Below are 114,916 nucleotides of genomic sequence, written 5' to 3'. Positions count from 1 at the left end.
AATGGCATTTTTGGTGGCACGGCCGGATGCGACGCCTTTGGCGCACCCTAGAGCGGAGATAAAATAATCAGACGCCTGGCTGTCTCTACCTCGGCTGATAAAGCAAAGGTATGTCGAATCTGCTTCCTCAGCATCCTCCTCCTCCTCTTTGGCCGCATTCTTGTCGGCAGCTTCGGCAGCTGCTGCAGTGATTGTGACGAAGCTCCCTAAGTTTATCCTTGCCGCCTGCTGAACAGTCTTCAGGTCTACCTCTTGAATTTCCTTTGGAACGTAGTTCTCATCCAGCTGAATACCACCACGCTCTTTTATGCTAGCGACCAGGAAGAAGTCGGATGCACCGGACGTATATTGGGCGCAAAGAATGTGTCCGCCGGTAGCCAACGTCCGGCCTCCCGCTTGGTGGACCAACTGGTCCATTGCAAGGTGAGTCAGCGAAACAAACTGGTCCGTATCATTTTGTTGACCAATGAAGGCGGCGAAGCGATCAGGAAACGGACCCTGACGACCATCGTTGGCGAATTGGCCGTAGACAACGCTATTGCCCTCCTTGCCAATCAAGCCATTGATGCCTTCGACAAGAAGCTTGAGAGCCGGGTTTTCTGTATTTAGAACGACTTCCTTTTTAACCACCTCGGAAACATATTCGGTATAGGCCAGCTTCTTGAAGCTGTGAATGATGGCAGTTTTTAGCGTAATCACAGGTCGACATCCCTTCGTAATATCAATATGAGATTACAAAAATCTCACCTTTCCCTGCAAATCTACCTTGGTCGCTGTGTGCATTCCGAGATGGCACAGCTGTGCGAGCAACTGTATTTACATACAGTTATTTTGTCGAGAACTGTTTGTTTTATGCAGATATATGGTCATGCCTTCAGTCCAGGAGTGTCTGAAGCCGCATGGCCGAAGGCATCTAATTCAGCATGGACAGCTTATCTGAGCTGGAAAATGGCAGCAGCGACGCTCTTTTGGCTTTTTGGGCTAGCTTTGAGGGGATCCCTGAATCTCCGGTGTCACCTCTGTGAGGCCGCTCACCGCCATGCATCAGATCTAGATTGACACGCGTGCCGCCTTGGATAGCCTTGCAATTGAGGGCTGCAACTGCGCATTTGTCGGGCCTGGGCACCAGCATGAGCCCCCCCGCAATTTTGGCAGCAGAGGAAGCTGGTTCCTTTGAAGTAGTGACGGCGGGCATTGCCGGTCGGATTCTGAACCCAAAGTCGCCAGACTGGGAGCTAAAGGATCGCTGCGACTACTCCTCATCCCTTACCGAAAAGGCACGTGCCGGTCGTGAAGGGGAAACACACTGGCCTTTACTAGGCCAATCAACTTTTGTGAGAGGGGAATAGGGTTTTCTCGGCTTTTCTGTGAAAAGTATCCCTTCATTTCACAAAAAAAACGGTCGAGCTTCCCATTTCACCGGGCCGGGCCTATCACCTATTTTGTGAACCTACAGCTCGCACAAACAGTTGACCGCCCGCCAAGGCCCCAGTCCGGGTAACCAGAGCAGGCCAAACATAAAAAACCCCAGCCTTGGCCGGGGTGGGTGATGCGTTTACTGAAAGCTGATCACACAACAGGGGTACTCGTCAGAGCTGCGTGCGGTGATGGCTAACCGGAAAAGACCCTGAACATCTGTCAGCCGGGGTTTTCCCTTGATCGAGACCAGGACCAGCAGCCGCGGGCTCACTGGCGAGCAGCCAGTTCAGCGGCCCGTGCGGCGGGAGAAGGCGTTTCTTTGATCAGGCGGGCAAGGAAAGCGGTATAACTGGCCTGCTCGTTGATGTGCATGATGTGCTCAATGAAGTCTTTTCGCTTCCGCTCCAACCACTGCTCAGCAGCGACAGGCTCGCAAGGAAGGCGCTGCGTGTAGATCACGTAGTCGTCGAGAGCAACCTGTTGTGGCCAGGTCAGTTCGGATACGTTGAGGTTGTGCATGTGGCATCTCCAGGAGGATGTAGGCTTCGTACCTAGGAGATGCTCAACAGCGAGTATGAAGGCAGCAGCACATGACTGCGCTGGACCTCCCCTTACCCGCTTACGTCGTCATCACTCATCATCGTCGAAGTTGTACATGCCCGGCGCCAGGTTCTCGAAACGGGTGTACTTGCCAATGAACGCCAGCCGGACAAAGCCGATCGGACCGTTACGCTGCTTGCCGATGATGATCTCCGCCACGCCCTTGTGCTCGGTCTCGGGGTGATACACCTCATCCCGGTACACGAACATGATCACGTCGGCGTCCTGCTCGATCGCACCGGATTCACGCAAGTCGGAGTTCACCGGGCGCTTGTTCGGGCGCTGCTCCAGGGAGCGGTTCAGCTGCGACAGGGCGATGACAGGGCAGTTGAATTCCTTGGCCAGCGCCTTGAGGGAACGGGAGATCTCGGAAATCTCATTGGTCCTGTTGTCGCCGGCAGAGCCCGGGATCTGCATCAGCTGCAGGTAGTCAACCATGATCATGCCAATCTCGCCGTGCTCACGGGCCAGGCGGCGTGTGCGTGCTCGCATTTCCGAGGGGCTGATGCCGGCGGTGTCGTCGATGAACAGCTTGCGGTTGTTGAGCAGGTTCACCGCGGAAGTCAGTCGCGGCCAGTCATCATCGTCCAGCTGGCCAGATCGCACCTTGGTCTGGTCGATGCGGCCGAGCGACGACAGCATACGCATGATCAGCGATTCACCTGGCATTTCGAGCGAGAACACCAGCACCGCCTTCTCGGACCGCAGCACAGCGTTCTCCACCAGGTTCATGGCGAAGGTGGTCTTGCCCATCGATGGCCGGCCGGCCACGATAATCAGGTCGGCCGCCTGAAGGCCGCTGGTCTTCTCATCTAGGTCGGTGAAGCCGGTCGACACACCGGTGATGTCGCTGTCGGAGTTGAACAGCGTGTCGATGCGGTCGATGGCCATGGTCAACAGGTCTTTGACACCTACCGGGCCGCCAGTTTTCGGCCGGGCTTCAGCGATCTGGAAAATCTGCCGTTCGGCCTCGTCCAGGATCTCCGCAGCATTCCGCCCTTCCGGATTGAAAGCACTGTCTGCGATGTCCGTGCTGATGCTGATCAGCTGGCGCAGGGTCGCCCGCTCCCGGATGATCGCAGCGTAGGCCTTGATGTTGGCCACCGACGGAGTGTTCTTGGCCAGCTCCGCCAAATAGGCCAGCCCGCCGACCTGGCTACTCAGACCCTCCTTGTCCAGACGCTCGTGCAGCGTGACGATGTCGAAAGGCTCGTTCAGGTCCGCCAGCTTGGCGATGGCGCGGAAAATCAGCCGGTGATCATGCCGGTAGAAATCGCCGTCGGACACCTGATCGAGCACGCGCTCCCAGGCGTTGTTATCGAGCATGAGACCACCGAGCACGGACTGCTCAGCCTCGATCGAGTGCGGTGGCACCTTCAGCGAGGATGTCTGTAGGTCGAGCTGCTCTGGTGCGTAATCGTCGTTCATGTGCATCTGATTCCGTCAGTTGGGGGCGCTATCGAGTGGAGTGGTAACAGGAGGCTTCACGGGGGCTTTCTCACGCCTTTTCGGCGCCGCCCCCTGCCCTTCCCCTCAACCTTCTTCGCAGCCCCTTCTACGAGCTTCTGGACAGGCATACGGCCAAGTCGCGGATTGGGGTCAATTCTCTCAACCCCCATTTCTTGATCGGTGAAGTCGTGGGTACCCGGCTCCAAATTGACGAAGCGTGTGTATCGCCCCTCGAAGCCGAGCCGGACGAAACCGGTGGGGCCTTCTCGCTGCTTGCCGATGATGATCTCGGCGGTGCCAGCAAACCGGGAGTCGGGGTTGTACACCTCATCCCGGTACACAAACATGATCACATCAGCGTCTTGCTCGATGGCGCCGGACTCGCGCAGATCGGAGTTCACCGGGCGCTTATCCTTGCGCTGTTCCACCGAGCGATTGAGCTGCGAGAGAGCAATCACGGGGCAATCAAATTCCTTGGCCAAAGCCTTGAGTGACCTGGAGATGGCCGAAATCTCGTTGGTCCGGTTGAGACCGCCGTATCCGGGGATCTGCATCAGCTGCAGGTAATCCACCATGATCAGGCCTATCTCGCCGTGCACACGCCGAAGCCTCCGCGTGCGGCTACGCATCTCCGAAGGGCTCAGCGCCGGCGTGTCGTCAATGAAGAAGCGATCGTTCTTGTTGAGCGCGTTGGCAGCCTTGGTCAGCTTGGTCCAGTCCTCGTTCAACAGCTTCCCGGATCGGACTCGCGACTGGTCAATGCTCCCCATGGAGGCGAGCATCCGCGTAAGCAACGCATCGCCCGGCATCTCCATGGAGTAGACCACGACCACTTTTTCCGATCGCAGAACGGCCTCTTCCACGATGTTCATGGCAAAAGTAGTTTTGCCCATGGATGGCCGGCCGGCCACGATGACCAAATCAGCTGGACGCAACAGGCTCAACTTGCTGTCAAGGTCAACGAAGCCAGTGGACTGGCCAAGGGACTCAAGCCCTGACTCATGGGCTGTCTCGATCTTCTCGACGGCCTTCCTGAGCAGTGTTTCGATGCCAACCGGACCGCCCTCCTTCGGCCGTTGGCCGGCCACAGACAGCATTTTTGCTTCGGCATCATGCACCAGATCTTCCGCGGAGCGGCCGTCAGGGGAGTTGGCGCTTTGCTCGATCTCCCCACACACTCCGATGATCTTTCGAAACTGCGACCGCTCGCTGACTACGCGTGCAAAGGGCGCGATGTTGGCGACGGACGGGGTGTTATCGGAAAGCTCTCTCAGATAGGCCAAGCCACCTGCATTCGAGAGCTCACCGGCACGTTCCAAGGCCTCCTGTGCCGTGACGACATCAAGCGCCCGCCCCTCTTCAAGCAGCCTGGCAATAGCCTTGAAAATGAGCCTATGGTCAGCGCGGAAGAAATCAGATTCGACGACCAGGTCAGAGACTCGGACCCAAGCACGCGGGTCATTCAGCAATCCGCCTAGAATGGCCTGCTCGGCTTCAACAGAATGCGGCAGCTCCCGGTTAGGGGGCTGTTCGTATTCAGCTGCTAGATGGATATGGTCGTTCAAACCTCAGGCCTTACTGGTGAAAATGCTGGGTTGGATCAAGCCGCCAGCGGCAATGAGCACCTACTGGAGGTCCTGGTCTGCGCTGACAGCTGGGTTTCGGTAACGATGTTCGTTGTTTGGGGGCCTAGAACGCAACTACCACGCGCTGGGTGGCCGGCCGGATCAGAACGTAACTTCGATCAAGGTTGCCCGGCCGGTGCGGGTTTGAAAGTCGCAAAGGCCCAACTGCACGAGCCTCGGCTGCCGGTGAGCGATGCAAGTTGCGACTTGGGCGCGAAATGCCGCCAACTCAAGCGGGAGCACTGATCGACCAGTAGCGGCCTGGATCTTCTCCCGGAATTCCTGCAGCGCCGCCTCCAGGAAAGCATCATTATCGGCCTGGCCTGAAGTTTCGGCGCTCGGTGTTGGGATCGACATTCAAACTCTCCAGGATGGGGCCATGACTACACCTGAGCTGACATGCGCAGTCGCGGATTAAGGCCAAAAAGCCGTAACACGTATCTATAATCCTGAAAGATTTACTGAATGTCAAACAGCATAGATGGTCAGCATGATGAATCGTAAAGCACCGAAAATTCTATGATTTCAGTGAAACAATCAGACCTTCATGAATGACGAAATTACAGAACAAAAGAGGATCTAAAGAGCTTCTGCCAATTCGATATCGAGCACTTGGGCCTGACTGCCCGGCACCCCTTGGATGTCCGCAGTTATGCTGCCATCGGTCTCGAAGGTAGGAGCGGCCACAAACCAACTGTACTGGTGCCCTGCCAGCAGTCGAGCTGTCTCTTTGTTCGACAGGGTTGAGCGCCAGCGCAAGATCAAATACTCCTCGACTTCCTTTCGCCCAAACGGGACCGCGCAGAAGGACACCTCATAGTTACTCGAATAAGTGCTGACCAAGCCCTTTTTGTCGCTGGTGCAAAGGCCAAACAAAGCGCAGGTTTTTTTGGCGAATGAATGATTTTTAACGTTCGTTAGGTCTCTCATCCTGGCGCGAAGTGCCGAAGTCTCCCCCACATAAACCGGAGATTTTCCCTTCCAGATCACGTAAACACCTGCGTCACGTGTGATGTCTTTTTTCCAGCCGGCGTCGCCAGCCAGTATTCGCCGCGGTGCCGCGATGATCGCAGCCTCGTAATAACGCAGTTGCTCCTGGGTTTTCAAGTGTCTCAGCTCCGGGTGCCGCTTTTGTGAGGGCCGAGCTTCATCACCCGGCCATACCGCGGAATACTGACTCAAAATGGCGCAAGACTCACTACCGATTCGCAATCGAAGGGCGGGGCTCGTGCCCCGTCACTCCAAAGTGAGACGATTGCTTTACTATCCTGCGCCAGATCTGCCCACTCCACAGCCCCACCCATTTCACATCAGCGAAAATTGAAGCAAGCCTTACTATCCTTGGACTCAATACATGCCTTCTGAAGGCCGCCAGTCGTCTCAATACTCACGATATCTCCTCTAGCTCCGGAGACTGCCCCTTCTAGCTGGTACCAGCCGTCAGTAGTTTCCAAGGTCGTGATAGTTGAAAAAGAAGAATTATGAAGCATCAACGATTTAACCTCTCCAACAGGCCGAGTGACGGTCTGTGGAGCAAAGTAGATGCACCCCCATATCACCAACCCAACGAACAACAGGACAAATGGAGCAGCGATGAGGCAATCTTTAGCCAGAACACTTAGCTCATCCCACCATCTTACAATCATATAACTTCAACGCTTTCCTATGGTTTCTGAATGTAGCTGATCTTGATTTCGTTGCGACTCTGAACCCTTTTTTTTCGCCATTTCCGGAGCGCAAAAAATGCATCGCATACCACCCCGTGCCAAATCAAAATCATGATTGTCAGGGCAAAATAGTCTGGCGGCCCATCTACGTGAGCAAGACTTTGTACGTCGAACGACTCTTCAGACGAAAAAACCTTACCAAACGCTGATATTATTAGGACAAGCACTGCAAGAACTACAGCCGAGCGCAATAAACTCAAGATAGTTAGCACAACAAACATTGACAGCGCTTTGAACGTGACCATGGTAAAGAACCTAGGTCGCTCACAAACTCCAAGCCAGTTTGTCTTCCAACCAGAACTGCCATTCTTGAGTTTTTTATTCACTTAATTCACCCTCGACTCTGCGTAGCGCTGTTGATTGACAATGGTTGCGGGCTCGTTAATGTCCCCGTCTCGGTCAGAGCTACTTCAGGCTGCAGCAGAGAAGGGTTCTCAACAGCACCTTGAGCATCACCACAATCGCGACCCCCTGCGCCAGAGGTGCTGATTAATGCTGCACGCTTTTTCTTGAATCCAAACCCATGCCCTGTAGCTAGGTGTACAAACGGCAGTGCCGCCCAGTACCCAACCACAAACGATGCAGCCTTTGCGGTGAGGCCGGGCAACGTATATGCGAAAGAGCTCGCTGTAAAAGCTGCGATGCAGACGGTGCCAACTACATAGTTGCGACGAATCTGATTTGTGGTGGGCTGCCGGCAGGGCGTAATCATGGTGCCGCCCCCTCGAACGCTGCAGACTGACGATCAACTAGCGCGCAGCGCTCCTTGACCCTGTCCAGATCCCTAACCCGGATTTCCTGCGCGCTTCGGTTGGCATTCACCAGCAGCCGAGTCGCGCATTTTGAATCCATGGTCACCGCCTGAATTTCTTCAGGCGTCGCAGAGGAGTATCCAGTCCTCAGGTTGCTCAAACCAAGGCCTTTGTAGGCCATCGGCCCACCAACCAGGGCGAGCAACGCTACTCCCCAGTAAATCGTTCGTTTTCGAATCCTATTTTCTGTAGTCGCCACGGATCACCCCACATGGATTTCTGTCCGGAGAGAAAATACCACATAACGCGTACAGATAAGACACTAGTATTGATATGATCCTGCGTCCTGGCCGCTAGGCCTTAGACAAAAGGACACCAAAGAGAAATGAAATGGGACGACATGAACAAGCGGCAACAGTGGTGGATTACCGGCTTTGTGGCTTTTAAGCTCTGGAACCAGTGGCACCTCGTGATGATTTGCGCATTGGCAACGATAGCTGCGTTCTACTACCCAATGGTTCAAATCCGGGAGATGTACGGGAACATCGCGTCAGCAATTTTTTACGCCGCAGCCTATTTTCTCTGCGCCAAGCACATCGGCTTTTGGATCATCAACCCCATTTGCGGACTGATCAGCCTCAAGGCCGTAAAGCGAGCGTACGGCCCCCTCACCCGCCGCAATGTTCGGGACTGGGTCGTAGACTGGTGCTACCAGCCGGCCGGGTTCGCTGAAGGTTCACCACTGGACATTGCACAGCTCGCCCGTGCAAACGGAGAAGGCAAGTAAACACGGATCGGTTTACCCGCTCGGTCTCGACTCCCAGACTAATCGAGACCGAGCTTTATGAAGCTCATCACTATTCAAGCGGCTGCCACACATTCTCGCAGGCGCCCCGGCTCGCCCACTCTGCAACCAAGGGACGTCGGTCAATCATCGTCCTTGGCAAGGCCATATTCGCTATGCGCAGGGCCGGGACCCCCGCTAATGTCGTACAGCTCCTCTACCGTGAAGATTTGGCCCTTATCCCCGAACAGCTCATCATCACGATTGCGCGTAACTGCTGCGCCCGTCTGCGATTTGGAGCACCACACCGCAATATCACGGATGAAAAAACCCGCAGAGATAACGCCGAAGATCAGGAATGTGAACAGGACGCCCTTCGTCACGAGCACCAGTGCTCCTACGGCCAGGAACGCCAGCAGCCCTTTCGGAACAGTGTGATCAGGATCTCGGAGATGGCTCAGGCTGCAGCCAAAAGACAACATCACGAGTGCCCCGGCGAGAGCCACGCCGATTTCCGCTTCTGCACTCCTGTCGATAGTCCCCCAGACACCCGCTCCTACGGCCCCTGCAATTGCGGCCAGATGGCGCACCAGCGCCAGCGGAGTGCGACGAATCCTATCCTCAATAGCCCAAAGAGCGCGTGTTGGCGCCATCATCCGCGGTGCCCGGACCATACCGGCAAGTCTATCCACTGCGGCCACCATCTTGCGGACTGTCGTCTGACTCACCACCGGCATGGCAGCGAGATCCTGGATCAGCTGCACGCAACGTTTGAACTCTGGCCCTGCCCGTTTAACCGAGCCTGGGTTGAAGTCGGCGAGGTCGATGCTGCCGGCGTACAAACCAAGGTAAACAGCGATTATCCGGCGTGCCGGCGTTTGTCATGCATGGTCGCTAGGAGGTACTGCTCCAGTCGCACACTCTACACTGTGCAGTGCACAGTGTAGAGTGTGACGAATAGAAGCCACTACCGAGGGGCACGACTTGGCTGCAAGCCCCGTAATCACTGGCCTGTTAACCACATTTTTGACTTGTAAATCACTGTGGTTTACAGTGAAAAAAAGTAGTTAACAAGAGGCCAGAGCATGCCGAATTTACACGAAGAAGCTAAGGCCTACATTGAGTCCATTTTAGGTGTGGCAGCGCAGATGACACCGGTGCCACTCCGGGTCCCGTACACCATCCGAGACAGCTACAAGACCTACGAGCTGAGCATCCCAATGGGGAACAGTTCGCCGCTCAACATGATGCTGCTGGTTTCCCGTGATGATGTTGCGTACCCAGGCATCGTGAAGCTACAGAAGCACATCGAGCTGGTGCGCAACGTCACCAACCAGGTAGTGGTGTACGTCTGCTGGTCCTTGTCGATTCCAGACCGCCGCAGCCTGATCATGCACCAGGTCAATTTTATCCAGCCCAGCTTCCAGATGTTCATACCGGAGTTGGCGCTGGACCTGCGTGAAAGCTTCCGTCAGCGGCGAGAGCAGAGCGAGTTAGCCGCCCTCCTCCCCGCGGCCCAAGCCATGCTTCTCTCGTGCCTCTATGCCGGGATAGCCGACGAAGCCTACTTCACCACGAACGCTCTCCGCGGCGATCTCGGCTACAGCCGCGTGACCCTCTCGAAGGCAGTGGATCAACTGACATCGCTGGGCGTAATTACACCGGCTAAAAGCGACCTTCCCTGGAAGACCTACGCTTTCAACGGATCGCCTGCAGAGGTGTTCGAAAAGGCCAAGCAACACCTACGGTCCCCCGTCAAAAAAAGAATAGGTATTACCCGCAATTCGTTCCCCATGATGCCTGGCGTGTTCATCGCTGGAGAGACTGCCCTAGCCAAGTACACGATGCTGGCGGAGCCAAAGCAGGCCGTATGGGGCATGACCAAGTATGTGTTCAAGAACATGCTGGCGAACCATGCGTTCGAGATGATCGAGGCAGTGGACGCGATCGAAGAGTGGGTGGAGATCTGGGCGTATCCGTCGCTCACAGAAAGAGAATACATAGCAGATGCAGCGTCGCTGTTTCTGAGCCTGGAAGACAACGCAGACGAACGTATCCAGATTGCACTGGATGAACTTAAGGAGCAGGTCAATTGGTTAGCGTGAAGGGTTTAGATTTGTTCGCAAAGCACTTTCGCGATTTCCGCGATAGCTACGTCCTGATCGGTGGCGTTGCCTCTGCTCTGGCGATGGAAGATGCGGGAGAGAGCTTCAGGGCCACGAAAGACCTAGACATCGTGCTCGTGATTGAGGCTCTGGACTCCTCTTTTGTAAACAGGTTCTGGGAGTTCATAAAGGCGGGAGGCTATGAGATCAAACAAAGAGGCGGTGACAGGCCCGTATTCTACAGATTCCAGAATCCCTCCGATGAAACCTTTCCGGTCATGATCGAACTCTTTTCCCGTGCACCTGAAGGCCTAGAGCATGAGGAAAACGCAACGCTAACCCCAATCCCCACCGATGAATCGGTTTCGAGCTTGAGCGCAATCCTGCTCGATGATGACTATTACGGCCTGTTGCGATCCGGCCGCCATCAGAGCGAGGAGCTGACCTACATCAGTGCTGATCGTCTCATCCCCTTCAAAGCTAAGGCCTGGCTCGACTTGTCTCAGCGCAAGGCGAGCGGAGAAGCAGTCGACTCGAAAAACATCCGGAAGCATCGGAACGATGTCTTGGCCCTGGCGGGTCTGCTGACTGGCGAGGTGATCGAGTTGCCCGAAAGCATTGCCACGGACATGAGGATGTTCCTTGAGCGCCTGGCGGTCGAAGAGATCGACTTCAAAGCGCTCAAGATTCGAGGTGACCTCAAGACGATCATCGGTCGAATTGCAGAATCCTTCGGCCTTCAGCCGACCTCATAACGCCGGCAATTCCGCGAAGCCTTTTCCAGCGCCCGGCCCCAGTTCGGGCGCAGCGAAAGCGACGACCGCGTTAATGAACTCCTTCCACTGATCAAGTGTGAAACGCATCGGCTCTAACAGCTGGCCGGTTTCTGTCCAGAGCCCGCAGCTATCCAGCTCCAAAAATTCTCCATGCTCAACGCTCCACCAGGATCCGGTCATCGAGGTGCCCCAATCGAGGCGCCCAGCGAAGAATGGCATGTTGAACATCAACAAGAACCAGAGGTGGCCGTCTTTGGCAGTAACGTACTCCCGCATCGTTCGATTGCCCAGCGCCGCGCAGACCTCTACAGCTTTGGCAGCCAACAGCTCGTCAGCACTAGGTGAATCCGTAGTGAACCCGAAAACGTGCTCCGCGAGATATCCCAGGCGGCTTTCGGACGTGTGAGCCATCTGAAGAAAGCTCCGCTCAAGCAGTTGTGAATAATCCATGTTGCTTACCTCGAATGGGCCCGCATTCGCTGGGCATGCGACAGCAGCTCTGGGCAGATGACGCGCCACACAGGTGCGTCTTCAAATCCAGCAGGCTCAACCCTGCCAGTGTCTTCAAACTTCCCGGATGCCAGATGCAGATCCAACACTTGATCGGGCAGTTGCCAGGCCGTGAATACACACCTGATCGACGGCCAACTCGGCCTCAACGAGGTTTGTTGTGAGCACGCCCCAGTGCTCACCATCCTCGTAGAGCAGCTCCAGGGCCAGCCGACCATTTGGATACAGACGTGGCCGCAATTTCGATAACTGCATTACGCTCTCCCCTGGGGCTATTTGACCGTTACTGTCTCGGTGACCACGAACCTGACCAAACCGCCCAACTTAACCTCGGCCATGCCTTGGTTACCGTCTTCGCCGACCACGTAGCCCTTCAGCTCTCGCTGATCAACTCCGTCGCAGGACAGTGTGGAGGTAGAAGTCAGATGCTTGAGCTCACGCTTGTTCCATTCCAGTGGGATGCCTAGAACGCAGCCAATTCCTGCCAGGGCCTGGGACATTTCATATTCCACCTTGCCAAACCCTCCTGCTCGTTGCTCGGTTGGAAGGACTGAGCCGAGAGCCGGATCACCGAGGTGGTACAGTTTCGAGTAGAGGATCGAGCCACTCGGAATAGTGACGTTGATCTTTTTGTCATTGCACCCTGCCAGCGACAGAGCGACACAACCGAGCACAGCAATCTTTCGAAATGGTGACATGCTTTTTCCAGTGGATGTATGAACGGTTAAACCTGCGTGGGGCTGATCAAGTTCTCGACAGCGCAGGTGCACACGTTGGCGAATCTTTGCGGCTGCTGGGGAATAACAGGTCAGGCCCGTTGCCCGCCGTCTGGGCTGAGGGCGACGCTGAGCCTTCATCCGTACCGTAGTACGTGGCATGCGCAGATGAATTACATTTTGGGCATGGAATGTCTCCTCCATGGAGCAAAGCACCTCCAGGCTCGTCACAGCTATCCTCATCCCAGAGATAGCCGTCGACGCACTGGGCATCGGGATAGTCTGCACCGAAATGCTGGCCTTGGTAATCACACCTCAGAGCTTCGTCCCTGGCCATACACCCCCCAGCAACCAAAATAATTGATACATAACGCGTATACATAAGAGATGATATCACAGGCAGCAAGCGAGATCAGGGGGTAGGGAGTGTGATTAAGTTCTTTGCTGGCCACTGGCAGAGGAGGCATGGCCTCCCCTGTTCAAGCGCTTGAGAGAGGAAGCCCCTGCTGGGCTCCTAGCTACATGCCTTGGGTGTGACCAAATGCGAGGAAGCGCTGGCAGGCCTCTGGTGACGAATCTCCCAGGTGCCACAGAGAACTTTGCGAAGCGAGATAGGCCGAGGTCTCCTCCTCCGCCAAGACAGCAAATGCGGTCGTCGAGATGATGAAACCATCGCACTTGCCGCCCATGACAGCGTCCTGCAGCACGTCCCGGTGACGTTCAATAAAGTCCAAGTTGAACTTGGTCAGTACAGCCTTTGCAAGCTCTTTGGTAGGAACGCTCACGACCTTCCCTACGGGCACCAGATCGTCCAGGTTGAGCGCAATAACCCCGCCATTTTTGAACGGTGCCAGCTGCTTTGCAGCATGGCTTACACGCTTCTCAACTCCACTCTCAGACCAGATCTTCTTACAGGCGATCGGGTAGTCACCCATGCCGAAGTCAACCAGGATGTCTGGTTCAGCAGCCTTGGCTGCTACCCCTCGGTTCTTCAAATCGGACAGCAGCACCAACTCCCAGAGAGCGTCCTTCCCTTGGGAGGTATTCCGATCATCAGGCTGCATGACACTGCCGGCCATACGCTTGAGCGCCTCCTGAATCCCTGGTTCATCTGGCAGATTGGTCACCGCATCAGCCAGACGATTCACGAAAGCCGCTTCCCAAACCACCCGGTCATCTGGCTTCACTTGCTCAGCCCATGCCAGGCTCAACTTGTCGGCCTGGCTAAGCAGTTGCGAAAGAGCACTGCCGGATCGCATCTTGATATTGCGCTGCTCCAGCACAGTCCGAACGACCTGGGCCTTAGCAGCAATTTCTTCGTAGGTATCTGTCCAAGCCTTACTGACAACATCAACGGTCTTCACTTCACAGCTCCCTTGGAAATGGCCGGTGGATTCACTGGCACAATGGCGGTGATAACAGATTGAATTCCTGCTACCACCAGCAGAATCCGCTATCACTCAGCAACACTGTGCCAGAGCGGATTCCAACCCGCACCTTCCATATGATCGAGAACAAATTCTGCCCACATGGATGCTGGCGCAGTGCTATTCGAGCGAGTCGGCCCGTGGGTTCAAGACAGCTGCAGCGGCTCCACTTCCAGCCTAGGCTTGGGGTCCCTGAACCCGGGATGTTCCAAATCCACCGTCAAGCTGCTCTCAGGGAAATCCTTCCCTACATACTTCTGCGCCCAGGACCGACGCTGCTCCGGCGTTCTACACGCACACGCACGCTCGTGGCGGCTCAGCCAGGCGTTGCAGAGCCTCTGCATGTCACGCTTGAAATTGGAGGAAAGTCGATAAGCCGCCCCGCAGAGGGAGCACAGAGCGCTGCCGGTGTTTTGTGTCATGGGTTTAGTCCGTGTGTCAGGCGCGTTGCCATAGCGCTGTGAGATGCCTCTCAGATGGCACGTAACATGAGTGCATCATGAACGCGAGGAGGTGCGGACGCTGAAATAGAAAGCGAGCACCACCCCTATCAGCGGGGCAGAAAATGCGAGTAGCTCAGTGAAGTACCTGCTCTCAGTGACAGCACTACAGAAAACACCAAACAACAGGATGAACACCACAGTTAACCCCATAAACAAGGGCAAGCGTTTGTTGAACCGTTCAGTCAGCGGTTCTGCGTGGCCGATTCCGCCGCAGGTCCCGCAAGGCAAGCCTACATGGATGCCCTTCAGTTCATTTGCTTTCACACAGGCAGCACAGGACGCGCCATCGACGGCACTATTGCAGGTGCCGGTGCGCTCGCAATGAGAGCATGGGTAGAGATTCGACTTAACTTCCATTCTGCATTTCCTGACGAAGGGGGTAGTTCTTTTGCAGGTAGGCGTCCTGTCTCAGAATCGCTCGGACGGCCCGCGTACGCGAAGACTCAAATGGGTTACCTGGAGGCGCTTTCCGCAAGTCCTTAGCCGCGAGGCTGATTTGCTTGATGCGGGACCGCAGCCAGTTGGCATCTGCGGTGTAGATGGCATCGGGATTATTGGCGAGCAGAGCACGCAGTTTATCGCTCAACTCGGCGTTGATCACCACACGCCCCAGAAGGTGGAAGTCGTGATGCTGCAGGGTCGCACAATCCTCAGCACTCATTGCAGCTAGGTTGGACGGAATGCCCGCGCAGAATTGGTCGGTCTGAAAAATCCGCTTGGCATGCGCCAGCATCACGCCGGCGGACAGCTCCCCACGCTGCAGGGGAATGATCACACGAGCGCCGGCCGTGATCCACGTGCGAACGCGCTCGGCGTGCACAGCCCACAAGTCGAGTGTTGCCGACTGATCGCCGATGACGTCCGGCGCCACGATGCTCAAAGCCCCGGGGTAGTCTGTCCGCGCCAGTACACATTCGTAGGCGAAAAACACTTTCTCCCAGCTCACGAGCTCGCCCTTCTGGAATGCAGAAAAGGCTCCCGAGTCGATGAACACGGAGCCGCCTGCATCCAAATGTCGAGGAAGCGTCCGAATGAGTTTAAGGGTGTCCAGCAGTGTGGCAACGACACCTACTGGGACACCCTCATCAACGGCGGCCCGCAGGTCCTGAGAGCTGGACATCCCCGAGTAATAAGCAACGTTCCAGGTCAACGGCATGATCTTCCACCCCTGATGCGCACACGAAATCCGCGCCGCTTCCACGCCATCGACCCAACTCGATGGCTGGGGATGCGTGGTTCAGGATCTGACCTAGATTCGCTTCGCTGATTGGAAGTAGACGTTGAAGACCTTGGATGACGCCTCGCTGATGGCGTCGTTGTAGCTGGGTGCGATCACTCGACGATAACCACCTGGCCGGCGTTATCGTGGTAGGTAACCCGCCAATTAGGCTGCTGGTCCATGTTGAGTCCTCTGCGTGCGCTGGCGCTGTTTATCTGACCTCTACCCACGCCCTGGCGGTGTTTCACGCCCGGGCGCAGAGAGGAACATCACTGAACAGAGAGAGCGGCCATGGCATCGAGCAACGCGCTTTTAACCTCGTCGGTGTCACCCTCCACCGATACGAAGGCGACGCTGTCCAGCTTCGCATATGCCTGGTGCATGGCTGCCAGCGCTTTGGGAGCGGATGTCACGGCGCGTGTGCAGGTATCGGCAAGGAGACGCTCCTGGTCAGGGTCGGCAGCCCGCACTGTAAGGTGCACGATGTAGTCTTCGTCGGCCCGGTCCATGCTCGGTACTTCGGCATGACTGTAGAGCTTGGAATCGCTGACATTTGCACGCTCGGCCGCCGGGAAATTGATCTGCAGCGCTTTCGGGCCAATGCCAGCTGCCAACGCGCTGGCCTGAAGCTGTTCCGCCAGCATCAGGCCTTCCCATGCCCCCCGCACCCACTCAACCGCGTAGCGGCCATTACGGTTGCGCTCGATCAGCATGTAGAAGGTGTTGTCATTGCCCGAGTAGCCAAAACGCTCGACGGCGATTGTCTTGATGCCCTGCTCAAATCCTGCACGCTTGTGCTCAAGCGTCTCCCGCGGATATACCTGATCCATCTCTATCACCTGTCCTATCTGGTTGGGGCCGCGAAGCTCGCGCCTAGACTGACGTTCGCCCGCACGATGCGGGCCTAGAGCACCTTTACGCGCCCTTCACTTCCGCGTAATTCCACTCCACGTGCTCGAAGGCAGCCTGCTTAGCTTCGTATTCGATTTCAGCCTGGGTGGCGTTGTCTTCGACCTCGAACTCCACTTCGGAGCCCTGAACGTCGGTCTTGATGGAACCTTTGTAGGTACGCATTGATTTGTCCTGGTAGATGACTACAGGCCAAAAGATTAAACCATAAGACAACCTTAAATCAAGGTAAAGTTGTCTTATACGCTAACTTTATCAACGATTGAGCGTGCATTCTGAACCCTGGCAACCAAGGCAGTACAGGTGTAAGACACATCGCTATTTGAGAACTACATCGTTAAATGAGAAATCACCATCAATGGATGAGAAAGACGCCCCGCTCGCTGGCGAGCCCGAACGCGCATGGCTCAGCATTCACGTCAACCAGGGCGATTTCTCAATTACCGATGGAGAAGCCTGGGTTTTTCTCAACGATCGATGTTTTATACAACAGGGAGCACCGCACATGGCAAGGATTGAGCTTGGGCGATCGAGGGACATCGGCAGACCGCCATTTCGATCTGCCTGCGTGATCATAGGGAAGAACTCGTCATACCGGCATGAGGAACGGTCTTATGCCTCAAGCTTCATGTGGAACAACGAGCCATTTCTTGAACCGTGCCGGCGCCCCAGCATAGAGCGCGTTTGGCGGCACATCCTCGGTCACCACACTGTTGGCGGCTACCACGCTGTTGTGTCCGATGCTGACACCTGGAAGCACCACACTCCCGGCCCCGATCCAAGCATTGTCGCTTACTGTGATCGGTGCGGTGTAGTCGTTGCTCTTACGACGCTCTGGATGAACATCGTGACTGGTGGTGCACAAGCGCACCTGTGGACCGAGCATGGCGTGCCGGCCGATGCGAATGGGTGCCTCGTCCAGGAACACGCAGCCGCTGTTGATGAAGGCGCCCTCCCCCAGTTCCAGATTGCCCCGTTCGAAGTAGAACGGCGGACGAATGACCACCTTGCCTTCGGTTCGGATGCCCACCTTCGACATGAGGCGGTTGGACACCTTCTTGCCGAGATCGTGAGTGTCGAGGAGTCGGATGTACTGACGCGGAGTCAACGAACGTTTGAGTTTGGCGATGAGTAGGAGCACGCGAAGGATCCGAGGTCCGAAAATGATGTAGGAGCACAAAGTATCGGCAGGGATGCCCATGACTGAAGCTGCAGGTGAAGGTTGGGCACGTTGAGACTTGTGACGTCGTTCGAGGCTATTCCCCTTCGCCCTCATCCACCTCTCCGCCAATGGCGCCAAGGGTACGCAATGTGTCCAGGCGGAACCGATGGCCGCATTCGATGCACTTGACCAGGCTTCGGCTCACGATGATTCCGCTGTCGATAGACACGGGGGGCTCGCCCCATCCGGCGCCCATGATGTGCTTTTCAACCAGGTCGAACTGGTATCCCTCGTGGCCACCGCATTTTGGGCAACCTCGCTCGGTGTCGTACTGCGCCATATGTGGCGTCCTCGAACTGGTGAAGTGGTGATGCATGTTTCAGAATGAGAGAGGTATTCAATCCAGGCCACGTAGACTGGCGAGCCCATAGTCATCGCGCAGGATCCGCAACTCTTCCTTGTCCATCTCATCCAGGGCAGAGCAGTTTGCATCGTCTAAGCCCTGCCGCTTCAGCAACGCAGCAGCATCGCCTCTGTCGTAGATGTAACGCGAGAGATCGGCAGCAGCGAGGAGAATACCGGTCTGCAGCTGAGTTGGTTTATTACGGGGTTTGCGGGGAGTCGGGGCCATGTGTAGGCTCTCCATCTTGATGAGCGGGCCTGGGTGCTAGGCACATGTGCCTAGCATGCGGCGAGTGCGGCGGTAGGCACATGTGCCTATTTACAGATGCATTGCTGGCGCCAGCTCGAACCAACAGTGCTGGCCAGCGCCCCATGATCAGCCGGTCAGTACATGGCCGATCAGCCCCCCAAATGCACCTGCCACCACGGTAAGCACCACCACAAGCGGAACGCCAAGTATGCGTACGCTCATCACTTCTCTTAATCCCATTTTGGTTGGCGCTGGTACTTTGGTGCGGTAAATGCTGCAATCGATCATGTCCAGGCGATCCACGACATTCAGGTTACAAGAGACCCGAGCAAAGCGCGGATCGTCGCCACATACATGCTTGAGTAGCTCCAGGACAGATGGAATGACCGCGAAAGCGGCATTGGCGGCAGCGCCAAGCTCAAGGATAGAGACGACGGCACAGAGCCCTTCAAACAGGCCGCGGACATCATCGACAGACGTTAGGGTCAACGGACCCTCATAGCCTGGACCACCGGGGAACGGCGTAGACCCGACAACGAGATTTTCTGCAGGTGTGATCTGTTTCATGCCTTCGCCAGGGCCTCCACCAACAGCGATTCGAATTCGTCCACGGCCAGCGCTTCCCAGCGGTCATCCACCAGCTGCTCGTGGTACCACTTGAGTCCGGAGTAAGTAACACGCACGCACACACCGCCCAGCATCACGAGCGGCTGCTGGCGCACTGACGCAGGCAGGAAGAAGGCTGGGAGGTCGGCCACGGAAGCGCTGATCGCCAGGTTCTCCATCGCCTCACGCAAGGCAACGGCGCTGATCTTCTTGGCCTGCACCTTGGCGGCCAGGGCAGTGCGCAGGGTCTCGACAGCAGCGCAGGAGCCGCGATCATCCCCATTGCAGCGCGCAACAAAGTCGTCAAGCCACAGCAGCGACTCTTCAACCTCGCCAGCACTGGCGGCCGTTGGGATGGCATCGCTGCCCTGGTGCTGAGCAGCCAGCTCCTGTCCTTGTTCTGTGAGCCATGCAGCTACCTGGTCGGCGCTCATGATGGCCAGGGTTTCCGAGCACTGATCACAGCCCAAAATCAGCTGGCAACGAATGTCGCTCGTGCGCAGACGGCCGTGCTGTGCATCGCTGATGTTCTTGTTGTGCGTCTGCCAAGTCAGGGACTTGCTACCGCACTCGCGGCATTCGGTGATCTTAGTGATGCTCATGCTTTGCCTCCTGCAGGCGTGCGGCCTCTGGCGGCAACTGCGCCAGCAGGTCATTGATGATTGTCTTTCTATGGGCTCGGCCCAGCTCGGAGACTGGGCATAGCGTGCGGTGATGCGCACGTAGGCGACCTACACGTCCGAAACGGGGGCGCGATCGCGGGTAACCTGCAGACTGCTTATCTGCACAGCCCGAACTGGCCAGCAGCCGCCATCGGCGACCAGCTGCCGGGCGCGAGCTCGTGCGCGCATCTCGATGTCCTCGGGTGACTCGTCTCGCCCAACGTTCAAGCCGAAGGTGTGAGTACCCTTGTAGCTGGCGCTCATACCTTGAACCGACCAATCGGCGGCGACAGTGACGGTTTCGATCATGCAGGCCCTCCAGGGCAATTGTGAGTTGCTGGCCAGCGATCCGGGCCGGTGGGATTAGGCTGGGCCGTTTGCTACTTCGTAGTACGAGCTGCGCAGTCGGTTCACGGTGTAGCCACGACGGCGCAGGGCCTCGACAACCGAAGTGCCATTGCCGGTGTAGCGGCCAGTTGCGAAGCGCAGAGTGGTCCCCTGGGCTTTGCACTGCTTGTGCCCTTCAATCAGGCGTTCAGTGTTGGTCATGATTGTCCCCTATGCCGCCGCTAGGCAGTCCTTCCAAAGATCTGGATCTGCGTACATGAAGTATCCAGGCTTGGCCGGGTTGGCCACACAACGTCCACCCTTTTGCCGGTACGATTGGTACGCCCGGGCAAAGCGAGACTTTTGCACCTCATCCAGCCGACGCATTTCCGCCTTGATCTCAAGGTCGAGCGTGAACCCCTTTACCGGCGCCATGGCGCAGGTAGTGCCGAAGTGGCGAATCTCGTTGGTCTCGCAGTCCTCAATCCAAACCACGCGCTTGAGACCCTGCTTGCCGCAACATTCACAGTGAGATTTGTCGTCGTTGATTCCGAGGAATTTGAAGCGGCTCATGGCCAGCGGGTCCGTTGAATGACTGAGCCACAACATTAAACTATAGGACAATCTAAATCAACAAAGATTGAACTATGCGACAACTATTTTCGGGAAATTTCGTATTCGCCTGCGACCAGAGGAAGTCAAGACAGTGGGCAACTCGGCCCCCTCAGCTCATCCCCCCGATTTACCCGCTGTGCTAAGCACTTGGCCGACTGCCAACATTGCAGCTGACCTAACTTCGGTCGGTGCCATGCCGTTTACACGGAGAAAAGTCATCAGCGCTTCCAGCGCCTCTGCACCGCCTGCGATGCCAAGCGCTCTTGCTGCAGCAATGCGGGTAGCGGGATCGCTTCGACCACTCTGCAAATGGTCGGCAAGGTGTTCGAGCGCGGAGTGGGCTTTATCAGCTGGGATGTTCAAGGTTGCCATTAGGGATTCCTATTTTACCTCGTGGACGAAGTGCTTCCGTCGCGACGCCTTCGGCCAAGCATGTGAGACGGCTCATGCGTGCACCGATCAGTGAGAAGCCCTGAACGCTGTCCAGGGCTTCAAGCGCCTGCCTTACTGGTTAAACGCCTGGTCAAGCACTGGCCGCGACTCGATGATCGCGGTGCCCAGTTCGTCGACGGTCGTAGCGCTGGTCAGTCGGTCCTGGACTGCAGACAGATCGGTCAGCAGTTCATCGTTACCACCTTCCTTGTAGAGCGTGTGCTGCAAGCCTTCGAAGGTACGCTTTACCTCGCGGTGCGTGTCCTGGAAGTTGTGTTCACTATTGGAGAGGGTTGCCTGAGACCAGCTGGTGAGCGGGTTGTGGCGAGCCTCCACCTTGCCGGCACCGAACATGCGGTCATAGGAACCCTGCACGAAGCCTTCAATCAGAAGGCCGTTGTTTCTGTCATCCATTTTCTACATCTCATCGTGATGACGTGATCTTCACGTCGTGGTGAAGATGCCAGGCGAACCCAGCATCGTTTTTGCCAATCAGTGGCAGCACTGTATCGGCGGTCTCGAAAGTGTCTACAGCCAAGTGTGCACCGCTCCGCTGGCGCCTAACCCGCGGATTAGCCGGTGCCGTGGGCCGATCATGATCATTGTGTCGCCAGCTGAGATACGCTCAGGCCTACCGCGACTGGCCGGACCCAGATGGGCATGCTGCTCAGCATGAAAGTCTCGCCTTGGGCGGCCAGCAGCAAAGTGGTGCCCATAACATGGCCGATCGCTTCAGCTGCCTTCGGGGGAACTGCGTTGCCAATCCGTTCGCGCCAGGCCTGATCGCTCAACCCGTCCAATTCCAGTTGCTCCTCTGGCTCAACAAGGCTCTGGATCGCCGCCAGCTCCAAGGTCGTGAATGGCCGGTGCCAGGTCCCGTCGAGCGACTCGATGACGCAGGTGAGCTTCTCGTCAGCGCCTGGGAGATGGGTGTCGGCAACGTCCCACCGCCCGTCGTCATGCTGACTGCCCGCGGCGCCCTGCACCGGCACCACGCCGTAGTGCCCGCCAGGCAGATAGGGTTCGCCATTTGTGCGCATCTTCGCCGCTCGGGGATCAGCGACACTGAATGTGCCTTGCCCTGGGCTCTTGACGCCAATGATGGCGCCGCTGGTGTCTTGCCACCGGCGAACACCGTACTGCTGATACTGCAGGGCGCCGGCCCGGGCACGCGGGTCTGCCACCGAGAACGCCCCGTTTGTTGGGTTCGATCGTCCAGCCACCGTGCCCATACTTTCGTTCCAGCCATGCACTCCCATGTATCCCGCCCGATACCCTGGGACGATGACCAGGTCGCGCAGATATCCATCTTGTATCGCCAGGTTATTGAGACTGCGCCAGTCTTTCCCCGCCTCGACCAATGCCAGGCGGACCCAGGTTTTCCATTGCAGAGCTGGCACCCGGTGCATTGGTCCGGCTCGCTCGATGTCGCCGGCAAGAGGCATGCGGCTGAGGATGTCGCCTACAGAGCGCAGGCTCTTTTTCTCTGGTTCGTAGAGGAATGGCGGGACCTTCTCGACATGGCGAGCCACCAACAGGAATCGCTTACGGCTTTGAGCCAAGCCGCCAATCACCCCGCAGTCATGGGTGGTTTCGGCGACAGCGTACCCATAGTGGCTTAGCAAGGCGCCAATCTGGTCCAGCAGGTGCCGGCCGCGGTTGGCCAGACGCGGGACGTTCTCGAATACCAGCATCGGCACCGGATCATCGCGCCAGGTCTCCGCCATCAGCCAGATGCAACGCAGGGTGAGCTCGTTCAAGGCCTGGTACTTGGGGGTGGCGCTCATCTTCTCGGACAACAACCCGCTGGCGCCCTTGCATGGGGAGCTGATGAAGACGGTATCGGGCCGGCGGTTCTGGGCGGCACGGCGGATGTCATCTGGCGTTGCTTCCTTCCATCCGGCTGGCGGCTCCTTGCCGTGAAACCTGATGTACTGCTCGCGAGTGAAGAGATCCAACTGCGTGCCCTCAACACCGGTCAAACGCTTGAAGTCTGCAAGGCCGGCCGGATCAACGTCGACGCCTCCCAGGCACTCCCATTCAGCCTGCATGTTGCCGACGATGGGCTTCGCCTGGTTGAAGCCTTTGGCACCACCGCCCAAGCCGCAGCAGAAGTGGAAGTGAGTGAGGATTTTTTTGATCAGCATGCAGCCGTCCTAGAAGAGTTGTGTGGCGCCCGCCAGGTGGATCGATTCCCCTGGTTTGTGTACTTACAGGACACCGAAATTAAACTATAGGACAACCTTTATCAATGATTAATTAAACTATACAACAATTTATTTTGCTGACTCCCGGCGTCGGGCGAGCCGGCCGCCCCTTCTGCTGGGCCTAAAAAACTCCGGCCAAGCATGGCCGGAGTGGGTGTAGCGTTCATGCGGCCGGGCAGCGTGCCAGGCCAGAGTGCAGAGCATTCCATCCGATACCTAAAAGGGCGGGTTCCGCAGGTAGTCGCAGTACTGCGCGTCCAGCAGTGCGAAGGGTGAAGGCTCAATCGCAACCATGGTCCATTTCCCATCGACACACCGCCCCACCTCCCCGTAATGGAGCCCGGGCAAGGAGTAGCTTCGCTCGATCGTCGCCCAGTCCTCGGGGTACTGCACTTTGAAGGCCTCCTGGAAATACCTGTTGCCATAGCTGCCCATGCTGGTTACGACAGCAGAGAACTTCTCGTCCCGGTCGGTGATCAGCTCGATTGAGCTGGCCATCAATCTGCGGGAAGCCTGTTCGTTGGGTGTGCACATCCATGATCTCCGTTGGCTGGCTTCTGCCAGCAGCAGGATTGAATCGGTGCGAGGCCAACAGCGCCATCGCGTTCACTGGTCAACTCGTTATGGGAAACACCTGCAGATAACGAAGCCCAAACCAGCAAGGCACACTGAACAAGAGGGGGGGATCCCCAGTACCAATCAGCGACTAGCTTTACCGCTGCCCCCTATTCTTCTCGATCAAGATCAGGGGTTCTGTACGTCTTCCAATGCAGCACCGTGTATCGACCGAGTTTCACCTTCGTCTCGGTGACCACCTGGCCAAAGGCGTAGTTGCCGATCTCAGTCACCCAGACCGAGATTAGGTTCTGCCCCAGTCCAGCGCCGAAAATCCGCTGCAGCAGCGTTCGCCGGGGTGATGCTTCAGGGAGTTGGGTTGTACTCATAGAACACCTCAATTGCCGGTTGTACCGATGGCGCCGAAATGTGCCATCGCTAGTGCCTGGTGATTCGTATGGCACATTTGGTCAAGTCAGAAGCTGGCAGGCCTGCCCAAACTGCCGCCTGCACGAAAGGAGTACATCTGTACTCCTAGCGCCAGCAGCTGACCAGTCAGGTACCTGATCGCTCAAAGGAACACCGTAGGGGCATGTTCCTTGGCCTTTCCCCTTCTCTGCCGCTGGGAGCCCTTTTTCTGTTCGGTCTTGCGGCCGTTACCAGGACTGCTCAGGTTCACGCCGTAGAGCTCGCACAAGCTCGCAAGCTGCTCGGCCGGTATCAACCGGTGCATATTGCTGAGCCGCAGCAAAATGGCCTTGGGCGTGCGCCTGTGAGCCGTGGCCAGGGCGTCGATCGCGGAACCGTCACGGTAGCCCGCAACAAGCCGCTGATCTTCCTCGTCTGTCCATTTGCTGCCCTGGGCGGTCGACTCAGCGTTCCCCCCGGTACTGCTAGGAGCAGGAGTCTGCTGCTGGAACTGCTCAGCTGCCCGGGCTGGCGCTGGCGGCGTCTGCGCAGGTACCGCAGGGAGTTCCGAATCAAGGACCGTTGAGAGCATGGCCAACCACCTGGTGCGATCAGTGTCGCGTGAGTGGTGGAAACCAACGCTGCCGATCACCACCATTGGGTTCACATTCAACGCTGCTGCGATCTGCCAGGCGTGGTAGTTGTCCAAAAGGTCCTTGCCGGTACGCCAGCGGGAGAACTGAGTCTGGCTGACACCGAGAAACTCAGCGGCTGAGACGTCCCCGTGGAACCCTTTGACCACTTTGAGCTGGTCGAGCCAATTAGCGGCGGTCTTGACCAACTTCACATGCGGACTACTCGTCTGGTTCGAGAACGGCGTCGACCGCTTGGCTCGCTGGGACAACGAGGCAGCTCCGGCGGCCGCGGCCAAACGCAAGTTTGCAGTGAGCGGCACGCGCTCATCGCCGCACTCGATGCCGGCTTCGTCCAAGCCCGCAGACAGATTGATCAGGATCGCGATGGATCGATTCGTCATCTCATCTTGTTTGGCCATGCCCCCTCCCCTGGATCCGCTGAGGATCGCTTCATGAGGCCCCTGGGATACCGAGGGCCGTCCTTCGAACTCACATGATAATGGCAATTGGATTCCGAACACGTATCTATACTTGGCAAGATGGTGATCAGCGTGGCCCTGGTTTTAGACATTAAAAACTGTCGCAGGCTATTCAAAGCTGTCGCGGGAGACCTTGGTCACGACGTGCGCAACCCATAGCTGATCAGCGGTTAAGCTCGCGGCCGGCGTAACTCCCTATGGCCACCGGCGCGATGGCCACGTCTCACGGAAAGACACCAGGTGCCAGGCCCCCCCACGCGCAGCTCTGCGACAGTTTTAATTCTCTGATGATGAGCGTCGAAAGTGTTCCTGCTCTTACTGCCTAAGCCCTGCAGGTGCTTAGCTTGGTACTATGATCTGATTTCTCTTAGCTAAATCCGCAAAAAGTGGCAGCGCAGACTATCCTTAAGAACTGGCAAAACAGCTTGCATAGATAGCACCACTGGCGTGTAGCAGCGTTGGATCAGAGGTCCTTCGCTGTCTCCTCCCTATTTATTCAAGAAGACCGCTATGAACGTCACCGACCGCCTGAAGTTCTCGCCCTATGCTCCTGTGCGCTATCAGAAAGAGATCTGGTGGATCTTTGCGGTGGAAGCTGCTCGCGCCAGCTGCGTTCTAAAGGATGGGCGCATTGCGTACCACCTAATGGATAAAATTCAAGATGAGCTAGTTGAGCCGGCCTTGCGGGTTGGGATGGAGCAGCTTAGGCAGGAATTCCCAGGCTCGGCTGAACGTGGCCATTTGGCGTGCGCAATCGGTGCAAAGATGGCGGAGATGCATCATTGGGTGCCGCTTGCCGCTCAGTTCTTCAATTGCGGACGCCAGATATTCGACCTTACAGATGAAGTGGTCGAGATGCTGGAGCAAACGGATTTCGGCGACTGTACGCTCGAAGGTTGGCACCCACCTTATGAGGCGTTCTTTGTTCATTTCGGCAAGCGGGATGCTATCCGTCTCCCTTGGGGAGAAGATTTTGAGTATCTAGATGGTGCTTTCGTTGCAATGACCCCATACGATGAACAAGGCAACGTGCGTTTGAAACTCGGGTTCTCGACGTGCAAGAAGGGTGGTGAAGGTGTGATGTCGCCGGGCTACTTTATGGATTTCACACCGGAGGAGCAGGCTATGCCGGTGGCGCTGGCCATTGAGCATGCTATCGCCCGTCGCGCCAGCAACTTTTTAGATCAACTCGATGACTCCGAGTCAGCTAAAGCGCTAAACGCTCATCGGCGTGCTGAAATCAATGACTGCGGAGAAATCTTAAAGCAGGCCTCAAGTTTGATCGTGAATGTCTTGTTCTACCTGGAGTCGCTTGGTACTCAGCGGCGTCTAGAGCCAGGTCGAGACGCCCCAACTGACTACACGGTACGTTGGGAGCAGTCCAACCCAAGACAACGTGAGAAGTTGAAATCAAAATTGCTGTCCGAGGGCTATACGGCGGTATACCTACTTGGCCGAGAATTCTCATCCTCTAATACAGCTGCGCACGGAGGCCACCGTCGCGCTCATTGGCGGCGGGGCCACTGGCGACGCCAACACCACGGTCAAGCCAACAGTCTTATCAAACGGAAATGGATAAAACCGCAATTAATCGGCGCTAGCTCCGCGGATGATTTAACAGGCCACATCTATGTTGTCGGCAACCCTGAAACCCCCGACACACAGCACTGATCCACAGAATGTAAGCGACTGGGGCTTTGCTCGCCGGTGACTGAAATACCTTGACTACCAGCAGCAAAGCGAGCATCACCCCACCAGCGACCATAACCAGTGAGCTAACAGGCAGCCTTCAGTAGGGCGCCGGCAGTGACCAACCTGCGTCACTCGATTTGAGCCTGAGTAGAGTCCGGGGTGCGGCGGCGCGGGCGGGTGACTACAACTGATCGAGCTATATGTTGCGACAGTTTTAATTCTCTAAGTCCAGCCCCAACATCTGGGCTGCGCGTCAAGTCCATTAATCCGTGCGGAGGACTTTAACGACAAAGCCCGCCAATGGCGGGCTTTGAGGATTGCGCGGGTGTCAGTGAGCTGGGTTGAAGATCAGCACGCCGATCCCAAGCATGAGGAAGGGCAAGCCTATCGCTCCCATCACCGCAGCCGCATCTAGCGCGAAGTACTGCTCACACGCAGCGCCCGAAATCAAAAAGCCCAGCATGAGCACCGCTAGGGCGGCGAAACCCCTGACGAAAACCACCACAGCTATGCCAGGTTCATTCGGGGAGGCCGGCGCCGGCCACCCCATCGCTGACTACTCGGCGTAGGCGTCCAGTTGCCTCTTCAGCTCCAAGCGCTGAGCATTGAGCATCTGGTTGAGCTGATCCGCTTTGAACACATCGAAAGGTGCCCGCAGGAAAGCCATCACCTCGATCGGTGCCGATGTCTTGCGTTCGACCTTGCTCGGCTGATCAGTCGTCGAACTGCTGGGCAGGCCAAGCATCTTGGTGCAGCCGCTGCTCGTGTAGTCGTAGCAGCCGACCTTCGCCTCACTGGCCAGTACGGCGCTGCGAAACGAGACACTGGGGAAGATGGTGGGAATACCAATCACACCAATCATGATGAGAATCAGGCCCAGCGCGCTGCCTCTGAAGGCTTGCAGGGCGCCCCCCATGATGCACATGAAGCTGAAAAATGCGCAGATGAACGACAGCGATGGCGGAACAACCAACCAGGAAGCGTTGTGCAGGTCCTCGGCGCTCACAGGAGCCTTGAAGTTAAGGACGGCGGTACTGATTGCCGCAAATACGACGTACACAACCACCGCGGCCATGAAGAGACTGGCGAAGATCAGTGATCCCTCGCCGGCGTTACCCGGTGTCGGATCGAAGTAGTCATTGGAAGAGTCGTGGTCACTCATGACGCTCACCTGCCTGGTTGGTGTTCGAGGAAGGCTGGGCTGCAGCTTCAAGTCCATGCGGATGATGTTCTTTCAGCACAAGCCGCTGCTCATCAAGCATCTGGTTAAGTCGATCCGCTTTAAACACATCGAAGGGAGCTCGAACGAAAGCTAGCAACTCGATCGGCGCCGAGGTCTTGCCCTCGATCTTGCTAGCCTGGTTGGAACCAGTGCTGTTAGGCAGCCCCAGCATCTCGGTACAGACACGGCTGGTGTAGTCGTAACAACCCACCTTCGCCTCACCCGCCAGAACAGCGCTGCGGAACGAGACACTCGGGAAGATAGTGGTGGCGCTCACACTCCCGGCAATGATCAGTACCAGGCCGAAGGCGCTGCCCACAAAAACGCGGAAGGCTCCAATGACGAACGCGAAGACGCTGGCACTGGATGCGATGAACGAGATGGTTGGCGGATTCACCAGCCAAGAGGCATACCTCAGATCCTCGGGGCTGACAGGAGCCTTGAAGTTCAGAACGGCGGTGCTGATGACAGCAAGTACGGTGTACAGCACAAACACGGCAAGGAACACTCCCACGACTACCAGGGCCCCATTGCCGGCCTTACCAGGTGCGGGTGCGGATTCGAATTGGTCATTGGAAGAAACGTGGTCACTCATGATGCTCACCTGTTTGGTGTGTAGTTAGGGGTGTAGGGAGGGTGTAGGGCTGGTTCATCAAACCCTTGTGGATCTCTTCTGCCAGTTCCAGGCGCTGCCTATCGAGCATGTGGTTGAGTCGATCCGCTCTGAACACATCGAATGGCGCTCGAAGGAATGCCATCACCTCGACGGGGATGATTAGATGTCGAGCCGCTCGACCTGACTGATGAAGGCTGGCTGGACTGCTGGACAGGCCCTGAATGTCGCTGCAGGTATGGTTGGCGTACTCGTAACAGCCAATTTTCGCTTCCCCCGCCAGTACGGCGCTGCGGAAGGAGACGCTTGGAGAAGATGAAACGCCCGCAACAAAGCTGACCATGAGTACGCCCAGGCCGAGGGTCATCGGCCTGATCATTTGCATATAGAGCAGGAGCCACAAGCCGGACAATGCGCCGAAGATCGCGGTGTAAATGGGTGGGGAGAAGACCAACCGAGGGTGTCAGAAATTTTGTGTTCGGGCATAACATGAGTAAGAGGTGCATGTATGCCAACCAAAAAGAAACCCCTGCGTGACCTGCCCAAAATCCCCAAAGAACTGCTAGAGCAGTTCGGTGAGGGGCTGATGACCGCAGAAGCTATCGAGGATGCCTCTGCGGCGTTCAAAAAGGCCCTGATCGAGCGTGCTCTGCATGCCGAGCTTGGCCACCACCTGGGATATCCGCCGGGCGCGCAGCGCCCAGAGGATGAAACCAACCAGCGTAACGGCAAGAGTGGCAAGACGGTGTTGACCGGTGATGGCCCGCTGCGGCTGGAAATTCCTCGTGACCGAGACGGTAGCTTTGCACCCATTCTGATCCCCAAGCACGAGCGGCGGTACACCGGCTTCGATGACAAGATCATCGCCATGTACGCCCGAGGCATGACAGTCAGAGAGATCCGAGCCTTTCTGTCCGAGCAGTATGGAACCGACGTCTCGCCTGATTTCATCAGCTCTGTAACTGACGAGGTCATGGAAGAGATTGGCGCCTGGCAACAGCGGCCACTGGAACCGATGTACCCGGTCATTTTCTTCGATGCGCTGCGGGTGAAGATCCGCGAAGAAGGCCTGGTGCGCAACAAAGCCATTTACCTGGCACTGGGTGTTCTACCCGACGGGACGCGCGATATCTTGGGCATCTGGATCGAAAACACCGAGGGTGCGAAGTTCTGGATGAAGGTCTTTAACGATCTCAAAACGCGTGGTGTAGAAGATGTGCTAATTGCCGTGACCGATGGCCTCAAAGGCATGCCAGAGGCCCTCAGCGCTGTGTTTCCAGAGACGACGCTGCAGACGTGCATCGTGCACCTAATCCGCAACAGCCTCGACTTCGCGGCCTGGGACAAGCGGCGGGCTCTGGCCAAGGAGCTGAAGCCGATTTACCAAGCCATCAATGCTGAAGCGGCTGAGCAAGCACTCGATGAGTTTGAAAGCGGGCCGTGGGGCGAGAAATATCCAACGGTGGTGGCTGCCTGGAGACGCGCCTGGGATCGAGTGATTCCATTCTTCGTCTTCCCTCCTGCCATCAGGAAGGTGATTTACACCACCAACGCCATCGAGAGCATCAACGCCCAACTCCGCAAGGTCATCAAGACTCGCGGGCATTTCCCGAATGATGACGCAGCGACCAAACTGATTTGGCTGGGATTGCGCAACATAACAGCCAATTGGGGAAAACCGGCCCATGATTGGAAAAGCGCGATGAATCAATTTGCGATTCTGTACGGAGATCGGTTCATCAGGCCAACCTGGTGAAAATCAGGGCCTGCCTGGCGGCAGGCCATTACCGGCCCGAACACAAAAAAACTGACAGTCCCGACCAACCAGGTTGCATGCTGAAGCTCCTCAGCACTCACGGGCACCTTGAAGATCAGAACGCCTATGCTGACTGCCGCAATCACGACGTACAACACCACCAATCCAAGGAACACCGACCTGAATGTCAGCCTCCCCTCGCCGGCCGAATCTGCTGCGCGAGCGAGGTATTCGCTGGATGAATCGAAGTCACTCATATTGCTCACCTACTGTGTTCGAATTCCGGGTATGGAATGGTCCTGAGCTCTAAAGCTTTAGGTCCCTGCGGATCTCTCGGGCCGACGGCATTGCGCGGTACCGATGCACGGAAACCCCCACGGCCCTCATCAGTTCGTCACGACGACGGTCCTTTGCCTTGGCCTTCGAGCTGTTGTGCGTGGAGTCGTCGACCTCGACCAGCGCCACCGGCTTGAGCTTCTTGTCGCAGAGCAGGAAGTCGCAGCGGTTGTGGGCCACCACATGCCGTGCGTGGTTCTTGTCGGTCATGGCGGTGGCCTTCACCTTGATGAAGGCACCGAACACGACCTGGGGAGCGATGACCAGGTCGTTGCCAACTGCCTCCCTGAGTCGCCAGAAAAAGTCCTGCTCGCGCTCGGTGAGCAGGGGGATGCACTGGTAGTGCTTGGTTGAGTAGCCTTTGCGCCCCTTCAGCATCTTGAGGGCGACATACCCCATGGCGCAGACCACCAAGATCGGGACACCCAACCCGTCCAGGCCATTGAAAATTGACATCTTTCCTCCTGATTAGATTCTTTACGCGTACCAATACGCTTGCTGGTTAAAAAATGGCGAGTAGTCCGCCTGTGATGTTGGTCAAGTAAATCTAATTACGCATCCAAGCCGGGAGGAGCACCTCCGCCCCGTTCCTTCAGCAAACCTGCCCTGGGTATTGCTCGTTGGGCGTGAAACCGTTAGGGTGAGTCAATCCCTCCTGGCGACACTCTCGTGTCGTGCACCACCTCCCTCCTGACCTCCTGTATCCGAAGCAAGTCACCTGCCTGCATTCATGCGCGCCGACTTGACCAATCATACAAACGAACCATTTGAAGCCTGCCCGCCAGGCACGTTCATGAGCGCCAGCGAAGCCGCTATCCGTGGTCTTCCAAAAGGTGTCCGGTGACCGCCGGCAGCTGATGCGAGGGCTCGACACTCACAACCCGCTTGCCACGTCGAGAACCCCGGCCTTTCCCGTCGCCCGCGGCTTCCGCCTCCTTCACCGCCCGAGCGGCCATGCCCTCATTGACCATGTCCAGGATTTCCTGAGACATCCGCTGCTGCACAATGCGAGAGTTCCCCATGCGGTAGTTCGCGTCGGTGCGCTCGGTATCCGCAGCCTTCGCCCACTCCCTCAGGGTGTCCCGTGCCTCGCCGATGCTCCCCTTGATCTTGACGAAGATCTCGAACATCAGCGGGTCAATGGAAACGGATGATTTCTTGGATTTTCCTCCCGCTTCCCGGCGGTAAAAGATCCGGATGAAATCGTCAGCCATGTCCGCCCCCTGCAACGATCAGTAGGTAGTGCATCAGGCCACTTCCAGGTGCAGGTCACTGACCAGGCGCCCGGTGATATCTGGGCAACTGATGAACAGGCCACCATGCAGGTGACCCTGACGCACCATCGAGGCAACGGTATCGGCCGCCTGGGATACGGAGACACCCACTACGCCTGCGATCGCCGCCGCAGTAAGGGCCGCATGACGCAGGATGGCCAGCTCGATGCGCGACTCAACCTCATCGCCCTCGAACAGCAGGGCAGCATCGGCACCGACCAGCTCAGCCACTTTGGAAAGCGCCCCCACGCCGGTGATCGCAGCAAAGGTCTCGGCCTCTTGTTCAGGACTCACAACCAGCGATAGGCCCCCCACTTGTTCGGTGTGCTTCGCGACAGGTACCACCGCTTCACCCACCACCCCAGCGGTCTCGCAGTAACGCAAAACTGCCTGGATCTGCTCATTCACCTCAATGGATTCCATCGCACGGGTCAGCGCCACGTACAGCAGGTGGAGCTCTTGGCGCAGCTCAGGGGTATCCAGCACCAGCGGCAGGCCGGCATCGGTGATCAGGTTGAGGAAGTCGCTCAGCAGAACCACCTGCGGGAACTCCAAGCCTTTCGAGCGGTGGGCAGTACACAGAATGACGGTCGCGTCGTTGATGTCGCTGACGCAAGCATCCTTGATCCGCTGTACCAGGCTCGGGATTTGATCGCCGTACTGCTTGGCAACACTGATGAGGGCGTGAATCTCTTTGTCATCGGTGTCGTTGGCATAAGCCTCCAGATCCTGGAGAGAGCGGAACGCACTGAGCAAAGGATCGCGCAGACGGACACCCGTGTTGGCTCGCAGGTGGTGCACTTCAACGAGCTTGTCGAACGGGTACTCGTTGACGCCACCCACGAAGTGAAGACGCTGGCCTTCCAGCAACTGGACAGCACTGGCGAACAGCTTCGCATTGGTGCGCCCGATGATTGCGTACGGTTTGGTGCGGTCGACGGCGAAGCGGGTAGTCAGCTCATGACGTGAGCTGCGCACTGGATCCTGCTCGCCGGCGAACTCACGCAAGAGCATGGTTGCCAGATCGGCGATGCCGGCGCCATAACGGTGGCTCTCACTCAGCGATACGACCTGGTTGAACTGCGACGGCTCGAAGGTGTTGTAGGCACCACGGAAACCGAAGATTGCCTGGAAGTCGTCACCGGCCAAGCGCAGCGGGCAGTTCTGGCGCAGGATGACCGCAGCAAAGACAGGATTGGTGTCTTGGTACTCGTCCAGAAGGATCTGGTCGTAGCGGTGGCTCAGGTCAGGGTCACCCAGACTCCACAGTTTCAGGTAGCCATCATGCGGCATTCGCAGGTGAGTGGTTTCCAGGAACTCGGCACGCTCGGCTTGGCTCTCGCCGCACCCGCGAGACCATTGGCGCAGGCGCTGCAGGTCTTCCCAAACAAGCTTCGCCCACTCCGCAGCTTTCTGACGGTCAGCGCCAACGATCTGTGCCGGCACATGCGCTACCAGGATCTCCCGGTCTGCCGAAACCATGTAGTTGTGCAGGGTGACGTACAGGTGGCGAGCAAACGCCATTGGGATCTTGTACTGCTTCGCCAGCTGGGATGGGTGGAGATCATCTTGCTTGCCAACCTTCTTGAACTGGCCACCGACTTCCCAAGCAAGCCCATGACTGGTCTTGGTGGTCACGTTGTCAGGGAAGCGAGCAGCTGCGTCTTCTTTGTTGGCCTTGCCAAAGGTGACATACAGCAGGCGCTGGGTTGGGAACCGCAGGGCGTGCTCGATGAGCAGCGAGGTCTTACCAGCACCGGCCTTGGCGCGGATCAGCAAGCGCTTGGCGGTACTGACCAGAGCAACAGCCTGGTCTTTGTTTGGGGTGAAAGCTTTCGCGGCCATTGCCGGCCTCCTTGAGGTGTGAGTGGTGAATCAGTCGTCGTCTTTGCGGAACATGTTGAGGCTGTCATTGAAGATGCAGTGAGGGTCTTCCTGATCCATCAGCCGGACCTTCTTGCTGCGCTTTGTATTGGAGTCAGCAAACAGGTTGAAGAACAGGACCATCGGGATACTGGCTGCGATGACCAAGAGCAAAGAGCCGGCGAAGGCCCAGCCACCAAAGGCGTGTCGAACGTATGCAGCAAACAGGCAAGCTGCCGCAGCCAGAGCGATCGACCCGACCCCCTTCCCAACCTGTTTCAGCACAAAGGATTTGTTCATCTCGGCAGCTCCTTGGCACAACCATTTATGACTCAACGATACCTATAGATTTGTATAGATGCAAGGCAAATTATAGTTACGTGTTACAAATACAGGCACAACCATTTATGGCTCTACTGCGAGAAAAGCGTTGGGCGTCAGCACAACCATTTATGCCCGCGGGGAGATAAAAGCGGGGAATCCATAGCACAACCATTTATGCTCATGCGAAGCCATAACAGCCGGCCCCATCGGCGCCGATACATCGCCCAGCAACCAAAAGGGAGGAGCTCGCGGGCAGATAGAGCCCGGGCCGAAATCGCCTATGGGCACGTATGCATGCAATGAGCTGAGAATCATGGAGGCGATGAAGTGCTTCCCACCCACGGGACACAGAACAGAGAAAAGCGGTCCCAAGCAGCCTGAGCAGAGACGAATCCGACCAGGCTAAAGAGGCACCACCCGGCACCAGGTGCTGACCACCGCCAGCCTATCGTCCATACCGGCCAGCCCGGGCGCACTCGGCACCAAAGCAGCAGGGTCCGCCCTCGCCAGGCAGATCTCATATCGCCCCACCGCCAGCCAAGCATCACACGCTGCGAGCCGGATCGATCACCGCCATCGCAGATGTAACTCCACCCACCACCGTACGCCTGACATCGCACTCTGCCGGGCAGGTCCAGCTGCGCATCGGGCAAGTCAAGGATCGCAAGCCGCCGTATCAGATCCCACACCGCCAGCCACCGACCGCCGGGCATCACAATCTGCCGGCCAGGGCCAACTGCAGCACCGGGCAAGGTAAGGATCGCAAACCATCGCATCAGATCCAGCAGCACCAACCACCGGCCGCTACCGATCATCAGTGGCCAGCTGCAGACCAGGACCAAGACCAAGACCAAGACCAGCATCCAGCGCCTGCACAGCTGACCGCAGTAACCCCCGTCGTATCCTTCTCAGCCCGTCGCTCTCCTCCCCTGTCAGATCCTTCTTAGGGTCGCCACCGACAGCCTGTGAGCTGTTTCGCTGGACGCAGCCTCCGGGAGCTGGTGGTCGAGCGCCGGCCGCGGCCGCAGAGAAACAGGCACAAATGGTTATGCTGCCGGCGGTAGCAAAAAGCGCAAGTCCGCGGCAGCAGAACGATCGCCAGCACAATGAAATGCCAATGCAACAGCAGCACGACCGAAACCCCAAACTAGCGATGGCACAATTCAATAGTTAGAACTGGCGCGAGAACAATAAGAGCCCACTACTCATGCTCTCACGCGCAACAGATGACGTAGAAGGCGCAGTGAAAGAATGGAGATGAAGAAGAGAAAAGAGAAAAGAGTATCTACAGCGGAAGAATGAGCCAACTTCGGTAGCAGCAGGGAGCCGGCGGGCGCAGAGGCAAAAGCAGCACAGACGGAACTGACAGGTGCACAATCGCCGCCGCGATGAACAGAAACTCAAACCAAGCTTGCAGAATGAGGTGCGACACAACGAGCAGCGGGAAAATAGATTCCGGCACAACGAGCAGCGGAAAAAGAGATTCAGCCACATGAAGTGCCGCCGCCAGAATGAGATTGATGGTGCGACCGGGAGAAGAGAAAATGAATGAAGAGAATTAAATTAGATTAAGGGAATGGGCGCGAGGCAGTTCGAGTCAAACACCGCCAGGCCCAAGTAGAAGTCAGCTCATCACCGTATGCAAAAGCAATTATCAGCGGCCTGATCACACTACGCTCAGAAAGAGCTCGGATAATACTTCACAAAATCACCGGTAGGCTTCTGGTCGGCTTTACCAAAGCCGCGGGATTCCACTACGCATAACACCGGTACGCTTCTAGTCAGCTGCGCCAACGCCGGTGGTCACACTGCACATAACATCGGTAAGCTTCTAGTCAGCTTCGCCAACGCCGCAGAGTCACACATCGCATAACACCGATTTGCTTCTAGTCCGCTTCGCTCATAGCCCGGTTCCTACTTGGCCTGTCACCGAATAGTTTCTGGTCTCGCTCAGCCACAAAAAAGGCCCTGCCGACGTTGATCGACAAGGCCTTCACGAGTTTGTTTAAGGATTACTCATCCACGTCGAGCTCTCCTTCAAACTTTGTTTCTACCTGGTCTAGCATGCTGCCCACCAAAGCCTCAAGGGATGCCAGATCATCTTCCCTAGCCTTGAGCGTTAGCTTTACGCCATGGCTCATATTCCGCACGCGCTCATGCATTTCGGCTCTGAGGTCAAAGAGTTTGGAAACCCTTTCACACAGGCTCAGAACCAGCTTGTGATTGGGCTCGAACTCTCGCGCTCGCTTCACTCTCTTCGTGAGCCCTTTGTGACTTACGTTCGTGGACATCCATTTCCCCTTGCCAGCCTTGAGCTTTCGGTAGACCCGGACAAAAGGCCTCGATTGGCCCCGGTGCAGGTTGAAATCAATCCCTATGCGCCCCGTCTGGAACGGCTGCATGACGTAGAGCAATTCGCCCATGCGGACCAGGAGCTGATCGATGCGAATTAGGTAGTCGACGGCAGTGTCGACCGACTCCTTACCTTTGCGCCGCAGCTCTTCGAAATCGTCGATGGAGGGGGGGTTGTGTATAGCCATTGTTTAAGCGTTCGCCGGGGGGTTGTGTATAGCCGCGCCGAGGGGCGCATTCTGGCGAATTTTCTTTGTGCTTATACAGTATTGTCAATACGTGTTATGTATCTTAGACTCCCAGCAGTGCATACAGCGCAGTAGGTACTTCGCACTGCACTGTATGCACTGCACACTGCACAGTGCGCATCGTCAACCCTTCTAAGTCACTGGTTTATAGAGGTTTTATTTCATGAAAGGTCGCGTCGCAATCGGTTTGGATGCGGGTCGTAGCGCCATTAAAGTCGTCGCTTACCACGACGGCAAACGAACTGAGATCATGTACCCCACTCTGGCGGTTCCAGCCGTCGAACTCACCGACCCGACGACTGCGGCTCGCGCCCAGACCGAGACCGAGGTTGTCGATGGAAAGGCATACTTCACTGGCGATACCGCTCGCCTCCAGGGCAACCTCACATCCTCTATTGGGTTGAACGACAATTGGACGGATACCCCGGAATACCTGGCGCTTATTCAGTCGGCTTTTACCAGGCTCCGTGCCAAGGGCGTTCAAGGAATTGATGACGCATTTGTCATCATCGGCACACCGTCCAAGTTGTTCGGCTCTCGCAAGGACAGCTTGGTCGAGCGCACTAGAAAAGCACTCCCTAAAACTGTCGAGTTGAAAGCACTTCCTCAGCCAATGGGCGCTTACTGCGACTACATCCTTGATCAGTCGGGTATGCCCATTGAAAATTTGATCAATGGTGCTAACGGAAGGCCAAAATCCTATGGCGTCATCGAGGGAGGTCATTACTCGACTGACTTCCTTTTGATGAGGGAGGGTCAGTACATTGAACGGGGCGCTGATTCTTGTGCCGGGATGAGTGCAGCGGCTGAGCAGTTGCGCCGCATCTTGGGCAAGCGCGAGATTCAAGCAAGCCTGGTGGAGTGCGAGGAATCGTTCAGCACCAAATCTCTTTTCCAGTACGGCCAAGAGGTAAACATTCAAGAGCAGGTGACCGAAGCTCAGCAGCACGTGGTTCAGGAAGTTATCTCTAAAGGTAACTCTTTGTTTTCCGATGATGCACGGTCGCTCAATGGGATTTTGGTTGCGGGTGGTAGCGCCGAGGCGATCTATGCTCGTGCCAAAGATGTATGGCAACACAGCATTCTTGTAAAAAATCCTCGCTGGGCTGTTGCTGACGGTTTTGCTCGCTATGCCCTTGGACAAATCATCCGGAGCATCGTAAACGCGAATGCCAAAAGGGTGTCTGCTGTAAATGGCTAAGTTAATTCGTGTATATGACCCTAATGAAACTGAGCGCAAAATAAATCTGAATATCCCAGAGGACGTTTGCCCAGGTTTGCTGGAGTTCATGTCCGAACTGCCATACGGTAAAGACACGCCTCTTATCAGGGGTGTCTTTTATCAGTGGTTTTTGAGCCACAGTGAGGCCGGCACCCTAGACCAAGCTCTGAATGACGCTCTTGCTGGCCCGGGGGGAATGATTGCGACGGGCCGCCAATCCAAGCGTGAAAGTGCAGCTCCACCGACTCGAAAAAAACGGGTACCACGGCAGCGAGAGATCACCGCAAAACCTGGGGCTGTCAAAGCTCCTGCAGTCGAGCCACCCTCAGAGCCCCTAGCTCCCGCTGAACCGATGGAGCCGGCCTTGGTTGTCGAGGAGGTTCGCCCTTCCCTGCAACCTGAGCCGGTGTCCCTCCAGACAGGTGCTCCTTTGCACACTGGTGCTGTCGAGGTTCACGTAGAGTCTGTACCTGTCGCCACACCACCTGTCCACGGTATGGGTGCTCAGGACTCACTCATCGACCAACAGCCTCAGATGCTCTCAAGCGCAGATGCCCTTGATGAGGCCAGCCCATCGCATGACTCTCAAGATGCGACACCGGCCGAACCTACAAACGCGCAAAAGGCAGCACTCGACGCGTTGGGCACCATGTTCTAGCCCTCCACAAAAAAATCAGGTGAATGATGAAAATTGGCTCCAAACTGCTGAATGTGGCTCAGCGCTTAGCGGCAACCATGACCGACTTTGTCCTGGTATCGCTGGTTTTGGGAGTATCGCTATCACTACTGGCTCTCGTCATGGCTCATACCGCCCATGTCGATACGGAAGGTCCCTTCGACGTATCTACTCCCGGCCTGAGCTGGACAGAAGGCGCTGCGCTTAGCTTGGCACCGTACTTCCTTGTACTGTTGCCTTTGGTGTGGTTGATCTACGAGGCAACACTGACCAGATTCTGGCGGGGCACCACCGCCGGCAAGCTGTTGTTCCGTGTCAGGACAGTCTCGCTCAAGGGCAACCTGTCCATCTGGCAATGCATCTTGCGCACCACTTTGAAAATCATGTCCGTCTTGCTTTTGCTCAGCATCGGGCATCCGCTCGTGCTAGTCGTTGTGCTTGCAGCCTTCGTCTCAGTTCCGGTTTTCACTGTGAAATCCCAGTTCATCTTCGACCTCATGGCCTCCACCACCGTAGCTAAACGGGGCACATGACTACTCGGCAACAAACGCATGACCGGCCTTAGGGCCGGTTTTTTTTGGCCCAGGGTAATCGTGTTTATCAGCCCATGTTGAACATCACCTTAGGCAAAGTTAACGGATACTCCCACTGGAGAAGCCAGTCAGGTCCGAGGTCGCGAAGCCTCCTTTGTAGTCAGCCACACGGTAACGGGTTAGCGCACTACCCACATACCGCCTGATATCTCCGCTCCCTAATGCATCCCCTGTGTTTGCCTCTGTGTTCTCGACTCGGTGATGCACCGCCAGTCTTTGAGATCAGACAAATTCGTCGAGTCCGGGCTTCTCCCTAGGAACTGACAACACAGCTGGACGATTAGGTCGAAGCGGTTATCCCTCAGGTCGCTCACCACTACGTGAGCAGCGCAAATGACTTCCCCGGACGCATGTCCTTCACATAGCAGCCAGGTGCAACTGGTGGGGATTCGCAAGCTAGCCAAGCAGGACGTCGTACTGCTGTCGACTATCCTAATGGCGATAAAGAGGTGAGCTCAGTCTTGGTAACGGTGGATTCTCCACCTACAGCGCCGCGGCAGCTGTGGTTACCAGGACTGGGCTCTTTTGTATATCAAAAGGCCCAGTTTTTTTATCTTCCGTTCGCGCCCTCGTGTGGCGATCTCTCTGGTGATGTCGGGATTTTGCCCGCCGCCCCTCTTTCAGTGACGTCTGACCATCCAAAGACCTACTCCGATACCACCTGATCCTTGACTGGCCGATCGTTGGTCAAGGCGGGGGCCACCATGAACACTGAACTACTCCTTTCAGGCTTGTAAGTCCCCGCGTCCTACTGGTGGATGTAGTCCTGCCAGCCCTCGGCAGCATGACTATCTACGATCGTGACATGACCCTACGCTTACAGCCCGCGCTTGAGGCGGTCGCGGCTTGCCTCATCCATTGCATAGATGGTTATCCAATAGTGCCAATTCTCATATGAGCATTTTGCCACTAGCCTTCATGCTCGCCCGCCAGTATTATAGTTACATGTTATCGACCACTCCTGAGGCACACGTGATCAACAAAGTAATCGCCGCATTAGCTGCCACCAGCGTCATCATGGGCTTATCTGGTTGTGCCGCGAAACCTATCACCGTGGAAAAAGGTCCTGTACGCGTTCAGGCGGCTCAGATCAACGGACGCCTCGTATCCGGCGTGACTGTAAAGGCTGTGACCGAAAACGCCGCATTGGCTGACATGACTGCATCTGTGAATGACGCCCTCAAGAAAGCTGGCTATAACCAGACCGCGGGGGATGCCAAGGTCACGTACACAATCAGTGAGGTCTATGCGGGCCCTGCCTCACAGTACAAGGAAGCTCACACTGCAGTGGGCAACGCTGTGGCCACGGGTGCCTCTCTGGCTGTATCCCTCGCGACCTGCTCACTGCTGAGCAATTGCACCGACTCTGGGATGGTTGGGAACAACGTCGCCTCAGGCCTAACAGCAGCATCCGATGCTGCACAGACCACCAACGGCCAGAACGTCGACAAACTCGCCGGTACGAACCTGGTGATTCACACGGTTTGCTTAACCGGCCGTGGTTGTGCCAGTTCAGCTGCAGCTACGTCTGACCCCTCGATTTCGCTGAATGACCTGCGTATGCAGAACGCCATGCTGGGCCTTCCCCGAACGATGAGGATTGGCGAGTAACGCCGTTATCGTATGCGGCCGGCTGCCAGGCAGCCGGCCTTCTCGGTTAGCGCCCTTCCTCCAGCCCCTTCTCCACAGCCCATCCTTCATCCGCCCTCCCATTCACGCCAGTCCAAGGCGTCCAGTTTCAGCAAGAACGTTACGCATCTCCCGTTATCAGGCCGTCCACCGTTCCGGTGCAGGTCATTTTTAAAGGAGATCGCACCATGGCAATGCGCATCATCACGGGACCAGCTGCTCAGCAAAACTCCGCCGCCTGGTACGCATGGCGTAGTGAAGGAATCGGTGCTAGTGAGGCGCCCCAGATAATGGGTACGTCAAAATTCCGCAGTTCATATGAGCTTTTCAGACTCAGGCTAGGGATCGGGCCTCCCCCGCCGCCGAACCCTTTTGTCGATCGAATTCGAGCCAGGGGTCATCAGCTGGAACCCATCGCAAGGGCTGCATACGAGAAACATACCGGTACCACGGTAACGCCCATCATTGCTGAGAGTGACTCGATACCATTTATCCGGGCATCGCTAGACGGCTTCAATCCTTTCCTTGGGATCCCGGTCGAGGTCAAATGTCCAGGGGATACAGCTCATGGGCTTGCGCTCAAGGGCATCGTCCCACCGGAGTATGTGGACCAGGTTCAGCACCAGATCTTTGTTGCCGAAGCCAGCTTCGCCCACTACTACTCGTTCGATGGGTCTAAAGGCGTGCTGCTCAAAGTCATGCGTAACCAGAAGCGGATCGATCAAATCCTAAGGGGTGAGCTCGACTTCTGGCACCGGCTTCAAACAGGCAAATGGAGTACTGATGAATGGGAAGCCGCAGCGGCCGCCTGGCGGAAGTCAAACCAACAATTACAGGAAGCCACAGCGCGGGAGGAAGCAGCACGGGGTGTTTTACTATCGCAGATGCCGCCAGGTCGCAAACGACATGAATGCGACGGCGTATCTGTCCTCCACTCCACTCGTAAAGGGCAAGTCGACTGGCGTGCGTTGCTCAGTGCACACGGCGTTAAGCTGACTGAAAGCCAAATCGATGCCTACAGGAAACCCGCTGTAGAGAACGTGATAATTCGCGATCAGCTCGGTCCCCGCCTGTCAGAACCCGCGTTACCTGCGGCACAGTTGCTTCAGTCTGGCCCATCCGTGCAACCTGCACAGCTAGCTCCTAAACCAGCGACACGAAACCTGAAGAAAGACTTCGTCTTTTAACGCCACACATCCCCCGGAAACGGGGGATTTTTTTTGCCTTTTGCATATCCGTGTGCGGCATCTCCTTTCATGAAGCGAACCGGGGAGACCGAATGAAACGTATTAATAGGCATGTATCCGCTTGGCTTGTAGCAGTTTGTATCTACATCGCGTTGCTAGCGGCTACCGGCGTAACGCACAAACTAGCGCTATTCACATTGACGCTGCTTATTTGCCTACCAACTATTGCTTGGTGGAAAACAGGGAGTTTCACCTACTGGCCAGTTCTGCTGTCCAAAATTGACAGAGCGCCGTTCAAGCGACAGATAAACGAGCACGAGCGCGCTAGACAAACTCCACGCAAGCGCGATACGCCCAAAACGTATGACCTTAGCGACATTCCGCACCCACCAAAAAGAAGAAACGATGCACATCTCAAAAACCTTCCTCAAGGCAACGGCATTACTCCACCCGCCAATAAAAAGCGGCTAGAAACAGTGCAATGTGCACTCGTATCAAAGCTGCCGACCACGGAAAATGCGGCACCTACTTTTGGATCCATGGGAGACCTATTCGAGGATAAAACCCGCATAGTAGACACGTCAGGTGATATTCTTGTTGTTCCTGATGGAGACGTCTTTCTATAACTGCATCACATAAACCAGCGCCTACTCTAAGGTGCTGGTTTTTTTATTCATGAAATAGATTACACTTGCCAAATTCAAACCATGAGCGAAATTTTTGCATACGAAAAATCGTGCATACCAAATTTTGCACGCATTAAAGTGCTTTTTCAATGGAACTTTTCTGGCGCCGATTTGTTGACCCTCACAAAAACACGTCCCTATAATTTGTCCCGCATCGCCAATCAACGGATTAGATAGGAATTAGGGACACAGCATGTCTTTCAGCTTTGACACATACCAGGGAGCTACGGAAATAGGTCTCGCGTCGCTGGGTTGCTTCTCAACGGATGGCAAGCCACATTGCCCCAAATTCAATAAAAGCTGCTCCAACAAGTGCGCTTCAAAGTGCATGCTCAAAGCAATGACAGACTTCCCAGAAGCCAAGACCGAGATCCTGCTAGCCGGCGTCGTTATTGCGTCTACTTTTGCATCAGATATGACTGAGGTTCACTTGGCTTTGTCCGGCTTCGAGCGGGCAATCCAGGCTACCTGCATCTGATCCCCCCCCCTGCATCACCAATCACATGCCTGCGTAATGCACAGTACAACGATTTGAAACGGCACAGTCTTCCACTTACGCGTTATGGATTCGATTGACGTTCTCTGTCACGTACGTATAATCAATAAAGGCGGCCCTTTGTGGTCGCTACCAGAGGTAATGTTTCATGATCCACGAGTACTCCCCAATCGAAATCGGCCTGGACGCCCTTGGTGTGGAACCTGGTCAGAACCCCAGCACAGTGTTTGGGGTGGATGATCTAAGCCAAGCGGACCAGATCCGAAATGTAGGTGAGCGGATCGAGCACGCGATGAGTGCCTACCCTGAGATCAAGACTGAGATCTTGGCCGCCGGCATCAATGTCCTCCTCGATGTGTCCAGTTCGCTGGCGCTGTTCAGGAGTGTCGCTCTCCCTCTCCTGGACCGATCAGTGGATACCGTGGCTGCGTAGGTTTGATAAATCAACGAGCCCTTTATGGCAGTAGAAAAGATTGATGCCCTGGAGCAGGAGACTGCTTCAGGGCCTGAGCAAGACACCGACATCGAGTTACTCCCCCCCTCAGAGCCCTCCGGCCCCCCCTCGACCTTCGAAAAGCTGTGCGGGACCTACATCTCGAACATGGACCGCTCACCCCAGTTTGTGAATCGACTGGCCTTCGAGATGAACCGCGATGAGCGCGTTCGCAAAATCTGCAGAGTCAAGCTCCGTCAAAACAAGTGCGAACTCACCGACTTTGATGAGGTCTTGCAAAGAACGCTGGAAGTGTTCTTTGGTTCCATGCTGGCGAAGATTGAAGATCAGGATGCCGTTTATGCGGTGGTCTACGCTGTGGCACACAACGTCAGTCGAGAAGTACTGAGGGATCGCCAGAAGCTGTTGATCAATCACCGCTCCATTGAGGACATGCAGGAGAAGGGTGAGGAGCTTGAACAAGTCGGGCTAGCCGACCAGGTAGAAGTAGACCACGATCGAGATATCGATACAGAAGCTGCCACCATCAAAATGGCCGCAGCACTAAAACGGGTGATCAACGGAGAACAAACAGTGGCCAGTTCCGGCATCTACGCCATGGATCAAGATCCAATGGTGCGCCTTGTACAACCTCAGCCTTCGGACGACCTAGAACACGAGATGGACACTTCATCGCGAACCAAACCAGCTGAAGCTGGTGCAAAGCGTCCCCGCGGTGGAAGCCGGGCCGAGCTTTCGGTTGATCAGCAAGAACTGGTGAAGATCGGCTCTGACCTGGGCCTGCGCAATCAAGACTATGCCTTTGCCCTGGGCATTGGTCTCCCTCGACTCTCCTCGTACATCTATGGCCGTACAGCGTCGGTGCCAATGGAAGTAATGGAAAAGGCTCGTGGTCTTCTAGCGGAGGAGCCACATCGGAGGGAACGCCTTAAGCGCTTCGACCGAGACATGAGCGTTATCCTGGCTGATTGGATGACTCGCCTCGCCATTGATGTCGAGAAAGACGAAGACATGGCCACTATACTTGGGGTGACCAAAATGACGATCTACCGGTGGCGTAACAACGAAACCAAACCAGATGCAACGGCTCTGGCTCGCTATGAGCAATGGATCGACGACTACGAGCATCGCATCAAGAAAGCAGTCGAGCAGCGGCTTCAAGCAGAGCGCTCATAAGGTTGAACCCGCATTTATGCGGGTTTTTTTGGGGCGTAAAAAACCGGCTGTAGCAGCCGGTTTTGTGAAGAGCTCAATTAGCTTTTCCAGGATTCGACGACGTCACCACCATACTGAGTTTTCCACTCTTTCAGCTGCCGGTGATTGCCACCTTTGGTCTCGATAGTCTCACCGGTATGCGGGTTTTTGTAGACCTTAACTTCGCGTGGCTTACGCTGCTGCCGATCACCTTCCGATCGTGCGTTGATCTTCCGCAGACTCGAAGCCGGATCGAGGATAGCGATGATTTTTCCCAAATTCGCATCGTACTCTTGCATCAGGCTTTTGAGCTTATTCTCGAACTCAATTTCACGTTGCAGCCCAGAATCATTTTTCAGCGCCTCCAGAGCAGAAAGTTGCTCTTGCAGCGCCTTCTCTGCAGCACGAAATTCAGCCAACTTGCTCATGTTTAACCCTCATTAATGTACAATTCAACAAACAAGCATCGATAACTAATTTGCAAAAATACTATACCTCAGGTGCTGCACGCTTTCTACTGACTCGACGGAAATCCCATGATTTGCAACGCTGATGAATATGCAAAAACCGGTCGCCACCACCACATTGCAACACTGATAGCTGGTCGTACGTTCGAAGGCGTTTACTTGGTTGCAGAACCACCCAAGACTGCATGCATAGAGGGGGACACGTGGTTGAGCTTCACTGCATCCGACCTCACCGGCAGCATCGATTGCATCGTGGACCCAGCAAAGGCAGGCTGGGTAGAGGGTGACCGCTTTTCGAGCTTTAGGGTTTTACTGAGAGGTCAGGTAACCCACTTCCAAGGCCAGCGGCAGGCGCGCATCAGCGAGCTACACCAAGTGATAATGCAGTGGTAAAAAAAAACCTTCTGGAGGGTATCCAGAAGGTCTTTTTTACACCAAGGCCCGAATGCAGGCCTTACTCAATGCAACACGGGTGATGCTCGCCATCTCCAGTACCTGATAAGCGGCTGCAGCCCTCCCCTCCCCCAGTGCCACGGTAGCCAGTGTCAACAGAGCATCTGCTGGCACGAGCGCAAACTCAGCGGAACTGGAATCTTCGAAATCAAGGGTAATTTCCTCATCATCCGCTACCCGATCGCCGGAGCACAGCCCGTCAAAGGCATGAGGGGCCTCGGATAGGATGAGGTCGAAGAACTCAACATAGGCGCTCAACTCGCTGGTAGAACCAGCTGAGAACGTGCGGCCATTGTTGAGGGAATTTTGAACGGTGTGAATCACATACTCGACAGCCTCTACTTCGCTGAGGAGGTCCTGGCCAGCCGACAACAGCGAATCCAGTACAGATGCCCCAGTGGCAACATCTGTCAGCCCTGTGACATCCAGGTCACCACCCAAATCGCTGTAGCGACACTGGGCGAGTACCTTGATCTGGGCTTCATAGGACGAATCGGCTTGGACCTCCCCCGCGAACGGGTCCCCGTTGGGGAACAGTCCGGAAATCAGCAGGGAGCGAGTTTGCGCTTGATTATGTTGTGGGTACGAAATCATGTGAGTCTCCTGAAAGAGTGTGCTGTTGAGGCTTCTCGCCTAACTGCCTTGCTTCAGGGGATGTGTCACATGCATGTGTAAGATGAAATCATGAACCAATAACCAAGAAATACTCAACTAGTGCAAATCAATTCTATCAGAGTACAGATTCGTGATGTGGTTTCCTGGAATCGCTTTTTTTGGGCCATTTGACACTATCGGCGCAGGATTCCAACTCTTGAATCATTAATGACCATGCTTGTTCAAGACGTTACAATTTGACTTTCTACCTACGGATAGATGGCTCAAATTTCACTGAGACTTTTTATGAAAGCCCTGGCAAATATTTTCAAGAATCCCGCAGCCTTACCCACGATTTCTTCGGTGGTTATGGAGCTACTAGAGATGTCTAGGGACCCCTCAGTGCCGTTGTCCAGCATTGTGAAATCAGTGAGCATTGACCAGGCTCTCGCCGCAAAGGTACTACGAACGGCCAACTCTGCATATTTCGGACGCAGCGGAACTGTTTCCCGTCTCGAAGATGCGATATCTACAATTGGCATACACAATTTCCGTACCACCATTATCACGACAGGTCTATTGAAAGCGCTGCCGGACGCACCAGGCATTGATATGCCGACCTACTGGAAGATGGGTTTGCATACCGCGTTCATGGCATCTGCCCTGGCAGAGAGCATAGGTACTGAACGGGATATCGCTTTCACTACTGGTTTGATGCAAGGCATTGGCGCGCTTCTCATTCACCTGGTAATGCCCGATGAAGCCTGCACTGTTGTTCAATCCGTTGATGCATTCGACCTTGCCGGCCGGCGTGCTGTCGAGCAGGCGCAGCTTGGATTTGACAATGCTGAGGTTGGTGCAGAGCTGCTGAAGCGCTGGAAATTCCCTACCCCAATTCAAAAAGCGCTGCTCACGTATTCCAATAGATCCCCCCTACCCGATATCCTTGGCCAATTGCTATCAGTATCCTCGACCTACGCATATGGCGTGGTTATGGGGTTGGATAGATCATCACTCGCAGACAGGGTTGACCCAGAGATAGCAAAATCTCTCGGCCTCTCTCATGATTTGTTGGATAGCTGCCGACAACGTGTGTCTGAATCAGTGCTGATGATCGGTTAAGAGAGAAGGATTTTTAGTGAACCCAGGGCTCCGCCTATATCAGGCCATAATCGATAGATCTGAACTGCTATCGCTCCCTTTCCAAGAGGCTAGCAAAGCCTGTGGTTTCACCGCAGACACGCTGGCCAGTTGTTTTGGGGATGAGTCAAAAGCCAAACCGCGTGCCCTCCACGACGTACTGGATCGAAAACGAATCGACCTGATCGCTGCATTTCTTCATTGCTCGGGGTTCCGAGTTCTGCAGATGGCGGACGTTTTTCGCTGGTCGGACTACTGCCTGATCCAGCAGTCCGCGATGTTTAATGCAAAAGCCGTGAGCAAAAGCCATGAGACCGCTGCCTATTTCGAGGATGTCACGAAGGCAGACGTCGCCTCATCCCCAATTTTCATCCTGGATGAACTGATCGCAGCTACTTGGTCAGAAGACCTGAAAGAAGCGGCAGAAAAAATCCAGGTCCCGTTTGAGACGCTTAATTCCTGGCGCACGGGGCGCCCAAAGCCGTCGCTCCGAGATCTTACTGTTATCAGGGCCGTAGCGAAGCGTATTGATCTCGGGACCCCACTGATCATGATGTCGTTGGGAGTACTAGCGAAATCTGATTTCCTGTTGGATGGATGCTCCGTCGATATTGAAGACGAACTGAACAAAGCCCTCGATATAGACATTCTATAGTTATTGCTGCTTTTTTATTCCAAAAGTAGATATAACACGTATTGATAACGCAAGACCCTATTGCTAGTATCCGCTAGGTTACGAACGGTATTTTACTGAGCCAAGGGTTCTTCCTTATGCATTTCGATGCCCAGTCTGCATCAGCCAAGCTCACTAGTTTGCGAATCCCAGTACCCGCCATCGATGTGCTCGGTGAGGTCTACAAAACAGAGGGTGATGACCTCAGCGATGCGATCGAACGGGCGCAAGCGGGCGACAACTCAGCCCTGCACTATCTTCGTGGAGTCTTCTTCACGATTCTGCCTGGATGTGCTGAGCGCATCCTCCAAGCCAACCTCCCTCAGCCTTCACTGCCTGTGCTGATCGGCATCGGGAAAGCTCAGGGTCCACAGTTCTCTCAACAGCTCAAGCATTGGTCTGAGGGTGGATACGCAGACTCTGATGTTGGTAGGTCTCTGTGCGAGACCTACCGAAACGCTCACTCGCAGTTCTCCTCATCGCAGGAGCCAGAGGTGCTGATCGAAGCAACTGACATTGAGGCTGCCGAGGAGCCAGTCACCTTTGACAGTGCCTGCGAGCCTGCAGGCGAAAAGACCTTTGTCAGTCGGCATGTCTATGGCGGAAAGGTCGCAGTGTGCTTCCAATCCGATACGACCAGGGGGGGTGAACACACGATTAGAATCGAAGCTGCGGAGATAACTGCATCCAAAAAATTTAACTGGTCTGACAAGATCAGCATTCAGCTTTCTGGACGCGAGCTGCCCAGCGTGTTGGCGACCTTCATGCAGATGCAGGGCAAGTTCGATGGGAAAGGGCATGGTGCGCAAAACGAAAAGTGGTTCACTATCGAGAATCAGCCCGGGAAGGTTTTTCTCTCGGTGAATACGAAAGGTAGGCCACCTCGATCGTTGCCTATCGGCCCGGGCGACTGCTTTGGCGTGGTGACTCTACTCATTGAGCAGATGCTGAAGAACTCCCCTTTCCTCTCCGCAGATACCCTACTGAACATAGTCCAGCGTACCGCGCAGATAACCCCGCAGCCGTCCTCGGACGTCCACAGATAGCTTTAGATCTTCGCACTACCCAGCAAGAATTGCAGGAGTGTTTCCGAGCTTGGGGTCTCAGGGAAACGCTCCTGGAACTGGATCGCTACCAAGCAATTGATCACCATGGTGTTCAAACCCTTCGACCGGTATTGCGAGTAGGCCAGATCATCTTTGCGTAGCTCGGTCTCATATTTCTCCGCGAGCTCTTTCTTCTGCTCATCCGACAACACCATGAACTGGGCGCGGATTGCTTCACGCTGAGCAGCACCCCACTGTTCCAACAGATCTGCCATTTGGTTCGACGGTGCTGCTTTTGGCGCTTGCGAAGGCGCTGGTGCAGGCTTTGCCTTATCACCTGATTTTGAGGCGGCCGGCTTTTTGCCTTTGCCTGTCTCCGCGGCTTTCTGTTGAGTTGGCGCCTTGGCGTAGTTGTTGGCTACCGCGGCCTTGAAATATGCCGCTGGACTTGCAACGTTAGCCCCCTCTTTACGCATCTGTGCCTCGGTGTAGTCAGCTTGCGCTAGCAGATACTCTTCGTCATGGGTCATGCCAAGCTCAGCGATATCCTTTTGACTCAAGGACAGAGCTTTAAGGCGCTTTGACACATCCTGGCTAACCAGCTCTGGTGATGGTCCAAGGTCTAAGCCAGGCTGAATCAGGGTCTCCAGCTTGAACCAAAGCTTGTCCATCTTCCGGTTTAGCTTGGTGACGTGCGGCGTGATGCGAAATCTCCGTTCAATGCTGTTGACCTGGTCGATTGCGCGACCCAGCATTTTGTTGAAGTCGCGAAACTCGGCATGTGGTGTAGCAGATCCAGACAGCACAACGCTCCACTCGGACCAATGTGCACGGTAGGTCTCCCCCATGGGTGAACCGAGGTAGCGAGATGTGATCTCGTGGAGAGTGAGCGCAGAAAAACTGGAGAAATGGTACTGCATCCGCAAGTCGATCAGGTTGAAGATCGCGGGGTCCAGTAGTCGGCGTTTCAGATCAGGCGGGAACGAAAAGCGGAGGGTCTGCCCATCTTCCAAGATGTAGGCTTCAGCGATCAGGTTTGCGATGCCCCATTCGCTCTTCCGCCCAGGGCTTTCACCCTTGTAGTCAAATTCAACCTGCGTCTGAGACATGCTCACGAGTACCTTTTTGAGGTAATCACGGCTGTTCGAGGTGGTGTGCCCAATGTTGTCCTCGACCTGCTTGATCGGGATCTCGTGAACCATCTCCTCCCTCGGCCGCTGCTGAGCGAATTGAAGGAGGGTGTTATAGAGCTTTCGCTGAAGGAATGTGAAGTCACTGGCGGCAGAGACGTTTCGCATCGAAAGGGCTTCGGTGGCCTTTTTCAGCTCGACGGCTTTGGATGGTTCAACATCACGAACGACTTGGAGCTTGGGTGCTCTCTTGCGTTTTGCTGGACTAGTATCCGTTGTTGCTCCGGCTGTACGCTTTTGTCGCGTAGCTCGCGGTGTGGGGGTTTCTGAGTCCATGTGAATTGTGCCATCGGTGACTGTGGTGGCACATTACTCGAACGTATGACACCTGGTCAACGAAAATACGGTTCCAACGTCAGTGCCCAATTGTGCCATCCCTAGGGACTGCTTTTGCCCTTCGCTTTTGACTCAAAAAAAGCGATAGCAAAAAACCTACAACAGCTTGTTTCTGTTTTCACTGCTTTTTTAAAGCTTTGTTAGTGAATCCCTCGAACCCTTGAAATACAAGGGCTCTAGCCATTTTTGTGTGCCATCTCCAGGGGGAACAGTGCCATCCTCCGAGACTAATGTGCCGGCGGTAGATGGCTCCGGTGCCATTCTTAGAAACATGTGCCACCTTTAGACCCGTACTGTGCCATCGCTAGGCGATCTCGTGAATTGTGCCACTGGTAGGCATGTGGCTTCCTAGCGATGGCACAATTGGATCTAGCCCAGTAAATACGGGCCCTCCAGCCATTACTGATGATCGATATCGCATCAGCACCTTCACTAACGATGGCACTCTTCATCACGATTCGTGGCACGCGAACCCCAGCGATCTGCCGAAATTGCTTTAGCAATGCTCTAACAATGGCACATTACGTTTCTTTAGGCTTATCAGACACCTACAGAACCCCTCCTGCCCCTGACGATGGCACAATTGATGATTCAAGGGGGGGGCGACTCCCCCTTCACACCCCCTAGTACTGGCTTGACACGACGCATAATGACTCAACCTCTTTGAACTAGTTGAACGGAGCTCGCGATCGGCATCGTTGATATAGTTTTCACTGTGAAAAGTGGCATAAGACTGATGGGGAGGTACTCGAAGCGTGGCACATTTGGCTGGGTGGCACTGCCCCTACCTCATCTAGAGATGGCACATTTCGGTCATGATCCCCATCTTGCCCACTAGCAATGGCACATTTGGGAAAATTCGAGCTGTCGCGCCTCTAGAGATGGCACATTTCGCTGTTTCGCCCGGTGATCCGCCAGTCAGGTCCAGGGAGGCTCACGCCTACGAAGGTCTCCACCTCTAGCCATGGCACATTTGGCGGCGTCAGGTTTTCACGTGAAAACATTGCTGGCGGGGCCCAGCAATCCCCCTCGATCAAGAGGCCTGGGTCGCTGAAGTCATGGCAGCGAAAATGCGGTGCGATCGAGTCGACCAGGCTACGAAACAAGATGTCAGGCTGCATCCGCGGTGCCTGGCCGTACCTGTCCATCATCGATACGTCGCAGTCATCATCGATTCCTGCCGGCGAGATGGCTACGCCTGATGTAACGAGCATGGGCGATAACGACGGAATAGGCCGCCATTGCCAGAGTACCCGTGGCCTTATCGGGAAGAGCCGTGTTGCCGGCCTAATTGGCGGGAATAATGTAGCTGCTCGGCCTGGCAAGGCCTCCTAAAAGGCAGTCGCACTGAGCGAGCCCGCCCGCAGCTAAAGCCCGTGGCGGTAACCAGGTGCGCAGATCACGCTCTCTCTATGGGTATGGGCAGCATGGCCCAGGTCTTGATCGGTTGCAGTCTTGACTGACCTAAAGCCCCGATTTTTTTGTGTTGGCTGGCCTCGCCCAGGCATGCTTGCCTGCTTCGACGTCGCTTGCTGCCCGGGGAAATGAACAGGCAAAAAAAACCCCGCTAAGCGGGGTCTGGGGTTATCAGAATTGGAACCGAGGATCACCTGTATCCACTTGACCATCCTGAGACGGGGTTCCTTGCGTTGTAGCGTCAGCTGCTGGCGATGGCTGGCTTACAGGCCGTACCTTTGTTGTAACCGAAAGGCTGATGAATGGTGCTCCACCGTCCACGCCCTCTTTGCGCCAGCCTGCGATACGCATTTCGTGGTTGAAACCGAAGCTACCCGCATAGTCCGGGCCTTTATCCTTCTTGTCAGCTTCCTTGAACAGGCTGGCATTGATCCCGCCTACTGACAGTGAGTAGAACTTCTCGTTCGAGCCATTCTTCTGCTTGAGCCAGACCGCTACCTCAAGCTTCAGCTTCTGATTGCGCTCCTTGTTCAGCGGGAACTCCATATAGCCAATCATCACGGGTGCTGCATCAGATGTGCGGTTCTTGTTCTCGAAGATGGTGCCGGAGCCTTCGCTCAATACCACTGCAATAGACATGCGTTTCTCCTGATCGGTTGGGGGCGTATGCGCCATAGCTTGCACTGCTGTTATGCAGCACATGGCTTTATATTCGACGCATAACACGTAAACGTACTCATGCTGAATCTGATGGTAACAGATTGATGTGGGTGCCCATGCCTTTGATCTACTAATCAAAGAGGTCGCTATGCTAGGCCAAGCACATGCACTGGCTATGTTGGGGGCTACGGCGAGAACGTTTTGGCGGTTCCTCTATGCACTGCACCAATGGTCCTCGATGAACCGGGCGCCAGAATTTTCACTGTGAAATGGATAATTTTTGAGCTCGTTTCATCCCAACGTTTCACAGTGAAATCACCACGTGAGTTGATGGACGGCCGGATGCCGGAGCCGAACCTGGAGACCGTGGGACTGCGTAGCAGCGCGCAGATAGACTTAGAGACCGCCTAGCGCGAATGCCTGACATTCGCCAGCTTTACAAGTGCATCGGCATGGTCCAGGAGCACCCGATCATCGTCGGCACTGGCCAGGTTGTGGCCGACCAAATGCAGGTCTGGCCGACGAATAAGCCGCTGATGGCTACAACATCGCGCCCACGCTCCTGTCCCATGGAATCGATGACTTCGTCGGGTGCGCCGCCGGAGCCGCTTCCGCGAGGAATAAGAAGGCAACACGGCGCGAGAACCTTGGCCTAAACAAATGCCGAATAGTTGCTTCGCCTGACCTGCCCGGGGAGTCGTCACATGCGCAGACCCGGATTCTCACCGAACCCACCGCGGAAGCGCTGTAACCCAGTGATCCGGCCGGCGACTCGCGCTTATTCCGCTGTTGCCTGGGGTAGTACGCCACGGGGGCCCTGGCGGTGGACACCGCGCAGCAGGGCACTGCTCAATGGAATGGACCATCGACTTGTGTGCCCTGTTGTTTTTCGCATTTCCTTTAACCGCTGGGAATGTTGATGAGCAGTTCGCGGTAACCGCGATATGGGGTGCTACCCCCGAGGGTTTTCACTGTGAAAAGGTCGGAAAGCCGCCAGTGGCGCCAATTACACACGGGCTGATTAAGCCTGGCAGTTCGATTCCTGTTTACGTACCGAGCTGCGTTTTGAACCCAGGCTCATCGAGGTGAAGGTTTTCACAGTGAAATAGAGAAACCGGACCCTGTCCGTACATGGGGGCGTGGCATTTTCACCGTGAAAAGCTCGACGCTAGGTTGAAGCCAAGCACGCTGCCGCGGATCACTCATTCCCATTAACGGACGGAGATCCTGGTCGGTTCCTAGTTGAACCTTTTGCCTTTTGGCCTCGTCAGCGTGAAGGGGTGCCTTTTCACAGTGAAAGCGGATGACACACCGTTCCGGCAGTGGGTGATGTGATCATCAAAGATGTAACGCGCATCCTATTATCTGTGGGCACTACCCAAGACCAGCCAAGTCATTTCACCGTGAAAAGGGAGGCGGAAATCTATGGGTATTCACAACAAGCACATTCCTGACACTGGTTATTGGTCTCGGCCTTGGCTGCCCCGCATAGCCTGGATCTTCTAGACAATGGCCGGTGCAGCACCTGTCTTGGTAAGGAGTCCCCATGTCGAAATGCCCGAGCGCACTTTCACCGTGAAAAGTTGCCATGATCGGTGCTTGGAAAAAATCGACCTTTCATTGTGCTGATGCAACTTGCCGGCGGCGCCGGTGATGTCAGTATCCCAGGAGCAGAACGAGACTTCTGAGCACGGCTCAGAGAAGGAAGAGATCAGTTGGAAGCCGATTACCTTTTCACTGTGAAACGACCCGTTCTTAGCTCCAGGGCCACGGCAATCGGCGGGAGCGCGTCGTGCTGTGAAATGGTGTGGCTAGGGAAAGAAGGGCTGATTGAGCGTTTCACAGTGAAAAGCATGACCCTGTGATTTATGCAGCATAAGGGCTATGCAGTGCGCAGTGAGCAGTGAGCAGTGAGCAGTGAGTAGTGTGAGGTGTGCACTGCATAGTGCACAGTGCGCAGCGTGCAATGAGCGCGGATAGAGAGCACTGGTGCCTGGTAGTCATGGGGAATGCGGCTTGTTTTCACAGTGAAACGCCGGAGGCAGGACGGAAAATTTTCACTGTGAAAAATAGGCAAGAGAACAAGAAGTGATGTGAACCAGGACGGAGCCTTTCACAGTGAAACTGAGAAAAACCCAACAATATCAGTGGATTAATAAGGGAAAGGCGAGGGCAGCCTTGCCGCCGGAGGGACCGGCGGCGGAAGGGACATTAACTACGCGTTTTGAGCATCTCCTCGATGTATGCGAGGACCTCTGCAGGATCAATGCCTTTGGGAGGGGTGAGAATCAACTTGCGCCCATCAATACGAGCGTCTAGCTGGGTACGCTCTTTGTAGTCGATCTGCCGCGGTGGGATTGGAGCTTGAGGTGACGTCTTGCGCCGAACCTCACCCTTGGCCCAGTTTATTGCACTGTCCTGGGAAGCACCTTCTTTAATTCGATTTGCTGCGGCCAGAACTGTCTCAATATGACCCTTGTCAGCCAATGCAACCATTTCGGAGACAACCCTGTTACCAATCAGGTCAGGATCTTCTTCCAGCAATGAAATGACACCCTCAGGCAGCTTGAAATAAGCAAGGCAGCGGCTGATCGTGGCCATGCTTCGACCGACACGGCGTGACAACTCCGCCTGGGACTGTACTACCTTGTCATCGAGAAGCTTCTTGTAACTTGCACCACGCTCGAATTCAGTTAGGTCTTCCCGGGCGTCGTTGTCCGTAACCGACAAGATCGCCGCTTCAGCATCCGACAGATTCCGGATGAGCGCGTAGATGTAGTCTTTGCGGAGCAGCTCATGAGCTAGGAACCGGCGCTCACCAGCAATGAGCTCGTATGTACCGTCAGCAAGAGGGCGAACGATAATCGCGTTGTTGAGGCCTTTATCTTCAATCGTGTTCGCGAGAAGGCCGAGTTTCTCGGGGTCAAATTTGCGGCGTGGCTGATACTTCCCGCGGCGTATGAGCGTCAATAGCAAGAACTTTGCCTCGCCTGGCAAGCGCTCGCCGCTCAAGAAAATGTCATCCAAGCCCGGCTGGTGCACGTGATCAGCATCAGCAACAGGAGCTCGTTCCAGCGGTTCCGCTGAGATGTCCCTTTCTTCATCAAGGTGCAGAGAACTGAGCACCTCACTCATCGGCCGGAGGTTAGCTTCCGGAATGACCTTCGGAACATGTACGCCTTGGATGGTAGCCGAGCCCTCAGCCGGCGCGATCACAGTAGGCTTGCCGATAGGGCTAGAACTCCTCATTTACCCTTCTCCAGGACTGTTTTGATGCGGCCAACCATTTCCTCGAACACATTGCGGAACGCGACCAAAGAATTCTCACCACCTTGTTTCCAGAGAGAAAGAGGTACGCCGTCTTCTAGGCTTTTCGAGTAGTCCTCGGAGTGGAAGAGCGGTTGTTCCGTAACCTTCCCTGGGAACAAACTGGACAAGCGAGCGAGGTTCGCTTGTAGGCGGGGGCGGTTGCGCATGTACATGGTGGGAACTGCAACGATCTCTGGAGCCCGACCGAAATCGGTGCTCATTTCATTGATCTTGTGCGCCAGTCGAGAGAGCGCACGGAAGGAGAATTTGTCCATACGGATTGGGCACAGCAGGAAATCAGCTGCGGCCAGGCTGTTCCGGGATAGCATGGTTCCAGAAGGTGCGTTATCCATGATGATCACATCATAGCTTGATAAGTCGCAGTGAGGGAGCTGACCTTTGCGAGCTCGTTCGATGAACAGTGAATACCGGAAGTCGGCACCCTGGGCGTTACGGAGCACAACGTCCATATCGTCCAAGGAATCGTAAGCTGGGATGAGGTGGGGGCCGTGCTCCCCAAATGGTTTTTTGATCACCTGGTCCAGGGTCATTTCTGGGAAGTTTCCGAGACGTATCAGGTTCCCGAGGTGGCCCTCTACTGCTCTGTCAGCAGGAAGGCCAAGCTCTACAAGCTCCTCGGTAGTCTGGTCAGGGTCATAGCCCAGCATGCTGGACACGTCGGCTTGAGGATCGTTGTCAATGATCAGGGTCTTGAAACCTGCCAAAGCGAACTCGATGCCGATATTGCAAGTGGTGGTAGTTTTCGCGGTCCCACCTTTTTGGACGTAAGTCGAGCAGGTGATTGGTCTCGAAAATCCTTTAGTGTTCCCATTTGCACGACGAATCGACGCAATCAGGAACATGTCAGCTAGCGTGTAGCTCCTGACCTCTACGGATCCGCGTGCGACACGTGCGATGTTGAGGTCGTGTTCCTTCTCGATGGCTTTGAGTGTCTGCGTGCTGATCATCAAGCGTTCAGCCACAAATTGTGGGGTGAAGGTTAGCTGAGTGAAATCAGTGAAGATGTACTGATCGAGTGGCGCAGCAGCTGAAGTCATGTGGTTTACCGAGGTCAGGTAGGTAGGATGACCGCATTTTCATACGAATCCATACGGTCAGACAAGAAAAAACGCATTTCTACCTGATAGAGATAGACCACTTACTGAAATCTGTCATCTGGTAGTGTCTGGGTTCAAACGCTGTCAACCAGATGATTTTGGGTAATTAACTGATTTAGCGACAAAAATATCGAGGGTAGGGCGCTCAGATGTCCGTAACGGAGAGGGCTCTATGCTGAGGACGTACACTGCAGGTATGAGAGTTGTTGGTCGCAAATGGTCGGACGATGCTTCATCCCTCACAGCAGCCGGGCCATCAGCGAAGGGTGGCCTTGGCTGCCACCGTCACTGATTCAACAACACTGAGGCCTGGAGAGATTTACCGGTGTAGTCGAGGGGTGCTTAGGGTTTGAACGACACCCGCATGCAAAGCGTCGTCCTCCGTATGCAGGTAACGACTGGTGGTTTCGATTTTGCTGTGACCAGCCAGAGCCTTGATCATCACCAGGTCACCAGTAGCTTTGGCAAGGTGACTGAAGCACGAGTGGCGGAGCCAGTGCGTTGAGGCCTCCTCAAGTCGATCGGCCAAATCGAACTGGCTGCGCTCTATTGCCAGGGCTGCAGCACGATGCATGATCTCTTTGACTGCTTTCAAAATGGTGTCGTTATGCGCGCGTTTGAGCTTTGAGTTCGAGGCGAGGAGGAGGGGGGTTGTGTCCTTCACTGGCACCTCACGTGACAACCCGAACGCGTGGCGATACTGCAACAAGTCCTCATAGAGGTCTTCGGATATCGGCACATCTCTAACCTTGTTTCGTTTGCCCAGCACCTCCAACCACAGAGTACCGCTTGCAGATCGCCGGATTTTGCCCATGGTAGCGCCGGTCGCTTCGAACGTTCGCACGCCGGTCATGTAGAACAAGCTCAACATGAAATGGTCGCGAGCTCGTTTGAGTGGGCTTTTTGTAGCTGCGATAGCCTCAAATGCCAAGCCTATGGCTGCCTCGGGAAGCAGCCGTTTGATCGTCAAGTCGACGTCGACTTGGGGCTTGGCCACGAGCGACACTGGGTTCGCTTTAAGGCGTCCACCCTGGATCATCCACTTGTACATGCTGCCGATCTGGATCAGGGCGTACTGCTGCGACGCTTTGCTAAGTGGTCCAGCGAACGGTCTCCAGTCTGGATGAGAGCGCTTGTGCTTTGTATGAGATACCCAAACCTCAGCCGGCTGTGGGTCAGCCATAAAGCCGATGTACTGGGTGATGTCCATCACAGTTATTTGGGAGAGCTGTTTACCCAGGGTGTGCAATGCCCAGAGGATGAACCGCTCCACTTCCTTCCGCATAACCCGTTTAGTCTTAGGGTTCGTTCCTTTGGCATGGAGCCACATCCAAGCTGCTTCGATGTCGTTATCTGCCTGGATCACATCGACCTGGTCAATGACGTCGACAGGCTCGCGATCAAGCAGCGCAACTTCTGACTTGGCCTGGAGGTACGGAATTCTGTGTATGGCTGGAGTGTTCGTGTTCATCGTAAGTCTCGCGTTTTGCCGTTGTAGACAAGCCAGTCGTCAATCTCATCGGGCTCGAACCATCGCTGCGAGCCTGATGGTGCTTCGCACTGGTACTCTTCCTGTACGCCTCCAGCCGAATCGACACCTTCCCGTGTTGCAACCACTACCAGAATGGACCCGAACGTCGCAAAGTTGTCGATCTCGCTGTCGACGACCAACTCGGCACCGCGGGATAGGTAGCGCCTCCAGCGATAGCCGTCTGTGGCGACCCCTGCGAACTCTTCGTCATCTTCGTCGTCATCATGATTCCAAGTGAAGGGCTTATCATCAGCTGCAGAGCTTGCGACCGCTACTGGCACCTCGATCGGTGCCTCTTGTACCTGAGTGAACTTGCGTTGCCGTTTGGCTGGTGGCGCCAGCACCATGCGAGCTGCTTTCACCGCAGCCTGTTCGTTTGGGCTCAGCGTTGGTAAAGCCCGGGCCAGGTCGTCCCATTTGAAGTCCCTGTCCTCGTCGGCAGCGATGCGGCTCATGTGCTCTGGACGAATTGACCAACGGCATGCCACATCAGCCATGCGCCAACCCTTATGTAGGATCAGTTGCTTGAAGTCATCTCGGGACAGCTTCCCAGGGCGCAAGAGCAGCAGCCCACGAGAAATCTTTGCATTTTTGGCTTGATCCACAGCGCAAGTCTTTTGTTGTGAAAGCCCTGATTTTAGGGGCATTAACGATGAAATCAAGTAGTTGGATGAGCCAGGTTGGTTGCGCCCGTTGAATCCTGAGATGAGCCCAGAAGATGGATTTTTTACGTGCTCCTGTGTGAAATCTGGCGATGTTAGCCCCTGCGAATTGATCAGAATCGACGTAGGAGCGTCTTCGGGGTCCGTACATCCCAGTGGTCGCCGCGGCTTATGAGCAAGGTACCGTGGGGCTCTGTCCTCGGAAGTAATACTGAGGACGTTTCCGGAACTGATTCCTGGACCGTTGCGTTCATCCTCCAAGTTCACGAATTACTTCCCGCCGTTGGCAGCCATGCCTCAGACGTCTGGATCACCGCCGGCGCACAGACTGCTCAACAAGACGGTTTTGCCTGGGCGTTTGACCCAGGAGCATCAGTGAGGCTTTGCCCATACAGCAGGTTTTCTGCAGCTGATCGGGCAATGATCGGGTTGCGGCCGCTCTGTGCTAGGGTTTGAAAGTGTCCATGGTTCGTTTCAGCTATGGTGCCCCGCAGATCCGGTGCTGCCTTGCTTTAGCATTTTTGGCCGTGGCTTCGCATTTATGGCTGACGTTGATACTTGATCTCCAGCGCAAGCAAATTTGTCAGAACCCCCTTGTTCATAGGGGTTAACGAGTAATCAAAAACGCCTCTTTGAAAAGCCAGCTACTGATAGCGATGCGCTTTTGGAGGGGCGTTTTTTCTTGCTTGAAAAAACTCGTGATAATCGGAGATATTCACGAATTTCCCAATTTCTTAATAAGAATCGTATGATAATCAATAAGTAATTGATTTTAACCCGGCGTCGCACTATGCTGCGATTTCCTCTGCAGCACGCTGTGCGCCGGCGCGTTGCGCTACAAATGATGCCGCCGTGGCCGGGGTTATCCCGCCACACCCATCACAGATTAAGGATTCGCCATGACGACCGCCGACGGAGTTCAACCTGACAAGCGCCTGGGCACACGTGAGCTGGTCCACCGTTATGCGAAAGAGTTGCTCGATGCTGGGCGTGAGGTTCGCCAGGCAGATATCCGTGAGTGCATCTTCATCCACCACGACCTCAAGGCCTCGCCGAACCTGGTCAACGAGGAGATCAAGAAATTCTGGAGCGAAATTGGCCCCGTGCTGAGTGCCAGATTGCGCAGACCTGGCATTCCTGACGCCGTGTGCGAAAAGCTCGATGAGATCTGGGATGTAGCCCTGAGCGCAGCCACCAGCTCTCACGAGGTTGAGCGCAAGGCGTTTGAGGCCGCCACTGCTGCAGCTGAAGCGACAGCCAAGGAATCGCGGGAGAATGAACTGACTGCTGTGTCAGCCCTTGAGGCTCAGCGCCGAGAGCTGGCCGGCCTCATCGCAGACAAGGAGCGCCTTACCGATCAGCTTGAACAGTCGAGTGCTGATATTCGGCAGCTTCGAGCTGAGCTAGCAGATCTGAACAAGAAACTAACTGCCTCAACCCAGGCCCATGGCGAGGAGATCAAGCGCCTGCAGGACGTGCACAACGGCGTCATTGAGCGTGCCCAGGACATGCATCGTGGGGAACTTGAGCGCCTACAGAAGCAGGTTCAAGCAGCAAACGATGCGACTGAATCCGCACGTGTGAAGGCCGAGTCTGCACGGATTGCCGCAGAGGAGCATCTTGAGAGAACCGAAAATCACCTGATGATGGAGACCGCCAGGGTTCGGGATGAGGAGAGAGGCAAAACAGAGAAGGTCAGCAAGGAGCTGCAGCATGCGTTGACGCTCGCTGATCAATTAAGAGTACAGCGCTCCAAGGCCAATGACGATGCTGCAGAGACCCGCGGTCGGTTGGAGGTTACCCAGCAGAACTTGAGCGCCCTAGAGGCACAGAACAAGGAGCTGCGTGAGCTGAACAGCACCCTGCAGGCTGCGCTGCTAGAAGGCTTTAGAGGTGGTAAGGCAGGAGCGACTGGCGAGGGTAAATAGTTTGCTGAATTGACATTTTGTCAATTTGTCAAGTACTTGTTGAATTTTTCTGATGAAGGGTGTTACCGTATTAATGCACCTCCCTGGTGCGCCCATTCTATGAGGAAAAAATTTATGTCAGCGACGCGTATGACCAACAGGGTCTCTCATTTGAGCTCCATTCTCAAACACCTCGAAGAAGCTGCCACTCGCAAGGTTATCTTCTTCGCCACTCCCAAATCGGGTGGCTCCTGGACCGATGGTGCGGAGAATACTTGGCCTCTGATGGCAGCATTGGTCGAGGATTCTGGGGGCAATTACAGCGTTTACGATGGTGTTTTTCTGACTGTCGCTTCTCCCCACCGCTACGCGGAAGTCGAGCAAGTGATGGATGCTGCTTTGAAGGCTGATCCCGGTAAGGTGTACTACGCACCTGAACCCATTCCCTTCACGTCCCAGATGAGTGAAGCCGCAGCTGCTGATGTGATGCTGTCGGTACAAATCAAGGAATTTAACCAGGTGTCGCGGGTGCAGTTCTTCAAACTGCTCAGCAACATGAGCGAGCGGCAATTTGCTGAAATGAACGAGTGATCATGGCTCCCTGGCTTTCTTGATGTCGGCCAGGGAGTCATGATCACAGCCGGCAGCTCATCAAAGGTCCAGCTGCATCGGCGCCACCGGAATGCCCACCATTACCACGCCTGGCTTAGCCTCGACAGTAGGCAACTTCTCCGCCCGAACCAGCGTGCTCAATTTCAGTTTTGGGTCGTAGGCCATCAGGTCCGACTCCAACACGTAATCAAATCCATCCCTTGTCCCACAGATCGGTATTTCTGCCGCTTTTATTGCTGCGCGGATACTCTCCAGCTGTTCAGCAGGGCCTGGCTTTTTCTTCCTCGGTGCTACGAATGCGGTGAAGTTGGCGCCCGCTTCTTCAAGAGCCCTGAGCGCCGCGGCTTCGGCAGCAGGGCTAGTCCTTTTAGTTGGAGTTGCATCAGGATCAGGTATGGCTACCGCCACCGGCGTTGGTATGCCTGGATCAGCATCGGTCTGTATGAGCGAAGCGCCCGGCCCTTCCTTTCCTGCAGTTGCATTCACCGTGTGCTCGGCTGTGTCCACGTTCGAGGACTCACTGAGCGCGAAGGCGCCGAACACATCATCCACATCATCGACGTCATCACTCCCTGAGTGCCCAGGTACTATGGTGAGGAAATCTTCCTCCAGTTCCACCTCCTGCCCAGGGCCGAACGAGCTGAGCGACAAGCTCTGCAGGTCCTCTTCTAGCAAGTCGTCATCTGCACCACCACTCATCAGCGGGTCATCATCATCCTGCGCCGCTAGCGATTCAGCGGACATACCGAGTTGCGTTCCTGGATCGTCACTGTGCTCGGACTCACTGCTTGCGGCGCCGACCAGCGCAGATGTTGAGTGTTCGGTTGAGTCGATTGTTGGAGCATTCGGTTGTGGGACGCTCGCGGTATCAGCTGCGGGTTGACTAATCCCTTCATCAGGCCGAGCTTGAGGTGCAGGTGCAGGTGCAGGTGCAGGTGCAGGTGCAGGTGCAGGTGCAGGTGCAGGTGCAGGTGCAGGTGCAGGTGCAGGTGCAGGTGCAGGTGCAGGTGCAGGTGCAGGTGCAGGTGCAGGTGCAGGTGCAGGTGCTGGTTGCGGCTTCGGCTTCTCTTCTTGCTTGCCGGCGATGTTCATCTTCGCGGCGATCTCAGCGCTGAATCCACGGGCAACGATCTCCCGAAGCGCATCTGCTTCAGTGATTCCCAAATTGTGAGTGAACAATGGGCGCTCGATATCCAGCTTTGTACCCATACTGGGTAGTCCACTGAGGCCCGCAAGCTCGGGAGTGGTGGCAACTGGCACTACAATGATGCAAGGTTCCCAGGTAGTCAGGTGAGCTCCCGTTTGTGCGTTGCGCAACGATACCGAGTACATCGGCAAAAACCGGCTCATATCGGCGTGATTATGTCTTGAGTACAGCAGCCCCTTCTCCTGGAGCGTCGTCATCAGGTTGAGGGTCATTCGGTACCGGCCATCACCCTCCTCCAACGACCAACCCATTTTTGCCAAGATGAGAGATCGAAGCTCCTTTTCCCGGATGACGATAAGTCCATCGTGTTTCTGAGCAATTTTCAGCGTGGTATCTTTGGCCTGGTCACCGGTGCCGTTAACTCTGCCGTACTCCGTCATGATCTCGACGAAGCTGTGATAAATGGCGTTGGACTCGTCCTCAGAGATCTCGTGATCACTCAACGTCTCAGTGATGCACGACTCGGCCATGCCGGTCTTCTTGTCCGCGAGGATTAAAAACTCCATGAGGGCTGTCATGCGGTCATCCAAGCTGAGTCCATTGCGGTCAACAGGGAAGTCACTTGGGTGGTGGTAATGAGCGATGACCAGGTTCACGGCTTGTCGATCGCGTGCAGGCAGGGCCCAGTATTCCGGGAAGCGAGCAAGAATTCTCGCACCCAGCGCATCGTGGGAGATGCGGTTGTCATCCTGCGGGGTGAGCGCTCCACCCTCCTCCTGTGTCATAACACTGCCGTCTGGTAGAAGCTCATAGGCCTCCAGCTTACCGATGTCGTGCGCTAGGCCCAGAATGGGGATCAGCGGATCGGTGGCGTCAAACCGGTATTCCTTGTTCTTCAGATCGATGATTTTGAATTTGGGCTTGCCTCGGGCCTTTACATAAACTCCATCGAACACGTAAGCGCCAGCATCCTCCAGTGCGGTGTCTGCCACGGCCAGACAGTGCTCCCAAAGCCGGCGATTACCGTGTCCCCCCTTGCGATGAGATGCGGGGAAGTCCGCATGTGCGGAATAGGTATCCCAAATGGCCCAAAAAAACGCTACATGGGCTGGCCACTTTTTCTCATTGGCAGCAACCCAAGTCAGCACTTTTTTACTGTTGATGGGTAGACGTTTTGACGGTGCCTCGATGCGAGGTAGCGCCGAGGTGGGCATAGGAACCTTGCCGAGCGTAGATCGGGCGCCGTTGAGGATGTTTCCTTTCTTGCCGGCGTATAGCTTGTTCAGTGCTGACAACCTGGTGAACCAGATAAACCAGACGCCGATGAACAGGCCGGAAACAACTCCCAGGATCCAGTGTGAGATGTTGTAGCCCACCAGCGGCCAGCTCTCTAAGAACTCCATCGGAGAACCGCCAAAGGCCCGGGCAGTGAGTAACAGCCACCAGAAACCGAACACGATGGCAGTGGCGCGAATGACCTTGTTGTTGGCGTTCAAAGGAAAGCTCCGCTCTCTTTCTGGATCGTTGGTAACGGCGCTCCGTCAGAGCTGGCTTGTTGGTCCTTAGGTACCGGGGTGCCGTTATTGTCCTTCAAGGTTTGAGAGCACCCTCCGCCCCCTTTAACGAAGCCACTGCACCCCCAGAAAGGCGACTTGCCGGCGTTTCGCAGGTACATGGGTTTGCCGCAGAGGTCGCATGGAAATGACTTTGGCCGCTCAACTGGATCGCCGTCCCGATCGTTCATGGTGTGATTGCACTGTTCTCGATCGACGCAGGCCCAGAAGTGCCCTTTGGCGACTTTGATTTTGCGCATGCCTCCTTGGCATTTCGGGCAGGACACGACATTCCCTTTGGAGTCTCGGGTGTTCGCAGTGGGGTCGAAGTAAAACTCTACCTTCCCGGTGTCGAGCAGCTTCAGGCCGGCCTCGAACTTGGTCGATTTCTTTGGATTGACAAAGCCCTTGAGCCCAAGCACCACCTTGTCGCGGAGCAAAGTTTCGGCTTCCGATACCTTCAACATGCGACTGGCAATCTCTCGCCATATAGAAAAGCCACACTGGCGCTCGCACATGAACGTTCGGGCCTGGATCTCAATTGCACCGCCGCAGGTGGGACAAGGGGCAACCAGCTTCTTGACCTGGACACCTGCATATTTGTTTTTGATGGTGTCGAGGATCCCTGTCGTCAGGTCTGCAAGCTCGGACTTGAATACATCTCGGTTGTATGCGCCCTTTTCCATCTGACGGAGCTTGTGCTCCCATTCCCCGGTGAGGACTGGCGACGTGAGAGCATCGATGCCGTTGTCGACCAGGAAGCGGTAGACAGTCATCCCCTTCGCACTAGGAGCGAAGTACTTCTTCTGCTGGATGAGATAGGGTTCTTTCTTTCGGCCGGCACCGTCCTTGGTGGATTGGAGCGATTCGATCATTGCAGAGCGCGTGACCGGTGTTCCTAGCCCCCGCTCTTTCATCGCCTCACGAAGGTCCTCCTCCTCTACCAGGCGCCCTGCCGTCTCCATCGCGCCCAGCAACGTATCCTCGGTGTACCGTTCTGGAGGCTTGGTTTTGAGCATCTTCAGCTCGATGCCCTGAGGAGTGACTGTTTCACCTTTGACGTACCGTGCGAGCTCCTTCTTGTCGTCGGAATCACCATCTCGATCGGTTGCGTCCTCGACGATCCCTGCCCCGTAAACCACCATCCAACCTGGGGACACAAGCACACGACCAGTCGACCTGAAGATTTCGTCAGCCACCGTGGTAAGCCGGACCGTAACCGAATACTCTGCTGCTGGATGAAACACGGCAAGAAAGCGTTTGACGATCATGTCGTAGATTTTCTGAACGTCCGGCTCAAGGTCCCCAGCTCGCTTTCCGGTTGGAATGATAGCGAAGTGGTCCGACACCTTCGTCGAGTCGAAAATCTTCTTGTTGGGCCGGACCCAACCTTCATCGAGCACGCGCTGCGCGTGATCTTCATATGGGGTACCACCAAACATCCCCATGACCTTTTTCGTGTCGCTAATAGCGTCATCGGGTAGGTAAGCAGAGTCAGTTCGCGGGTAGGTGGTGAGGCTGAGCTCCAGGTAAAGCTTCTGGGCAATCTCCAGTGTGTAAGCTGCAGAAAACCCAAGCTTGCGGTTGGCCTCACGCTGTAGCGAGGTGAGGTCGTACAGCTTCCCGGGGCCTGTCTGGGCTGGCTTGACCTCATCCACAACACTGCTCGGAGCTACCCCAGAGCACTTGCTGATCAGCGCATCGGCCTTTGCTCGATCCATGACCCGGTGCTGGGAGCCGCCTTTGGCCTCGGACGTCTGTGGTGCCAACCACTTACCGGTGTATTTTCCAGCCGCAACCCCAAAGCTCCCATGGACCTCCCAATAGGGAACCGGCCGGAAGGTCAAAATAGCCAGCTCCAGAGCACAAACCAAGGACAGCGTCGGGGTTTGCACGCGGCCAAGCGGGAATATCTCGGCTTTTGCGGTCTCTCGCTCATAGAGGCGAGAGATGCCCCGACTCGCGTTGATGCCGACAATGAAGTCGCCTTCGCTTCTGATCTCAGCTGCCATGGCGAGGTTGTCGAATTCTGCGCCTGGCTGCATGTTCTTGTATGCCTGCCGGATGGCGTCATCGACCATCGATCTCATCCACATCCGGAGCATTGGCTTGGTGCATCCAGCCATTTTGTATATGAGCCGAAAAATCAACTCGCCTTCCCGTCCTGCGTCGCATGCGTTCGCAACAGCGGTGACGTCCGGGCGGCGCATCAGGCGTTGCAGTACGTTGTAGAACTTCGCTTTCGGCTCGATCACCCTGAGGTCGAATTGATCTGGGATTACAGGCAAATTGCCGATGTCCCGCCCGGCCTTGGCCATTTCCTCGGAGTGGATTTCAACCAGGTGGCCGGCCGCGGGGGCGAGAATTGCATTCTCGCTCTCAAGCCATGTTTCCACTTTACTGAAGCCTCCGACCGCTTGCGCGATAGAGACCGCTACGGTTGCTTTTTCAGTGATGATCAGTGTCTTGCCCATCGCGGACTAGCCTTCTAATGCAGAATTACATTTCTCGTGCAGTAGCCGGCATGACTGGACAGCTGCTGCGCGAGAAACAAAAAAGCCACCGACTCCAGTGCTGGATCTCGATGGCTTCGCGAAACGAGGAGAAGCAGCCGCGGCCTATGCGCCCTGCTGCTCATCTGGGGTTGCAGGCTTGCTCGCCGAGCCGGAACCAAAGGCCGAGGCGAACATTGCGCTGCGCTCGGAATCAGGTTTCGGCTGAGGCGCCTGGGTGCCGTGGCCCTTGAAAAGTTCTGCGGCCCAGCCAGGTACGATCTTGATGTGGCCCGAGTCCGGGGTCACTGGGCCAGGCATGTCTTTGGCTTGAATGAAGGGCAACTTGGACACCGCGGCGACCCCGGTTTGCTCGTCCGGCAGGGAAATGGCCTTGACGTCCATTCGGAATTCGCCGTTGACGATGATGGGCATTCCGCGGGCGAGTTTCTCGGACAGTGGTTGCAGGTTACGGCCATACCACCGAACAGGGATGCAGGCATCGGTGTCTTTCGATTGCCGAATTAGCACGACCAGGCGGTCGTTGATCGGCGTGCCGTCTACTGGGTGTTTACGGTTGCGCTCCAGTGACTTTGCCTGAATGAAGCCAGCGATACGGATCTGGTTCGAGGCGTTCTTGTTGAGCTCCATCGCTTTCCAATCGAACGAATCGCGACGGTCTTCAGTGCCGGAGCCGGGCTGTTTCTCCAGCTGTGCTACAGAATCCGGGGTGCCGGAGTCCTTTGCGGCGGCATGCACAACAGCATCCCATTTCCGCATGAAGTCGTCTCGAAAACGCCCACCGAGGTGCATCAGGTTTGGGGCTTCGAAACGGATGCTCTTCACCCGGGCGATACGGTCATCCCCCTGCATGGCGCCGTCGGTGTGCACGAATGCCATGATGAGGTCCCACTCCTTGATGTCCTTAGGAATAGGCGACTTTTTGGGATCGTAGTGGACAGGGAGCATGTGGTTTTCCGACCGGGTCTGCTGGATGTAGCAGATTCCGTTGACCGGATCATTCAACCGCAGGACGCCGGCAATGTAGCCAGAGTTGAGCATCCCGTTTGGATACGAATAGGAGTCAGGCTTCCGCTTTGCGTCCTGGGGCAGCATTGAGTACCTCGATACGTTGAATGGCTTGGTTTTCTAAAGAATACGCAACACGTACCAATAATACAAGGTGAATCAGATTGCACTCATGGCGCCCGCCGCGGTCAGAGAGCTACGGTCATGGGGGAGAAATCGAGCCAAAAAGTCTCTTTTTCCACCGGAACAAGAGATTTGAATCTTGTTATTAACTGTGTAGAATCTTTTTTCAATTTATACTGGATTTCTCTGCTTTATTTGTTTAGAGAGCGTCCTGAATCGTGTTAGACGCCGCGACCAAACTGGAGCCGCACAATGCCCAAAGCTAGCGACAAGACCGCAAATGAATCGACAGGACGGCGGTCTGCGCCCGCCAAAGCACCGGCAAAGCCACCTGCTAATGCTGCGGCGAAGCCGGTAGCTAAAAAATCTGCTGCAAAAACGCAAGCCAATCAATCTGCCGCTGCGCCTACGAGAGCTCGTGCATCTGCAAAGGCCAAAACAGCAGCACCAGAAGATAAGGCAGTTGCAGCCATCAAGACTCGGAACACTATGCCAGGCTCCCGCCTCGTCAAGATGATCAAGAAGGTTATCGTTGATCGTGGGCTACCTGATCGTGAAATTGCAGATGTCATGGGTATCACGGTCATATACTGGAACTCCCTGGCTAACGGGAATCGGCAGATACGATCGCTCGGTAAGGAAAAGCTGCAACTGGTAGCTGACTTCCTTGGCCTCCCCCTCATTCAGGTTTACAACCTGGCTGATTTCTTCACGCCAGAGGATTTTGTTTACAAGAAAGATCTTGATGAGCAACTCTGGCTGTCAATTGAGAAGATGGGTAGCGATCCTACCTGGGCTGGTTACATCCCGAAGAAGGAAGAATGGGAGCAAACCCCTCTCTCTGTTCGCATGACCATGGTGTTGCTCTATGAGCAGCTCTCTGGACGCCAGTTGTTGGCTAAGGCAGAAATTGAGCTACCTGGTATTCAAGCCCCACCTTCTGCATAAATTCCAGAAATAAAGAAACCCCGGTCATTGACCGGGGTTTTTTGTAGGTTAGAAAATGAACGTAGCCGCTGGTGGCTGCGACGTTGTTTCTGATGGTTCGGCCTTTTCCGGCTCTACCATGGGTTTTTCAGGTGCAGTCTCAAAGAAACGATTCTCTTCTGTTTTGCGGGCAGCTGGAAGTGGCGGGACCACAGAGACTTCAGGAACGATAGTAACCTCATTTTGATCTGCCTCAGACGGAGTACCTTCAGATGTTGATGTACTGAAGAAAACGTTTGTTTCAGAATGTGGTGGCGCTAAATCGGCAGTTTCTACAGTCAACGGATCAAACTCGGTGGCGTGTTCTCCAAGGATTTTTTCAGGATCCATGCAGAATGACAGCAAGCTAGATACTTGAATGTATGCAACTCCTTCAATGCTAGGACCGGTAGGTACAGCAGACAAAACCGACGCGCACATTTTCTCCAAGTTGGAAAATTTACTTGAAAGCACGCTCATGGCTTCAGCCTTGTCCTGAACCCGACGGATCAGCCCCAAGATTCTTGAAGTGGTTTTACCGTTGCCCTTACGAGTCCAAGAGCGATTTACGTCCTCGGCAATCTCTAAAGCTGCCTGCCCGACTAACCCTTTGACCTCCTTTTGAAGCGCATCGCCTTCACCAAAGTAGCTGGTGTTACTGATGCGAATAGCCGAAGTGTCGAAAGTTAGCAGTCTCTCCAGTACAGAGACCTGTGGAGCATGCTGACGGATCAAGTCCGCACGAGATTTGCCGCCTTGCGTTGCAACAGAGTTAGCTGGAGACTCAGCCCAATCCTCCACAAGTTTTGGAAGAGCCTTGAGGAAAGTTGCTTTCTCCGCTAGATACTTTTCTTTGATCGCGTTGAGAACCTTTGCAAGCTCTTGGGCGTGTTGAGTAGGAACGAAGTATCCGCGAATTCGGTTGTTTACTTTTCGTGAGACCCCTACTTTCAGGATCTCCCGCTTTGCCTCCGATCGGTACTTGTTCACCCAAGCGAAGGACCCTGATGGCAGCATACGTCCAACCTCACGAATGAAATCGTCCCCATCAACTGTCTTCTCACCGGTGCTACCTCCAATGATGTAGTCAAAAAGCACCACGTCCTGAAGGATGCTGATGCCCAAGTCATCGGTTTGATTGGTCGTGCTCATGGTGGCTCTCCTGAAATTGAAAGAACGGGTCCCTTGCGAAAGACCCAGTGACAGGAGATGCCTCACAGGCACCCATAAACGAAAAAACCCCGGCGAGCCGGGGTTTAGTGGAGCGTTAGACAGTTCCGACAACGGTGGACCAAGCCGCCAAGATCGACGCAGCCTCATCATGTTGAGCGAAGTCAAGAACAGTCACTCGGAGTGCCATTTTCTGGCTTTCTTCAGTGGTTTTCCCCATTTGCATGAGCAGCCTGTAGTTCATGGCCCAATTCAGTACATTCCGAGTGGTGATCGTGAAGTTAAAGGCCATACCGCCGGCGCCGGCATCCTCCGTGAGCGCAATAAAGTTGGCTCTGATCTTGCTGGCCAGGGTAGCCATCGCATTCGCGATTACCTCTGGGGTGCCAGTTTGCTCAACAATGAGTTTGGCCTCGCGGCTTTCCTCCATGTAGGTGCAGTACATGACGTTGAAGCGGTCCATTGTGGCGATGTTCATCCTCTTGGTGCCCCTGTAACCGGAAGCGCTGCCCCCTTTCCCGCCGGCTGACCCGTTGCCATTCGTATTGCCGGTTGCCGCGATCAAGCAGCCCGGAGAGATCTGAATCACCTCACCAGTCTGATCGAGGACAATTGGCTTCCCGTCAAGGATGCCGTTGAGACCCATTTGAATCTGCGGCGGCAGCTGATCGAACTCATCCAGGAGCAGGATGGAATTCGGAGTTTTAGCCCATTTACACACTTTTCCGTAGATCCATTTCATACCCTCAGGCCCGCACAATTTCCAGCTCCCAAAGAGGTCAGAGATCGTCGTTTCTTCGGAACACTGGACGGTGAAGACCGATCTGCCCGTACGGGATGCAAAGGCCTCCACCAACGTGGTTTTACCGGCGCCGGTTGGTCCATAGATATAGGTCGCTTTCTTGATGGAAGCCTTGAAAAAGTCCTGTGGAAGCCCTGCTGAAGCGGCCCAGAGGATCAACCGCGTGAGCAGTTCTTCGTCGAAGCTGTAAGGAACGACTTTTGGCGTGAAGGGGGTCTTAGCAAAGATTTTGGTTTGCATACCATCAAAAAATGGTGCTGTTGTACCGAAAACCTGTGGTGCTAAACGAACCTCTATCGGATTGAGGGTGTCGATTACAGCGTTGAGTTGTGGGTCATTGATGGAGTGAAAAGCAGTCATGGTCGAATCCCCAGTAGGCAATGGATGGCCTCTTGCGAAGGCCTGGTACAGAGGGATGCCTAACACGCTAGTAGAAGCATAAAAAAACCGGACTCCAAGGAGTCCGGCTGGTCTTTCGTTTAGGCTCTATACAATCCCTGCTTCAGTGCTGCAAAGACAGCTGTCGCAAGGTCGGTATCAGATTTTGCTACCCCGCAGGCCATGCCTGCATCCAGATAGCGTTTAACATGATCATCACCGATCAGGACGAAGCGTACCTCGATCCCCATCAATGCAGCCTCCTCAACGGCGGAGCGCAGCACGTCGCTGTTCCCAGGATCCCCATCAGTGACCACAATCAGGATTCGTCGAGCTTCCGGTCGATCGATGAGTTTCTTGAGCGCCCAAACCACTGCAAGGTGGGTTTTCGTTCCACTTTTGGGAATTGGCTTGTACCGCTGCAACGTGCCGGCCCAGCTTTCTTCAAATGCGTGCCATTCCCGTACCACCGTGTTGTACGTAGCAATTCCAAAAGGGATGGACGAATTGTTCAACACCTCACCAACTGCAACCGAAACACGGTTGCAAGCTTCCTGTGCAGTTATCCTATTGTCGCTCTCATTCTTTTCAGGGATCGAGCCGAACTTATTACCCATGGATGAACTTTCGTCACCTAACAGGTAAAAACAAGTGTCAATCTCCTCTGCCAACTTTCTTTTAGTGAATATTAAATCATCACCTACAGCGGTTCGCCATAGTTTCCGGGTGTTGAGTCGCCCTTCACTTGCAGCCCATACCTCGTTTTGTGTGATTGTTTCAATGAGATCTTCAAAAGTTACTGACAGCATCGCAGCAGTCTTCTGAGCGCCAGCCCGAAGAAGGCTTCGATTTTCAAATGAGCCTCCAGCCTTTGAAAGACTCAATTCCTGCATCTCGTTTGAAGCATCTGGTTGATAGCCCCCCGACCGATTCTGGCCGACTCCAGGCAGACTAGAGCAGATGACATCTTCCAAGCCTTTTGCATAGCTTCCACAATCACTCTGACTCGCGTTAAGTACATGATTGATTGCGTCGGAGATATCTCCAGCTTTGGACGGTTGTCCATTACTACCTGATTTTGCTGGTGAGCCGGGTTCTCCTTGTGGTTCGGACTGGTTATCAGATCCTGGTTGCGGTGCACTCTGTTGTTGGTCCTTCGTTAATTTGAGCAGCTCGACAATTTCGTTAGCGGCATTATCCGCACCCTGAGTATCTGGTGCATTGCAGCCCTTTATAGCAATTGCCTTTACTTGCTCAACCAGAGGCGCACCGAATGTTGCAACAGCCAGGGCGCGATACTCAATAGCGAAATCCTTTAGGCAGGTTTGCTCAAGAAGCTCACTACGAAGCTCAGTGACCAACCAGGAGACCAAAATGGACTGAGGTGTTTCCTGACCTGCGACTGGGCCATGAAAAGTCCCTCTTTTCACCAGGATTTTTAAGGTGTTGTGTATGTTGTTGTTGGCTCCACGGAATCGCGGCTTTGCCAACAGCTCGCCGCGTGGATCTTCCAGGACGTTCTGCAACGTTCCAGAGATATCCGGTTTCATCACAACGGAGAAGTCGGTGTGAAGGCCATGGCACAGGATTTCATGATCGAGTAGACCTTGGATAAGTTCTAGATCTTCATCAGTGCCCATGGCTGCGGTCAACGGCAAGGTAAGGAGCAACCCACCAGCTGCCTTATGATCCGGGCCAATTGAAGCAGTTGTGATATTCGCCCAGATGACACGTACCCGCCGACCCAGCTTGTTCGCTTCCGCGATCAGCAGATGGGTGTAGAGGTAAATGTGACGCATCGAGACGTTGGACGTTGCAGGAAGCTGCGCTTGAACGAGAGTCATGGATTTCCCCTTTTTCGAATGACGGCATCGGCTATGCCTACGCCTTACAGAGGGGAATGCTCGACACGTGACTAGAAGATCAATCTTCGGCTAAGGAAATTCTGAAAAAGACTTCCTGATTTGGCAAAATCTCCGGATACCAGTCGCCGAGCTTCTCGATGATGAAACAGATGTCCTTCGCCGACGCCGAGTACGCCGGCAAGCGCAAGCAGACACGCAAGGAGTTGTTCCTGATCGAGATGGATCAGGTGGTGCCCTGGAAGGGTTTGATTGCGCTGATTGAGCCGCATTACCCAAAGGGTGAAGGTGGTCGTCCGGCCTACCCATTGATGGCGATGCTGCGTGTACATCTGATGCAGAACTGGTTCGGCTACAGCGACCCGGCGATGGAAGAGGCTTTGTATGAGACGACCATTCTGCGTCAGTTTTCTGGTCTGAGTCTTGAGCGAATCCCTGACGAAACCACCATTCTCAATTTCCGCCGCCTGCTGGAAAAACACGAGCTGGCGACCGGAATTCTCGGCGTCATCAATGGCTATCTGGGCGACCGTGGCCTGTCGTTGCGTCAGGGCACCATCGTCGATGCCACCCTAATTCATGCCCCCAGTTCGACCAAGAACAAGGACGGCAAGCGCGATCCCGAGATGCACCAGACGAAGAAGGGAAACCAATATTACTTTGGTGCCAAAGCCCATATCGGGGTCGATGATGAATCTGGCCTGGTGCACAGCGTGGTGGTCACGGCGGCCAATGTTGCGGACGTCACGCAGGCCGGCAAACTGCTGCACGGTGAGGAAAACGTGGTGTGCGCCGATGCGGGTTATACCGGGGCCGAGAAGCGCGAAGAGCACGCGGGACGCAAGGTCATCTGGCAGATTGCAGCCCGTCGCAGCACTTACAAAAAGCATGGAAAACGCAGTGCACTGTACAAAGCGATACGCAAGATCGAGAAAGCCAAGGCTCAGGTTCGCGCCAAGGTTGAGCACCCGTTTCGGGTGATCAAGCGCCAGTTCGGTTATACGAAGGTGCGCTTCCGAGGCTTGGTGAAGAACACTGCACAGATGGTGACGCTGTTCGCCCTGTCGAACCTGTGGATGGCACGCCGACATTTATTGGCAAACGCAGGAGAGGTGCGCGTGTAATACAGGAAATGGCTGCGGCGCAGTGGCTTGCAGTAGCCGATGGGCCTGAAAGTCGAAGGGGATTGACCAAATTTCGACGGGCGTCGTTTTTTGAAGTGCTGATCGTTCGATAACCGGTAAATATCCGGCTATTTCAGACCATCCCTAATGGCAGCTCGATGCCATGCTTTTGCAACTGTTCGCGAAGTGCGCCCTGGAGGTCCTTCATGAGTGCCAATCCGTCGAGGGTAGGCGCTGCTAGCACTGCTGGCGCCGGCGTCTGTGAATGATGGTCGAAACTCGGCTGTAAGGTCCGGTCTTTGGCTTTGTAGCGGGCCACGTATTCCTCAACGATGTCACGCAAAAGCGCTGACGATGTGAGGCCAGGGTGGGATGATTGCGACATCTCAGCAACGATCGCCTGGAAATCTTCCTCTGTTGTACGACTCACCCTAGTCGACAATGGCTGATCAGCACTCTCACGGCTTGCGAAGTTGATTTTCTCTGCCTGGCCGAGGTAGGGCTCCAAAATCGGTGCCATCAGGTCTCGTACTGCCTCGTCATCCACGTACTGGAAGCATTGGATCTTGACGGTGCGACTCAAGAAGCCAACGAGAATGGGAGAGCTCTCCACGGCCTGAAGCAGGCGCAGCTCCGCAACAGCGTCATTAGCATACTTCCAGATGGTAGGCAGACTGATTACATACATGCGGCCGACGTCGCGGGCTATGTCCCCGGAGAGCAGTCGCTGGTAAATCGCTACCTTGACAGCGAGCGGTGTTGATTTCGCGGCCAATTTGTCACCCCCTATCCTATTGCTGACCCGGAATGAGGCCCGCTTTTACTGCACCAGACGTTATGTCACTGTTGCTGAGCCGCAAGCCCCAGAACAGGGCACGCGTTGCACCAGACTGCGTTTCACCATCTTGGCTCAGATCACCATAGCCGCGACTTTCTGCATCCATTTCCGCCAGCACAAACCCGTCATTGCACTCCGTCAACAACCGCAAGCGAGATGAGGCTGATTGTTTGATGGGGTTGGGAAGATACATGATGAAGTAGCCTCGGCCACCTTTACGAGCCACTCGGCCGCGAAGCTGGTGCAACTGTGCGACGCCGAAGTGCTCCGGGTTAACTGCAATCAGCAGGGTCAGGCCCGGAAAGGTTACCCCTACCTCAATCACCGTTGAGGCGACTAACAGTTTGATCTGCTTGGCTTTCATCCTGTCTATGATGTCAGCTTTGGCTGTCTCTGGCAGCCCACCATGAATCATCGCGGCATCGTCACCAAGGATTTTCCTGAATCGTTCGTAGGCGTTCTCCACAGCGTTGCGAGTGTCAGCCTCACCATTGACGACTGGGTAGATGAATGCGACCTGCCCACCTTGCTTGATGATCTGCATCACCAGTTCATGCAGCTTCTGCCTGGCGTTGTGGGTGATGATCCTGGTGACGATTTCCCTCGGTACCGGCGTAGTTCTCAGGATTGAGATCGGAAGCCCACCGAGCTTAACCAGCGCGACAGTTCGGGGAATCGCGGTTGCAGTTGCTTCAAGGTAGTTGGTGTGGGCCGCGATGAGTTGACTCCGCTGGGCCACAGAGAAGCGTTGTTGCTCGTCAGCGATGACCAGGTCGAAGACTATCCCTGCCTTTTTGGCGGCTGAAAGAACTGCAGTTGTGCCTACCACGATTCCGGCAGTCAGGTCAATGTGGGCCTTTCCAATCGGACCAACAACAGTGACAACCGGGATCTCGTAAAAGAGGCTGCTCAACTCGGCCGCCAGTTGCTGCGCCAAGATTTGTCCGGGCGCGATAATCGCAACCTTTGCCCCCGCGAGGTAGCTTGCCGCAGCTGGAACCATGAAAGTGAATGACTTGCCCGTGCTGACATCGCCCGACAGGATGCGCTGCATCGGATATGGCGACCTGAGGTCTGACACGATCTCGTCGATGGCTTGAAGCTGATCGGCGGACGGAGAGAAAGGAGCACGCTTGATTAGGTCAGCAACTTGGGCTCGGTCGATTCGCAGGAGGGCACCTTTGACTGCTGGTCGGTTGCGATGTGCCTCAACGCGATTAACAAGCGCCTGTATGCATACGGCCTTGGCAATCCTCACCGCCTCCTCTCCCTCCCGCACTGACAGAGGGGTGTGCAGGTTACGCAGCAAATCAGCAGGGTCGACAAGGCCTGTCAGCTTCCGAAAGTCATCTTCGTGCATGAGTGCCTGTTCTAGAAGTAGGCAGGCTGCCTCGTTGATGTGTGCCATAGCCGCAGTGATAGCTTCACCAAGAACCTCAGCACTCACCTGATTCTGCTTTCCCTGGTAGACGGGCATCACACGTCCAATCATCGAAGAGGGTATGACCATTGGGTTGGACATTGAGAGTCGGCCCTCATAGGTGACCACCTCGCCGTAGGTGTGCACAGTGGCGCCAAATTCGTACCCCATCCAAGGTTCGATCGAAGGCTTACCAATCAAGTTGATGTGCAAGCGCTGACCCCGCCCGTCGACCAATTTGACGAATCCGCGGAACGCCCCCTTGACCTCATGCAGAGCAGCGCCGGCACGGTCATAGATAACTCGCTCGATCAAGGTCAGCGACATGTACGAGGCAAGCCCAGTGTCGGGCAGGGGGAGCACCTCAATGGGGTCATGAAAATCCCTGTATTCCTTCGGCACCGTCAAAAGGCACTCGGGCAGCGATGTGAATCCCAGGCGTGTGAGTCGGCCTATGTCATGCATAATCAGATTTCATGAGCTTATGATCGAATATGGATAGTCACGCGTAACTATAACCCATGAGTATCAAAAAGCGCTCCCCTAGGTCCAGGATAGGCACAAAAAAGCCCTAGACGATGGATGTCGTGTAGGTTCACAGAAAAGCTGCACGCTTTCACAAATAGATGACCGGCTGGGCCCAAATCTTGGTCTCCGCCGGTCACCATCAAGCCCGCATTAGCGGGTTTTTTTTTCTTCCGATTCCTGTGGGCACCCTGCCCCCAACGGCTGGTCGGAGGCTGACCGCCTGCGTATGGATTGTGGAGGGGGATCAGGCCGAAGGGCTCGGTGGATAAATCTGGATGGGAGTAGCGAATCCAGCAAGTTTTAATAATGCGGCGAAATCTAACAAGCAGTTTATTAAATCTACTTGTATTGATTTAATACGGATAACAGGAAACTGTAAGAAACACCAATCTGGCTAGTTGGATTAAATGTAGATTTCAATGGAGTGTTGGAATAAGATCTATGACCGCATTTTTTAGCTTCCAGATTGGATGTATAGGCCAATCAGACAGTTGAAGCAAAAATCTAAGATCAAATCGAAACTGCTGGTGCGGTGAAAAGCGTCTTGCTTAGAAAGAAAGAGATCAAGGCGATCTCTGTAAATTCTGATTAGTCATTAAATCGGACCATTCCAGCAGAAAATGGAGGCCCAGATGTAGAAAAACGCGACCAAAACCGAGAGGTTCTGACCGCGCTTAGCGAAGCGGACTTGCGACGTGAGAAACCGCAATGTCTGCTTTTTCGAAGCCCCTGTCAATCCTCTCCCATCTTTTCGACCTTAGCGAGGCCACTCGACGGCACAGTGTTGCCTGTCGAAAGGCCTCCCTCAGTCTGCCCTGCGCCTCTGCTTTTTGGCGCAGAGGCGGCGCTCGTTTCGAGATTTCTGGAGGTATTTCATGACGGTGAGAAAGGTAGTCACACGTCGGTCTAACCACTACCGCGGGTATTTTCCATCGCTAAAAAATCAAAAGCCTGTGCCCTGGGAATCCCAGCTGGAGGGTGCTTTTTTTCGGCTTCTTGAGCTGTCGCCTGCGGTCATCAGCTACGTCGTTCAGCCTAGTGAGGAGCGTGTTCCCTCAGCTCAGGGGTATTTCAAATACTACCCCGACGTACGAGTTTTCCTCTCAGATGGGCGGGACTGGTGGTTTGAGGTGAAGTCGGAAGAACGCCTAAACATAGCCAGAGTCAGAGATCGGCTGGAAACAGCTGAACGCCATTTCATATCTACCGGCCGTAACTTTTCGGTAGTCACTGACAAGCTGATTGAAGAAGAGCCCCTTGCTAGCAACCTTCGTCGATTGATGTCTCACCGGCGAGGTCCAGTGCTATCGGGTGAGAAGCTTGAGGAGGTGCTCACTGTCCTCAATGACCAGGTCCCCAAGAATGTTTCCGATCTCTTGTTGGCTGTAGGTGAGAGGCCGGGTTGGCGTCTTCTTGGGTTGGGTATTGTGGGTATCGAACTCAATAAGCCTCTCGACACTGACTCCCCGATCTTCCTACAGGGAGGGCACCGTCATGCAGACCTTTTCCCTTAAGGTGAAATTGGTCGTCATTGTGCGTGGCGTCCTGATGGTCCTTGAGAAGAGGCTCATCGACCGGAGACTGCTCTTTTTCGATGAGCTCGGCGAACCCACGAAGCTGTCCGAGAAAGAGTTTTATCAGGGCTATGAAAGGCGTGAGATTGAGGTCACTGCTGATCAGCCTTACCTCGGGAGGGTTCCGTATGTCCGGAACATCCCTCCAGATATTTCGTGTTTCCCCAAAAAGCACGGAGATGAGGCATTGCGTCGACGCAAGTATCTGGATGCCCTTACTGGGCGTGGCCAACACAAGCTGCCGAGTGAAGAAGATATGTTCGAAGAGCTCAGGAAAATCGCCAAGAAAATTGGAGATGCTTGTGCACCCTCGATATCAACCATTCGCCGATGGGCGTCAAAATACATAAGTGACAATGTCATAAAGCTCATCCCTCAGCATGCCCTTAAGGGGCGAGCTCCCTCGATACAAGGAGAGCTGGAGGCGATACTCGGGGATGTGATCGCAGAGCATTACCTTAAGCCGACGCTTCCTACTGCCAGCAAGGTCATAGCTGAGTTCCAAGATCGAGTGAAGCAGAAAAACCTGTCTCGATTGCCTTCCGATCAGCTAAAGATGCCATGTGGAATGACCGTCCGAAGGTACCTCGCACGGCTGGATCCATATCTGGTTGATGAGGCCAGGTTAGGGAAACACGCCGCCAAGCAAAAACACCGTACGGCCATAGGTATGCTGCGCGTTCATGAGATCTTGGAGCGGTGGGAGATTGATCACACTCAACTAGACATACAGCTGGTGGATGAAACCACGGGACTCTGTATCGGACGCCCCTACCTGACGATTGTCATGGACCGATTCTCCCGGATGGTGATGGGCTATCTGCTTCACCTCTCGGCGCCGAACACAGAGACCGTTCTTCGGGTCATCGAGCGCGCTATTCGTCCCAAAGCCGAGCTGCTCACGCGCTTTCCTAAGGTGCGGAATGAATGGTGGGCCCGAGGCTTACCGACACGAATCGTTCCGGACAACGCAGCTGAATTTCACGCTGGTGATCTCATCATGGGGTTCAACGAACTGGGTATTGAGATTATGTACCCCGCTTCCAGGGCTCCTCAGAAGAAAGGTGCGGTAGAACGTTTTTTCAGTACCCAGAACCTGGGGCTGATTCATAACCTACCTGGGACCACCTTCTCGAATATTCAACAACGTGGTGACTACGACTCAGAGAAGAATGCTTGCTTCACTCTGCCCCAACTGGAAGCGGTGCTGGTGAAATGGATCGTGGATGGTTATCACCAAACGCCGCACCGGGGACTAGCGATGCTGACTCCTGCCCAGGTCTGGGCGACCAGCGAGGCGAATCACGTCATCTCTCTCCCCGTCGACCTAGATTCGTTGGAATGCATCTTGGCCAAGCGCAGCTCGGTGAAGGTTCACCATTACGGAGTCGAGGTTGGAAAGTTGTTCTATCACTCCACGGAGCTCGCGGAACTGCGCATGCGTCTGGCAGAGGGTGAGAAGGTTAACGTTCGTTATCGCGATGAGGCCGGACACGTTTGGGTGCACGATCGCTTCAGAAACTTGTTCTTTCAAGTACCAGCGAAAGACGAGCGCATGGTTGGCAAGAGCCGGGAGCTGTGGAGGGTTGCAGAAAAAGCGCTGCGGGAGAAATACGGTGAGCAACCCAGCTTCGAAGCTACTCACCAGTGCTATCAGGAAATCATGGAGGATGTCGAAGAGGCTCGCCTTTCGCAGAAGCTCAGGCAGAGACGCGAAGCTGCCCGAGCCAAAATTGATAAAGAAGGCCGCAAGAGCGAGATCGGGCCTCCTCCTAAAGTACTCGGCGAAATGGAATGGGCCGACGATTCCATTGATCACATACCACCCGCTGCTGCTTTCAAAGTTTCGGTTCGTTCGCCTGCAGGGAGTAACAAACCATGAATGTCTCTGAGTCGCCAAAACTCACCTTCTCGCTACGGCACAGGTTTATCCACAGCTCCCAGGCGGTACGAGCGTTGACCCGTCTCAGCGAGGTTCACGCCGATAGTCGGCGTGCCGGGACCAGTAACGGTTTACTGATTCAGGGCCCTAGTGGCGTAGGCAAAAGCACTCTGATCATGGAATACATCCGGTCATTAGAGGATGCCGGCAGCATTGATTCAGAAAAACGGACTGTTTTGTTTGTAGAGATACCTTCGTCGCCCACCAAGAAGAGTCTCGCGGCAGCGATGCTGGCAGCGCTTAAGGATCCATTCGCAACAGCGCGGGGACATTCTGGCGAGGTTAAATTTGCCCGTGTGGTCCTGCTCTTGAAGAATCTCGGTGTGGAGGTGGTAGCGCTCGATGAGGTACAGCATCTGGTCGACTATCACCGACACGGCGCTTATGAGACAGCAGACTGGATCAAGAGCTTGATGAACGATACGAGCATCACGTTCGTTTTGCTTGGTCTGAAGCGTACTGAGCGTTTACTTAAAGCGAACGAGCAACTGCGCCGCAGGTTTTCGGCCACGGTGGATTATGACCGCTTCACCTTGACCGGCAAATCCTCAGTCCAGTTTGTGATGCTTCTTGGGGCGATTCAGGGCGAACTGCCTGTTCCTACGGTGAGTTTCACTGAGCCAACAATGATCAAACGCTTTCACCTGGCCTCCTATGGCTTGATTGATTACCTCATCAAGGTCGTGGATCGAGCCGTCTGGCTGGTCATAAGCCGTGGCTTAGCAGGAATTGAGCTACCCGTGCTCGCTGAGGCGTTCGAGGATGAGGTTTGGAGCAGAGCCACAGAGGAACGTAACCCCTTCAGTGCGAGTTTCAATTTCCAGCCACTGATTGGGATGGACGAGCCGTTCGCGGAAATTGAAAAGGACTAGTGCTAATGACGAGGGCTGGGTGTAGCCCGGCCCTACTCCTCTGATCTTTATGTCTTCAATTTCATGGATGTGTAGGAATGTTTGGTCTTCTAATTAGCCCTCGACCTCATCACGATGAAAGCCTCTCAGGCTATTTGCAACGGCTCGCCCGGGCTAACGGGCTCACCAGTACCGACGCGCTCAGGGCTTTCAAGCAGGCGGATGACTCTGACGTTAAAGAGTGGATCCGCCATTGTGGTACACCGCGGAGTTGGCATGAGGCGGCAGTAGAGCTTCGCTCACCCATAACCAGGCCTTTTAAAATTTGGTCGGTGCGCAGTGTCAGGTTCTGCGCGCAGTGCCTGGCTGAGGGAGGCTACTGGAAGGAAACTTGGGAAATCACTTTGGTCACCTCGTGTACTTCCCACCGAACGGAACTCTTAAACTGCTGCCCACATTGCAGTTCGAAAACCTGTCATAACTCGATGCTCGATAACAGATGCAAAGCATGCGGGTTTTCGCTTTCTAGCCCTGGCGCTGAGGAATGCACACGGTTAGCTAGCGAACCGTGCCAGTGGCTGTCCTCGGCGCTGGAGAATGCGTTCTACTCACCGCCCTTGCCGAATGCTGGCGGACTTTCAGGACTACCTTTCAACGATCTGCATGAGCTTGCGGCGCGTTTAGCTGTTCGGCGCACGCGAGCTCAAACCTTGATGCAACTGAAGGTTCCAGAAATTTCCTCGGTGGGCGTCTCAAGGACGTTGGCAGATGCAGCAGCCAGGATTCTCATGGATTGGCCAATCGCATTCAGGCAGTTGCTCGGCGACCTCAAGCACGCTCACTCCAGTTCCGGAGAGTGGAAAGTGACAAGCGCTTTTGGTCCCATCTATCGAGATATCCATCATAGTTTGAGTGCCCCTTGCTTCAGCTTCGTCCGCGATGAATTTGAGTCTTATCTGCTGGAAGAATGGTCGGCACCGTTGTCGAATCGAAATCGGTACCTCAGCCACCAGACGGTCGAAAATCATCTGTGGGTACCCCTTCAAACTGCGGCTAAGGCGATGGGTTTATCGAGAGCCGCAGTGGTGACTCTCTGCCAGCGCGGGCTCATTGATCACCGAGAGGAAAAGAGAGGTTTGCGGTTACTGAGGGTGGTCCACCTTGGACAGCTTCAAGAGGTGTCTTATCACAGACATGCGGCGGTCACGTTGAACGGGGCTTCTAAGATCCTCGGTCTCAGCATGACGCGCGTCCGCCAACTCCTTTCGGCCGGCCTTCTCGAATTCTTTGGCGAGCACCAGGTGGGTCGCAGCCCATGGTTTGTGTCTAGAGATTCGCTTGATGAGTTGATGCCGGGTGATGTCGACCAGGTAACTGAATCGGGGCTGTTAACGATCAATTTCACTGCCAAGCATTATCTACCCGCAGGCGGAGGTCTCGTTGAATTGCTTCAGGCAATCAAATCCGGCGCCCTACAGGCTTATCGTAGCGATGAGGATGAGTCAGTAGCCTTGGGTCAGTTGTTAGTGAGGTCAACTGATCTCGCACTCTGGATGCAGGAGCGTTTCCGAGAAAGCGATTTTGAATTCTCCGGATTATCGGTTTCCCAAGCAGCAGCGATACTGGGAGTCAAGGAGGAAGTCGCCTACGCGTGTGTCCGCTTGGGGCTGCTTAAAAGTAATCCTGCGAAAATTGGCCGTTGCACCCAGCACCGAGTTACTCCGAAGGCGATTGAAACGTTCAGACAGAGGTACATCCTTGGCCCTGAGATTGCTGCTTACTTGGGGATGTCCCCGAGAGACTCACTCAGGCATCTATGGGACATTCGGTTCAGGCCCATTGCCGGCCCGACTATGGTGAATGCTTCCTGCCGACAATACGTATGGTCCCGAAGCAAGAAATTGGCCGACTACCTTGTGTGGAGGACCGCTCACGGCAGTGACGCACATGATGCACATGCGTCTGTCCAGGCCTAATAGCTCGGGCTCTGAAAAGGGTGTCGATGGATCTATGTGGATAATCCTCAAGTCCCAGTCTGGGACTTGAGCATATTTTCGCAGGGTGGTGGTGGCACGGCCTTGAGAGCTATTTAATGGGTGTCCACTTCTGAAATGGATCTCCAAATGCACAAAGCCTTCGTCACAATTTCAAAGAACACCCTCGCACGTATTCTCAGCGGTGTGGTGCTCCTGTGGATAAACCAAGCGCTACCGAATGCTACTGATCATGCCGTGCCCACTGCGGCAGCGCCTGCCGCTGAGATAAGCACAAACCTGGAGCTCTCTGTGAAGCTCTCTATAAAAATGCATTGACGCTAGAACGATCAGCCGCTGAATTCGATGCGCAAAAAAAGCCCGGTAAGCTGACGCTTACCGGGCTTCTTGTTACATCAGTGAGGCTTGGAAGGTACGTCTTCATCCCCAAGGTCGAGCGTACCTTGCTCACCGGCCCCTTCAGGCGGCTTAGCCTTCCGAACTTCATCTACCTCAAAGCAGAACGCGGTTTTACCAACCTCGTGTGCAAAAAGGCGTTTGCCGTTGCGGAGGGTAATGAAGGGTCTGCAAATCATGGTCATACGGGATCTCCTAATGAGAGAACCCGGAGATACCTGCGGCATCTGCAAATGCCGCTAGTCAAGCAGGTGTTGTAAAGAGATAAAGATGTACGTAGAATCTCTTTCCGAGTGTGGAAACCTGACCTCCGGGTTTGTTTTCTAATTGTGCTTTGGAGTTCTGCAAAAACATCCAGTGCACGGTTCAAAGGGCCTGCCAATGCTGCAAACATTGGTGGGCTTTTTTGTCGACAGAAATAACTATCGGCAATTATAAGTATCTCGTCATATCATTCTGGCGTCAACCCCTCCCCCTATTTTTTCCTTTGATTTTCAGTCTCTTGGCTGAAAAAATCAGGAGCTCTGGCTCAATCGTCAAGAATTGGCTGTTCCTTGTCGCTTCTCAGGCTCACATAGTCAGCCTGCCAGCGTGTCAGATTGAGCGATTGACTGTATGTCAGCGCCTCATCTGAGATCACATCGATTTCAATGAGCTCAATCCACTTCCAACTCTTGTCTTCCCCGGTTCTGCACCGGTTCTGGAAAAGCTCCTCGATAGCTTTTACTGCAGCTTGAGCTGCCTCTTCAGCAATCTCAGGGTCTTCGTCAGTCTTGTAGAGAACCAGGATCGAGAGCTCGTAGAGATCATCTGATCCGTCTCTGGTCCTCTCCATACCTTGATCAACGTCGAAGAATACGGCCGGGATGTGGTTGCCGGAGTCTTTGAAGAGTTTGGCGAGGCGCTCAGCTACCTTGGTGTCTCTCAGGCGGCGATCAAATTCATCTGGAAATGAAGAGCGGCGATACCTTGCAGCCAGCCAGCGCTGGAAGATGCTTCTCTCCTGTCCGCTCATCAAAAAGGTACGAGCCGGCTCATAGGAGATAAAAGCTTTGGACGGCTCTTGGTGTTCCTTGGGGACTCGAACCCGTTTGCTCGCATCGAACTCACAGAGGAGGTGCTGATCTGTTCCAGTCAGCTCCAGGTGCAGCCGCCTGGCGGTTTTACAGTGTGTGTAATTGCCATCAAGCTTCTCAGCCAGGATCCTGCCTAAGATCAGTTCCACTTCCGGCTCGCCTGCAGCTTCCTGTGCAAGGTCACAGTCGTGTGTAGCAACAACGGCGATGACTTCTTCCTGGCCATCGCCGTCGATGATGATGCCGAGCTGGGCGAGTGTATCGCTATCGACAATGTATCCTTGTCGCCACGGGGTAGATCGACTCCAGCTCACCATCAACTGCTACCTCATGCTCTGTCTTTCAAATGCGGCGAGCCGACCGACGCGAGGTCTACGGCGGCCCGATTTCGGTTCTTCAGTCTCGAATCCATGGCTGCGCGCTGTGCGCCTTCCTTTTCAGCCATGGCGATGAGTTTTCCAGCAGCCTCTACACCTGACATGCCGCCGGCAACGGCTTCAAATAGCGAACTACCGCCTGGGAGCTTCCGCTTGGCGTTCACTTGCCCTGCGAGCGGGTGGGCCACGATACGATCGGCGGCCGCGGCCAGTTCGTAGAGCAGAGCTTCGTTGCCCTCTGAGATGTGCTCACCGGCTTGCCAGTTGTAGATAGCCTGCCTCGAAACTCCGAAGATCGATGCCAACTCAGTCACCGCTGGTTTCAAAGTGGTGCGCACATAAGACAACGCTTCTGCAGCTGTCCTCGGAGCAACTGCGGATTCAAGCTTGGCGTTGCCTTGAATTGATGCTCTGTATTCCCTGCTTTCTCGGCTCTCACGAGGCTGAGGTTGCGGTGCCAAGGTGCCAATGCACAAAGCGAAGGCAACGGTCAGTCCATAGCCCCAAGCTAACGCAGTGCTTCCTGTGGAGCGCTTGGCTTTCTCGCGTTCAGCTTCGAGATGCCGACTAGCGACATTGAAGGATCGGTCTGCCAGCCCCGGGCTTGGGGATGGTGCATACATCGTGTTCATAGGTTAACTCCATGCTGTCCGTGCGTGGTCCGTCACGGTCGCGTTAAAGAACAACTTAACGAGGTCGTGAAGGTGTTGGAACCTATCTCTAATTTCAGCCGAATCGTATTTTCGGCGCTCAGAAAAACTGGCGTCGACGTCTACGGTTGCATGCTGTCCATTGAGCTCGCTGAAGCGATGACCAATCTTGAGCGGGGCGGGCAATAGATCTGGTGGGAAGCGCAGCTCACTGTTCTGGACAATCACCCGCGACACCACCTGCCCAATGTTAGGAATGGTGGCCGACGACTCGGCAAACGAGTGGTTATACGTCAGCGGCTGTCCTTCGAACTGGTATACCTGTCCCAGGTCGAGTGAGGCAGGAGTACCCCACACCTCACGAGCAAGATACTGCTGCAAGGTTTCCCCTTCTGCAGGTACAACCGCATCAAGGTATCTCAGGCCTAAGCGCTCAAAATAAGCCAGGCCATCGACCGCTTCCTCCAAGATCTTCAGGCCTCGTTCCAGCTCGGCATAGAATTCCGGAAAGGTCTCGTATTCGGTGCAGCGGAACGATAGCGCACTCGGTTCCAGCAGAAAGCCTTGGGTGCCTTCGAGATTGGAGAACGTATAGCTTTCGATCTGCTGAACGCCCGGCTTGAAAGGTTGCGTGTCATCACCACCAGTAACTGCGCCAAAAGAGAACTGCATCTGCTGGGCACTGTTGAAATCAGGATAACCAGCCTTTCGCATGCGCTCCTGGATCGCCGGAAGGTAGGACTTCAGCGACAGCAGGGTGTTGTGACGCACCTGGCCGATGGTGAAGTAGACCGGGGCGTTTGCGTATTTCGTTCCCATCTCGATTACTCAGCTTGACACTTTGATTGACAGTTTACAGCTAGGTTTACACGCAAGCAAACGCTGAGGGGGCTTACGTATTCGTGACGCGCTACGACTGTGACTTAAAATACGTAATGAATTTCGGGGCCATCAGGAGAGATGGCACCTAGGACTTGAGATGACCGTTCGTCGCTTGCCTGCAATGCAGGCGTAAGCTGATTGGAATTTGGAGCTGCCGACAGAACGAAAGCAGACATCACGTCTGCCTTCGTATGGGAGGAGCATATCGCTGCAACGCTTAGTCGTGATCGACGAATCTGGAAGGCTAGTACTCAGCAGCGCGGCTTTCGGGCTCTGGCTTGTCGCATGCTTCGTCGTACCATGGCTGCCTATCGGTGTGCGACTTTGGTTCCAGATCGCTCAAGTGCACAGTTTTTCCCTCGATGGTGAAGCGCTGAGGGCGGAATATCGTTTCCACAGTCCCACAGATGAAGCGCCCTTTTGAGCTCTCTCGAACGTGGTCCAGTTCCATCTTTTGATCTGCTTTGAGCGACTTGAACTCATCCGAAGCTCGGAGAGCCTTTTCGGCCTTGCTCGCCAGAGTAAAGCCACACCCCGCCATCGTTACGGCGATGGCGGAAAGCAACAGCATTTTTCTCATTTCAAGCTCGAATCAATTTCGGGGCTTATAACCAAACACAATAGTGGCCATGCGTCAAAGCTGCCGTTGAGAAATCTATTCTTGTCGCCTCCATTGAAGGATGGACAAGCTTGAGCCTGCGGGGAAATATGGGCGCTTTGCTGTAGACGTCACTAAAGTCGTCGCATACGCCCATGACAAGCGAGGTTCTGGAAGTAGCTATGATTTGCGTTGATTGCGTGAAACCAGCTGTTCTTAAAGGGTTGTTCGGCTCGTCCGGGACCGAGGCTGACTGCAGGTATTGTGGCCGGCACGGCCATACGATCGCAGCGCAGCAGCTGTTCGACTACGTTTACGAACGTGTCGTTGAGAATCTCGCCGGCAAGGATGACCTGTCCAACTACGAACTCGGCTTGCTTTATGAATGCGGATCGGACGACATCGCCGTCGAGGGAATCGATATCGTCCTGTCCGAGTGGTTCAATCTCGGCGATGAGCCGTATTTCGACGACCTGTGCGATGGCGTTCCAGCGGAATTTAGGATTGATGACCAGGGGAGCGAAACGCATTTCTACGGTGATGATGGGACGTTGGAACTGAACTTCTACGAGGAAAAATGGGACAAGTTCGTTGACGATGTTCATTACAAGCATCGCTATTTCAATACCGGAGCCGACAAATTTCTCGATTCCGTCTTTTCGCTGTTAGTGACCGAAGACAGTTTGTTGAAGCCGGAGGTGGTGCGGACCTTCGCGCAAGGTGAGCTGCTCTATCGTGCCCGACTCGCTCAGACCCAAAAGCAGGCGGAGGAAATCATCGGTGATCCTGCCAACCAGTTTGGCCCCACGCCTAAGTATCTGGCCAGCAGCCAAAGGATGACTCCGAATGGCATTTCTGCCTTGTATTGCGCATTGGAGCGAAAGACCTGCCTCAGCGAGATTTGATCCATCACTGGTGATCATGTGGTCAGTACTGCTCTTACACCCATCAACGAACTGAAACTGCTGGATCTCACCGTAATGAACCGCGTAGAGCCCCCAACTCTTACGTTGCTGGATGGAGGCTTTCGCGATTCGTTGCATCGGAAGGTGTTCCTGGGGTCTTTAGTGAAGAAGATGTCCCGACCCAAGGCGCGAAACGACGAGTTGAGCTACCTGTCAACGCAGGTCGTCTTCGAATATCTTCGGCTGCGTTTCGGCAAGTACGTGGATGGACTGGTGTTCCCCTCCGTTCAAACCGGCGAGCTAGGGACCAACGTGGTTCTTTTTCCGGAAGCCAGCCGACTATCATACGAGCCTCCGGCGGATTTTGACCTGGCTTACGGGCCTGCCCCAAAGGCCGTGCCAGCGGTTAACCGATTTGGGCCGCCGGCTAAGCTCATGGTCGTACCCGACTCAATCCGGTTCCACAAAGTCACTGCAATCGAAACCAAGGCTAAGGAGTACGACAATCTTTACGGCCTGTTCATGAGTGAACTGAACCGCAAGCGCCTTGGGCCGGCCTTCTATTGAGAGTGATTGGGGAAGTCTGCCGTCTCGTCCATAAAGGTCGGGAGCAGATCTCAACTGTAAGCCCCCGTGAGGGGGCGGTACATCTATCGACCCCGTGCCTGCTAGGGAGGATGGTCTAAATTTTAGGCTCAAGCCGCCTCATAACGATCGGTTAAATCGGACCAGACCCCTTCGGAGGGAGAAGTGCATCTTTGAGGCACAAGCAAGAGGCGAACTTTTTGCTAACCACTGAAGGGGCAAAGCCCCCTTCCCGCACATCTGGCCTAATACTCAAATGATTGGTCTTCTAACTCTGGCTGATCGCAGGCTTGGTCGTACCAGGGCTGCATATCCCCAAATGGAGACTTTGGCTCCATTCCAGTCAGGTGTATGTGTTTCCCATCGATAGTGAATCGTTGCAGTGGACTGAATGCCGTCTTAACGGTGCCACAGATGAAGCGACCTTTTGAGCTCTCTCGGACGTGATCCAGATCCATCTTCTCGTCGGCACTGAGCATTTGAAAGTCTCTCATGTCCCGTAGAGCCCTTTCGGCCTTACTAGCCAGCGTGAACCCGCACCCTGCCAACGTGACAGCGATAGCAGAAAGCAACAGCGTTTTTTTCATTTAAGGCTCAAGTCAATTCGGGGCTTATAACCAAACATAACAGGTGCTTAGCGTCAAAGCTGCAGCAATGAGATAGCTGATTTTTCTGCCGGCCGCTTCGTCTGCCCTTTCTGACAACTACCTGTGGTGAGGCTCCGGCCGTTACCAATCACAGCTTTGCCAGCAACTGCTGGAGTTTCTTTGTTGCATCACGTCCTGAGTATGCGCGGCTCAGCAAATCGGTGGACATGGCTTTGTACATGTCTACCGCCTGAGCCGATGACGTCACGCTAGCAATACCCACGTGCAGGTTAGGCAGTTCGCCCAGGCGGTAGGGGCTGACCGCTACATAGCTTGTGGTTTTCTGTTCGAAAATCTGGAACGTGGCGCTAGGGAGTGCCTCATCGATCAGATAAATGTTCGGATGATCACTGTTCGAATCCAGGATGCTGATCAGGTTCTCGATCTCTCGGCGGGCGAGCAGAGCCCGCTCCATGCGAACGCTGGTGGGCAAATCCAAACGACCTACCAGGCCAATATGGAGATACCGCTCAATCTGGCGCAGACCAACGATGGATTTGACCTGGAATTTCTGGCGGAAGAAGGTGGATTTCCGCTCGTCCAGGATACTCAGAATCTGGTCTTCCATCGCCTCTTGAGCATCGCTGAAAACCCGTGGCCTGGCCTCGTAGAGCATGGTTTTGAACAGCTCAGAATACTCAGGCGTTGTCAGAAGATAAGAGAACGGATCGAAGTAGGAGATGATGCTGCTGGACCTGGCCTCCAGCTGCCTCATGCGCTCGAAGTAACCCAGAGCATTGTCGAAGTACTCCGTGTCTGAACCAAGCAGGCTGGTCAGCGAGACCTTCAGCAGCTCCGCTAAGCGCTCCAGGGTTTCGAGTTTTACGATTTTGCCGAGTTCAAGTCGATAGACGGCAGCGCGCGAGATGCCGAGCTTCTCTGCGACCTGATCGGCGTTCAGCTGACGGCCAATTCGAAACGCCCTGAGACGCTCGCCGATTGCTTGGTAATCAATCTGGTTCACTGAGAATCCTTATCATTATTTGGTGACTGCGCGTGCCCGACCAGATCGGCTTGACGAAGCCTTGCTGCAAGTGTATCAATATTTAGACAGGCAAGGTTGTTCGTCTAAAAAATACAAAAAAAGGCCGGCTCATGTCTACTCAACCCCTCTCGCGCCGATCCGCGGTTAGGTGTTGCAGAACACACTCCGCACCATTTTGTAGCACTTCCTTGCCTGCTTGCTTGGCTTTGGTCCTAGGACCTGACAGCTAGGCAGATTTTTCCTGCCCAACTCGTAATAACAACAATCTGATTGGAGCTTCGATAATGAAGACCAGAATCGGCGTGCCCGTACTCGCGCTTTTTTTGACCCCAGCTGTCATGGCAGCCCAACCCCCAGCGTTCAGCGATACCTTCATTGGGTATCGTTACAGCAGCCATTTCTCCGATCCAGGCAAAAAGAAAGACGTGGCTAAGCACATCGCCCAGCTCACCCATGTCAGTACCTACGCGCTGGGCCAGCAGTTTGCGAACCTTGATGTATTCAAGTCAGATCACAATGACCCCAAAAAGGACAGCGACAGTGGCGCCACCGAGATCTATCTGACTTATCGCAATCAGCTGCAGTACGGCCGGATTTTCGATAAGCCCCTGGCCTTCGGCCCGTTCAAGGATGTCGCGCTGACCATGGGTTTCGACTGGAATACCAAGAACAACGCATTCCAGTCGCGCAAGCGAATGGTGGTGATTGGTCCAACCCTCAAGTTCGCGCTGCCAGCGGGTTTTCTCGACCTCAGCCTGTACTACGCACGGGAGTGGAATCACTGCGGCCTCGACAGCTGTGACCTACCAGGTAACCACTCATCGATGCTGTTCGACCCCTTCTACCAGCTCAACCTGACATGGGGTGTCCCGTTCACCGTTGGCAGTGTTCCGATGAAATTTCAGGGCTTTTACAGCTACAACACCGAGAAGGGTGACGACTACCGCAACAACCCCACCGCAGATGAGCAGCTGATGCGGACTTCCCTGATGATCGATGCAGGACAGCTCGTCGGGGCCAAGAAAAACGTGTTCTGGATTGGGCCAGGATACGAGTACTGGCGGAACAAATTCGGCAACCGGACGGGAGATGGGATTGATGTCGATGCGCTGTCAATCAACCTGGAATGGCACCTTTAATGCATCTGTTTTTTCTGCTTTCTGCATAATCTAAATATTTAGACAAAGGTGAAAGCTAGCAGTAACCTGTGGTCAGCCCTTGAGGTGCCGGCAGGTGGCGGTTCTGGCGGGTCCATGCGCCAGGTCGTCTAAAAAACAATGCAAAAACAAGAGGTAAAGCATGATGGCTTCGTCCGACAAGCTTCAAAAAAAGGATGCGTCACCGCGGAAGGCTTTGATAGCCAGCGTGACGGGTTATGCAATGGACGGCTTCGACTTACTGATTCTCGGTTTTATGCTGCCTGCGATCACGATCGGCCTTGCGCTGACATCATCGGAGGCGGGCTCGCTGGTGACTTGGACGTTGCTGGGAGCGGTGGCAGGCGGACTGATTTTTGGCCAATTGAGCGATCGCTATGGCCGGGTTCGAATGCTGACCCTGTGCATCCTGACCTTCTCCATCTTCACCGGTCTCTGCGCATTCGCTCAGGGCTATTGGGATTTGTTGATCTACAGGACCCTCGCCGGTTTCGGTTTGGGGGGGGAGTTCGGCATCGGCATGGCGTTGATCGCCGAGACCTGGCCGGCACATAGGCGCAACCGAGCCTCCTCTTATGTGGGCATGGGATGGCAAGCCGGTGTTCTTGCGGCCGCTCTTCTCACACCATTGCTTCTGCCTTACATCGGCTGGCGTGGCATGTTCCTGGTCGGTTTGCTGCCTGCCTTCGTTTCTCTAATTGTCCGTCACACGATGAGTGAGCCGGCTGAGTTCGTGAAGGCTGCAGCTGATCCTGTTCCGTTTGCTCGGCGATTCACTGACCTTTTCAAAGACCGGCAGACCACCAAGGCCAGTATTGGGGTGATGGTCCTGACTTCTGTGCAGAACTTTGGGTACTACGGCCTGATGATCTGGATGCCTAGCTACCTGTCCAAGAAATTCGGCTTTTCGCTCATGGCATCTGGTACCTGGACTGCGGTCACTGTGCTGGGTATGGCATTCGGGATTTGGCTGTTTGGCCAGCTGGCGGATCGCTTTGGCCGTAAGAAGATGTTCCTGCTCTACCAAGCAGGTGCAGCGATTATGGTCATTGCGTATGCCAACCTGGATAACCCGACAGTAATGCTGTTCGCCGGCGCGATCATGGGGATTTTTGTGAACGGTATGATCGGCGGCTATGGGGCGTTGATCTCTGATCTCTATCCAGCGCAGATTCGAGCCACGGCCCAAAACGTGCTCTTCAACATTGGCCGGGCTGCAGGCGGATTCGGTCCATTAGTTGTTGGGGCTGTAGCGCTTCATTACTCCTTCACTGCCGCGATCATGCTGCTCTCGTCGCTGTACGTCGTGGCGATGGCCGCTACTGTCTTTCTGCTTCCTGCCTGTCAGAGCGAACAGCTGAAAAAGGCTCAGCCGGCTTAATCGAAGCCGGCTATCAGCCTGCTACGCCTGATTCGTATCAAAAATTAGACAGAATGATTTGGCTGCAGTAGATTCACCCCATGTAATCCCTGAAACACTGCTTTGCCTGCCGCCTCCACGCTGAGGCGGCAATTTATATTGACCATGCTGTATAAAAAATTAGACAAATGCGAGGCCACCCAAAATGAACGTGATTTCCGGTTGCTGCCAGGCCACTGCCATCACCCCCCCTAACGACACGTTGGCGGTCGTCATCTCCAACGAATGGGTCAACGATGAGTACAAGCGCCTAGTGCTTCAAGCCGACGGTGCTGCATGCCAGTCGCTGCCGGGGCAGTTCTTCAACCTGCTGTGCCCTAACGAAGGAGACAACAAACCGTACTTCCGCCGACCAATGAGCACCTACAAGGCCGACCCCAGCAATGGCCAGGTCGAGTTTTTGTACAAGGTGACCGGCAAAGGTACCTACGGTTTGGAAACGCTCCGCGAAGCGCAAACGTTGGAGATTCTGGGCCCACTGGGAAAGGGCTTTGACCTGGACTCTTCCTGGGATCACATGATCATCGTGGCTCGCGGTGTTGGTTTGGCAACGCTTGCACCACTGGCAGAAGCTGCGCATCAGCTGGGTATCCGACTGACTGCCGTGCTGAGTGCCCGCAGTGAAAAAAGCCTGCTCTCGCGTGAGCGATTCGCCTCCCTCGGCGCAGACGTACAGGTTGTCCTGGACGAAGACGGTAGCAGCGCACCAGACCAACTGGAGCAGCTGCTGAGACAGATCATCGCTCGTGAAAAGACCAACGCACTCTTTACCTGCGGCTCCAAGCGACTGACCCGCCTGCTGAAAAAACTCAGTGCGGAGCTTGGCCTGGTAGGCCAAGTGGCACTTGAGCAGCAAATGGTGTGTGGCCTGGGGATGTGCCAGTGCTGCGTCGAAGTGTTCGAAGTCGACGGTCTCAAAGTCGGTAAGCGGGTATGTCTTGAAGGCCCGGTGTTCGACCTGGCGGAGGTGGTGTGATGATCGATCTCAGCGTACAAGTCGGCGGACTGCGCCTGAAAAACCCAGTAATGCCAGCTTCGGGCACCTTCGCAGAGGAGCTGACTCATCTGCTGGATTTCAACCAACTCGGCGCCTTGGTCACCAAAACCATCACTTCGGAAAAGCGAACCGGAAACCCGATGCCACGCGTATGTGAGCTGGCGGATGGGATGATGAATGCGATCGGTATCCCAAGTAAGGGCGCAGATCTGTTCATCGACAAGGTCGTTCCCTTCTACCGGGATTTCGATTCGCCGCTGATCGTGAGCATCTCGGCTCCAACGGCTCAAGGCTTCGCCGATCTGGCGGCTAGGCTGAGTGACGTGCCAGGCGTGGCAGGTATCGAAGCAAATATTTCCTGCCCCAACCTGGAAGCTCACGGCCAGTCCTTTGGTATGCAGGCCGAAAGTACCCGTAACGTTGTCGCAATGATGCGCCAGGTCACTTCCCTCCCGCTGTGGGTCAAACTCACCCCTAATGCTGGTGAAGTTGTACCCGTTGCGCTGGCAGCGCAAGAATCCGGTGCTGATGCCGTGGTGGTGGGTAATACGCTGCTCGGGCTCTCCATCGACATCGAGCGCGGTCGTGCAAGGCTCGGAAATTTCATGGGCGGTATCTCGGGTGCAGCTATTCGGCCGCTCATGGTTCGTCTGACCTACCAATGTGCCCAGGCTCTCGAAATCCCAGTCATTGGCTGCGGTGGTATTTCCACGGCCGATGATGCTCTGGAGTTCATCTATGCCGGCGCATCGGCTGTCCAGGTGGGTACGGCAACCTTCCTTCACCCCAAGACCATGAACACGATGGTGGGTGAGTTGGCTGCCTTCTGTCAGCGTAAAGGCGTTTCTTCTATTAGCTCGCTGATCGGAGCTCTGGATGACTCACCTGCAGAACCCTTCGGAGCACTGCCATGACTACCCAATGGCGTGAGCAGGCCGAAAAGCTGTTCAACGATGTCGCATCACTGTCCCGTGATCCCCACGAAGGCATTACTCGGGAGAGCTACGGCCCGGGCGAAAACGACACCATCGCTTACTTGACTGATTTCGCATTGACGCATGGTCTTGATGTGGTGCCTGACCGCGCCGGCAACGTGATCTTCAAGCGCAAGAACGACAATGGTCAGCCTGCTTTGTGGTACGGCTCGCACCTTGATTCCGTTCCTCAAGGCGGTAATTACGATGGGCTGGCCGGCGTTGTGGCTGGTCTGCTTTGCCTGTGCCGAATGGATCAGGAAAAAGTGGAGACGGCGCAACCCATTCGCGTAATCGGCTTGCGAGGCGAGGAAAGCGCCTGGTACGGCAAGTCATACATCGGATCGCGGGCGCTGTTTGGTGGGCTGACTGATCTGGACCTTCGCCTTACCAACCGCTTTAGCAAGCGCACACTTGCTGAAGCCATGGAAGCGGTGGGCGCAGACCTTGAAGCAATCAGGCGCCAAGAGTGGCTCATCGATCGCTCGCAGTTTGCCGGCTACCTCGAAATCCACATTGAGCAAGCCGAGTCGCTGGAGCGTATGGGGCAAGCTCTGGGCGTGGTTCCCGGCATCCGCGGAAACTTCCGTCATAACCAGGTTCGTTGCCTGGGTGAAGACGGCCACTCGGGTGCCGTCGCTCGCGAAGACCGCCACGACGCCGTATTTGCCGTGAGTGAGCTCGTTGCTCGAATCGACGAGCTGTGGAGTGAATACATTGCGGCCGAGCGCGACCTGGTGGTTACCGTCGGTACCCTGGGTACTAATGCTGCACACCACGCTGTCTCGCGTATCCCTGGCGAAGTCAGCTTCAGCCTCGAAATGCGCAGCCTGCATCATGAAACGCTTGAGGCGTTTTATGCGGCCGCGCTGGCCGAGGCCAAAGTAATCGAAGAATCTCGTCAGGTCCGCTTCGAATTCGACAAGCGAATCGATACCGCCCCCGCAGCCATGCATGCTCCCTGGACAGACGTTTTCGTTCGACAGGCCCGTGATAAGGGCTGGAAAGGCGTTCTCACACCTAGCGGTGCAGGCCACGACGCAGCGGTTTTCGCAAACGTCGGCATCCCTAGCGCAATGATCTTTATCCGTAACCAGCATGGGTCTCACAACCCTCACGAAGCAATGGGGTTGGATGACTTCCTGGCGGCGACAGAGGTGCTGTATCTCTCAACGTTGGAGCTGAAACCATGACCATGCGAAATGATTCTTGGCTGATTCGTAATGCAACCCTGGTCAACGAAGGACGTCGTTGGGTCGGTGATCTTCGAGTGCGAAATGGTCGCATCGATGCTATCGGCGAAGCCCTCGAACAACTGCCCGGAGAGGAGCTGATCGACGCTACTGGCCTGTGGCTGCTGCCGGGAATGATCGATGATCAAGTCCACTTCCGGGAACCTGGCTTGACCCACAAGGCTGACATCGCAAGTGAGTCTCGCGCCTGTGCAGCTGGTGGTATCACCAGCTTCATGGAGATGCCGAACACAAAGCCAGCCGCACTGGATCGTGCAACTCTGGAGGCGAAGTACGATATTGCTGCTGGATCGAGTGTCGTCAACTACGCCTTCTACATGGGTGCCTGCAACGACAACCTGGGCGCAATTCGTGAGATCGACCCGGCCAGCACACCTGGCCTGAAGGTATTCATGGGCGCCTCGACCGGCAACATGTTGGTCGACAATCCAGAAGTGTTGAACGAGATCTTCCGTGTCTCCCCGGTGCCGATCATCACGCACTGTGAAGACACTCCGATGATCAACGCGGAACTGGAAAAAGCCAAAGCCCGCTTCGGCGACGACATTCCCGCACGAGAGCACCCGCTGATTCGTTCACGCGAGGCATGCATCAAGTCTACTCGGCTGGCCATTGAATTGGCGCGTAAGCACGGTACTCGACTCCACGTGCTGCACATCTCCACCGCTGAAGAGCTTGAGCTGTTTGAACCAGGGCCAATCGCAGGCAAGCGCATTACCGCTGAGACCTGTGTGCATTTCCTGCACTTCACCGAGCACGACTATGACCGTTTAGGTTTCTTGATCAAGTGCAACCCGGCTATCAAATCTGCACGTGACCGGGATGCCATCGTGAAGGCGCTGGCTGAAGGCCGCCTCGACGTGCTGGCTACTGACCACGCGCCGCACCTGCTTGAAGAGAAACAAGGCAACTACAGCCAAGCGCCGTCAGGTATTCCGCTTGTCCAATATGCACTCCAAACCGCCCTGGAGCGTGTATTCAAAGGAGAGCTGACGCTCGAACGACTGGTTGAAGTCGTGAGTCATGCGCCGGCTGAGCTGTTCCGGGTGAGCCGCCGCGGCTACCTCCGCGAAGGCTACGCTGCTGACCTGGTTCTTGTTGATCCTCAGCGTCCGCACTACGTGACCAACGATGAGGTGCTTTCCAAGTGCGGCTGGACGCCTTTCGATGACACCGCATTCTCTTCGAGCATCGTCGCCACTTTTGTAAATGGTGAGCGTGTGTGGGATGGGTCAGCGGTAGACGGTTCGGTACGCGGCCAGCGGCTTTCTTTCACCCCCCGCGCTGACCGTGCTTAGTGAAACAACAAGAGGTTTAGGTAAGCATGAACTTTTCAGAAATGGTGCAACGATTCGCCGCCGCTCTCCCGGGTACCGACACGTTCAAACACGCCAACGCTCATTGCGAAACCATCATCCAGAATGAGCCGTTCCAATCCTGTGCAGCATTCTTGATCGCCGGGTTCTGCCGCACATACGTGCTCATCTATGAAGACCAAGCGCTGGAGGCTGACTTCGCCAGGCGAAACCACCGCCAGCTGCTGGAGTACATGAACAAGCTGGACATGGCCTTGGCCACCCAAGATCACGCTGTTGTTCACCAAGCATTGATCGACGTAGTTGAACACTACGCGAAAAGCGACCGAATCTTTTAAGCGCCTCGTTCGCCGCGTGAGGATGACACGGGTGCCACGCACACCCGTAGCATCCTTGCGCGGCAACTCCTGATAAAAATAAAACAAGTCTGCGCAGCCGAATGCTCGGGGCCAGACCCTTCTAGGATGCCGCAATGAGTCTCAAAAACGACGCTCTCGAATACCACGCCCAGCCACGTCCAGGGAAACTCAGCGTAGAGCTTTCGAAGCCTACCGCCACCGCCCGCGACCTTTCTTTGGCCTACAGCCCAGGTGTTGCTGAGCCAGTGCGTGAAATCGCTCGTGATGCAGAGTTGGCTTACAAGTACACCGGCAAAGGCAATCTGGTCGCGGTGATTTCTGATGGCACCGCCATTCTCGGTCTGGGTGACCTCGGCCCACTGGCCTCCAAGCCTGTGATGGAAGGCAAGGGTGTTCTCTTCAAGCGTTTCGCCGGTATCGATGTGTGCGACATCGAGGTCGAATCGGAAAGCCCGCAGGCTTTCATTGATACCGTTCGCCGTATCTCGATCACCTTCGGTGGCATCAACCTCGAAGATATCAAGGCCCCAGAGTGCTTCGAAATCGAGCGCACCCTGATCGAGCAGTGCGACATTCCCGTATTCCACGATGACCAGCACGGTACCGCCATCGTCACCGCAGCCGGCATGATCAACGCTCTGGAGATCGCCGGAAAGAAACTGGAGGACGCCAAGATCGTCTGCCTGGGGGCCGGCGCTGCAGCCATCTCCTGCATGAAGCTGCTTATCAGCATGGGCGCGGGAGCTAGCAACATCCTCATGATCGACCGCAGCGGTGTGATTCACGCTGGCCGCGACGACCTAAACCAGTACAAGGCCCAGTTCGCCCACGCCACAGACAAGCGCACCCTGGCTGATGCCTTGGACGGTGCTGATGTGTTCGTAGGCCTGTCCGGCCCGAACCTGCTGAGCCCGGAAGGCCTGAAGTCGATGGCTGCCAACCCGATCGTGTTCGCCTGCTCGAACCCGGATCCGGAAATCTCCCCAGAGCTGGCTCACGCCACTCGCAGCGATGTGATCATGGCTACCGGTCGTTCCGACTACCCGAACCAGGTCAACAACGTGCTGGGCTTCCCGTTCATCTTCCGTGGTGCTCTGGACGTTCGCGCCAAGCGCATCAACGAAGAGATGAAGATCGCCGCCGCCATCGCCCTCAAAGACCTGGCCAAGCTGCCAGTGCCGAAGGAAGTCTGCGAAGCCTACGGCGTTCAGGGCCTGGAATTCGGCCGCGAGTACATCATTCCGAAGCCGCTGGACGCTCGCCTGATCACGGTAGTGTCCGAGGCCGTGGCACGTGCTGCGATCGAGTCAGGTGTAGCAACGCTCCCGTACCCAACGCACTATCCGCTCTCATCTGTCGCTGATGTATTCGACGGCCAATAAGCCCTGACATCCAAGTCCATCCAATAAAAGCGCCTGCGATATCGCAGGCGCTTTTTGCTATGCAGACGGATAAGCGCTGAAGAGGGTATATGAGGTCAATAGTGAAATTAAGCGTTAAGGCTCGCATGCTCATTTCAACACTGAGTTTGCTTCTAGCCCTTATCTTGGTCGGTGCGTTTCTGCTGCGGCAGCTGACGCTTTCAGGCGAGCAGTTTGAGCACCTCTACCAGGAAGATTTGAAGGCCATTGATGTCGTCGGCGAGGTGGATGGCCTGGTTACGCGAATCAACATCAACATGCTGAGAATGCTGGCTTTCGACGATGCAGCACTGATCAAGCAATGGCAGCTAGAAAATGAGAAATCATTTAGCAAGATTGACCAGCACCTGAAGGGTTTTCACGACCTCCATCCTAATGACACTGATGTCCTCGACCTTATTACCGGCTACGAGCGACTACACAGCGGCATGCTGATGCAGACTGAAGGCCTGGTTAACAAAGACCGTACTCGTGACAACGACCAGGTTAGAGCCGAGGCTCGAAAGAATGCCGACCTCGTATTTGGCAAGCTGAAGGAGGTTCGGGACGCCGCAAGAAAGCGCGCTGCGGAGCGCTCGGAGCAGCAGAGAGATGATGCTGAAAATGCCCGTATGCTCGCATTTAGCATCGCGTTGCTCGGTGGAGCTTTGGCGGCTCTGGTGTCGATATTTACTGCACGCAGCATCATGCGCGAGATAGGGGGAGAGCCTAGGGAGGTTGCGGAGATGGCCGCTGCAATCTCGCGGGGCGATCTGAGAGAAACACTCAGGAAAGCGGAGCTACACGAGGGAAGCGTGATTGCAGCGGTAGCTGCAATGCAGCTCGATTTACGTAATACGATGCTGCAGATATCGGCTTCCGCCAAGAGTCTGGCTAATGCAGCGATTGAGTTAAACCGCTCTACCAGCGAGAGCACACAGGCCTTGCAGGTACAGAGCGGTGAGATCGAGCAAGTCGCTACGGCCATCACAGAGATGAGCTGCGCTGCAGAAGAGGTGGCGCGTAATGCCGAATCTACCGCTCAAGCTTCTCAGCTGGCATCAGCGTCCTCCGGTACCGGTATGGATTGTGTTCGTCGCACTTTCGAGGTCGTAGATAGGATGAACAGCGGTGTCCGAGAGAGTGGTGAAATTATCGAGGCACTCGCTGGCCGGTCCCATGAGATCGGCAAGGTGCTCGATGTTATCCGAGGTCTCGCTGAACAGACCAATTTGCTCGCCCTCAATGCTGCCATTGAAGCAGCTCGTGCCGGCGAGGCAGGCAGAGGTTTCGCTGTAGTTGCCGATGAGGTGCGGGCATTAGCTCACCGTACACAGGCATCCACCCAGGAAATCGAGGCATTGATCGGGGGGGTACAGAGCGGCACCCAGAATGCCCTGGAGGCTATGCGCACTAGCACAATGCGAGCTGAGGAAACGCTGCAGGTGGCTAAAACCGCCAGCGACGCACTCTCAGAAATCAGTGAAGCAGTGAGCAAGATTGAACAGCTCAATCTCGTGATTGCCAGTGCCGCAGGTGAGCAAGCCCATGTTGCCCGTGAAGTTGATCGCAGCATCGTCAGCGTAAGGGATCTTTCGCTGCAGTCGACCTCGGTAGCTACGCAGAATGGCCAGGCCAGCGATGAACTTACCCGTTTGGCTGATAGCCTTAACGAGATCGTGGGGCGCTTCCAGCTTGATTCGAGCGTCGTCTCCCGCACGGATCGCCCTATCTCTGGTTCTCGTGGTTATTGAGGCGTTGCGGAATCCTCGCCTACCGGAGCAGAGGCGGCTCAGAAGCTGATTTTAGTAAACGTCAGATTTTGATAGCCGCCCTTTGCTGAAGCGCCATCAGCCCATCTTTACTTCCCCACCTATAATGAGTCCACTGCGTGAAACGGACCGAGCATGAAGCGAACCTTAGAAGGCATGGCCAGAGCCGGCGAACCATTGCTTCTCGAAGCCCTTGCAGCGATAAGAGCGCATCGAGTTGCTGAAGATGGCGGTGCGCCTCCGGAAGAAGTAGAAAGGCTTAGATTGCTGGCCGACTCCCTCTATCACGCGGTGGTGGATTTCCAGTTACTGGAAGCTGGCAGCCTGCCTGGCTCCATTCACTGACACCGGAGCACTGATGTCCAAATCGTCTGTGATCTTGCCGCCTAACCATCCCGCTTACACAGAAGCTGTTGAAGCAATGCGTCGCTATCACGAAGCTCAGGACGCAGGGGCTTCTGCTGCCGAAGTGGAGAGGCTGCGCCTGATTGCTGAGTCTCTCTTCCAGGCTGTAACTGACTATCAAATGAGGGCGTTCGGCAGTCGGGGCGGAACCATTCACTGATCGGCAGCTTCTCGGAAGGCGATAACCCCTGCGGTGAACGTTTGATCCAAAACGGCCAGCCAAAGGGTCTGCATCGTTCATGGGCCATGTATACAAAAGGCCTTAGTCAAACGTGTGATAGTGCTCTCTAAGGCCGGTTTTGTTGGCTTGTAAACCACTTTTTTAACTGTTAACTACAGTGGTTTACAGGTTAAAAAATAGGTTTACAAGCTCGGCCTTCCCACCAGTCTGAGTACAGAAAATGATGAGGGCATGTGGAATGCGGAGGACTCTCAGGTGGATGCTGGAGTCAGAAAAAACTAACCCCCTGGTGCGCAGGTCCGCCTGAGGCATGGGGCCCTCCAAACACCTTACTGATCATCCGTGGCACACATGGAAGTGAGACCCACAAAAAAGCCCGCTTTCGGCGGGCTTCAATTTTGAGGCGGCTCCTGTGGCACGGCCGATCAGTAGCTGTTATCGGAAAGCAAAGTCCTGCCGATCACAACTCGGCAGCGAAGAGTTTTGCTACAAGTCGATGTGGTCGAGCATATCCAACACGCCGCTGAAAAAGCGGCCGATGCTGAACACACTGGCGAGCGCACACAGACCCCGCCATATATGGCGAAGCAGAAGTTTCCAGCTCATGGGAGATGGTTCCTTTGTGTGGAACCTGGCACCGCCGCCCTTACCGACCAGGACGACGGCTTACTGAATGGATGTTCGACCGTTTCAGTACGCCAGGATGTTTATGTTCCCCCTTCATTGCCGGCACGTTTCTCAGGCGTGGTGAAGAAGGTTGAGCCTCCCACCCGACAGGTGGTTGCTACGTTCGTCGCGAGAATACCAAGCGCTCTCGGCCGCTTACAAGTTCAGATCAGGGATATCCGCTAAGCGGTAAAATCCGCGAAAACAGGCGTTATTGACGGCTTCGTCAAGCGATACCCATACTTCTGATAACTCCGCTGAACCACGATGAATCCGAATGATGCGCTGTGAATCCGTGTGAAATGCGATTCGCTTTGTGTAGCTAGGTTCTTCGCGTGGTTGCACCATTAATTACGATTTAGCTATAGTCCCCACTGTTCGACTGTTTCAGTACGCCGCCGATGAACCTCTCAATTCTTCGGCTAAGAAAGCCGCCCTCTCAAGGCGGCTTTTTTTGTGCGTGCTATTCGCCGTTTTCGCTGGTTCCGACGGCTACCATGATCGAGCTTCGCAGGATAACAGTCCGATAGCTTGACGCCTGTTACTCTTCGGCCATCTGGTAACCGCGCTTGTCGTATCCCACCCTGTTCAACATGACGCAAGCCTACCGCATACCAGCAGGGTAATGGCCAACCAGAATCATCGGTACGCAGAGAATCTGACCCATGGTCAGTCATCGGTGCCTATGTTAGCTGCCATTTCGCCAGAGAAGACGAACGGGACCATTGCAAAAAATGCGATACACGGAGCGGAGTATACCGGTGTGCAGACCACCCGTCCGCGCAAACCGTCAGCCCACTGCCCAAAGTACATGTGGCGAGCCCGATGGGGTTGGTTCCAGAATGTCATGGAAAGGATTCTATCAAGGGGCAAGCTTCGCCGCCCCACAAGACATCTCTAATAGAGATACTGTCGCTCCGCCGGCTATACAGCTCGTTGCGCAAACGCTCTATTTCGACACTTTCGGAAAATCAGGCCCGAATGCTCGACATCGCAGTAACGGCAATGAAGGAGGGCCTAGCGATCCTCCAGGCCTCCTGTTTCAAGATGCACGTGAAAGTTAGCTAGCCGCTGCATCAGCTCTATGACGGTTACGATAGGCGGTGATCTGGTCGAAGCTGTGGTAGCGATAGGTCTCGGGATTCATGAAAAAAATCATCCCCACTGCTTCAGAGTGTTTTCAATAGCACGAGATGGCCCAATAGCCTGGAGCTTCGGTCTCTTGCTTTGAGGTAATCATCCTCAACTCGCGCCTTGAGGACTGGCTGTCCTGGGTTTGAAGCCAAAGCCACTCATCGTATGTAATTGAACAAGCGTGCCTCCTTGGATAGCCTTGTAGCGGAGGACTGCAACTGCGCATTCGTCGGGACTGAGTACCAGTAAGAGCTCCCCCGCAATTGTGGCAGCAGAGAATGCTGGTTTCTCTGAAGTAGTGACGACGGGCAGAGCCGGTCGGATTCTGAACCCAAGGTCGAAAGGCTGGGAGCTAAAGGATCGCTGCGACTACTCCTCAGGAATACAGAAAAGGCACCCTTGGGTGCCTTTTTTTGCATTCGGTTTCTGCCGCTAGGTACCGGATGAGCGTTCGGCAGCGCTTTGCATTGCTCTAGTTTCGGGGTGCGGCTGGATACTGGTGGAAGTAGCTGGCAGCGGAGGCCCTTGGAGACCTAGGCTCACGCAAGGGGTGGTCAGCTTCTGTGGGAAATGGGTAGGATTTTCTCAACTTTTCTGTGAAACGCCACACCTCTACTCACAGAAAAAATGACCAGGCCCCAAGTGATCCGGGGCCTGGTATGTCACCTATTTTGTGAACCTACATGTCGTCTAGGGCTGTGCGGAACATTCAGTGGCTGACCCGAGAGTCGCCGTTATGGCCCGTGATTAAGCGAACCGAATCACCAGGAGAGAAGGTTTCAGCTGCGTCTTTGGCCTGGGTGACCGCCTGCAAGCTGCCGTCACTGGTCATTTTAACGGTGATCTCGATCCCATCAGCATCGTGGGCCTTTTTGTCGACCGCAGCACCAATAGCAGCGCCAACGGCACCAGCGACGACCATGACGGCCAGTTGTCCCAGACCACCACCGCCATTGCTGCCGGCGATAGCGCCCAGGGCACCACCTGCCATGCCACCGATCGGCGAAGGCTTCCCATTGATTTTGACATCACGAACAGAGTCGACGACTCCCAGTTCAACCTTCATTTTCTGCATGGCAGTTGACTGCGAGTAATCCCGGCTCGTCATGTTCGATGCGCATCCAGACATTGCAGCAGTAGTAACGATCAGCACAGTCGCGATGAATTTTTTCATATTTAGCATCCTTGAGAGTGTTTCGCTTTTGTAGGGCGAATTAGAGAGACGGCATTGGCCGTGAGGTTTTGGTTATCTGTACACTCTCGGTATGTGCAACACGCGCTTGTAAGCGACAGAAAATAATCAACCCTACGTTTATGGAACCGTGTTGATCATCTCTTATGCCCTTTGCTCTCAATTTAAATGCACACAATTATGGTTGGCACGGGAACGCGACCCAAAAAAAGCTCCGCCTGGGCGGAGCTTAGAAAGAGCTTCAATTAGTTGTATGTATTGTCACCAGCCTTCTTCGAGATATCTTCTTGAATATTCTTGACTTCAGGAAGGACGGTCGCGTTCATGATGTCAGTTACAAACTCAGATAGATCGAGTGCTGAGAAGTCAATTCGCTGGAACTCTTCAACCGTAAAGCCACCACAACTAGGGCTTTCGGCCGTGCCCCATCCCTTCCCTATTTGCGGTTTGCCCTGCTCGTTGATTATCTTCGCAAGCACAGAGTTGTAACAACAGTACGCTTGGGTGGTTTCCAGGCACGCGCCGAAGACTTTCTTGGAGCAGTAGCTGCCGACGAAGTGGCAAAGATTTGCGCCGCGGTGCATGCCCAGTTGCTGTTCCTCTGGTTCACATGACTTAAGCTCCATCACCACTTGAATTGCCACAGCAGCCGCAAAACTGTATGGATCAAAATAGAACCCGCCGCCAAGGCCGTACACGGGGCCGCCAAGCATGCCGGTAGCTGGGATAGTACCGCCAACTGCATAACTCAATCCGTAAACACTGAAGCTGAGTGTTGGTGCAGATGGTGCAGCGGCACCCAATGCAGACGCGCCTTGTTTAACCCACTCTACGTTGTTGTACGCGAAATCGTACATATACTTCGAGCCGTAACTAGCTAGACCGCCTCCTACTGTCGAAACGGCTTGCCCCATAATGGAGTAGTTAGTTTCAGCGCCGCTGCTCTTACCACAGCAGTTCTTGATACCGCCGTAGCCTTTCCGGCAGGACTCATCTTCACCACCGAACAACTCCCCGTCCGAACCGTACACCCCAGCTTCTCGGGCAGCTTCTTTAGCTGCAACAGCTTTGGCGAAATCACTATCCGAAGGGTAACTTGTATCCCAGCAGACTCCCTCGTAACAGGAGACCTTTGTGCTGCAGTCCTCTGTGGTCGTGGTCTCGCCTTTTTTTGTGATGCAACTATAGGTCACCTGAGACATGACACACCCGATCGGGTCGGTGCTCTCGATACAGGTCTGGTCGATTTTTTTGCACCCCTTGTCCTCGAACTGCTGGCAGTCATTCTCTTTGTTCGGATTGATGCAGGAGTAGTCGTCTTTGTATTTCCAGCATGCCTTATAGACTGGCAGTCCGTTGATTACACGGGTTTCAGGCCCTTCGACGCAGGTGTGCGCTGCTTTGTAGCACAACGGATTTGTGGCGAGAGGATTGCACTGACTGGTATCAAGTTCGTCTCGGATGATCGTATGGGTATCGTCCAGCTGGACAGTGTCCGATGGTTTCGGAGTTGCAGGGTTATCGCAACGATAGGTTCGCTGCTCAACCAGGCACGTACCATTCCAGGCTGTTGAAATGCATGAGGTCGACGTTTGATAACAGCCCGCTACCTTTGAGATCGCAGCACAATAATCAACAGAATCAGGCTTGATGCACTCATAAGTAGATCGGTAGCGCCAGCACTCTTTATAGATCATATTGCCGGCAATATTACGGGTCTCAGGCCCTTCAACGCATGCTTGGCCTGTGATCCGGCAATCTGCCGCATACACAGTTGCGGACATAGCAAAGAAAATAGCTATAACACAAAAGGCTGACTTCAGCGCTAACAGTCCGTGCGCTGCAGTTGTTCGAAGTATTTCTGTTAATTTTAACATCCCTATCCGCCAAATCAGAGCAGTATTATGGTTGGTTGGTCAGTTTGGTCATGTGCAAGTTCTATCACTGAGATCTAGCCTGAAGTGAACTGCATTGGTCCGTCCATGTTTCAGTGCAAGCGCCTGGGCAAACCATTCGCGCATTCATCGTGATGTAAGTTTCCCCTGAGCCGCCAACCGCTGTTCTGGTTTCTAAGATGTTGTTGCCTGCGACCAAATAGGGCCTTAGATCAATGTTAGGCCGGGTCTCGTTGCTTTCACCTCTTTCAGGATCGCGCAATACACCGTCACCCACATCAACGCGATAGCAGGCTCGGCCTTTGTTGCAAGTAGTTAAAATCCAATCAAGTGTTGCACCACCAAATGGGCCACTAAACACGGTATGACCATTTATCTTTATTAGGATATAGTCATCATAAGCAACAGATGCTAGGACAAAATCAGTGATCAATGCCGGGTCTTTAATGGAAAATTGCAATGAGCGGTCGTAAAGGCCTTCGCTCCAGTAGTTGTCGCCGATGGAGCCAAATTGGAGCGCATAAGTACCAGAAGCTGCATTGGCCAGGGACCAGCTTGTATACATGTCTGCCTGGGTGGTTCCGGGAATAATCCCGCCATTATCGCACCCGGCCACTGGGGGTTCGCATACAATGGCAAGAAACTTATCGCAGGTTACGTTTTCAAGAGAATTGTATGTTTTGTTGCATTGGAAGTTGGCTTTTGTATCGACATTAACTACCTGCCCCATTGTGCAACTGTTGTTTTCGCTGAGGTTGTACTCGTTGCAGACCTCGGTCGAGTAAATGTCAGGGGTTGTAGTGGTTTTTGTACCGCAGTTTTCGGTAATGTCTCCGGGTTTAGCGTTATTAATGATTTCCCCGATGCCGCTTATGATAGGGTCGTTCTCATCTACATCAACTTTTACACGCTCGTACGGGTTCTTAGCAAGGAAGTTGACTGCATCGCATTCTTGGTTGGCGATTTGGTCGGGACCATCGGCCTCTGTCTTGCAGGTGTTAATCCGTGAGGTGCCGACGTTGAAGAGTGATGAGTTGCCAAATTGCGAAGACTGCGATGGCGTATCGGTATAAAACGGCATCGCCTTTGCATTGGAGGAAGTCACATTAGAGGAAAGTTTACTGAGGTTCGACTTGCCGAGTGCAGTCCCCTCAGAGTGTGGATCAGCCACAGCAGTGCTCGACAACAGCAGCATTGCGGCCAAGGTCAGCAGGCCATTGGCTCTTAGTTTCATTGGGATTGGACCTCGTTGACCTTGGTTGGCGAACTAGCATCCTGAGTAAACAGGCTAGGATCCGCCGGAGGAGATCCGTCCTCGCAAACGTTCATGCCCCAACCGACCTCAAGAGGGCCGGAACCGCCGTTGACCTTAGGTACCATCTGCTGTGTGTACTGAATTGCCACACGTGCACAGCCTGGTTGTTGGAGCTGTTCAACGACCTTTGCCTCAACCATGATCGGTTCGCGAGATTTTGATGTAGCCATCCACACGTCAGCCTGGTCACCGGTTAGCTCTGCTGACGCATGCCCAGATTTGACCGTTTCAATCAGAATTTCTTTTGAGGTCTGGGCCTGCGCCGTGGCAGAGGCCGTGGCGAGGACGATGATGGTTGTACACAGGGACAACAGTTTGGCTTTGAAATGCATTTCAGCTTACCGGATACTGACAGTATTTTACACGTAACTGTAATCAGCTTGGTTCGGGAATGCAATCTGATAGATTTGCGCCTTCTGCTAGCGATTGCTGACCTGCAATCGATGCATATGAATAATTTTTCCGAGATGGAAGCAATGGTCGAGATCTATAGAGACGCAGAGAAATGGTTTCTAGCGAGCCCCTCAGGCTATCTGGCGCCGATGCTTGCGATGGCAGTTCTATTGAGAGCACTGCCATCACACTGGCTGGTAGTATCACTACTCAGATTTATCGGTGTCGCGTGCCATGAGGCATTGCATCTCACAGTCGGGTTTTTCACGAGGGCAAAGCCAGTCCGGATGTCCCTGATACCCAGGCGAGAGGGAAATCAAATTATCCTCGGGTCAGTGGAGTTCGAGCGCCTGACATGGGCGAATGCTTGGGCAACCGCCCTCGCACCCTTGGTAGCTTTGCCGGCCCTTTACGCGGTCGCCATTTGGCGAACATCAAACCATGCTGGCGAACTGGCAATGGAGGACCTCGTGGGGTGGGCTCTTGCAGGTTCAACAATCCTGCACTGCTGGCCATCAAGGGCTGACTGGCGGCTGGCGCTGATCTCATGGCCAGTGCTTGGGGCGGCGTTGCTATCCGCGGCGCTGTACGTCTGGACTCAGGATTTATCAGTTCTGTTGGCCTGGAGAAGCGTGGCATCGTAGTCAGGACGCTTCATGTGTTTGTGTGTCGAAAGCCAGTTGGTTGCGAAGCTTGTTGCGTCGCTCTGCTCTTTTGCCGTGAGCCCGAATGACGATAAGCCAGATGAGTTCATTCCAGGCTTCCCTTTGTTAAGACCGACGTATATCAGCCACCATGATGCCGCCATCTTCGCGTTCTGATCCATGCCGTGGCCATTTCGGTACATGGCCGAGAGGATGGCTGGGGCATTGGGCTCACTTGCCTGCGCTGCTTTCGTCAACCAGTTGTACGCTTCTTGGTATCCCCCGCTTTCGTAGAGCATCCGCCCAAGCAGATAGTAGGCCGTGACGTTGCCGCGGTTTGCACCTTCGTTTGCCCACGTCCAGGCCCTGTCATGGTCGCCCTTGTTGAGGTAATAGAGGGAGAGGCGAACCGCTGCAAGATCGACCGAGGCGTCCTTCATGGAAGATTCGAACATTTCCATAGCCTTGACCTCATCTTTCGCCACCCCGCGGCCAAGCAAAGTGAGGACAGCCAAGTTGTACCGAGCAAGGGGGTAGTCTGCACTTGCGGCAGAGAAATATGCCGCCGCCGCTGTGCTGTCCTGTTTAACGCCTTCCCCGTGATCCAAGAGATAGCCCACCACATTCTGTGCTCGGCTATTCCCCCCCTGAGCGAGTTCAAACAGCTTCGGCAGCGCAGCTTTGTCCCCTGCTTTGTAGGCAGCCCAGGTCCGAAGTACGTCGCCACCCTCCCGCGCGGTTGTAAGTAGCCCCTTCATGGCAGTTGAGATGTCTGGAAGGCCGGTGCCCCCTGCTGCTGCTTCGTTGCTGAAGTAAGCAGCTGCGGACGTGTCTGGGGCGCTGCCTGCAGCACAGGTGAGGCTCGCGAACGCTAACGGGAAAGCCAACAAAGCCGGCAGTCGATTCAGTAAAGGCATTTTCTGATACACCTTGTTTATTGGTACGCGTAATGTATTCTTTAGCGCATGAAAAAACTATCCCTTCCTTTTCTCCTGGTAGGTGCATTGACCGGGTATCCCACTGCAGGACACGCGGACTGCTTCGCCGAGGCAGCTGAGCGCTATAGGGTTAGCGAGAAGCTACTTCGCGCCATCCAGGTCACCGAGAACCGGCCGGGCAAACCAGACGTAGTGAGCCCAAAAAACAGCGATGGCACCTGGGATATTGGCTTGATGCAGATCAACTCATCGTGGCTCCCGAAGCTTTCGCAATTTGGCATTGGTGAGAAAGAGCTTCTAGATCGTTGTGTTAGCGCGAATGTTGGAGCTTGGATCTTGGCGAGCAACATTGCCTCTCACGGTCCCGTTTGGAAGGCTGTGGGTGCATACAACAGCCCTAATGCGGAAAGTCAGCGGATATATATTCAGAAGGTAATGAATAACTATGGCGGTTTGTAAATGAAGCAGCTATTCAGCAGTTTTTTTGCTGTTCTACTATTTGGTTGGATTTTGTACACGGTATCCCCGGAGGAACCGTGTGAACGCGTCGAGCGTGGCGCTTTACCGGTCCGAGTAGTGTTTGACGCAGTCCGTTGGGCGGGCACGAACTACCTCAGCACGGATTCTCGGATTGACTTGCTGATTTGGAGCGTTTCAGCTGATAAATCCGTGCAAAGTTTCATCTCTCGTTTATTCTACGGACCAGAGCTCAACTGCACTAACAGCCAGGCGTAATAGGAGCTTACTGTGGCAAGGGAACCAGATCTTTTTATTTACAACTCTCCGGCAGATAAACCTGCGGCCACATACTTGAACGACTTGTTCCGGATGGCCGCCCAAAATAAGATTCCGGATATTCATTTTCAATGGGTTCAAGGTGACGTGCACATCCAACTCAGGGAAGACGGTAAGCTGAGACACTTTGAAACCATAGAGCCAGCTATGGGCAAAATGATCGATACGAAAATTCGATCGCGGGCCACCATGGACCTTTCGCAGCATCAAATCCCCCTCGATGGCCGGATCGGATTGAGATACCCAGGGTTGGAGTTGGAAGTCCGTGTGAGCTTGGTACCGAGTCACAACGGACAAAAGATCGTATGCCGGTTGCTCGACCAGCAGAACGCATCGATGAATCTTGAAAGAATCCGAATGCCGCCTTTGGTTGAGCACGCGTTCCGCGAGATGATCAACGAACCTCAAGGGCTGATCCTTGTCACCGGCCCAACGGGCTCAGGTAAAACAACGACCCTGTACGCAGCACTCAATGCCATCAATGACGGAACGCTCAATATTTGTACGATTGAGCATCCGGTGGAGTATGTAGTTAAGGGCTTTGTCCAAATCAACGTTACGCCCCAGCTCAGTTTCGCGTTGGGTCTACGCGCCCTGCTGCGTCAGGATCCTGACGTAATTCTGATCGGGGAAATTCGTGACCAGGAAACGGCGCAAATTGCCATTCAGGCAGCGAACACGGGTCACCTGGTCTTCGCCACATTGCACTCCAATAGTGCAGCTCAAGCCGTCCCTCGCATCATTGATCTTGGGGTTGATGCCCAAACACTTGCTTCTGTACTCATTGGCGTGATTGCTCAGCGACTAGTTCAGACTCTGCGGTCTGATATCGATCACGAATGGGTGCCCATTAATGATGTAGAGCGTATGTGGCTGAGGAAAAACGGGCTGCCAGCTATCACCGGCAAGGTACCCTTTGCACCATCGAAAGAATCGTTCTCAGGTAAGTGCCCAATCATTGAACTAATCAGATCTGACAAATCTGTACGTACAGCAATAATCGGTGGCGGTGGCGAGATGACAATCCTGAACGCTGCTGCTCGGCAAACCCAATTCGACACTCTTGGCCAATCCGCTGTGCGGATGGTGACTGACGGTATAACCACCATGGCACGGGTACGGTCGCTAATTAAAGATGATTCCGTAAAGCCAACTGTCAGGCGCATCGGTGATGTTCTAATCGCTCAGGGTCTTATTACCTTTACGCAAGCAAATCAGGCCGCTGAACTTCAGTTACGTTGCACTATTGAAGGCAAAGTGAAAAAGTTCGGGCAAGCTCTCATTGATCTAGCGCTAGTGTCACAAGATGACGTAGTGAATGCCCTTGGTTTCACAGAGGGGGCAGTGGAATTTCTAACTGAGTTGGCCGCGGCCCGAAAAATCAACTTCAAGGCACTGAACGACACGGTCGAGCTGTGGCGCACAGAACGAAATCAAGAGTCAATCTTCGACATGCTCATCGAGCAGAACCTGATCAGCAAGGATCGTTTATATGAAGAAGTTTATTTCGCGGATGGCTATGGCAGCCCTGCTGGCAACTCCAATTCTCTCCTTAGCGCAGGAGGCGTTGCCGTCGCTGCCGTATAGAGAGGTTGCGGCCCAGGCAGAAGACAGTCACAAGGTCATCGTTTTCTTTTCCTTTGCGTGTCCCGTCTGTGCTTCGTACGATCAGACCTTTGCTCGGTGGGCCAAAACAATGCCGCCTGGCTGGTCCGCAGAGTTCCTTCCAGTAGCGGTGCCCGACAAAGGCAATTACATTGCTGCTCGTGCATTCTTTGCTGTCCAGGACGCAGATCCAGCCCGCCTTGATGCCTTCATGTCTGCGGCCTATACGTTGATCCAGCAGAATGGCATGACGATGGAGAGCCCTGATACCTGGTCGAAAGCTGTAGCGATCGCAAACGTCAGGGGATTCAACGATGCCTGGCTCAACGTCACTCAGCAACGGCTGGAGAAGGCTTTTGCCAAGCTCCTCACATATGGCGTCGATGCCACACCTTCCATGGTCATCAGTGGGAAGTATGTGATCACACCTGACGATGTATCCGGTGATAGTGCGCTCTACATGAATTTGGCAAACGGCATGATTTCTAAGGTGATGCAGGAGCAATAGCCCAGTCCACGGTTTGCTCTGTCATAGCACGAACCCCCGTTTAAACGGGGGTTTTGCATTTATGCGGCTAGGGTGTCTGGGTGCCCCGCTACAGAGAAGATCTGTCTAGTCCGAATGCAGGCAGTGTTTCACAAAAAAGCCCGACGTATAGTCGGGCTTTCTTTAATCCTATGAGGTTAGCTTTTGCCCCCTCTAGTCGTCGGCGGCTTGGTGTCGTCGTCACCCTTGTCTTCCGGGTTCACAACGGTTTTTTCCAGGGTCATTACTCTCGTAACGGGGGCTGGCTTCCCTCCTCCACTGAATGGCGACTCGTAAGCATCCGCAGCCCCCATCATGCCATCTCCGTATGGGCTACCAGACCCATTGTCTGAGCTGGACAGTTGTGGCTCACCTGCTGAGAGTCCAGCGCTAGCCTGCGATTGCTCACCCGCGCTCATCAAACCAGCACCCGATGCCGTCATCATTTCACCAGCTTGTTCTGTATGAGACTCGGCGAGGGCTGGTTGCGATCCAACATGGAGTTGTCCGGTATGAACTGAGGTGGCCCCGAGTTCAATGGGCTCCATTAGGTTCTGATTAGCCCCCGCTGTCATGAGTCCCTCACCTATCCCCGCTCTTAGCTCCCCGGCGTGGCCCCCGGTCGGCGCCTGTGCCTCGGCTCCGGTAAGCGCTGCGGCCGCCTCGGGCTGGCTGACTTGAACAGGTGCAGTGTCCTGGCGGATAGGTGCATGTATCTCGGCGCCGGTCAGCGCTGCCGCTGGTACGGGCTGGCTGGCCTGAGCAGGTGCTGCATCCTGGCGGATCGGTGCATGTGTCTCGGCGCCAGTCAGCGCTGAGGCCGCGACGGGCTGGCTGGCTTGAACAGGTGCAGCATCCTGGCGGATCGGTGCGTCTACTTGGTCCCCGGACAGCGTTGCCGCTGCCCCGGGCTGGCTGGCTTGTACAGGTGCAGCATCCCGGCGGATCGGTGCGTGTGCCTCGGCGCCGGTCAGCGCTGCGGCCGCCACGTGCTGGCTGGCTTGGGCGGGCGCAGCATCCTGACGGATCGGTGCCGGTGCCTGGGCTTCGGTCAGGGCTGCCGCTGCAGCGGTCTGGTTGGCCTGAGTAGGTGCAGCATCCTGGCGTATCGGTGCCGGTGCCTGGGCTTCGGTCAGGGATGCCGCTGCAGCGGGCTGGTTGGCCTGAGTAGGTGCAGCATCCTGGCGGATCGGTGCTTGTGTCTCGGCGCCGGTCAGCGCTCCGGCCGCCACGGGCTGGCTGGCTTGAGCAGGCGCAGCATCCTGACGGATCGGTTCGTGTGCCTGGGCGTCGGTCAGGGCTGCCGCTGCAGCGGGTTGGTTGGCCTGAGTAGGTGCAGCATCCTGGCGGATCGGTGCATGTGTCTCGGCGCCGGTGAGCGCTCCGGCCGCCACGGGCTGGCTGGCTTGGGCAGGCGCAGCATCCTGACGGATCGGTGCGTGTGCCTGGGCGTCGGTCAGGGCTGCGGCCGCGACGGGTTGGTTGGCCTGAGC

The 114,916-nt window shown here is 55.0% G+C and carries 104 protein-coding genes and 3 pseudogenes; 42 read left to right on the top strand and 65 right to left on the bottom strand.

Features of this window, described 5'->3' with window-relative positions; genetic code table 11:
• The 6 genes from APH35_RS09545 to APH35_RS09520 all read right to left on the bottom strand — a co-directional run.
• The coding region (locus tag APH35_RS09545) for a nucleoid-associated protein (RefSeq protein WP_177335363.1) at positions 1–699 on the bottom strand (699 nt) is incomplete at its 3' end.
• Positions 700–1,686: 987 nt separating this feature from the next.
• The gene (locus tag APH35_RS09540) at positions 1,687–1,938 is read right to left on the bottom strand and encodes a hypothetical protein (RefSeq protein WP_060514676.1); all 252 of its coding nucleotides are present in this window, start codon (positions 1,936–1,938) and stop codon (positions 1,687–1,689) included.
• Between the two features lie 111 nt (positions 1,939–2,049).
• Positions 2,050–3,447 carry a replicative DNA helicase gene (dnaB, locus tag APH35_RS09535; RefSeq protein WP_060514675.1) on the bottom strand — a complete coding sequence of 466 codons (1,398 nt, stop codon included), beginning with the start codon at positions 3,445–3,447 and terminating at the stop codon, positions 2,050–2,052.
• A 56-nt stretch (positions 3,448–3,503) separates the two neighbouring features.
• Positions 3,504–5,033 carry a replicative DNA helicase gene (dnaB, locus tag APH35_RS09530; protein WP_060514674.1) on the bottom strand — a complete coding sequence of 510 codons (1,530 nt, stop codon included), beginning with the start codon at positions 5,031–5,033 and terminating at the stop codon, positions 3,504–3,506.
• 162 nt (positions 5,034–5,195) lie between these two features.
• A complete protein-coding gene (locus APH35_RS09525) occupies positions 5,196–5,450 on the bottom strand; it encodes a hypothetical protein (RefSeq protein ID WP_060514673.1) in 255 nt (84 codons plus the stop codon).
• A gap of 222 nt (positions 5,451–5,672) precedes the next feature.
• Positions 5,673–6,200 (bottom strand): GIY-YIG nuclease family protein, encoded by a 528-nt coding sequence (locus APH35_RS09520; protein ID WP_060514672.1) that lies wholly within the window; start codon positions 6,198–6,200, stop codon positions 5,673–5,675.
• Between the two features lie 1,757 nt (positions 6,201–7,957).
• Between APH35_RS09520 and APH35_RS09505 the strand changes: the two genes are divergently transcribed.
• Positions 7,958–8,359, top strand: a complete 402-nt coding sequence (locus tag APH35_RS09505; RefSeq protein WP_060514669.1) for a hypothetical protein — start codon at positions 7,958–7,960, stop codon at positions 8,357–8,359.
• Between the two features lie 140 nt (positions 8,360–8,499).
• Here APH35_RS09505 and APH35_RS09500 read toward each other — a convergent pair whose 3' ends face one another.
• The gene (locus APH35_RS09500; protein WP_177335361.1) at positions 8,500–9,120 is read right to left on the bottom strand and encodes a hypothetical protein; all 621 of its coding nucleotides are present in this window, start codon (positions 9,118–9,120) and stop codon (positions 8,500–8,502) included.
• Between the two features lie 321 nt (positions 9,121–9,441).
• Between APH35_RS09500 and APH35_RS09495 the strand changes: the two genes are divergently transcribed.
• Together APH35_RS09495 and APH35_RS09490 are read left to right on the top strand one after the other, a co-directional pair.
• Entirely contained in the window at positions 9,442–10,461 is a 1,020-nt protein-coding gene (locus tag APH35_RS09495; protein ID WP_060514668.1) for a hypothetical protein, read from the top strand.
• The gene (locus APH35_RS09490) at positions 10,458–11,216 is read left to right on the top strand and encodes a hypothetical protein (protein ID WP_256213744.1); all 759 of its coding nucleotides are present in this window, start codon (positions 10,458–10,460) and stop codon (positions 11,214–11,216) included. Before APH35_RS09495 ends, APH35_RS09490 begins: the two co-directional genes overlap by 4 nt.
• On the opposite strand, the gene APH35_RS09485 is transcribed toward APH35_RS09490, so the two are convergent.
• The 21 genes from APH35_RS09485 to APH35_RS09385 all read right to left on the bottom strand — a co-directional run bounded on the left by APH35_RS09485 (position 11,211) and on the right by APH35_RS09385 (position 25,201).
• Positions 11,211–11,687 (bottom strand): hypothetical protein, encoded by a 477-nt coding sequence (locus APH35_RS09485; protein ID WP_060514666.1) that lies wholly within the window; start codon positions 11,685–11,687, stop codon positions 11,211–11,213. The genes APH35_RS09490 and APH35_RS09485 overlap by 6 nt on opposite strands.
• Before the next feature lie 114 nt (positions 11,688–11,801).
• Positions 11,802–12,002: a hypothetical protein gene (locus APH35_RS28800; protein WP_156341204.1), complete on the bottom strand. Its 201-nt coding sequence runs from the start codon at positions 12,000–12,002 to the stop codon at positions 11,802–11,804.
• A 17-nt stretch (positions 12,003–12,019) separates the two neighbouring features.
• Positions 12,020–12,445 carry a hypothetical protein gene (locus tag APH35_RS09480; RefSeq protein ID WP_060514665.1) on the bottom strand — a complete coding sequence of 142 codons (426 nt, stop codon included), beginning with the start codon at positions 12,443–12,445 and terminating at the stop codon, positions 12,020–12,022.
• A 536-nt stretch (positions 12,446–12,981) separates the two neighbouring features.
• Positions 12,982–13,827, bottom strand: coding sequence for a hypothetical protein (locus APH35_RS09475; protein ID WP_060514664.1), 846 nt, complete (start codon positions 13,825–13,827; stop codon positions 12,982–12,984).
• 560 nt (positions 13,828–14,387) lie between these two features.
• Positions 14,388–14,750, bottom strand: coding sequence for a hypothetical protein (locus tag APH35_RS09465; RefSeq protein WP_060514662.1), 363 nt, complete (start codon positions 14,748–14,750; stop codon positions 14,388–14,390).
• A complete protein-coding gene (locus tag APH35_RS09460) occupies positions 14,740–15,549 on the bottom strand; it encodes a hypothetical protein (protein WP_256213741.1) in 810 nt (269 codons plus the stop codon). The genes APH35_RS09465 and APH35_RS09460 overlap by 11 nt, the downstream gene beginning before the upstream one ends.
• Positions 15,550–15,881: 332 nt before the next feature.
• Positions 15,882–16,442: a hypothetical protein gene (locus tag APH35_RS29325; protein WP_256213740.1), complete on the bottom strand. Its 561-nt coding sequence runs from the start codon at positions 16,440–16,442 to the stop codon at positions 15,882–15,884.
• An 85-nt stretch (positions 16,443–16,527) separates the two neighbouring features.
• Complete coding sequence (locus APH35_RS28795) at positions 16,528–16,686, bottom strand: hypothetical protein (RefSeq protein ID WP_156341203.1); 159 nt, start codon at positions 16,684–16,686, stop codon at positions 16,528–16,530.
• Between the two features lie 454 nt (positions 16,687–17,140).
• Positions 17,141–17,662, bottom strand: coding sequence for a DapH/DapD/GlmU-related protein (locus APH35_RS09450; protein ID WP_256213739.1), 522 nt, complete (start codon positions 17,660–17,662; stop codon positions 17,141–17,143).
• Positions 17,663–17,777: 115 nt separating this feature from the next.
• Complete coding sequence (locus APH35_RS09445) at positions 17,778–18,023, bottom strand: hypothetical protein (protein WP_060514661.1); 246 nt, start codon at positions 18,021–18,023, stop codon at positions 17,778–17,780.
• Between the two features lie 57 nt (positions 18,024–18,080).
• Complete coding sequence (locus APH35_RS09440) at positions 18,081–18,314, bottom strand: hypothetical protein (RefSeq protein WP_060514660.1); 234 nt, start codon at positions 18,312–18,314, stop codon at positions 18,081–18,083.
• A gap of 147 nt (positions 18,315–18,461) precedes the next feature.
• Complete coding sequence (locus tag APH35_RS09435) at positions 18,462–18,902, bottom strand: hypothetical protein (RefSeq protein WP_060514659.1); 441 nt, start codon at positions 18,900–18,902, stop codon at positions 18,462–18,464.
• Positions 18,899–19,543: a hypothetical protein gene (locus tag APH35_RS09430; RefSeq protein WP_060514658.1), complete on the bottom strand. Its 645-nt coding sequence runs from the start codon at positions 19,541–19,543 to the stop codon at positions 18,899–18,901. Before APH35_RS09430 ends, APH35_RS09435 begins: the two co-directional genes overlap by 4 nt.
• 129 nt (positions 19,544–19,672) lie before the next feature.
• Positions 19,673–19,912, bottom strand: a complete 240-nt coding sequence (locus APH35_RS09425) for a hypothetical protein (protein WP_060514657.1) — start codon at positions 19,910–19,912, stop codon at positions 19,673–19,675.
• Positions 19,913–19,966: 54 nt separating this feature from the next.
• The gene (locus tag APH35_RS09420; RefSeq protein ID WP_060514656.1) at positions 19,967–20,152 is read right to left on the bottom strand and encodes a hypothetical protein; all 186 of its coding nucleotides are present in this window, start codon (positions 20,150–20,152) and stop codon (positions 19,967–19,969) included.
• Between the two features lie 9 nt (positions 20,153–20,161).
• The gene (locus APH35_RS09415) at positions 20,162–20,503 is read right to left on the bottom strand and encodes a hypothetical protein (protein WP_060514655.1); all 342 of its coding nucleotides are present in this window, start codon (positions 20,501–20,503) and stop codon (positions 20,162–20,164) included.
• Positions 20,504–20,659: 156 nt separating this feature from the next.
• Positions 20,660–20,917, bottom strand: a complete 258-nt coding sequence (locus tag APH35_RS09410; protein WP_060514654.1) for a hypothetical protein — start codon at positions 20,915–20,917, stop codon at positions 20,660–20,662.
• A 132-nt stretch (positions 20,918–21,049) separates the two neighbouring features.
• Complete coding sequence (locus APH35_RS09405; protein ID WP_060514653.1) at positions 21,050–21,391, bottom strand: hypothetical protein; 342 nt, start codon at positions 21,389–21,391, stop codon at positions 21,050–21,052.
• A gap of 185 nt (positions 21,392–21,576) precedes the next feature.
• Positions 21,577–23,124, bottom strand: a complete 1,548-nt coding sequence (locus tag APH35_RS09400; RefSeq protein ID WP_060514652.1) for a DNA cytosine methyltransferase — start codon at positions 23,122–23,124, stop codon at positions 21,577–21,579.
• A 276-nt stretch (positions 23,125–23,400) separates the two neighbouring features.
• Positions 23,401–23,718, bottom strand: a complete 318-nt coding sequence (locus tag APH35_RS09395; RefSeq protein ID WP_060514651.1) for a hypothetical protein — start codon at positions 23,716–23,718, stop codon at positions 23,401–23,403.
• A 592-nt stretch (positions 23,719–24,310) separates the two neighbouring features.
• Entirely contained in the window at positions 24,311–25,201 is an 891-nt protein-coding gene (locus APH35_RS09385; RefSeq protein WP_177335360.1) for a hypothetical protein, read from the bottom strand.
• Positions 25,202–25,771: 570 nt separating this feature from the next.
• Between APH35_RS09385 and APH35_RS09380 the strand changes: the two genes are divergently transcribed.
• Complete coding sequence (locus APH35_RS09380; protein WP_060514649.1) at positions 25,772–26,932, top strand: hypothetical protein; 1,161 nt, start codon at positions 25,772–25,774, stop codon at positions 26,930–26,932.
• A gap of 577 nt (positions 26,933–27,509) precedes the next feature.
• On the opposite strand, the gene APH35_RS09370 is transcribed toward APH35_RS09380, so the two are convergent.
• Genes APH35_RS09370 through APH35_RS09360 form a run of 3 tightly spaced genes read right to left on the bottom strand, consistent with a single transcriptional unit; the run spans position 27,510 to position 29,155 of the window.
• Positions 27,510–28,115 carry a hypothetical protein gene (locus APH35_RS09370; protein WP_060514647.1) on the bottom strand — a complete coding sequence of 202 codons (606 nt, stop codon included), beginning with the start codon at positions 28,113–28,115 and terminating at the stop codon, positions 27,510–27,512.
• Positions 28,108–28,770 (bottom strand): hypothetical protein, encoded by a 663-nt coding sequence (locus tag APH35_RS09365; RefSeq protein WP_060514646.1) that lies wholly within the window; start codon positions 28,768–28,770, stop codon positions 28,108–28,110. The genes APH35_RS09370 and APH35_RS09365 overlap by 8 nt, the downstream gene beginning before the upstream one ends.
• A complete protein-coding gene (locus APH35_RS09360) occupies positions 28,763–29,155 on the bottom strand; it encodes a hypothetical protein (RefSeq protein WP_156341202.1) in 393 nt (130 codons plus the stop codon). The genes APH35_RS09365 and APH35_RS09360 overlap by 8 nt, the downstream gene beginning before the upstream one ends.
• Before the next feature lie 141 nt (positions 29,156–29,296).
• Between APH35_RS09360 and APH35_RS09355 the strand changes: the two genes are divergently transcribed.
• Entirely contained in the window at positions 29,297–30,544 is a 1,248-nt protein-coding gene (locus APH35_RS09355; RefSeq protein WP_013970710.1) for an IS256 family transposase, read from the top strand.
• Here APH35_RS09355 and APH35_RS09350 read toward each other — a convergent pair.
• The 6 genes from APH35_RS09350 to APH35_RS09325 all read right to left on the bottom strand — a co-directional run bounded on the left by APH35_RS09350 (position 30,496) and on the right by APH35_RS09325 (position 36,881).
• Positions 30,496–30,801, bottom strand: coding sequence for a hypothetical protein (locus tag APH35_RS09350; protein ID WP_060514644.1), 306 nt, complete (start codon positions 30,799–30,801; stop codon positions 30,496–30,498). The genes APH35_RS09355 and APH35_RS09350 overlap by 49 nt on opposite strands.
• A gap of 49 nt (positions 30,802–30,850) precedes the next feature.
• Positions 30,851–31,336 (bottom strand): DUF2726 domain-containing protein, encoded by a 486-nt coding sequence (locus APH35_RS09345; protein WP_060514643.1) that lies wholly within the window; start codon positions 31,334–31,336, stop codon positions 30,851–30,853.
• A gap of 356 nt (positions 31,337–31,692) precedes the next feature.
• Positions 31,693–32,094, bottom strand: a complete 402-nt coding sequence (locus tag APH35_RS09340; protein ID WP_060514642.1) for a hypothetical protein — start codon at positions 32,092–32,094, stop codon at positions 31,693–31,695.
• 33 nt (positions 32,095–32,127) lie between these two features.
• Positions 32,128–33,999 (bottom strand): UvrD-helicase domain-containing protein, encoded by a 1,872-nt coding sequence (locus APH35_RS09335; RefSeq protein WP_060514641.1) that lies wholly within the window; start codon positions 33,997–33,999, stop codon positions 32,128–32,130.
• A 30-nt stretch (positions 34,000–34,029) separates the two neighbouring features.
• On the bottom strand, positions 34,030–34,317 hold the full coding sequence (locus tag APH35_RS09330; RefSeq protein ID WP_060514640.1) for a hypothetical protein: 288 nt from the start codon (positions 34,315–34,317) through the stop codon (positions 34,030–34,032).
• A 2,036-nt stretch (positions 34,318–36,353) separates the two neighbouring features.
• On the bottom strand, positions 36,354–36,881 hold the full coding sequence (locus APH35_RS09325; protein WP_060514639.1) for a hypothetical protein: 528 nt from the start codon (positions 36,879–36,881) through the stop codon (positions 36,354–36,356).
• Positions 36,882–37,104: 223 nt separating this feature from the next.
• On the opposite strand from APH35_RS09325, the gene APH35_RS09320 reads away from it, so the two are divergent.
• The 7 genes from APH35_RS09320 (at position 37,105) to APH35_RS09285 (ending at position 45,060) form a co-directional block, all read left to right on the top strand.
• A complete protein-coding gene (locus tag APH35_RS09320; protein WP_060514638.1) occupies positions 37,105–38,142 on the top strand; it encodes a ParM/StbA family protein in 1,038 nt (345 codons plus the stop codon).
• A gap of 705 nt (positions 38,143–38,847) precedes the next feature.
• Positions 38,848–39,372: an RDD family protein gene (locus APH35_RS09310; RefSeq protein WP_060514636.1), complete on the top strand. Its 525-nt coding sequence runs from the start codon at positions 38,848–38,850 to the stop codon at positions 39,370–39,372.
• A 1,032-nt stretch (positions 39,373–40,404) separates the two neighbouring features.
• Complete coding sequence (locus APH35_RS09305) at positions 40,405–41,043, top strand: hypothetical protein (protein WP_060514680.1); 639 nt, start codon at positions 40,405–40,407, stop codon at positions 41,041–41,043.
• A 206-nt stretch (positions 41,044–41,249) separates the two neighbouring features.
• On the top strand, positions 41,250–42,248 hold the full coding sequence (locus tag APH35_RS09300; RefSeq protein ID WP_060514635.1) for a lambda-exonuclease family protein: 999 nt from the start codon (positions 41,250–41,252) through the stop codon (positions 42,246–42,248).
• A gap of 92 nt (positions 42,249–42,340) precedes the next feature.
• Positions 42,341–42,874: a hypothetical protein gene (locus tag APH35_RS28230; RefSeq protein WP_082425742.1), complete on the top strand. Its 534-nt coding sequence runs from the start codon at positions 42,341–42,343 to the stop codon at positions 42,872–42,874.
• A gap of 704 nt (positions 42,875–43,578) precedes the next feature.
• Positions 43,579–43,863, top strand: coding sequence for a hypothetical protein (locus tag APH35_RS09290; RefSeq protein WP_060514633.1), 285 nt, complete (start codon positions 43,579–43,581; stop codon positions 43,861–43,863).
• A 24-nt stretch (positions 43,864–43,887) separates the two neighbouring features.
• Positions 43,888–45,060 carry a hypothetical protein gene (locus APH35_RS09285; RefSeq protein ID WP_060514632.1) on the top strand — a complete coding sequence of 391 codons (1,173 nt, stop codon included), beginning with the start codon at positions 43,888–43,890 and terminating at the stop codon, positions 45,058–45,060.
• A 77-nt stretch (positions 45,061–45,137) separates the two neighbouring features.
• On the opposite strand, the gene APH35_RS09280 is transcribed toward APH35_RS09285, so the two are convergent.
• Together APH35_RS09280 and APH35_RS09270 are read right to left on the bottom strand one after the other, a co-directional pair.
• Positions 45,138–45,506, bottom strand: coding sequence for a histone-like nucleoid-structuring protein, MvaT/MvaU family (locus APH35_RS09280; RefSeq protein ID WP_060514631.1), 369 nt, complete (start codon positions 45,504–45,506; stop codon positions 45,138–45,140).
• A gap of 468 nt (positions 45,507–45,974) precedes the next feature.
• Positions 45,975–46,592, bottom strand: a complete 618-nt coding sequence (locus APH35_RS09270) for a hypothetical protein (protein ID WP_060514629.1) — start codon at positions 46,590–46,592, stop codon at positions 45,975–45,977.
• 306 nt (positions 46,593–46,898) lie between these two features.
• Here APH35_RS09270 and APH35_RS09265 point away from each other — a divergent pair, with 306 nt between their 5' ends.
• The 3 genes from APH35_RS09265 (at position 46,899) to APH35_RS09255 (ending at position 49,451) form a co-directional block, all read left to right on the top strand.
• A complete protein-coding gene (locus APH35_RS09265) occupies positions 46,899–47,714 on the top strand; it encodes an HDOD domain-containing protein (protein ID WP_060514628.1) in 816 nt (271 codons plus the stop codon).
• Between the two features lie 16 nt (positions 47,715–47,730).
• The gene (locus tag APH35_RS09260) at positions 47,731–48,387 is read left to right on the top strand and encodes a hypothetical protein (protein WP_060514627.1); all 657 of its coding nucleotides are present in this window, start codon (positions 47,731–47,733) and stop codon (positions 48,385–48,387) included.
• Positions 48,388–48,503: 116 nt separating this feature from the next.
• Entirely contained in the window at positions 48,504–49,451 is a 948-nt protein-coding gene (locus APH35_RS09255) for a hypothetical protein (protein ID WP_060514626.1), read from the top strand.
• Positions 49,452–49,453: 2 nt separating this feature from the next.
• On the opposite strand, the gene APH35_RS09250 is transcribed toward APH35_RS09255, so the two are convergent.
• The 6 genes from APH35_RS09250 to APH35_RS28985 all read right to left on the bottom strand — a co-directional run bounded on the left by APH35_RS09250 (position 49,454) and on the right by APH35_RS28985 (position 59,616).
• Positions 49,454–50,917 (bottom strand): RepB family plasmid replication initiator protein, encoded by a 1,464-nt coding sequence (locus tag APH35_RS09250; protein WP_177335359.1) that lies wholly within the window; start codon positions 50,915–50,917, stop codon positions 49,454–49,456.
• Between the two features lie 1,647 nt (positions 50,918–52,564).
• Positions 52,565–53,032, bottom strand: a complete 468-nt coding sequence (locus tag APH35_RS09240; RefSeq protein WP_060514623.1) for a hypothetical protein — start codon at positions 53,030–53,032, stop codon at positions 52,565–52,567.
• A 2,232-nt stretch (positions 53,033–55,264) separates the two neighbouring features.
• On the bottom strand, positions 55,265–56,302 hold the full coding sequence (locus tag APH35_RS09230) for a ParB/RepB/Spo0J family partition protein (protein ID WP_060514621.1): 1,038 nt from the start codon (positions 56,300–56,302) through the stop codon (positions 55,265–55,267).
• The gene (locus APH35_RS09225) at positions 56,299–57,420 is read right to left on the bottom strand and encodes a ParA family protein (protein WP_023383511.1); all 1,122 of its coding nucleotides are present in this window, start codon (positions 57,418–57,420) and stop codon (positions 56,299–56,301) included. Before APH35_RS09225 ends, APH35_RS09230 begins: the two co-directional genes overlap by 4 nt.
• 379 nt (positions 57,421–57,799) lie before the next feature.
• Positions 57,800–58,951: a tyrosine-type recombinase/integrase gene (locus APH35_RS09220; protein ID WP_054893896.1), complete on the bottom strand. Its 1,152-nt coding sequence runs from the start codon at positions 58,949–58,951 to the stop codon at positions 57,800–57,802.
• Positions 58,948–59,616, bottom strand: coding sequence for a hypothetical protein (locus APH35_RS28985; RefSeq protein WP_177335358.1), 669 nt, complete (start codon positions 59,614–59,616; stop codon positions 58,948–58,950). Before APH35_RS28985 ends, APH35_RS09220 begins: the two co-directional genes overlap by 4 nt.
• Before the next feature lie 956 nt (positions 59,617–60,572).
• Here APH35_RS28985 and APH35_RS09210 point away from each other — a divergent pair.
• Both APH35_RS09210 and APH35_RS09205 read left to right on the top strand, forming a co-directional pair.
• Positions 60,573–61,601, top strand: coding sequence for a DNA-binding protein (locus APH35_RS09210; RefSeq protein ID WP_060514620.1), 1,029 nt, complete (start codon positions 60,573–60,575; stop codon positions 61,599–61,601).
• A 114-nt stretch (positions 61,602–61,715) separates the two neighbouring features.
• A complete protein-coding gene (locus tag APH35_RS09205) occupies positions 61,716–62,171 on the top strand; it encodes a hypothetical protein (protein WP_060514619.1) in 456 nt (151 codons plus the stop codon).
• 60 nt (positions 62,172–62,231) lie between these two features.
• Here APH35_RS09205 and APH35_RS28790 read toward each other — a convergent pair whose 3' ends face one another.
• The 3 genes from APH35_RS28790 to APH35_RS09190 all read right to left on the bottom strand — a co-directional run bounded on the left by APH35_RS28790 (position 62,232) and on the right by APH35_RS09190 (position 68,500).
• Positions 62,232–64,835: a hypothetical protein gene (locus APH35_RS28790; protein ID WP_060514618.1), complete on the bottom strand. Its 2,604-nt coding sequence runs from the start codon at positions 64,833–64,835 to the stop codon at positions 62,232–62,234.
• Positions 64,832–67,366, bottom strand: coding sequence for a DNA topoisomerase (locus tag APH35_RS09195; RefSeq protein WP_060514617.1), 2,535 nt, complete (start codon positions 67,364–67,366; stop codon positions 64,832–64,834). The genes APH35_RS28790 and APH35_RS09195 overlap by 4 nt, the downstream gene beginning before the upstream one ends.
• A 144-nt stretch (positions 67,367–67,510) precedes the next feature.
• Entirely contained in the window at positions 67,511–68,500 is a 990-nt protein-coding gene (locus tag APH35_RS09190) for a hypothetical protein (protein ID WP_060514616.1), read from the bottom strand.
• 288 nt (positions 68,501–68,788) lie between these two features.
• On the opposite strand from APH35_RS09190, the gene APH35_RS09185 reads away from it, so the two are divergent.
• Positions 68,789–69,484, top strand: coding sequence for an XRE family transcriptional regulator (locus APH35_RS09185; protein ID WP_256213738.1), 696 nt, complete (start codon positions 68,789–68,791; stop codon positions 69,482–69,484).
• Positions 69,485–69,532: 48 nt separating this feature from the next.
• On the opposite strand, the gene APH35_RS09180 is transcribed toward APH35_RS09185, so the two are convergent.
• From APH35_RS09180 to APH35_RS09170, 3 genes are all read right to left on the bottom strand, one after another.
• Positions 69,533–70,654: a DUF3150 domain-containing protein gene (locus tag APH35_RS09180; RefSeq protein ID WP_060514614.1), complete on the bottom strand. Its 1,122-nt coding sequence runs from the start codon at positions 70,652–70,654 to the stop codon at positions 69,533–69,535.
• A 115-nt stretch (positions 70,655–70,769) separates the two neighbouring features.
• Complete coding sequence (locus tag APH35_RS09175; protein WP_060514613.1) at positions 70,770–71,834, bottom strand: AAA family ATPase; 1,065 nt, start codon at positions 71,832–71,834, stop codon at positions 70,770–70,772.
• A gap of 119 nt (positions 71,835–71,953) precedes the next feature.
• On the bottom strand, positions 71,954–73,696 hold the full coding sequence (locus APH35_RS09170) for a VWA domain-containing protein (protein ID WP_060514612.1): 1,743 nt from the start codon (positions 73,694–73,696) through the stop codon (positions 71,954–71,956).
• A 161-nt stretch (positions 73,697–73,857) separates the two neighbouring features.
• Between APH35_RS09170 and APH35_RS09165 the strand changes: the two genes are divergently transcribed.
• The gene (locus tag APH35_RS09165) at positions 73,858–74,838 is read left to right on the top strand and encodes an IS5 family transposase (RefSeq protein WP_060514611.1); all 981 of its coding nucleotides are present in this window, start codon (positions 73,858–73,860) and stop codon (positions 74,836–74,838) included.
• A 133-nt stretch (positions 74,839–74,971) separates the two neighbouring features.
• Here APH35_RS09165 and APH35_RS09160 read toward each other — a convergent pair whose 3' ends face one another.
• On the bottom strand, positions 74,972–75,613 hold the full coding sequence (locus tag APH35_RS09160; protein ID WP_060514610.1) for a hypothetical protein: 642 nt from the start codon (positions 75,611–75,613) through the stop codon (positions 74,972–74,974).
• Positions 75,614–75,629: 16 nt separating this feature from the next.
• Positions 75,630–77,498: a helicase-related protein gene (locus tag APH35_RS09155; protein WP_256213743.1), complete on the bottom strand. Its 1,869-nt coding sequence runs from the start codon at positions 77,496–77,498 to the stop codon at positions 75,630–75,632.
• A 1,001-nt stretch (positions 77,499–78,499) separates the two neighbouring features.
• Between APH35_RS09155 and APH35_RS09150 the strand changes: the two genes are divergently transcribed.
• From APH35_RS09150 to APH35_RS09130, 6 genes and pseudogenes are all read left to right on the top strand, one after another.
• Entirely contained in the window at positions 78,500–79,138 is a 639-nt protein-coding gene (locus APH35_RS09150) for a TnsA endonuclease N-terminal domain-containing protein (protein ID WP_060514608.1), read from the top strand.
• Positions 79,119–81,080, top strand: coding sequence for a Mu transposase C-terminal domain-containing protein (locus APH35_RS09145; RefSeq protein WP_060514607.1), 1,962 nt, complete (start codon positions 79,119–79,121; stop codon positions 81,078–81,080). Before APH35_RS09150 ends, APH35_RS09145 begins: the two co-directional genes overlap by 20 nt.
• Positions 81,077–82,012 (top strand): TniB family NTP-binding protein, encoded by a 936-nt coding sequence (locus APH35_RS09140; protein WP_060514606.1) that lies wholly within the window; start codon positions 81,077–81,079, stop codon positions 82,010–82,012. Before APH35_RS09145 ends, APH35_RS09140 begins: the two co-directional genes overlap by 4 nt.
• Before the next feature lie 77 nt (positions 82,013–82,089).
• Positions 82,090–82,419, top strand: a pseudogene (locus tag APH35_RS29700) (TniQ family protein); the annotation flags it as partial.
• A gap of 285 nt (positions 82,420–82,704) precedes the next feature.
• Complete coding sequence (locus tag APH35_RS28210) at positions 82,705–83,967, top strand: helix-turn-helix domain-containing protein (RefSeq protein ID WP_256213737.1); 1,263 nt, start codon at positions 82,705–82,707, stop codon at positions 83,965–83,967.
• Between the two features lie 147 nt (positions 83,968–84,114).
• The gene (locus APH35_RS09130) at positions 84,115–84,303 is read left to right on the top strand and encodes a hypothetical protein (protein WP_060514604.1); all 189 of its coding nucleotides are present in this window, start codon (positions 84,115–84,117) and stop codon (positions 84,301–84,303) included.
• Positions 84,304–84,380: 77 nt separating this feature from the next.
• Here the strand turns inward: APH35_RS09130 and APH35_RS09125 are convergent, their stop codons facing one another.
• The 5 genes from APH35_RS09125 to APH35_RS09105 all read right to left on the bottom strand — a co-directional run bounded on the left by APH35_RS09125 (position 84,381) and on the right by APH35_RS09105 (position 87,946).
• Complete coding sequence (locus APH35_RS09125) at positions 84,381–84,566, bottom strand: hypothetical protein (protein WP_060514603.1); 186 nt, start codon at positions 84,564–84,566, stop codon at positions 84,381–84,383.
• Between the two features lie 344 nt (positions 84,567–84,910).
• A complete protein-coding gene (locus tag APH35_RS09120) occupies positions 84,911–85,774 on the bottom strand; it encodes a hypothetical protein (RefSeq protein WP_060514602.1) in 864 nt (287 codons plus the stop codon).
• An 11-nt stretch (positions 85,775–85,785) separates the two neighbouring features.
• Positions 85,786–86,466 carry a hypothetical protein gene (locus APH35_RS09115; RefSeq protein ID WP_060514601.1) on the bottom strand — a complete coding sequence of 227 codons (681 nt, stop codon included), beginning with the start codon at positions 86,464–86,466 and terminating at the stop codon, positions 85,786–85,788.
• A 3-nt stretch (positions 86,467–86,469) separates the two neighbouring features.
• A complete protein-coding gene (locus APH35_RS09110; protein WP_060514600.1) occupies positions 86,470–87,303 on the bottom strand; it encodes a TIGR04255 family protein in 834 nt (277 codons plus the stop codon).
• Between the two features lie 307 nt (positions 87,304–87,610).
• Entirely contained in the window at positions 87,611–87,946 is a 336-nt protein-coding gene (locus tag APH35_RS09105) for a hypothetical protein (RefSeq protein ID WP_156341201.1), read from the bottom strand.
• Positions 87,947–88,146: 200 nt separating this feature from the next.
• Here APH35_RS09105 and APH35_RS29320 point away from each other — a divergent pair, with 200 nt between their 5' ends.
• Both APH35_RS29320 and APH35_RS29315 read left to right on the top strand, forming a co-directional pair.
• On the top strand, positions 88,147–88,869 hold the full coding sequence (locus APH35_RS29320) for a hypothetical protein (RefSeq protein ID WP_256213736.1): 723 nt from the start codon (positions 88,147–88,149) through the stop codon (positions 88,867–88,869).
• Positions 88,870–88,887: 18 nt separating this feature from the next.
• Positions 88,888–89,436, top strand: a complete 549-nt coding sequence (locus APH35_RS29315) for an RES family NAD+ phosphorylase (protein ID WP_256213735.1) — start codon at positions 88,888–88,890, stop codon at positions 89,434–89,436.
• A gap of 753 nt (positions 89,437–90,189) precedes the next feature.
• Here APH35_RS29315 and APH35_RS09090 read toward each other — a convergent pair.
• Positions 90,190–91,065: a helix-turn-helix domain-containing protein gene (locus APH35_RS09090; RefSeq protein WP_060514597.1), complete on the bottom strand. Its 876-nt coding sequence runs from the start codon at positions 91,063–91,065 to the stop codon at positions 90,190–90,192.
• A 305-nt stretch (positions 91,066–91,370) separates the two neighbouring features.
• Between APH35_RS09090 and APH35_RS09085 the strand changes: the two genes are divergently transcribed.
• From APH35_RS09085 to APH35_RS09040, 12 genes and pseudogenes are all read left to right on the top strand, one after another.
• Positions 91,371–92,225 (top strand): hypothetical protein, encoded by an 855-nt coding sequence (locus APH35_RS09085; RefSeq protein ID WP_060514596.1) that lies wholly within the window; start codon positions 91,371–91,373, stop codon positions 92,223–92,225.
• Positions 92,226–92,385: 160 nt separating this feature from the next.
• The gene (locus APH35_RS09080; RefSeq protein WP_060514595.1) at positions 92,386–93,624 is read left to right on the top strand and encodes an MFS transporter; all 1,239 of its coding nucleotides are present in this window, start codon (positions 92,386–92,388) and stop codon (positions 93,622–93,624) included.
• Positions 93,625–93,808: 184 nt separating this feature from the next.
• Positions 93,809–94,639: a dihydroorotate dehydrogenase electron transfer subunit gene (locus APH35_RS09075; RefSeq protein WP_060514594.1), complete on the top strand. Its 831-nt coding sequence runs from the start codon at positions 93,809–93,811 to the stop codon at positions 94,637–94,639.
• Positions 94,639–95,574: a dihydroorotate dehydrogenase gene (locus APH35_RS09070; protein WP_060514593.1), complete on the top strand. Its 936-nt coding sequence runs from the start codon at positions 94,639–94,641 to the stop codon at positions 95,572–95,574. Before APH35_RS09075 ends, APH35_RS09070 begins: the two co-directional genes overlap by 1 nt.
• Complete coding sequence (locus APH35_RS09065; protein ID WP_060514592.1) at positions 95,571–96,827, top strand: Zn-dependent hydrolase; 1,257 nt, start codon at positions 95,571–95,573, stop codon at positions 96,825–96,827. The genes APH35_RS09070 and APH35_RS09065 overlap by 4 nt, the downstream gene beginning before the upstream one ends.
• Complete coding sequence (locus APH35_RS09060; RefSeq protein ID WP_082425732.1) at positions 96,824–98,185, top strand: dihydroorotase; 1,362 nt, start codon at positions 96,824–96,826, stop codon at positions 98,183–98,185. The genes APH35_RS09065 and APH35_RS09060 overlap by 4 nt, the downstream gene beginning before the upstream one ends.
• A 26-nt stretch (positions 98,186–98,211) precedes the next feature.
• The gene (locus APH35_RS09055) at positions 98,212–98,541 is read left to right on the top strand and encodes a hypothetical protein (protein WP_156341200.1); all 330 of its coding nucleotides are present in this window, start codon (positions 98,212–98,214) and stop codon (positions 98,539–98,541) included.
• A gap of 134 nt (positions 98,542–98,675) precedes the next feature.
• Positions 98,676–99,944, top strand: coding sequence for a malic enzyme-like NAD(P)-binding protein (locus tag APH35_RS09050; RefSeq protein WP_060514590.1), 1,269 nt, complete (start codon positions 98,676–98,678; stop codon positions 99,942–99,944).
• A gap of 89 nt (positions 99,945–100,033) precedes the next feature.
• Positions 100,034–100,483 (top strand): annotated as a pseudogene (locus tag APH35_RS29695) (MCP four helix bundle domain-containing protein); the annotation flags it as partial.
• 111 nt (positions 100,484–100,594) lie between these two features.
• Positions 100,595–101,716: a methyl-accepting chemotaxis protein gene (locus APH35_RS09045; RefSeq protein WP_372340707.1), complete on the top strand. Its 1,122-nt coding sequence runs from the start codon at positions 100,595–100,597 to the stop codon at positions 101,714–101,716.
• A gap of 153 nt (positions 101,717–101,869) precedes the next feature.
• On the top strand, positions 101,870–102,079 hold the full coding sequence (locus APH35_RS28205; RefSeq protein WP_082425730.1) for a hypothetical protein: 210 nt from the start codon (positions 101,870–101,872) through the stop codon (positions 102,077–102,079).
• Between the two features lie 13 nt (positions 102,080–102,092).
• Positions 102,093–102,299, top strand: a complete 207-nt coding sequence (locus tag APH35_RS09040; protein WP_060514588.1) for a hypothetical protein — start codon at positions 102,093–102,095, stop codon at positions 102,297–102,299.
• Between the two features lie 2,530 nt (positions 102,300–104,829).
• Here the strand turns inward: APH35_RS09040 and APH35_RS09035 are convergent.
• From APH35_RS09035 to APH35_RS09020, 5 genes are all read right to left on the bottom strand, one after another.
• Entirely contained in the window at positions 104,830–105,294 is a 465-nt protein-coding gene (locus APH35_RS09035; RefSeq protein WP_060514587.1) for a hypothetical protein, read from the bottom strand.
• A gap of 263 nt (positions 105,295–105,557) precedes the next feature.
• A complete protein-coding gene (locus APH35_RS09030) occupies positions 105,558–107,189 on the bottom strand; it encodes a conjugal transfer protein TraN (protein ID WP_256213734.1) in 1,632 nt (543 codons plus the stop codon).
• 64 nt (positions 107,190–107,253) lie between these two features.
• Positions 107,254–108,441 (bottom strand): hypothetical protein, encoded by a 1,188-nt coding sequence (locus APH35_RS28200; protein ID WP_082425728.1) that lies wholly within the window; start codon positions 108,439–108,441, stop codon positions 107,254–107,256.
• A complete protein-coding gene (locus tag APH35_RS09025; protein ID WP_060514586.1) occupies positions 108,438–108,854 on the bottom strand; it encodes a hypothetical protein in 417 nt (138 codons plus the stop codon). Before APH35_RS09025 ends, APH35_RS28200 begins: the two co-directional genes overlap by 4 nt.
• Positions 108,855–109,513: 659 nt before the next feature.
• Positions 109,514–110,476, bottom strand: a complete 963-nt coding sequence (locus tag APH35_RS09020) for a tetratricopeptide repeat protein (RefSeq protein ID WP_060514585.1) — start codon at positions 110,474–110,476, stop codon at positions 109,514–109,516.
• A gap of 48 nt (positions 110,477–110,524) precedes the next feature.
• Between APH35_RS09020 and APH35_RS09015 the strand changes: the two genes are divergently transcribed.
• From APH35_RS09015 to APH35_RS09000, 3 genes are all read left to right on the top strand, one after another.
• Positions 110,525–110,956: a lytic transglycosylase domain-containing protein gene (locus tag APH35_RS09015; protein WP_060514584.1), complete on the top strand. Its 432-nt coding sequence runs from the start codon at positions 110,525–110,527 to the stop codon at positions 110,954–110,956.
• 288 nt (positions 110,957–111,244) lie between these two features.
• Positions 111,245–112,879, top strand: coding sequence for a GspE/PulE family protein (locus APH35_RS09005; protein ID WP_060514582.1), 1,635 nt, complete (start codon positions 111,245–111,247; stop codon positions 112,877–112,879).
• On the top strand, positions 112,785–113,405 hold the full coding sequence (locus tag APH35_RS09000) for a thiol:disulfide interchange protein DsbA/DsbL (RefSeq protein WP_256213733.1): 621 nt from the start codon (positions 112,785–112,787) through the stop codon (positions 113,403–113,405). The genes APH35_RS09005 and APH35_RS09000 overlap by 95 nt, the downstream gene beginning before the upstream one ends.
• 176 nt (positions 113,406–113,581) lie before the next feature.
• Here the strand turns inward: APH35_RS09000 and APH35_RS28980 are convergent.
• Positions 113,582–114,916, bottom strand: a pseudogene (locus tag APH35_RS28980) (conjugal transfer protein TraG N-terminal domain-containing protein); the annotation flags it as partial.

Source organism: Pseudomonas sp. NBRC 111132 (genome assembly GCF_001320565.1).
GTDB classification, from domain to species: domain Bacteria; phylum Pseudomonadota; class Gammaproteobacteria; order Pseudomonadales; family Pseudomonadaceae; genus Aquipseudomonas; species Aquipseudomonas putida_P.
Note: the sequence above shows the minus strand (reverse complement) of the source record. Positions and strands in the feature narration are given on the sequence as shown.

Bases quoted from the DNA above. Each gene is read 5' to 3' on its own strand.
- APH35_RS09280 (WP_060514631.1), bottom strand. From the start codon at position 45,506: ATGAGCAAGTTGGCTGAATTTCGTGCTGCAGAGAAGGCGCTGCAAGAG.
- dnaB (WP_060514675.1), bottom strand. From the start codon at position 3,447: ATGAACGACGATTACGCACCAGAGCAGCTCGACCTACAGACATCCTCG.
- APH35_RS09240 (WP_060514623.1), bottom strand. From the start codon at position 53,032: ATGTCTATTGCAGTGGTATTGAGCGAAGGCTCCGGCACCATCTTCGAG.
- APH35_RS09385 (WP_177335360.1), bottom strand. From the start codon at position 25,201: ATGGCCAAACAAGATGAGATGACGAATCGATCCATCGCGATCCTGATC.
- APH35_RS09165 (WP_060514611.1), top strand. From the start codon at position 73,858: ATGAAACAGATGTCCTTCGCCGACGCCGAGTACGCCGGCAAGCGCAAG.
- APH35_RS09325 (WP_060514639.1), bottom strand. From the start codon at position 36,881: ATGGCTATACACAACCCCCCCTCCATCGACGATTTCGAAGAGCTGCGG.
- APH35_RS28205 (WP_082425730.1), top strand. From the start codon at position 101,870: ATGAAGCGAACCTTAGAAGGCATGGCCAGAGCCGGCGAACCATTGCTT.
- APH35_RS09000 (WP_256213733.1), top strand. From the start codon at position 112,785: ATGAAGAAGTTTATTTCGCGGATGGCTATGGCAGCCCTGCTGGCAACT.
- APH35_RS09420 (WP_060514656.1), bottom strand. From the start codon at position 20,152: ATGACCAACACTGAACGCCTGATTGAAGGGCACAAGCAGTGCAAAGCC.
- APH35_RS28795 (WP_156341203.1), bottom strand. From the start codon at position 16,686: ATGCGTACCTACAAAGGTTCCATCAAGACCGACGTTCAGGGCTCCGAA.
- APH35_RS28210 (WP_256213737.1), top strand. From the start codon at position 82,705: ATGCAACTGAAGGTTCCAGAAATTTCCTCGGTGGGCGTCTCAAGGACG.
- APH35_RS28800 (WP_156341204.1), bottom strand. From the start codon at position 12,002: ATGCAGTTATCGAAATTGCGGCCACGTCTGTATCCAAATGGTCGGCTG.
- APH35_RS09320 (WP_060514638.1), top strand. From the start codon at position 37,105: ATGAAAGGTCGCGTCGCAATCGGTTTGGATGCGGGTCGTAGCGCCATT.
- APH35_RS09355 (WP_013970710.1), top strand. From the start codon at position 29,297: ATGCCAACCAAAAAGAAACCCCTGCGTGACCTGCCCAAAATCCCCAAA.
- APH35_RS09300 (WP_060514635.1), top strand. From the start codon at position 41,250: ATGGCAATGCGCATCATCACGGGACCAGCTGCTCAGCAAAACTCCGCC.
- APH35_RS09065 (WP_060514592.1), top strand. From the start codon at position 95,571: ATGACTACCCAATGGCGTGAGCAGGCCGAAAAGCTGTTCAACGATGTC.
- APH35_RS09265 (WP_060514628.1), top strand. From the start codon at position 46,899: ATGAAAGCCCTGGCAAATATTTTCAAGAATCCCGCAGCCTTACCCACG.
- APH35_RS09230 (WP_060514621.1), bottom strand. From the start codon at position 56,302: ATGAGGAGTTCTAGCCCTATCGGCAAGCCTACTGTGATCGCGCCGGCT.
- APH35_RS09525 (WP_060514673.1), bottom strand. From the start codon at position 5,450: ATGTCGATCCCAACACCGAGCGCCGAAACTTCAGGCCAGGCCGATAAT.
- APH35_RS09120 (WP_060514602.1), bottom strand. From the start codon at position 85,774: ATGGTGAGCTGGAGTCGATCTACCCCGTGGCGACAAGGATACATTGTC.
- APH35_RS09480 (WP_060514665.1), bottom strand. From the start codon at position 12,445: ATGTCACCATTTCGAAAGATTGCTGTGCTCGGTTGTGTCGCTCTGTCG.
- APH35_RS09030 (WP_256213734.1), bottom strand. From the start codon at position 107,189: ATGTTAAAATTAACAGAAATACTTCGAACAACTGCAGCGCACGGACTG.
- APH35_RS29320 (WP_256213736.1), top strand. From the start codon at position 88,147: ATGATTTGCGTTGATTGCGTGAAACCAGCTGTTCTTAAAGGGTTGTTC.
- APH35_RS09070 (WP_060514593.1), top strand. From the start codon at position 94,639: ATGATCGATCTCAGCGTACAAGTCGGCGGACTGCGCCTGAAAAACCCA.
- APH35_RS09495 (WP_060514668.1), top strand. From the start codon at position 9,442: ATGCCGAATTTACACGAAGAAGCTAAGGCCTACATTGAGTCCATTTTA.
- APH35_RS09035 (WP_060514587.1), bottom strand. From the start codon at position 105,294: ATGAAAAAATTCATCGCGACTGTGCTGATCGTTACTACTGCTGCAATG.
- APH35_RS09250 (WP_177335359.1), bottom strand. From the start codon at position 50,917: ATGGACTCAGAAACCCCCACACCGCGAGCTACGCGACAAAAGCGTACA.
- APH35_RS09125 (WP_060514603.1), bottom strand. From the start codon at position 84,566: ATGACCATGATTTGCAGACCCTTCATTACCCTCCGCAACGGCAAACGC.
- APH35_RS09395 (WP_060514651.1), bottom strand. From the start codon at position 23,718: ATGTGCACACCCAACGAACAGGCTTCCCGCAGATTGATGGCCAGCTCA.
- APH35_RS09205 (WP_060514619.1), top strand. From the start codon at position 61,716: ATGTCAGCGACGCGTATGACCAACAGGGTCTCTCATTTGAGCTCCATT.
- APH35_RS09435 (WP_060514659.1), bottom strand. From the start codon at position 18,902: ATGAAACAGATCACACCTGCAGAAAATCTCGTTGTCGGGTCTACGCCG.
- APH35_RS09040 (WP_060514588.1), top strand. From the start codon at position 102,093: ATGTCCAAATCGTCTGTGATCTTGCCGCCTAACCATCCCGCTTACACA.
- APH35_RS09210 (WP_060514620.1), top strand. From the start codon at position 60,573: ATGACGACCGCCGACGGAGTTCAACCTGACAAGCGCCTGGGCACACGT.
- APH35_RS09400 (WP_060514652.1), bottom strand. From the start codon at position 23,124: ATGCTGATCAAAAAAATCCTCACTCACTTCCACTTCTGCTGCGGCTTG.
- APH35_RS09540 (WP_060514676.1), bottom strand. From the start codon at position 1,938: ATGCACAACCTCAACGTATCCGAACTGACCTGGCCACAACAGGTTGCT.
- APH35_RS09115 (WP_060514601.1), bottom strand. From the start codon at position 86,466: ATGAACACGATGTATGCACCATCCCCAAGCCCGGGGCTGGCAGACCGA.
- APH35_RS09190 (WP_060514616.1), bottom strand. From the start codon at position 68,500: ATGCTGCCCCAGGACGCAAAGCGGAAGCCTGACTCCTATTCGTATCCA.
- APH35_RS09290 (WP_060514633.1), top strand. From the start codon at position 43,579: ATGATCCACGAGTACTCCCCAATCGAAATCGGCCTGGACGCCCTTGGT.
- APH35_RS09195 (WP_060514617.1), bottom strand. From the start codon at position 67,366: ATGGGCAAGACACTGATCATCACTGAAAAAGCAACCGTAGCGGTCTCT.
- APH35_RS09335 (WP_060514641.1), bottom strand. From the start codon at position 33,999: ATGGCCGCGAAAGCTTTCACCCCAAACAAAGACCAGGCTGTTGCTCTG.
- APH35_RS09350 (WP_060514644.1), bottom strand. From the start codon at position 30,801: ATGAGTGACTTCGATTCATCCAGCGAATACCTCGCTCGCGCAGCAGAT.
- APH35_RS09085 (WP_060514596.1), top strand. From the start codon at position 91,371: ATGAAGACCAGAATCGGCGTGCCCGTACTCGCGCTTTTTTTGACCCCA.
- APH35_RS09380 (WP_060514649.1), top strand. From the start codon at position 25,772: ATGAACGTCACCGACCGCCTGAAGTTCTCGCCCTATGCTCCTGTGCGC.
- APH35_RS09460 (WP_256213741.1), bottom strand. From the start codon at position 15,549: ATGCCGTTGACCTGGAACGTTGCTTATTACTCGGGGATGTCCAGCTCT.
- APH35_RS09340 (WP_060514642.1), bottom strand. From the start codon at position 32,094: ATGGCTGACGATTTCATCCGGATCTTTTACCGCCGGGAAGCGGGAGGA.
- APH35_RS09055 (WP_156341200.1), top strand. From the start codon at position 98,212: ATGAACTTTTCAGAAATGGTGCAACGATTCGCCGCCGCTCTCCCGGGT.
- APH35_RS09025 (WP_060514586.1), bottom strand. From the start codon at position 108,854: ATGCATTTCAAAGCCAAACTGTTGTCCCTGTGTACAACCATCATCGTC.
- APH35_RS09060 (WP_082425732.1), top strand. From the start codon at position 96,824: ATGACCATGCGAAATGATTCTTGGCTGATTCGTAATGCAACCCTGGTC.
- APH35_RS09310 (WP_060514636.1), top strand. From the start codon at position 38,848: ATGAAAATTGGCTCCAAACTGCTGAATGTGGCTCAGCGCTTAGCGGCA.
- APH35_RS09370 (WP_060514647.1), bottom strand. From the start codon at position 28,115: ATGAGTGACCACGACTCTTCCAATGACTACTTCGATCCGACACCGGGT.
- APH35_RS09130 (WP_060514604.1), top strand. From the start codon at position 84,115: ATGCACAAAGCCTTCGTCACAATTTCAAAGAACACCCTCGCACGTATT.
- APH35_RS09145 (WP_060514607.1), top strand. From the start codon at position 79,119: ATGCAGACCTTTTCCCTTAAGGTGAAATTGGTCGTCATTGTGCGTGGC.
- APH35_RS09410 (WP_060514654.1), bottom strand. From the start codon at position 20,917: ATGGCAACCTTGAACATCCCAGCTGATAAAGCCCACTCCGCGCTCGAA.
- APH35_RS09020 (WP_060514585.1), bottom strand. From the start codon at position 110,476: ATGCCTTTACTGAATCGACTGCCGGCTTTGTTGGCTTTCCCGTTAGCG.
- APH35_RS09075 (WP_060514594.1), top strand. From the start codon at position 93,809: ATGAACGTGATTTCCGGTTGCTGCCAGGCCACTGCCATCACCCCCCCT.
- APH35_RS09185 (WP_256213738.1), top strand. From the start codon at position 68,789: ATGCCCAAAGCTAGCGACAAGACCGCAAATGAATCGACAGGACGGCGG.
- APH35_RS09170 (WP_060514612.1), bottom strand. From the start codon at position 73,696: ATGACTCTCGTTCAAGCGCAGCTTCCTGCAACGTCCAACGTCTCGATG.
- APH35_RS09485 (WP_060514666.1), bottom strand. From the start codon at position 11,687: ATGGATTATTCACAACTGCTTGAGCGGAGCTTTCTTCAGATGGCTCAC.
- APH35_RS09080 (WP_060514595.1), top strand. From the start codon at position 92,386: ATGATGGCTTCGTCCGACAAGCTTCAAAAAAAGGATGCGTCACCGCGG.
- APH35_RS09150 (WP_060514608.1), top strand. From the start codon at position 78,500: ATGACGGTGAGAAAGGTAGTCACACGTCGGTCTAACCACTACCGCGGG.
- APH35_RS09425 (WP_060514657.1), bottom strand. From the start codon at position 19,912: ATGATCGAAACCGTCACTGTCGCCGCCGATTGGTCGGTTCAAGGTATG.
- APH35_RS09110 (WP_060514600.1), bottom strand. From the start codon at position 87,303: ATGGGAACGAAATACGCAAACGCCCCGGTCTACTTCACCATCGGCCAG.
- APH35_RS09440 (WP_060514660.1), bottom strand. From the start codon at position 18,314: ATGGCCCCGACTCCCCGCAAACCCCGTAATAAACCAACTCAGCTGCAG.
- APH35_RS09225 (WP_023383511.1), bottom strand. From the start codon at position 57,420: ATGACTTCAGCTGCTGCGCCACTCGATCAGTACATCTTCACTGATTTC.
- APH35_RS09505 (WP_060514669.1), top strand. From the start codon at position 7,958: ATGAAATGGGACGACATGAACAAGCGGCAACAGTGGTGGATTACCGGC.
- APH35_RS09140 (WP_060514606.1), top strand. From the start codon at position 81,077: ATGAATGTCTCTGAGTCGCCAAAACTCACCTTCTCGCTACGGCACAGG.
- APH35_RS09220 (WP_054893896.1), bottom strand. From the start codon at position 58,951: ATGAACACGAACACTCCAGCCATACACAGAATTCCGTACCTCCAGGCC.
- APH35_RS09255 (WP_060514626.1), top strand. From the start codon at position 48,504: ATGCATTTCGATGCCCAGTCTGCATCAGCCAAGCTCACTAGTTTGCGA.
- APH35_RS09175 (WP_060514613.1), bottom strand. From the start codon at position 71,834: ATGACTGCTTTTCACTCCATCAATGACCCACAACTCAACGCTGTAATC.
- APH35_RS09050 (WP_060514590.1), top strand. From the start codon at position 98,676: ATGAGTCTCAAAAACGACGCTCTCGAATACCACGCCCAGCCACGTCCA.
- APH35_RS28230 (WP_082425742.1), top strand. From the start codon at position 42,341: ATGAAACGTATTAATAGGCATGTATCCGCTTGGCTTGTAGCAGTTTGT.
- APH35_RS09180 (WP_060514614.1), bottom strand. From the start codon at position 70,654: ATGAGCACGACCAATCAAACCGATGACTTGGGCATCAGCATCCTTCAG.
- APH35_RS09285 (WP_060514632.1), top strand. From the start codon at position 43,888: ATGGCAGTAGAAAAGATTGATGCCCTGGAGCAGGAGACTGCTTCAGGG.
- APH35_RS09445 (WP_060514661.1), bottom strand. From the start codon at position 18,023: ATGGCGCAGTACGACACCGAGCGAGGTTGCCCAAAATGCGGTGGCCAC.
- APH35_RS09015 (WP_060514584.1), top strand. From the start codon at position 110,525: ATGAAAAAACTATCCCTTCCTTTTCTCCTGGTAGGTGCATTGACCGGG.
- APH35_RS09365 (WP_060514646.1), bottom strand. From the start codon at position 28,770: ATGAGTGACCACGTTTCTTCCAATGACCAATTCGAATCCGCACCCGCA.
- APH35_RS29325 (WP_256213740.1), bottom strand. From the start codon at position 16,442: ATGGATCAGGTATATCCGCGGGAGACGCTTGAGCACAAGCGTGCAGGA.
- APH35_RS09405 (WP_060514653.1), bottom strand. From the start codon at position 21,391: ATGGATGACAGAAACAACGGCCTTCTGATTGAAGGCTTCGTGCAGGGT.
- APH35_RS09415 (WP_060514655.1), bottom strand. From the start codon at position 20,503: ATGAGCCGCTTCAAATTCCTCGGAATCAACGACGACAAATCTCACTGT.
- APH35_RS09045 (WP_372340707.1), top strand. From the start codon at position 100,595: ATGCTCGCATTTAGCATCGCGTTGCTCGGTGGAGCTTTGGCGGCTCTG.
- APH35_RS28200 (WP_082425728.1), bottom strand. From the start codon at position 108,441: ATGAAACTAAGAGCCAATGGCCTGCTGACCTTGGCCGCAATGCTGCTG.
- APH35_RS09345 (WP_060514643.1), bottom strand. From the start codon at position 31,336: ATGTCAATTTTCAATGGCCTGGACGGGTTGGGTGTCCCGATCTTGGTG.
- APH35_RS09360 (WP_156341202.1), bottom strand. From the start codon at position 29,155: ATGACCCTCGGCCTGGGCGTACTCATGGTCAGCTTTGTTGCGGGCGTT.
- APH35_RS09430 (WP_060514658.1), bottom strand. From the start codon at position 19,543: ATGAGCATCACTAAGATCACCGAATGCCGCGAGTGCGGTAGCAAGTCC.
- APH35_RS09105 (WP_156341201.1), bottom strand. From the start codon at position 87,946: ATGAGAAAAATGCTGTTGCTTTCCGCCATCGCCGTAACGATGGCGGGG.
- APH35_RS09330 (WP_060514640.1), bottom strand. From the start codon at position 34,317: ATGAACAAATCCTTTGTGCTGAAACAGGTTGGGAAGGGGGTCGGGTCG.
- APH35_RS09465 (WP_060514662.1), bottom strand. From the start codon at position 14,750: ATGGAAGTTAAGTCGAATCTCTACCCATGCTCTCATTGCGAGCGCACC.
- APH35_RS09270 (WP_060514629.1), bottom strand. From the start codon at position 46,592: ATGATTTCGTACCCACAACATAATCAAGCGCAAACTCGCTCCCTGCTG.